This window comes from Corynebacterium sp. NML180780, from assembly GCF_007786415.1.
In the GTDB taxonomy this organism is placed as follows: Bacteria; Actinomycetota; Actinomycetes; order Mycobacteriales; family Mycobacteriaceae; genus Corynebacterium; species Corynebacterium gottingense.
In genome coordinates this window covers 57,672-161,971 of record NZ_VNKN01000008.1, presented here as the reverse complement: position 1 = coordinate 161,971, position 104,300 = coordinate 57,672, and the positions used below count along the sequence as shown (strand labels likewise).

The 104,300-nt window shown below is 66.6% G+C and carries 96 protein-coding genes, 4 tRNA genes and 1 pseudogene (1 of these 101 only partly in view); 48 read left to right on the top strand and 53 right to left on the bottom strand.

Features of this window, described 5'->3' with window-relative positions; genetic code table 11:
- The first annotated feature begins 653 nt into the window (after positions 1–653).
- On the top strand, positions 654–3,710 hold the full coding sequence (locus FPP74_RS07320) for a hypothetical protein (RefSeq protein ID WP_144717739.1): 3,057 nt from the start codon (positions 654–656) through the stop codon (positions 3,708–3,710).
- Positions 3,711–3,713: 3 nt separating this feature from the next.
- Here the strand turns inward: FPP74_RS07320 and FPP74_RS07315 are convergent, their stop codons facing one another.
- The 4 genes from FPP74_RS07315 to FPP74_RS07300 all read right to left on the bottom strand — a co-directional run bounded on the left by FPP74_RS07315 (position 3,714) and on the right by FPP74_RS07300 (position 8,520).
- Entirely contained in the window at positions 3,714–5,243 is a 1,530-nt protein-coding gene (locus tag FPP74_RS07315) for a cutinase family protein (protein WP_186439406.1), read from the bottom strand.
- 37 nt (positions 5,244–5,280) lie between these two features.
- Positions 5,281–5,772 carry a hypothetical protein gene (locus FPP74_RS07310; protein ID WP_255456095.1) on the bottom strand — a complete coding sequence of 164 codons (492 nt, stop codon included), beginning with the start codon at positions 5,770–5,772 and terminating at the stop codon, positions 5,281–5,283.
- Positions 5,773–5,848: 76 nt separating this feature from the next.
- On the bottom strand, positions 5,849–7,942 hold the full coding sequence (locus FPP74_RS07305; protein WP_144717737.1) for a YhgE/Pip domain-containing protein: 2,094 nt from the start codon (positions 7,940–7,942) through the stop codon (positions 5,849–5,851).
- The gene (locus tag FPP74_RS07300) at positions 7,939–8,520 is read right to left on the bottom strand and encodes a hypothetical protein (protein WP_144717736.1); all 582 of its coding nucleotides are present in this window, start codon (positions 8,518–8,520) and stop codon (positions 7,939–7,941) included. The genes FPP74_RS07305 and FPP74_RS07300 overlap by 4 nt, the downstream gene beginning before the upstream one ends.
- 108 nt (positions 8,521–8,628) lie before the next feature.
- Between FPP74_RS07300 and FPP74_RS07295 the strand changes: the two genes are divergently transcribed.
- From FPP74_RS07295 to FPP74_RS07285, 3 genes are all read left to right on the top strand, one after another.
- Positions 8,629–9,195: a TetR/AcrR family transcriptional regulator gene (locus FPP74_RS07295; protein WP_095546354.1), complete on the top strand. Its 567-nt coding sequence runs from the start codon at positions 8,629–8,631 to the stop codon at positions 9,193–9,195.
- A 108-nt stretch (positions 9,196–9,303) separates the two neighbouring features.
- Positions 9,304–10,344 (top strand): HNH endonuclease signature motif containing protein, encoded by a 1,041-nt coding sequence (locus FPP74_RS07290; protein WP_144717735.1) that lies wholly within the window; start codon positions 9,304–9,306, stop codon positions 10,342–10,344.
- 106 nt (positions 10,345–10,450) lie between these two features.
- Positions 10,451–11,095, top strand: coding sequence for a DUF1707 domain-containing protein (locus FPP74_RS07285; RefSeq protein WP_144717734.1), 645 nt, complete (start codon positions 10,451–10,453; stop codon positions 11,093–11,095).
- Here FPP74_RS07285 and FPP74_RS07280 read toward each other — a convergent pair.
- Positions 11,092–11,844 carry a hypothetical protein gene (locus FPP74_RS07280; protein ID WP_144717733.1) on the bottom strand — a complete coding sequence of 251 codons (753 nt, stop codon included), beginning with the start codon at positions 11,842–11,844 and terminating at the stop codon, positions 11,092–11,094. The two genes, FPP74_RS07285 and FPP74_RS07280, sit on opposite strands and share 4 nt — an antisense overlap.
- Positions 11,845–12,089: 245 nt before the next feature.
- On the opposite strand from FPP74_RS07280, the gene FPP74_RS07275 reads away from it, so the two are divergent.
- The 4 genes from FPP74_RS07275 to FPP74_RS07260 all read left to right on the top strand — a co-directional run bounded on the left by FPP74_RS07275 (position 12,090) and on the right by FPP74_RS07260 (position 16,716).
- Positions 12,090–13,055, top strand: a complete 966-nt coding sequence (locus FPP74_RS07275) for a methylenetetrahydrofolate reductase (RefSeq protein ID WP_095275321.1) — start codon at positions 12,090–12,092, stop codon at positions 13,053–13,055.
- Positions 13,056–13,099: 44 nt separating this feature from the next.
- Positions 13,100–15,370, top strand: coding sequence for a 5-methyltetrahydropteroyltriglutamate--homocysteine S-methyltransferase (gene metE, locus FPP74_RS07270; RefSeq protein WP_144717732.1), 2,271 nt, complete (start codon positions 13,100–13,102; stop codon positions 15,368–15,370).
- 104 nt (positions 15,371–15,474) lie between these two features.
- Positions 15,475–15,999: a peptidylprolyl isomerase gene (locus FPP74_RS07265; RefSeq protein WP_095535822.1), complete on the top strand. Its 525-nt coding sequence runs from the start codon at positions 15,475–15,477 to the stop codon at positions 15,997–15,999.
- Between the two features lie 63 nt (positions 16,000–16,062).
- Positions 16,063–16,716 carry a rhomboid family intramembrane serine protease gene (locus tag FPP74_RS07260; protein WP_144717730.1) on the top strand — a complete coding sequence of 218 codons (654 nt, stop codon included), beginning with the start codon at positions 16,063–16,065 and terminating at the stop codon, positions 16,714–16,716.
- A 352-nt stretch (positions 16,717–17,068) separates the two neighbouring features.
- Here the strand turns inward: FPP74_RS07260 and FPP74_RS07255 are convergent, their stop codons facing one another.
- The 9 genes from FPP74_RS07255 to FPP74_RS07215 form a co-directional block, all read right to left on the bottom strand.
- A complete protein-coding gene (locus FPP74_RS07255) occupies positions 17,069–18,514 on the bottom strand; it encodes a hypothetical protein (protein ID WP_122086557.1) in 1,446 nt (481 codons plus the stop codon).
- A gap of 317 nt (positions 18,515–18,831) precedes the next feature.
- Positions 18,832–19,104: a cell division protein CrgA gene (crgA, locus tag FPP74_RS07250; RefSeq protein WP_095275316.1), complete on the bottom strand. Its 273-nt coding sequence runs from the start codon at positions 19,102–19,104 to the stop codon at positions 18,832–18,834.
- Between the two features lie 11 nt (positions 19,105–19,115).
- Complete coding sequence (pknB, locus tag FPP74_RS07245) at positions 19,116–21,278, bottom strand: Stk1 family PASTA domain-containing Ser/Thr kinase (RefSeq protein WP_144717746.1); 2,163 nt, start codon at positions 21,276–21,278, stop codon at positions 19,116–19,118.
- The gene (locus FPP74_RS07240; RefSeq protein WP_144717728.1) at positions 21,278–22,867 is read right to left on the bottom strand and encodes a serine/threonine-protein kinase; all 1,590 of its coding nucleotides are present in this window, start codon (positions 22,865–22,867) and stop codon (positions 21,278–21,280) included. Before FPP74_RS07240 ends, pknB begins: the two co-directional genes overlap by 1 nt.
- A gap of 54 nt (positions 22,868–22,921) precedes the next feature.
- Positions 22,922–24,367 (bottom strand): penicillin-binding transpeptidase domain-containing protein, encoded by a 1,446-nt coding sequence (locus tag FPP74_RS07235; protein WP_144717726.1) that lies wholly within the window; start codon positions 24,365–24,367, stop codon positions 22,922–22,924.
- Positions 24,364–25,728 carry an FtsW/RodA/SpoVE family cell cycle protein gene (locus FPP74_RS07230; RefSeq protein ID WP_144717724.1) on the bottom strand — a complete coding sequence of 455 codons (1,365 nt, stop codon included), beginning with the start codon at positions 25,726–25,728 and terminating at the stop codon, positions 24,364–24,366. The genes FPP74_RS07235 and FPP74_RS07230 overlap by 4 nt, the downstream gene beginning before the upstream one ends.
- 1 nt (position 25,729) lies before the next feature.
- The gene (locus tag FPP74_RS07225; RefSeq protein ID WP_144717722.1) at positions 25,730–27,109 is read right to left on the bottom strand and encodes a PP2C family serine/threonine-protein phosphatase; all 1,380 of its coding nucleotides are present in this window, start codon (positions 27,107–27,109) and stop codon (positions 25,730–25,732) included.
- Entirely contained in the window at positions 27,106–27,555 is a 450-nt protein-coding gene (locus tag FPP74_RS07220) for an FHA domain-containing protein (protein WP_095275311.1), read from the bottom strand. Before FPP74_RS07220 ends, FPP74_RS07225 begins: the two co-directional genes overlap by 4 nt.
- A gap of 25 nt (positions 27,556–27,580) precedes the next feature.
- Complete coding sequence (locus FPP74_RS07215; protein WP_095535829.1) at positions 27,581–28,489, bottom strand: DUF3662 and FHA domain-containing protein; 909 nt, start codon at positions 28,487–28,489, stop codon at positions 27,581–27,583.
- 171 nt (positions 28,490–28,660) lie between these two features.
- Between FPP74_RS07215 and FPP74_RS07210 the strand changes: the two genes are divergently transcribed.
- Positions 28,661–28,745, top strand: a tRNA-Leu gene (locus FPP74_RS07210).
- A gap of 306 nt (positions 28,746–29,051) precedes the next feature.
- Positions 29,052–29,675: an NYN domain-containing protein gene (locus FPP74_RS07205; protein ID WP_158221636.1), complete on the top strand. Its 624-nt coding sequence runs from the start codon at positions 29,052–29,054 to the stop codon at positions 29,673–29,675.
- 124 nt (positions 29,676–29,799) lie between these two features.
- On the opposite strand, the gene FPP74_RS07200 is transcribed toward FPP74_RS07205, so the two are convergent.
- Positions 29,800–30,675 (bottom strand): FAD-dependent monooxygenase, encoded by an 876-nt coding sequence (locus tag FPP74_RS07200; RefSeq protein ID WP_144717720.1) that lies wholly within the window; start codon positions 30,673–30,675, stop codon positions 29,800–29,802.
- Positions 30,657–30,917 (bottom strand): NAD(P)-binding protein, encoded by a 261-nt coding sequence (locus tag FPP74_RS07195; RefSeq protein WP_095535831.1) that lies wholly within the window; start codon positions 30,915–30,917, stop codon positions 30,657–30,659. The genes FPP74_RS07200 and FPP74_RS07195 overlap by 19 nt, the downstream gene beginning before the upstream one ends.
- A gap of 563 nt (positions 30,918–31,480) precedes the next feature.
- On the opposite strand from FPP74_RS07195, the gene FPP74_RS07190 reads away from it, so the two are divergent.
- The 11 genes from FPP74_RS07190 (at position 31,481) to FPP74_RS07140 (ending at position 44,358) form a co-directional block, all read left to right on the top strand.
- Positions 31,481–32,809: a hypothetical protein gene (locus FPP74_RS07190; RefSeq protein WP_144717718.1), complete on the top strand. Its 1,329-nt coding sequence runs from the start codon at positions 31,481–31,483 to the stop codon at positions 32,807–32,809.
- A 136-nt stretch (positions 32,810–32,945) separates the two neighbouring features.
- Positions 32,946–34,751, top strand: coding sequence for an SdrD B-like domain-containing protein (locus tag FPP74_RS07185; protein WP_144717716.1), 1,806 nt, complete (start codon positions 32,946–32,948; stop codon positions 34,749–34,751).
- Positions 34,752–34,858: 107 nt separating this feature from the next.
- Positions 34,859–35,599: an NUDIX hydrolase gene (locus tag FPP74_RS07180; protein WP_255456094.1), complete on the top strand. Its 741-nt coding sequence runs from the start codon at positions 34,859–34,861 to the stop codon at positions 35,597–35,599.
- A 5-nt stretch (positions 35,600–35,604) separates the two neighbouring features.
- The gene (nadA, locus tag FPP74_RS07175; RefSeq protein ID WP_144717714.1) at positions 35,605–36,846 is read left to right on the top strand and encodes a quinolinate synthase NadA; all 1,242 of its coding nucleotides are present in this window, start codon (positions 35,605–35,607) and stop codon (positions 36,844–36,846) included.
- Positions 36,840–37,715 (top strand): carboxylating nicotinate-nucleotide diphosphorylase, encoded by an 876-nt coding sequence (nadC, locus tag FPP74_RS07170; protein ID WP_144717711.1) that lies wholly within the window; start codon positions 36,840–36,842, stop codon positions 37,713–37,715. Before nadA ends, nadC begins: the two co-directional genes overlap by 7 nt.
- A complete protein-coding gene (locus tag FPP74_RS07165) occupies positions 37,712–38,830 on the top strand; it encodes a cysteine desulfurase family protein (protein ID WP_144717709.1) in 1,119 nt (372 codons plus the stop codon). Before nadC ends, FPP74_RS07165 begins: the two co-directional genes overlap by 4 nt.
- Complete coding sequence (locus FPP74_RS07160; RefSeq protein ID WP_144717707.1) at positions 38,827–39,828, top strand: S66 peptidase family protein; 1,002 nt, start codon at positions 38,827–38,829, stop codon at positions 39,826–39,828. Before FPP74_RS07165 ends, FPP74_RS07160 begins: the two co-directional genes overlap by 4 nt.
- A gap of 89 nt (positions 39,829–39,917) precedes the next feature.
- Positions 39,918–41,303, top strand: a complete 1,386-nt coding sequence (locus tag FPP74_RS07155; RefSeq protein ID WP_144717742.1) for an MFS transporter — start codon at positions 39,918–39,920, stop codon at positions 41,301–41,303.
- Positions 41,293–41,823 carry a TetR/AcrR family transcriptional regulator gene (locus FPP74_RS07150; protein ID WP_144717705.1) on the top strand — a complete coding sequence of 177 codons (531 nt, stop codon included), beginning with the start codon at positions 41,293–41,295 and terminating at the stop codon, positions 41,821–41,823. The genes FPP74_RS07155 and FPP74_RS07150 overlap by 11 nt, the downstream gene beginning before the upstream one ends.
- Positions 41,824–41,860: 37 nt before the next feature.
- A complete protein-coding gene (locus tag FPP74_RS07145; protein WP_144717703.1) occupies positions 41,861–43,165 on the top strand; it encodes a copper oxidase in 1,305 nt (434 codons plus the stop codon).
- A 113-nt stretch (positions 43,166–43,278) separates the two neighbouring features.
- Complete coding sequence (locus FPP74_RS07140; protein ID WP_144717701.1) at positions 43,279–44,358, top strand: HNH endonuclease signature motif containing protein; 1,080 nt, start codon at positions 43,279–43,281, stop codon at positions 44,356–44,358.
- Here FPP74_RS07140 and FPP74_RS07135 read toward each other — a convergent pair.
- Both FPP74_RS07135 and FPP74_RS07130 read right to left on the bottom strand, forming a co-directional pair.
- Positions 44,297–45,496 carry a multicopper oxidase domain-containing protein gene (locus FPP74_RS07135; protein WP_144717699.1) on the bottom strand — a complete coding sequence of 400 codons (1,200 nt, stop codon included), beginning with the start codon at positions 45,494–45,496 and terminating at the stop codon, positions 44,297–44,299. The two genes, FPP74_RS07140 and FPP74_RS07135, sit on opposite strands and share 62 nt — an antisense overlap.
- The gene (locus tag FPP74_RS07130; protein ID WP_133064759.1) at positions 45,493–46,548 is read right to left on the bottom strand and encodes a hypothetical protein; all 1,056 of its coding nucleotides are present in this window, start codon (positions 46,546–46,548) and stop codon (positions 45,493–45,495) included. The genes FPP74_RS07135 and FPP74_RS07130 overlap by 4 nt, the downstream gene beginning before the upstream one ends.
- Positions 46,549–46,670: 122 nt before the next feature.
- Between FPP74_RS07130 and FPP74_RS07125 the strand changes: the two genes are divergently transcribed.
- Positions 46,671–47,351: a metalloregulator ArsR/SmtB family transcription factor gene (locus tag FPP74_RS07125; protein ID WP_095535842.1), complete on the top strand. Its 681-nt coding sequence runs from the start codon at positions 46,671–46,673 to the stop codon at positions 47,349–47,351.
- On the opposite strand, the gene FPP74_RS07120 is transcribed toward FPP74_RS07125, so the two are convergent.
- Genes FPP74_RS07120 through FPP74_RS07110 form a run of 3 tightly spaced genes read right to left on the bottom strand, consistent with a single transcriptional unit; the run spans position 47,352 to position 49,278 of the window.
- Complete coding sequence (locus FPP74_RS07120; protein WP_144717697.1) at positions 47,352–48,524, bottom strand: globin domain-containing protein; 1,173 nt, start codon at positions 48,522–48,524, stop codon at positions 47,352–47,354.
- A 52-nt stretch (positions 48,525–48,576) separates the two neighbouring features.
- Entirely contained in the window at positions 48,577–49,059 is a 483-nt protein-coding gene (locus tag FPP74_RS07115; protein WP_095548064.1) for a hypothetical protein, read from the bottom strand.
- Between the two features lie 6 nt (positions 49,060–49,065).
- Complete coding sequence (locus FPP74_RS07110; protein WP_095535845.1) at positions 49,066–49,278, bottom strand: helix-turn-helix transcriptional regulator; 213 nt, start codon at positions 49,276–49,278, stop codon at positions 49,066–49,068.
- 128 nt (positions 49,279–49,406) lie between these two features.
- On the opposite strand from FPP74_RS07110, the gene FPP74_RS07105 reads away from it, so the two are divergent.
- Entirely contained in the window at positions 49,407–51,074 is a 1,668-nt protein-coding gene (locus FPP74_RS07105) for a glutaminase (protein WP_144717695.1), read from the top strand.
- Between the two features lie 4 nt (positions 51,075–51,078).
- On the opposite strand, the gene FPP74_RS07100 is transcribed toward FPP74_RS07105, so the two are convergent.
- Entirely contained in the window at positions 51,079–51,672 is a 594-nt protein-coding gene (locus FPP74_RS07100) for a TetR/AcrR family transcriptional regulator (RefSeq protein WP_095554151.1), read from the bottom strand.
- A gap of 87 nt (positions 51,673–51,759) precedes the next feature.
- Between FPP74_RS07100 and FPP74_RS07095 the strand changes: the two genes are divergently transcribed.
- A complete protein-coding gene (locus tag FPP74_RS07095; protein ID WP_095554478.1) occupies positions 51,760–52,935 on the top strand; it encodes an alpha-amylase family protein in 1,176 nt (391 codons plus the stop codon).
- Here the strand turns inward: FPP74_RS07095 and FPP74_RS07090 are convergent.
- Entirely contained in the window at positions 52,932–53,474 is a 543-nt protein-coding gene (locus FPP74_RS07090) for a hypothetical protein (RefSeq protein WP_095538042.1), read from the bottom strand. The two genes, FPP74_RS07095 and FPP74_RS07090, sit on opposite strands and share 4 nt — an antisense overlap.
- Positions 53,475–53,524: 50 nt before the next feature.
- A complete protein-coding gene (locus FPP74_RS07085) occupies positions 53,525–54,847 on the bottom strand; it encodes a M20/M25/M40 family metallo-hydrolase (RefSeq protein ID WP_144717693.1) in 1,323 nt (440 codons plus the stop codon).
- 249 nt (positions 54,848–55,096) lie between these two features.
- Between FPP74_RS07085 and FPP74_RS07080 the strand changes: the two genes are divergently transcribed.
- Entirely contained in the window at positions 55,097–55,660 is a 564-nt protein-coding gene (locus tag FPP74_RS07080; protein ID WP_095554148.1) for a TetR/AcrR family transcriptional regulator, read from the top strand.
- Between the two features lie 22 nt (positions 55,661–55,682).
- Positions 55,683–56,276 (top strand): TetR/AcrR family transcriptional regulator, encoded by a 594-nt coding sequence (locus FPP74_RS07075; RefSeq protein ID WP_095546911.1) that lies wholly within the window; start codon positions 55,683–55,685, stop codon positions 56,274–56,276.
- On the opposite strand, the gene FPP74_RS07070 is transcribed toward FPP74_RS07075, so the two are convergent.
- Both FPP74_RS07070 and FPP74_RS07065 read right to left on the bottom strand, forming a co-directional pair.
- The gene (locus FPP74_RS07070) at positions 56,257–57,093 is read right to left on the bottom strand and encodes a hypothetical protein (protein ID WP_144717690.1); all 837 of its coding nucleotides are present in this window, start codon (positions 57,091–57,093) and stop codon (positions 56,257–56,259) included. The two genes, FPP74_RS07075 and FPP74_RS07070, sit on opposite strands and share 20 nt — an antisense overlap.
- Complete coding sequence (locus FPP74_RS07065) at positions 57,090–58,082, bottom strand: App1 family protein (protein WP_144717688.1); 993 nt, start codon at positions 58,080–58,082, stop codon at positions 57,090–57,092. Before FPP74_RS07065 ends, FPP74_RS07070 begins: the two co-directional genes overlap by 4 nt.
- Before the next feature lie 20 nt (positions 58,083–58,102).
- On the opposite strand from FPP74_RS07065, the gene amn reads away from it, so the two are divergent.
- The 3 genes from amn to FPP74_RS07050 are packed head-to-tail and all read left to right on the top strand — an operon-like array spanning position 58,103 to position 61,394.
- Complete coding sequence (amn, locus tag FPP74_RS07060) at positions 58,103–59,494, top strand: AMP nucleosidase (protein WP_122086043.1); 1,392 nt, start codon at positions 58,103–58,105, stop codon at positions 59,492–59,494.
- A 26-nt stretch (positions 59,495–59,520) separates the two neighbouring features.
- Entirely contained in the window at positions 59,521–60,426 is a 906-nt protein-coding gene (locus FPP74_RS07055) for a Sir2 family NAD-dependent protein deacetylase (protein ID WP_144717741.1), read from the top strand.
- A gap of 56 nt (positions 60,427–60,482) precedes the next feature.
- The gene (locus FPP74_RS07050; protein WP_144717686.1) at positions 60,483–61,394 is read left to right on the top strand and encodes a CAP domain-containing protein; all 912 of its coding nucleotides are present in this window, start codon (positions 60,483–60,485) and stop codon (positions 61,392–61,394) included.
- Positions 61,395–61,397: 3 nt separating this feature from the next.
- Here the strand turns inward: FPP74_RS07050 and FPP74_RS07045 are convergent, their stop codons facing one another.
- On the bottom strand, positions 61,398–62,684 hold the full coding sequence (locus tag FPP74_RS07045) for a dicarboxylate/amino acid:cation symporter (protein ID WP_144717684.1): 1,287 nt from the start codon (positions 62,682–62,684) through the stop codon (positions 61,398–61,400).
- Positions 62,685–62,848: 164 nt separating this feature from the next.
- Between FPP74_RS07045 and FPP74_RS07040 the strand changes: the two genes are divergently transcribed.
- Positions 62,849–63,379 (top strand): gamma carbonic anhydrase family protein, encoded by a 531-nt coding sequence (locus FPP74_RS07040; RefSeq protein WP_144717682.1) that lies wholly within the window; start codon positions 62,849–62,851, stop codon positions 63,377–63,379.
- On the opposite strand, the gene FPP74_RS07035 is transcribed toward FPP74_RS07040, so the two are convergent.
- Complete coding sequence (locus FPP74_RS07035; protein WP_095535858.1) at positions 63,335–64,405, bottom strand: ROK family transcriptional regulator; 1,071 nt, start codon at positions 64,403–64,405, stop codon at positions 63,335–63,337. The two genes, FPP74_RS07040 and FPP74_RS07035, sit on opposite strands and share 45 nt — an antisense overlap.
- Before the next feature lie 169 nt (positions 64,406–64,574).
- On the opposite strand from FPP74_RS07035, the gene FPP74_RS07030 reads away from it, so the two are divergent.
- Complete coding sequence (locus FPP74_RS07030) at positions 64,575–66,278, top strand: DUF885 domain-containing protein (RefSeq protein WP_255456093.1); 1,704 nt, start codon at positions 64,575–64,577, stop codon at positions 66,276–66,278.
- Here FPP74_RS07030 and FPP74_RS07025 read toward each other — a convergent pair.
- Entirely contained in the window at positions 66,275–67,288 is a 1,014-nt protein-coding gene (locus FPP74_RS07025; protein WP_144717678.1) for an AbrB family transcriptional regulator, read from the bottom strand. The genes FPP74_RS07030 and FPP74_RS07025 overlap by 4 nt on opposite strands.
- 26 nt (positions 67,289–67,314) lie before the next feature.
- Between FPP74_RS07025 and FPP74_RS07020 the strand changes: the two are divergent.
- A pseudogene (locus tag FPP74_RS07020) lies at positions 67,315–67,990 on the top strand (TSUP family transporter).
- Positions 67,991–68,012: 22 nt separating this feature from the next.
- Positions 68,013–68,615: a TetR/AcrR family transcriptional regulator gene (locus FPP74_RS07015; RefSeq protein WP_095535862.1), complete on the top strand. Its 603-nt coding sequence runs from the start codon at positions 68,013–68,015 to the stop codon at positions 68,613–68,615.
- Here FPP74_RS07015 and FPP74_RS07010 read toward each other — a convergent pair.
- Both FPP74_RS07010 and FPP74_RS07005 read right to left on the bottom strand, forming a co-directional pair.
- The gene (locus FPP74_RS07010) at positions 68,608–70,071 is read right to left on the bottom strand and encodes a basic amino acid/polyamine antiporter (protein ID WP_095535863.1); all 1,464 of its coding nucleotides are present in this window, start codon (positions 70,069–70,071) and stop codon (positions 68,608–68,610) included. The genes FPP74_RS07015 and FPP74_RS07010 overlap by 8 nt on opposite strands.
- A gap of 34 nt (positions 70,072–70,105) precedes the next feature.
- The gene (locus FPP74_RS07005; RefSeq protein ID WP_144717676.1) at positions 70,106–72,277 is read right to left on the bottom strand and encodes an ATP-dependent RNA helicase; all 2,172 of its coding nucleotides are present in this window, start codon (positions 72,275–72,277) and stop codon (positions 70,106–70,108) included.
- Positions 72,278–72,302: 25 nt separating this feature from the next.
- Here FPP74_RS07005 and thpR point away from each other — a divergent pair, with 25 nt between their 5' ends.
- On the top strand, positions 72,303–72,845 hold the full coding sequence (thpR, locus tag FPP74_RS07000) for an RNA 2',3'-cyclic phosphodiesterase (RefSeq protein ID WP_095275281.1): 543 nt from the start codon (positions 72,303–72,305) through the stop codon (positions 72,843–72,845).
- Positions 72,846–72,851: 6 nt separating this feature from the next.
- Here the strand turns inward: thpR and FPP74_RS06995 are convergent, their stop codons facing one another.
- From FPP74_RS06995 to FPP74_RS06985, 3 genes are all read right to left on the bottom strand, one after another.
- Positions 72,852–74,132 (bottom strand): esterase-like activity of phytase family protein, encoded by a 1,281-nt coding sequence (locus FPP74_RS06995; protein WP_144717674.1) that lies wholly within the window; start codon positions 74,130–74,132, stop codon positions 72,852–72,854.
- Positions 74,133–74,217: 85 nt separating this feature from the next.
- Positions 74,218–75,564: an HNH endonuclease signature motif containing protein gene (locus FPP74_RS06990; RefSeq protein ID WP_122086032.1), complete on the bottom strand. Its 1,347-nt coding sequence runs from the start codon at positions 75,562–75,564 to the stop codon at positions 74,218–74,220.
- A gap of 117 nt (positions 75,565–75,681) precedes the next feature.
- Positions 75,682–75,984, bottom strand: coding sequence for a hypothetical protein (locus FPP74_RS06985; protein ID WP_122086031.1), 303 nt, complete (start codon positions 75,982–75,984; stop codon positions 75,682–75,684).
- Between the two features lie 79 nt (positions 75,985–76,063).
- Between FPP74_RS06985 and FPP74_RS06980 the strand changes: the two genes are divergently transcribed.
- From FPP74_RS06980 to FPP74_RS06965, 4 genes are read left to right on the top strand one after another with little or no spacing between them, the layout of a single operon-like run.
- Positions 76,064–76,777: an SDR family oxidoreductase gene (locus tag FPP74_RS06980; protein WP_144717672.1), complete on the top strand. Its 714-nt coding sequence runs from the start codon at positions 76,064–76,066 to the stop codon at positions 76,775–76,777.
- Between the two features lie 19 nt (positions 76,778–76,796).
- Positions 76,797–77,090 (top strand): heavy metal-binding domain-containing protein, encoded by a 294-nt coding sequence (locus FPP74_RS06975; protein WP_095275276.1) that lies wholly within the window; start codon positions 76,797–76,799, stop codon positions 77,088–77,090.
- Positions 77,083–77,376, top strand: a complete 294-nt coding sequence (locus tag FPP74_RS06970) for an RNA-binding S4 domain-containing protein (RefSeq protein WP_165765424.1) — start codon at positions 77,083–77,085, stop codon at positions 77,374–77,376. The genes FPP74_RS06975 and FPP74_RS06970 overlap by 8 nt, the downstream gene beginning before the upstream one ends.
- Before the next feature lie 24 nt (positions 77,377–77,400).
- Positions 77,401–78,126: a VOC family protein gene (locus FPP74_RS06965; RefSeq protein ID WP_144717670.1), complete on the top strand. Its 726-nt coding sequence runs from the start codon at positions 77,401–77,403 to the stop codon at positions 78,124–78,126.
- Here FPP74_RS06965 and FPP74_RS06960 read toward each other — a convergent pair.
- Genes FPP74_RS06960 through FPP74_RS06930 form a run of 7 tightly spaced genes read right to left on the bottom strand, consistent with a single transcriptional unit; the run spans position 78,115 to position 88,247 of the window.
- The gene (locus FPP74_RS06960) at positions 78,115–78,816 is read right to left on the bottom strand and encodes an alpha/beta hydrolase (protein WP_255456092.1); all 702 of its coding nucleotides are present in this window, start codon (positions 78,814–78,816) and stop codon (positions 78,115–78,117) included. The two genes, FPP74_RS06965 and FPP74_RS06960, sit on opposite strands and share 12 nt — an antisense overlap.
- Positions 78,810–80,660 (bottom strand): M13 family metallopeptidase, encoded by a 1,851-nt coding sequence (locus FPP74_RS06955; RefSeq protein ID WP_144717666.1) that lies wholly within the window; start codon positions 80,658–80,660, stop codon positions 78,810–78,812. The genes FPP74_RS06960 and FPP74_RS06955 overlap by 7 nt, the downstream gene beginning before the upstream one ends.
- Before the next feature lie 18 nt (positions 80,661–80,678).
- Positions 80,679–81,548 (bottom strand): cutinase family protein, encoded by an 870-nt coding sequence (locus tag FPP74_RS06950; protein ID WP_144717664.1) that lies wholly within the window; start codon positions 81,546–81,548, stop codon positions 80,679–80,681.
- A 5-nt stretch (positions 81,549–81,553) separates the two neighbouring features.
- Positions 81,554–84,901, bottom strand: coding sequence for an arabinosyltransferase domain-containing protein (locus FPP74_RS06945; RefSeq protein WP_144717662.1), 3,348 nt, complete (start codon positions 84,899–84,901; stop codon positions 81,554–81,556).
- Between the two features lie 28 nt (positions 84,902–84,929).
- Positions 84,930–86,873, bottom strand: a complete 1,944-nt coding sequence (locus FPP74_RS06940) for a galactan 5-O-arabinofuranosyltransferase (protein WP_144717660.1) — start codon at positions 86,871–86,873, stop codon at positions 84,930–84,932.
- 31 nt (positions 86,874–86,904) lie between these two features.
- Positions 86,905–87,558 (bottom strand): response regulator transcription factor, encoded by a 654-nt coding sequence (locus tag FPP74_RS06935; protein ID WP_144717658.1) that lies wholly within the window; start codon positions 87,556–87,558, stop codon positions 86,905–86,907.
- A complete protein-coding gene (locus tag FPP74_RS06930) occupies positions 87,555–88,247 on the bottom strand; it encodes a sensor histidine kinase (RefSeq protein WP_144717656.1) in 693 nt (230 codons plus the stop codon). Before FPP74_RS06930 ends, FPP74_RS06935 begins: the two co-directional genes overlap by 4 nt.
- A 93-nt stretch (positions 88,248–88,340) precedes the next feature.
- Here FPP74_RS06930 and FPP74_RS06925 point away from each other — a divergent pair, with 93 nt between their 5' ends.
- From FPP74_RS06925 to FPP74_RS06915, 3 genes are read left to right on the top strand one after another with little or no spacing between them, the layout of a single operon-like run.
- A complete protein-coding gene (locus tag FPP74_RS06925; protein WP_255456090.1) occupies positions 88,341–89,006 on the top strand; it encodes an ABC transporter ATP-binding protein in 666 nt (221 codons plus the stop codon).
- Positions 89,003–90,376, top strand: a complete 1,374-nt coding sequence (locus tag FPP74_RS06920; protein ID WP_144717652.1) for an FtsX-like permease family protein — start codon at positions 89,003–89,005, stop codon at positions 90,374–90,376. Before FPP74_RS06925 ends, FPP74_RS06920 begins: the two co-directional genes overlap by 4 nt.
- Positions 90,377–90,387: 11 nt before the next feature.
- Positions 90,388–90,777 carry a hypothetical protein gene (locus tag FPP74_RS06915; protein WP_144717650.1) on the top strand — a complete coding sequence of 130 codons (390 nt, stop codon included), beginning with the start codon at positions 90,388–90,390 and terminating at the stop codon, positions 90,775–90,777.
- Positions 90,778–90,822: 45 nt separating this feature from the next.
- On the opposite strand, the gene FPP74_RS06910 is transcribed toward FPP74_RS06915, so the two are convergent.
- From FPP74_RS06910 to FPP74_RS06900, 3 genes are all read right to left on the bottom strand, one after another.
- Positions 90,823–91,587, bottom strand: coding sequence for a decaprenylphospho-beta-D-erythro-pentofuranosid-2-ulose 2-reductase (locus FPP74_RS06910; RefSeq protein WP_095275263.1), 765 nt, complete (start codon positions 91,585–91,587; stop codon positions 90,823–90,825).
- A gap of 13 nt (positions 91,588–91,600) precedes the next feature.
- Positions 91,601–92,980: an FAD-binding oxidoreductase gene (locus FPP74_RS06905; protein WP_144717648.1), complete on the bottom strand. Its 1,380-nt coding sequence runs from the start codon at positions 92,978–92,980 to the stop codon at positions 91,601–91,603.
- A gap of 109 nt (positions 92,981–93,089) precedes the next feature.
- A complete protein-coding gene (locus FPP74_RS06900; RefSeq protein ID WP_144717646.1) occupies positions 93,090–93,326 on the bottom strand; it encodes a hypothetical protein in 237 nt (78 codons plus the stop codon).
- A gap of 44 nt (positions 93,327–93,370) precedes the next feature.
- Between FPP74_RS06900 and FPP74_RS06895 the strand changes: the two genes are divergently transcribed.
- The gene (locus FPP74_RS06895; protein WP_144717644.1) at positions 93,371–94,132 is read left to right on the top strand and encodes a hypothetical protein; all 762 of its coding nucleotides are present in this window, start codon (positions 93,371–93,373) and stop codon (positions 94,130–94,132) included.
- Between the two features lie 11 nt (positions 94,133–94,143).
- Positions 94,144–94,575, top strand: a complete 432-nt coding sequence (locus FPP74_RS06890; protein ID WP_233127026.1) for a GtrA family protein — start codon at positions 94,144–94,146, stop codon at positions 94,573–94,575.
- Here the strand turns inward: FPP74_RS06890 and FPP74_RS06885 are convergent.
- From FPP74_RS06885 to FPP74_RS06875, 3 genes are all read right to left on the bottom strand, one after another.
- Complete coding sequence (locus FPP74_RS06885) at positions 94,572–95,486, bottom strand: glycosyltransferase (RefSeq protein WP_369825037.1); 915 nt, start codon at positions 95,484–95,486, stop codon at positions 94,572–94,574. The genes FPP74_RS06890 and FPP74_RS06885 overlap by 4 nt on opposite strands.
- 51 nt (positions 95,487–95,537) lie before the next feature.
- A complete protein-coding gene (locus tag FPP74_RS06880; protein WP_240510562.1) occupies positions 95,538–96,011 on the bottom strand; it encodes a hypothetical protein in 474 nt (157 codons plus the stop codon).
- 241 nt (positions 96,012–96,252) lie between these two features.
- Complete coding sequence (locus FPP74_RS06875) at positions 96,253–96,612, bottom strand: hypothetical protein (RefSeq protein WP_186439404.1); 360 nt, start codon at positions 96,610–96,612, stop codon at positions 96,253–96,255.
- Between the two features lie 259 nt (positions 96,613–96,871).
- Here FPP74_RS06875 and FPP74_RS06870 point away from each other — a divergent pair, with 259 nt between their 5' ends.
- Entirely contained in the window at positions 96,872–97,762 is an 891-nt protein-coding gene (locus FPP74_RS06870) for a Fic family protein (protein WP_144717642.1), read from the top strand.
- Here FPP74_RS06870 and FPP74_RS06865 read toward each other — a convergent pair.
- Complete coding sequence (locus tag FPP74_RS06865; RefSeq protein ID WP_095535886.1) at positions 97,759–98,553, bottom strand: ABC transporter ATP-binding protein; 795 nt, start codon at positions 98,551–98,553, stop codon at positions 97,759–97,761. The two genes, FPP74_RS06870 and FPP74_RS06865, sit on opposite strands and share 4 nt — an antisense overlap.
- Positions 98,554–98,579: 26 nt before the next feature.
- A complete protein-coding gene (locus tag FPP74_RS06860; RefSeq protein WP_205691161.1) occupies positions 98,580–99,428 on the bottom strand; it encodes an ABC transporter permease in 849 nt (282 codons plus the stop codon).
- A 168-nt stretch (positions 99,429–99,596) separates the two neighbouring features.
- Between FPP74_RS06860 and FPP74_RS06855 the strand changes: the two genes are divergently transcribed.
- Positions 99,597–100,808 carry an aminotransferase class V-fold PLP-dependent enzyme gene (locus FPP74_RS06855; RefSeq protein WP_144717640.1) on the top strand — a complete coding sequence of 404 codons (1,212 nt, stop codon included), beginning with the start codon at positions 99,597–99,599 and terminating at the stop codon, positions 100,806–100,808.
- A gap of 15 nt (positions 100,809–100,823) precedes the next feature.
- Here FPP74_RS06855 and FPP74_RS06850 read toward each other — a convergent pair whose 3' ends face one another.
- On the bottom strand, positions 100,824–101,786 hold the full coding sequence (locus FPP74_RS06850) for an NAD(P)H-quinone oxidoreductase (protein WP_144717638.1): 963 nt from the start codon (positions 101,784–101,786) through the stop codon (positions 100,824–100,826).
- A 54-nt stretch (positions 101,787–101,840) separates the two neighbouring features.
- Here FPP74_RS06850 and FPP74_RS06845 point away from each other — a divergent pair.
- A tRNA-Ser gene (locus FPP74_RS06845) sits at positions 101,841–101,928 on the top strand.
- A 6-nt stretch (positions 101,929–101,934) separates the two neighbouring features.
- On the opposite strand, the gene FPP74_RS06840 is transcribed toward FPP74_RS06845, so the two are convergent.
- Positions 101,935–103,068 carry an aminotransferase class V-fold PLP-dependent enzyme gene (locus tag FPP74_RS06840; protein ID WP_144717636.1) on the bottom strand — a complete coding sequence of 378 codons (1,134 nt, stop codon included), beginning with the start codon at positions 103,066–103,068 and terminating at the stop codon, positions 101,935–101,937.
- A 47-nt stretch (positions 103,069–103,115) separates the two neighbouring features.
- A complete protein-coding gene (locus FPP74_RS06835) occupies positions 103,116–103,532 on the bottom strand; it encodes a hypothetical protein (RefSeq protein WP_095275251.1) in 417 nt (138 codons plus the stop codon).
- Positions 103,533–103,615: 83 nt separating this feature from the next.
- On the opposite strand from FPP74_RS06835, the gene FPP74_RS06830 reads away from it, so the two are divergent.
- Both FPP74_RS06830 and FPP74_RS06825 read left to right on the top strand, forming a co-directional pair.
- Positions 103,616–103,707, top strand: a tRNA-Ser gene (locus FPP74_RS06830).
- A 2-nt stretch (positions 103,708–103,709) separates the two neighbouring features.
- Positions 103,710–103,785, top strand: a tRNA-Arg gene (locus FPP74_RS06825).
- Positions 103,786–103,830: 45 nt separating this feature from the next.
- Here FPP74_RS06825 and FPP74_RS06820 read toward each other — a convergent pair.
- Positions 103,831–104,300 carry the 3' portion of a hypothetical protein gene (locus FPP74_RS06820; protein ID WP_144717634.1) on the bottom strand. 1,687 nt of this gene lie beyond the right edge of the window, so only the last 470 of its 2,157 coding nucleotides appear in the window; its start codon lies off the right edge, out of view; its stop codon occupies positions 103,831–103,833.

Below are 104,300 nucleotides of genomic sequence, written 5' to 3'. Positions count from 1 at the left end.
GAGTCGACGTCGTCGTACCAGTTGGGTGAGGCGACGGATAATGACACGCTGCGTTATGGTTCGTCTGGTAAGCCGGCTGAGTCTGTGAAGTCCGAGGAGTCTGAGGCTGCGAAGCCGGAGGATGCTGAGGCTGCTGAGAAGTAGTTTGTAGTGTCTGGTTGAGCCGCTTGTGGGTGATGCACCCATAAGCGGCTCTTCTCTTTGTTGTCCACCCGCCTCCGCTTCCACAGGCCAGGGTGAAACCACAAAATCATACGATCATGCGCCGCGTGGGCGAGCTCGGTGTGACAGAATAGGCACTGTCATTACCCACCTCTTTTCCAGGAAAATGCAATCTTATATTGCACTAACTCGGAAAGTTCAAAGGATTCCCATTGCCTATGTCCTCCCTCAAGAAGCGTGCCTTAGCTGCGCTCGTCTCCAGTGTCCTCGCCACAAGCACCACCGCAGTTATTGCACCGAATGCCCTCGCCGCGGACACCTTTGCCACAGAAGCATTTGAGCCCGTTGCGCCAGATACCCTCAAAGAATTCCGGGCGCTCCGTCCCAAACTTGAGGTGCAAGCGAGGGGCCTTGATGGGGAAGTGGCACCACTTCAGACAAATCGCGGTCCTGCATGGAGCATCGATGGTGCGGTAGATGCCTTTGATGGCGTGCAGGTTCGCAAGCTGACCGGCCAGTCCGGTCGCGTCGGTGAGGGCGATAACTTGGACGCTCAGGTCCGTGTCGCTGCGATCAACCTGACGAAGGCGCTTCAGCAGGACCTTCGGAACTACGCCTCCAAACCGTCACCCTCGTTGACACAGCAGATTGAGCAGAAGCTCCTCTTTACTCGAGCGCTGCTTGGCAATGACGTCGCGTCCCTCAACGCGGCACGCGCAGACGTCCTCGAGAATCACATGGGCGCATTCCACGAGATCACTGGCTTCACAGTCGCGCAGCGAACCAAGCCGGGTTCTGCCGACGCGACACTGAACTACGTCCTCGTTCCCGATACCCAAAAGATTGAAAAACTCACTGCGGGCGACGACGAGTACGTCACCGTGTTTCTCGGCAGGGACGGCGAGCGTCTGCTCAGCCTTTACCAGCCGGGGCTTGACTTGCCTGACAATTCCGTACCAGTCGAGACCACTTCGACCGAGTACCACCAGTTTGCAGGATTCACCGCCGACGAGCAGTCCAAAACCATCGACTTGGATCTGCGCATCAAGGGCCACTGGACCTTTGAAGTCACCGAGGGCGCGAAGTACGTCCGCGTCACCCGCGGTGAACGTGACCACCAGCTCGTGCTCACACCGCGCCCGAGCCTCGAGGGCGACGCCACCGCCACGGTCGTGATTACCGATGAGCAGGCCGACGAGTTCATTTACCACCTGCAGCTCAACAACACCATCAATGCGGAAGTGACGGAGGAACCAGAGCAGATTATCGACGCCCCGCCACGCGCACCCGAGGAAACCGCGTACCGCCATCTACCCACGAGCACGGTTGCCTACATCTCCAACAACGGCGGCACCGCAGTGGTAACCAGGGGTGAGGACCTTGTCGCAGTCGACGAGACTGAGATCGGCGGCACGCCGGTGTGGAAGGTCACTCCCACCAGCAGGGACCAGGAGGGCATGGCCCACGTCGTGGTCACCGACGCCGACGGTACTGTGCGCCCGCACGTGTTCCAGCTGGAGAAGCGGAAGTACGCGACGAAGAGCATCGTTCACGAGTCGATACCGTACGGGGGATTTACAGAGCTGCGACGTTCCGCTGGTGCGACCTACGACATTGTTCAAGGCGCGGAATTTGTCACTGTGACCGAGGAGGACAACGCCTGGATCGTCACCGCCAACGAGGACAACGATGCGCTGAAGAAGAGCGGCGGCACCGCCGTCATTAACATCAAGGACAGCCAGGGTCGCGTCGTTCAAAACGTCACGGTCAGCATAGAGCGCCATACTTTCAACCTCGAGAAGACCACCCGTGTGCACGAGGTTGTCGATCTTTCGAAGGTGTACCTCACTCCGTTCAGTGACGAAGACAATGGCTTCTTGGTCGAACCGCTGGACGGCGCAAAGCTCGAGGACTTTTTTGAGAACGCGGAAGATTACGACGGTAAAGAGATCTGGGGCGACTTGAAGCTGGAGTTCAAGCCGGGGGCACAGGGGAAGCTTAAGGCCACCGAATTCGTCCGGTGGGAGACTAGCGGCGACGGTGTCGACTACGAGAACGTCCCTGTCATTGAGCACATCTACTCGGTCGCTCCGTTTCATCCGATCGAGTCCGAGTACACGATTACCTCCGACAATGAGCTCGGGTTGGTTGGCACCCGGCTCCACATCACCGAAGGCAGGGACCTACTCGAAGACGCGCCGTGGGATGGTGAGTCCAACATGACGATTTCTCCGAAGCGCGGCGCCAGCGGCCGGGTCATGGTCGAGGACCGCACCGATGACGGCTACGCTTACGAGCGCTTTACTGTCAACATCACGCCCGGTGAGCAACAGAAGGACGTCGAGCATGAGATGACCTGGTTTGGTTCAGCGCGCATCTCCGCTGAATTCGGCGACTCCTACAAGATCGTTTCCGCCAAGGATGCCGACGGCAACGACATCGACGGCAACGATCTCGTCCGTGTTCGCGAGGATGATGGCGATTTCGTCGTCACCGGCCGTGCGGGCAAGACCGGTACTGTCACGATTGCTGTGAGCGACAAGCAAGGTGTGTACGGGACATACACGCTCACCATCACGGAGTCCAAGGGCGCTCGCGTCTACAATTATCGGACCTCGCCCAACGCAGAGTTCCGCGCGACGCTGGTTGAGAAGTCCAATAAGTTCGTCGTCATCGACGGTGCCGAGTACCTGGAGTACCAGACCGAGGACGGCAACCAGTGGGTGGCCAAACCGAAGGCTGATGCTGCCGGCAAGACCGCGACCATTGAAGAGTGGGACGAGGACGGCAACGTCCTTAACACCTGGAACCTGAAGATCGTCCGGGGCGCAACCTCTGACACCCCTCAGCTGCGCGACTACCTCATCATTGGTCAGGGCAAGGCATACCAGCCGATCTCGGAGGGCAACACCTTTAAGGTTGTGCAGGGTGCGGATCACGTCACCACTGGCAAGGACGATAAGGGCACGTTCACGCTGACCCCGAAAGCAGGTGGTGAGGAACAATTCGTTGTGACCGAAGAATATGACAAGGACGGTAAGCTCGTCCGCACGATCAGTTCCCTGATTATTTTGCGAGAGCACACTCTACCGACCGACAACGAGTTCGACGAGCCCAACAAGGACATCGCCAGCGCCAAGCGCGACGCAGCCACCGGCGCGATCACGATCTCGTTCGGCAAGGAGGGCGGCGACGTCGCGATTGCCGAGGGCGCGGACCTCGTGGACATCACCCGCGAGGGCGACTCCTTGGTCCTCACCCCGAAGCAGGGCGTGCGTGGCACGGTGTCGTTCGTCCCGGTGAATGACAACGTGCAGAACGCCACCGGTTACAGCTTCGACATCGATACGAAGTCGGGCGCTGACGGCAACGCGCCGAAGGACGGTTCCTCGGACCCGAAGACCATTGCCTCTTCAGTCGGCATCGCAACCCCGCTGGTGCTGCTGCTCGCGCTGATCGCAGTATCCCAGCTGCCGATCCCTGGCCTGGAGGGCGTGCGCGCGCAACTTAACGCCGCCATCGACAACGCGATGAAGGCGTTCAAGTAGCCCCTACCGCTCCCGCAGTACGCCGCGGACTACGTCGTCGAGCCAGTCGACGGCGTAGTCGTACCCCGTCTGCCCGTCCACGTTGAACCCGCCCGGGCTATCCGTGTACCCCAGCTTGTAGTACGACATGTGCCGCGGCCCGAAGTCGCCCGCCTGGCTTGCCGACGCCAACAAGTTCCCATTCACCGGATTCCCCATCGCCGCCTGCAAACCGGCCGCCGAGGAGACCTGCCCCACCAGCTGCGACACCGCCGAGTGTGCCGCGGCCTGGCGCTGCTCCGTCGGCGTCGGCACCCGCGGCACCACACCCGAGCGCGCCAGCTGCAGGTAGAACCGCTCCATCGCCTGGGTCGCGCGCATCCCCTCGAGCGCCACGTCGGCCCAGGTCCCGTCCTCGTCGTCCCCCGCGACCGCGCCGCGCAGCCCCTCGAGGGCCGGCAGCAGGTACGTCCAGGTCACGCCCTCCTTCGCCAGGTTGGGCAGCGCCGACAGCAGCGTCACCGCCACGAGTTGCTCCGGCGGGGTGGCCGCCTGCTCCGACCGGGTGGCGCCGTCGGCCGCCTGGGCGAAGAGTGCGATCTCTCCGAGGATGAGGGCGGCGGCGGGGGCGTCGAGAAGCGAAAGGCCCGACTCGCGCACCGCCTGCTGCAACGGCACGCCCGCGTCCATGCGGCGGGAAAACTCCAGCACGTGCGCGCCCGTCGCCGCGTTGGGCGGGCCCACGGCCTCCTCGCGCATCGCCACATCCGCCAGGTCGCGCAGCGCGGAATCCGGGTCCGTCGAGCACGCCATATCCGCCGGGTTGCACAGCGAGAGCACCTTGCCCTCCAGGCCGGCGAAGCTCAGCGCGCGCTCGCCGGCCAGGCCCACGCGCTCCGGAATCACCCCGGACCCGCCGCCGTTGATCAGCTCGCCGCCGCGCGCCAGCACCCCCTTCGGCGCGGACGCGTACAGCTTGGCGGGCGGCAGGGCCCGTTGCCTATCGACGCTCGCTCGCCCCGGATCCGCAAACAACACCACCCCGGCAATCTGCTCCGGGCCCACCCCGCGCACCTGGCCGTGCGCCGCCCGCGCCGCCGCGTCGCCGATCAGGTGAGCGCCCTGCGAGTAGCCCACCATGATGAAGCGGGTCTGCGGGCACGCGCTCGCCACGGTCTCCATCTCGCGCACCGCGTCGTCCGTTCCTTGCGTGACGGACTCGCCGTAGGTCGCCGCCTCCGTGCCCTCGATGCCGCCGCTGGCGCTGCCGAGCGCGCTCAAGCGGCCCAACGAGGCGGGGTAGCGGACCTGGTAGCTGCGCACCGTGCGCGCGCCGAAGTGTTCGGTGAGGTCGGCGGCGGGGGAGGAGTTGTCGTCGAAAAGCGTGTCGCGGGCTGACGGGTCCCAGGAATGCGAAAACCCCGAGCCCGCCGCTTGCACGACGTGGATCGGGGTACAGCTCGGCGCGAACGGCCGCAGCGGCTGCGCTGTAGCAACAGGGGTAGCCGCAGCGGCGAGCGCAAGCAGGGCGACGAGGGCGGGAACACGTTTCACGCGAAACATATTAGTACCGCGCTGCACGCCTGCGCGTCTACTTGCGCGGCAGAGCCATGAGCGCGGCGCCGATGGCTACGAGCCAGGAGTCCTTCGACAGCGGCAGGCCCTCCTGGGACGGGCGGATGCCGTCGTCCTCGGTCATCGCATCGTTGCCGAAGTACATGGTGAGCAGGCCCGCGCCGAACGTCGCGAGCGCGGCACCGGCGAGGCGGTTGGACACGAACGGGGTGAGCAGCGCTGCGCCGATGCCGGTCTCGGAGTAGGCGACGAACTTGGCAAAGGTTTCCTTGTCCATGTCCTTCAGCGCCGGGATGCCGGTGACGGCCATGCCGTGGAGGAACTCGGCGGTGCCCTCGTCGGCACCAATCTTGCCGATGCCGGAGTTCAGGATATACAGGCCGGTGGGCACGCGCAGCGCGGCGGAGGCGAGGCGGGTCTTTGACTTCGCAGCCTTCTGTGCCTTGGCGGCCTTGGCGGCCTTGGCGGCCTTCTGGTTAGCGGGGAGCAGGTTGAGCGGGTTGAACATGATGTGTCCTTCCGTGTGGGATGTCGTCCATCAAGATGATACGTCAACAATCCGCTCCCGGCAAGGGCTCGCGGTCTTAGACCGAAAGCTCGGGGTGCAGATCGCGCTCTGGGATCTGGCGCAGCCTGGTCAGGCCCAGGCAGGCGACCACCCACGAGCCTACCGCGATGCCCAACAGCACCAGTGTCGCGCGGATCATGCGAGGATCGCCGCCGTCGGTGCCGAACAGGGCGTAGCGCATGAGGTCCACCGAGTAGCGCATCGGGTCCCAGCTGTGCACCCACTGGATGAACTTCGGCTGCACTTCGGGCGGGTACAGGCCGTTCGACGCCACCAGCTGCAGCGACATGAGCGCCATGGTGAGCAGGCGGCCAATCGACTTACCAAAGATGCAGTTGAGCATGTAGATGAAGGAGACGAACACCCACGACACGCCCACCAGCACCGCCAGCATCACGCCCGCGTGAGTCGGCTCGACGCGCAGGATGCACACCTGCATGATCCACAGGAAGACCGACTGCACGCCGGTGACCAGGAACGACGGCAGCAGCGTGTTGAGCGCCACGCGCACTGGCGACGCCCCCGAGTCGATCGCGCGACGCGAAATCGGCTCGAAGATCATGTAGAGCACCAGGCCGCCGAACCACAGGGACAGCGACAGGAAGAACGGGGAGAGCCCCTTGCCAAAGAACGTCAGCTCGTCGCCGGCCTGGTTCAGCACGACCGGGTTGGAGGCGGAGTCGACCGCCTTGTTCAGGCGCTCGCCCTCCCACGTCGGCGCCTGCTCCTGCGCGTCGTGGAGTTTGACGCTGAGCTCGCCGGTGCCGTCATCGAGCTGCACCAGGCCGTCGTTCAGCGCGCCGAGGCCCACGACGAGCTGGTTGGAGCCGTCGGCCAGCTTGGACGACGCGTCCGACGCCGTGTTCGCCGCCACGACCAGCTGCGACGTGCCGTCCTTCAGCTGCGCCACGCCGGCGACGAGCGTGCCGGAGCCGTCCTGCAGCTTGGCCAGGCCGGCCGCCAGCTGCTGGGCCGCGTCGGTGGCGCGGTTCACGCCGCCGCGGTACTGCGCGTTCGGGTCCTGCAGCTCGTTGGCCACCTGGTGCGCGCCGCTCTGCAGCAGCTGCAGCTGGCTCACCAGGTCCGAGTTCATCGCCGTGGCGAGCGGGCCGCCGTGCAGCTGCGCCTGCGTCTGGCGAGCCTGCGCCGCAATCTGCTCCGTGCCCGGGATCGGCGAGGCGTCCAGGTCCGCGATGACCTGGTTCAGGGATGCGTCGATGTCCGCGAACGCCGCCTGCGCCGCGCCGAGCTGGCCGGCCACGCCCGCGATCTTGTCCACGCCGCCCGCAACCTGCGACGCGCCCGCGCCCAGCTTGTCGGTGCCGCCCTGCAGGGTCAGCATGCCTTCGGAGAGCTGATTCGCGCCGTCCGCCGCGGTGCCGATGCCGGTGTTGAGCTGCTGGGCGCCGTCCTGGAGGCGCGTCACGCCGTCGTCAAGCTGGTGCGCGGCGCTGGGCATCTGCTGCAGCTTCGAGTTGAACTCCTGCATGCCGTCGTCCAGCTTCGTGGCGCCGTCGTCAAGCTTCTGCCCGCCCTCGCCGGCCTTCTTCGCGCCCTCGTTGAGCTGGCCCGCGCCGTCGGCGGCCTGGCCCATGCCGTCGTTGATGGTGTTGAAACCGACGAAGAGCTGGTCCACCACCTTCGACCCGACCGTGTTGGACACGGTATCCGTGATCACTCGCGAGGCCTGCCCGCCCAGCATCGTCGGAATGAAGCCGTTCGTCTCATTCAGCGTGACGTTGATCTTCGCCTGGTGCGGGTTGTCCTCCTTCACGCTGGTCACGGCCTCGGTGAAGTCGGTCGGGATCTCCATGCCCAGGTAGTAGGTGCCGTCCGCGATGCCCTGCCGGGCCTCGTCGGCGGAAACCACCTGGAAGTTCATGGGCTTTTCTTCGAGCAGCTTATCGACGACCTGCTGCCCATTCTCACCCTCATCCGAGTTCACCAACGCCACCGGCACCTTGTTCAGGTTGCCCAGCGGGTCCCAATAACTCCACACAAACAGGCCGCCGAACAGCAGCGGCAGCAGCGTGATAGCAATCAGCGCCAGAGGCGGCAGCTTGCCGTGTAGAAACTTGCGGAAATTCGATCCCAGGTGCAGTCCGCTCATCGGTCCTCCTCGTTCGCACTCGTCACCAACACCGGCACTTCCTCAGCGACCGCGTACAGGTTGTCCAGCAGCTTCGCGCGCAGCGACATGTCGCGGATCTGGTCCACGTCGTCCACGATGAGCAGCTCCGCCTTCGGTCGCGACACCAGCGCGAGCAGAATGCGGAAGCGGAAGCGGTCGAGCACGTTGAGCTCGCCTACCGACGTGGCGCTGTCAAGCTCCTCGAGCCCCAGCGGCTCCAGCCAGCGAGCCACGGTATCGTGCTCGAGCGGGCGGCGCGGCGTCGGCTTGAAAAACGGCTGCGACCACGCGATCTGCTCGCGCAGCAAGTCGCGCAGCGGGATCTGCCGGTCGAGCGAATCGATCATGTGCACGCCGGCCAGCGCCGTCTTTTTGAAGCCGGGGCCGTCGACCGTGCCCGAGTGCGGCTTGTAGCGCCCGGCGAGGGTCATCGCGAGCGTCGTGGCGCTTGACTCGCGCCCGACGTGCAGAAAGTTGAAGCCCTCGCTGGCGTCGACGCTCACCGGGTCGTCGCCTTTGCGCAGCACAAGGTCGGTTGCGCTGAGAATTTGTGTCATTGAAAAACTCCAAGTGGAGGGTTGGCTATCACTTAAGACTCCTGCTATGGTGCTCCGCATGTAGCGCGATGTCAAGACGAAACTGTATCGCGCGGGAAGGAGATGCAGGTGCGATCAGATGCGCGCGCGAAACGCGACCAAATCATCACCGCCGCCACCGAGCAGTTCCGCACCCGCCCCAACTCCGCGGTAACGCTCGAGGGCGTGGCGAAGGACGCCGGCGTCGGCATTGCCACCCTATACCGCCACTTCCCGTCGCGGGCGGAGCTGCGCCAGGCGTGCGCGCTCCGTTTCATCGAGGACCTGGACGGGTTTCTCGACGACACCCTCGCCGCCTTCGACGACGACCCCGAAGGCAGCTGGGAGCGCTTCGTGTGGCGGCTCGTGGATTACGGGGTGGGCATGCTCGTCGGCGCGCTCGCGTCCGAGCTGCCGGACGGCGTGGAGCCAGACGTGGAGTGCCGCCGCGACGAGTTCTTCGCCCGCGTGCAGGTGCTGCTGGACAAGGCCGCGCCCCACGGCCTCATCGCGCCGGACCAGACGCCGACCGAGCTCGCCTCCGAGCTCATCGTGGTCACCCGCCCCATGGACGCGACCCTCACGGCGCTGTTTCCCGACGTGCGCGAGCGCCTCGTGCGCAACCTCCTCATTGCCTGGCGCGCGGAAAACCCTTAACCAGTATTAGACGCAGGGAACGGGCCCGCGGTTCCCTTCGGTGGGTGTTTTGGGAGTCTTCTCACAAGTGCTTGTTTGCGCTGGTCACGGGCCCGTATGGTGCTGGGTATGGATGTGATTGCAGACCTTGTGGCCCACGACCGCGCCGGCGTTGACTACGTCGCCGCGGCCGTTGGCGTGTCTGCAGATTCGCTTATCGACGCCGGCGTCGCCCCCGACCGCGCCGCCCAGCTAGTCGTCGCCGCCCGCATGTTGTACGCGCCGACGTCGCATTCGCGCTACCAGGCCCGGGCGGTGGCAGGGGCCCGTGAGTGCGGGCATCGGGTGGATACGTTGGCCTATATTGCGCGTGCGTCGCGCTCGATTACAGATGCGACGAACCGGTGGCGGTTTATTGAAACGCTGTGTGCCACCAGTGGTGATTTGGCGTGTGTGCGCCGTGTTGCTGGGCAGTTGAAGCAGAAGTTGTCGCCGGCGCCTGCGCGCACGCCTGGGGTGCGGGTGCGCCAGCATGGTGATGGGATGGCCACGTTGAAGGTCACTGGTCCCTCGCTTGCGGTGCAGGGGTTGTTTGATGCGGCGAAAGATGATGTGGTCGGCTGGTTGTCTGATGAGTGTCCGAAGGCGGACTACACGGTGCGTGTAACTGCGAATTTGGACCTGGGGGAGTATGTGAAGGTCATCGCGGGGGCGGGTGATGACGTCCAGGTGCGGTTTGACAATGGTGTGGTGGTCTCCGGTGCGGAGTTTGTGCGGATGCGTTTGGCTGAGTTGGGGTCGGTGATTTTGGTGGGGGCGGCTGATGGGCCGGTGAATGCGTATGATGTGCGGTTTGCGCATCGGAAGCATCGGGAGATGATGTTGGCGGATTCGCTTACGTGTACGTGGAAGGATTGTGATGTGCCGGCGTCACAGTGCGATGCGCATCATATGGTGGAGCATCAGCATGGGGGTGAGACTGAGGTGGGGAATTTGGGGTGGTTGTGTCGGTATCACAATTATCAGGCGGGTCGGCCGTCGCGTGGGCGGACGCAGCGTCGTGGTGGGCGGATTGTGTGGGTCTCGCCGTCGGGTCGGGTCACACCGACTGGGGTGGATCATGCGGCGCGGGCGCCGTTTCGTAGCCCGGACCCGCCGGATGACGGGTAGCGTGCCGTCGCCCTCGTGTTAAAAGCGCCAGTGCCCCTGGCGCCAACACGCATGCCTGCCTGCGAAAACGGCCGCAGAAGACGGCGCCGGGTGTTAGCATCAAGGTATGAGCATTCGGTGTAACCACGACGACCGCAACCGCACGGCCGAGGTCCTGTCCACTGCGCTTGGCCAGGGGCAGATTGACGTGAACGAGTTCGAGGAGCGTTCCTCGAAGTGCGAGGCGGCCACGACTCGCGACGACCTCGTGGCCCTCATCGCCGACCTTGTCGATGACCCCCAGAACCGCCTCTTCGGCCACCGCGAGCCGGCGCAGATCCCGGGCGCCGAGCTCGCCCCGCCTGTTGAGGCTGCGCTCGCACAGGTGCAGGCGGTCGAGCGCGGTCGGAGCGTCTCGCTCGGCGTGTTCGGCGGGTCGAAAGTCCGCGGCGACGCCATCGCGGCCACGCACACGGCGGTGGGCGTCTTCGGCGGCGTAGACATTGACCTGCGCGGTGCGCAGTTGGCGCAGCCGGTGACCACCATCAATGCGGTCGGCGTCTTCGGCGGTGTCGACGTGTACGTGCCCGAGGGCTTCCGCGTGCGCGTCAACGGGGTCGGGCTCTTCGGCGGCCACGACATGCAACTGGCGCCCGGCGTGATCGACCCGGCGGACCTGCCGGATTCCGCGCCCGAGATCGTGGTGCGCTGCTTCAGCCTGTTTGGCGGCGTCGACGTCCACGTGGTCAGGCGCGGCGACCCGCGCCTTTAGTCCTCGCGCAGCGAGTGGCGGCTCTTGCGGGTGGAGGTGCCGCGGGTGGCCTTGCGCTGGTCGTCCTCGAGCGTGTCCAGGGTGGACAGGCCCTCACCGGTGCCCTCGGTGTGGTCGCGGGTGTCGTCGAGGCTGGTGGTCAGCACGGTCGAGCCAGTCGAGCCGTCGGCGTCCTTCGCGTGCGCGCCGGTGGCGGTGTCGGGGGAGTACACGCCGGTGCTCTCCTCGGCGTGCAGATCGTCCTCCGTGGTGGTGGAGTAGACCAGCTTCGCTTCGCCGGTGCTGGTGCGCGGCTGGGGGGTGGGCTCGGGGGCGTCGTTAAGCTTGTCCTTGAGCCAGAACTGCCAGCACGCCCAGCCGGCGCCGGCGAGCGCCGCGACGCCGAAGATGCCGGCCGCGATCTTGCCGCCGTTGCCCCTGGCCTTCTTCTTGTGCTGCTTCGCCTCGGCCTTCCAAGCCTTGCGCTGCTCCTCGCGGGCCGGCAGCGCGGCGTTGAAGGCGGCGCGGCGGCGGTCCAAGCGCTTGTGGGCGGCGCGGGTGACGTCGCCGGCTTGGGTGCGGGCGGCGTCGTAAAGCTCCTCGAGCTGCTCCTTGTCCGCAAGGTCGTGCAGGGAGTCGATGTTGTTGTTCTTCAGTGTGTCAACGAGCGAATCGTACAGCTCGCGCTTCTTCTTCTCGTCCTGCCCGCGCAGGTACTTCACGGTGTCGGAGATGCCGGTGAGCAGGACCTGGAAAATTTGCGTGTTCATTGTCGCTCCTCTGTGTAGGGGGTCGAGGTCGGTTCGCCCCAAGGCTACCCAAACCGCCGCCGCGCATGCCCGGACCAAGCGTTACGCAAAAACATACCAAGCTGTTCATTTCTGCGATTAATATTCACGAATTTAACGCGCGTGGCCTGCCCGAATGAGCCCCCTCGTTGTGCCCTGAAAAACCGGCCCCTAGATTCTTGGACACCGTTGAAAAACGGCCCAGACACAGAGAAAGGCGGAAACCAATGCGCGGCACTTTTGCACCGACGCGGCTGTCTGCCTCCGCGCCGATCGACCGCGTCGGCGAGGACACCACGCAGCAGCGGCGGCGCACGCGCACCGCGTTGAGCTTCGAGCTGATCCCGCCCCGCCACGGCGCGGACGAGGGCAAACTCGACGAACTCATCGCCGGCCTCGCGGCCTACCGCCCCGACTACGTCTCCGTGACCAGCTCACGGCGCAGCGACTGGCTCACCGGCACGGCCGCGCTCATCGCGCGCGTCGCCGAAACGACCAACCTGCGCCCGATCGCGCACCTCGCCTGCACCGCGGGCACGCGCGAGGAGCTGGTCACGTGGATTCGCACGCTCATCGACGCCGGCGTCCGCGGCTTCCTCGCCCTCCGGGGCGACCTGCCCGAGACCGGCATGCCAGCGGACCACCTCCAGCACGCCACGGACCTGCTCAACCTGATCCAGGACGTGGAGGACGAGGAGGCGTTCCGCCTGGCCGCCGGCAAGCTGGCGCTGTCGGTGGCGTGCTACCCGTCGGGGCACGCGGAGTCCAAGAACTTCGACGAAGACCTGGACGTGCTGCTGTCCAAGCAGCGGCTGGGCGCGGATTTCGCCATCACGCAGCTGTTTTTCAACGCGCAGGACTACCTCGACTTTGTTGAGGTGGCCCGACTCGCCGGGGTCCGCATCCCGCTCATCCCCGGCATTATGCCCATGACCAGCCTGAAGCGTGTGCAGCGGATGGGCGAGCTCTCCGGCATCGAGGTGCCGGAGTGCGTGGCTCGTACGCTCGCGCAGGCCACGACGCCGGAGGAGGAGTACGAGCTGGGCATGCAGATGTCCGCGCGGCTCGCCAACACCATCCTGGACGCCGGCACCGGCGGCCTGCACGTGTACACGCACAACAACCTCGCTGTGACCCAGGACCTGTTGTCCCGCATCGGGATCCCGCAGCGGGCAGACCACTCACCCCAATAAACCCGAATTACCCGACCCACCCGTTTCCATTGAAAGGACCTACTGTGTCATCCTCGTCACCGTTCCCCAAGGCCACAATCGAGGGCTACCCGCGCATCGGCGCGAACCGCGAGCTGAAGCGCGCGCTGGAGAGCTACTGGGCGGGCCGCATCGACGCGGACACGTTCCGCTCCACGACGCACGCGCTGCGCATTGACAATTACAACCACCTGCGCGACCTTGGGCTGACTGAGGATTACGCCATCGCCGCCGACGTGGCCTACTACGACCAGGTCCTGGAGACGGCGCTGACCGTCGGCCTGATCCCGGGCGGCACCGACCTGGACGAGGAGTTCGCCCTCGCCCGCGGCAACGACACCCGCGTCCCGCTCGAGATGACCAAGTGGTTCGACACCAACTACCACTACCTCGTCCCGGAGATCGCCGCTGGCCAGGACATCGCGCCCGCCGCGGAGCGCATCGTGCGCATCTTCGAGGAGGCCAAAGAGGCCGGCCACACGGTCCGCCCGTTCCTGGTCGGCCCCGTCACCCTGATTGCCCTGTCCAAGCCGGCCGAGTGGTCGCTGTTGCCCTCGCTTATCGACGCCTACGCCACCGTCCTCGCAGCCCTCAAGGACGCCGGTGCCGAGTGGGTCCAGCTGGCGGAGCCCGCCCTGGTCGCCGACCTGTCCACCCCGGACGCGGAGCTGGCGACCCACCTGCGCGAGGCGTACACGACACTCCTCGGCGCGGACAACCGCCCGGCCGTGTACCTGACCACCCCGTACGGCGCGACCCGCGAGGCGCTGCCGGTCCTGGCGGAGCTCGCCCCGGAGGCGCTGCACGTGGACCTGGCGCCGTGGACCCTTGACCAGGACGCCGACTACCCGCAGCGCGTGGCCAAGGCGATCCCGGCGGAGACCCACCTGGTCGCGGGCCTGGTCGACGGCCGCAACGTGTGGGCCGCGAACCTGCGCGAGCGCACCGAGGTCCTCGAGGCCGTGGCCGCCGGCCGCGACGCCGTCTCGGTCTCGACCTCCACCTCCCTGCAGCACGTGCCGCACACCCTGAAGGCGGAGAAGAACCTGCCCGTGGACGTCGCGACCTGGCTGTCGTTTGCCGACGAGAAGGTCGCCGAGATCCAGGCGCTCGTCGTCGGCCCCGAGGCCGCCGAGGAGGCGTTCGCCCAGTCGGATCGTGCGGTCCGGACGAGGGCTGAGAGCGAGAAGATTCATAACGCGGGCGTCGAGAAGCGTGTGCAGGCGCTCCCCGAGGGAGCCGTGCAGCGCCAGCCGGAGTTTGCCGCGCGCCAGGCCGCGCAGCGCGAGGCGCTCGGCCTGCCGACCCTGCCCACGACCACGATCGGCTCGTTCCCGCAGACCCCGGAGATCCGCAAGGCGCGCGCCGACCACAAGGCGGGCGAGCTCGATGACGCCGCCTACCAGGAGGCCCTGCGCACCGAGATCAAGAACGTCATCCAGCTGCAGGAAGAGATCGGCGTCGACGTGCTCGTCCACGGCGAGGCCGAGCGCAACGACATGGTGCAGTACTTCGCCGAGCTGCTCGACGGCTTCGTTGTCACCGAGAACGGCTGGGTCCAGTCCTACGGCTCCCGCTGCACCCGTCCGCCGATCGTCGTCGGCGACGTCTCCCGCGCCTCCGCGATGACGGTCGAGTGGGCGAAGTACGCGCAGTCGCTGTCCGACAAGCCGGTCAAGGGCATGCTCACCGGCCCGGTCACCATCCTGGCCTGGAGCTTTAAGCGCGACGACGTCCCGCTCGCCGTCTCCGCCGATCAGATCGCGCTCGCGCTTGCCGACGAAGTCCGCGACCTCGAGAACGCCGGCATCAAGGTCATCCAGATCGACGAGCCCGCCCTGCGCGAGCTCCTCCCGCTGCGCGCCGACGAGCGCGCCGCCTACCTCGACTGGGCCGTCCGCGCGTTCCGTCTGGTCGCCCTGGAGGCGCAGCCCGCAACCCAGATCCACACCCACCTCTGCTACTCCGAGTTCGGGCAGATCATCGACGCCGTCGCTGCCCTCGACGCCGACGTCACCTCCATCGAGGCGGCGCGCTCCAAGATGGAGCTGCTCGAGGACCTCGACGAGTCCTTCCACTCCGAGATCGGCCCGGGCGTGTGGGACATCCACTCCCCGCGCGTCCCGTCGCAGGAGGAGATCGCGGGCCTGCTGCGTGCCGCGCTGCAGCACGTGCCCACCGACCGCCTCTGGGTCAACCCGGACTGCGGCCTGAAGACCCGCGGCTACGCCGAGGTCGAGCCGTCGCTGCGCAACCTGGTCGCCGCACGCGATGAGGTCGTCGCTGGCCTGAAGTAGGCGCCGCGCCGAACACGCGACCCGGTGGTGTGGGAACGCACCCCAGGTCGCTTTCGTGTGCCACCCTCCGCCACCCGCGCGCGAAAATGCGTATCCTGGGACCCATGACTGATAAGACGCAGACGATGACCCTGCACACCAACCACGGCGACATCGTGATTGACCTGTTTGGCAACCACGCGCCGAAGACCGTGGAGATCATCACCGGCCTGGCCAAGGGCACCAAGGAGTACTCGGCGGCCAACGCCTCCGGCTCCAACGAGGGCCCGTTCTACGACGGTGCGATCTTCCACCGCATCATCCCCGGCTTCATGATCCAGGGCGGCGACCCGACCGGCACCGGCACCGGCGGCCCGGGCTTCAACTTCGCCGACGAGTTCCACCCGGAGCTCACCTTCGACCGCCCGTACCTGCTCGCCATGGCGAATGCCGGCCCGGGCACCAACGGCTCCCAGTTCTTCATCACCGTCGCCGAGACCCCGTGGCTGAACAACCGCCACACCATCTTCGGCGAGGTCACCGACGAGGCTTCGCGCAAGGTCGTCGACGAGCTGGCGAACGTGCAGACCGGCCGCATGGACCGCCCGGTCGAGGACGTCGTCATCAAGTCCGTCGAGGTCTCCGAGTAAGACCGCTTCGACCCTTGCCCCCGCTCAGTGCAGCGGGGGCACTTTTGTATTTGGAGGCCTGACATGCAGAAGATTGCCCAGCAGTTCTTCCGCGGCGCGCCCGTGAGCGTGGCCATCACCGCGCTGTGCGCGATCGTGTACGCGGTGATGGCGGTGCAGTCGCGCTCGCTGGACAGCGTGGTGTGGGATTCGGTGGGCGCCGAGCTCGTGCTGTGGGGGCCGGAGACGCAGGGCGCGGGGCTCGTGCGCGCGCTCACAGCCGGGTTCGTGCACTTAAGCGCCACGCACCTCGTGCTCAACATGCTCATGCTCGCCGTGATCGGCACCGAGGTCGAGCGCGCCGTGGGCAGCGGCCCCTACGCGGTGGCGTACGCGGCGGGGATCCTGGGGTCCTCCGCCGCGGTGCTCCAGTTCGCGTTCCTCACCCCGACCGCGGGGGCGTCGGGCGCGCTCTACGCCCTCATGGCGGTGTTCGTCGCCATCGCCTATCGACGCCACGTCGACCCCCGCCCCGCCCTCATCCTCCTCGTGGGCAACGTGGTGTACACGCTCGTCGCCTCGGACGTGAGCGTGTGGGGGCACGCCGGCGGGCTGGTTGCGGGGGCGCTGATGGCGTGGCCGGTGACGTCGCCAAGCGTGCGTACGCGGTGGGTGGCGGCGTGGGTCGCGCTGGCGGTGTGCACAGTGAGCGCGGGGTACGCGGGGTACGCGGGGTAGCTGGCGTGGGGATTGTGGAGAAGTGCGGCGTGTTGTCCACCGGTTATCCCCATGGGGAGTTTTCCACAGATCTATTCACATTGTGGATAGTTACGGGCGTGTAATTCCTCGAACTGGGGGCGGGGTGGCGTCGATTAGCGAGGGCAAAGAGCGTTCGAACAGCCACTTTGTTCGGGTTGTGGAAGTAGTGCACAGGTTTATCCACAGGCTGTGGAATGTGGGGTATGCACAGAGGGATCCACAGCCTGTGGATAACTTCGCCGTTGTGGGCGCAGTAAGAAGCCCGGGCCTCCGTGGTGGAGAGCCCGGGCGGGAGAAGAAATTTCGAAGCGGAACCGCTTAAGCGGTCAGCTTAGAAGGTGCCGTCCAGCTTGCGGCCGAAGTCGGACACGGTTGCCTCGCGGGAGTCGACGTCCTGGTCGTTGTCGTCGGACTCGTCGCCATCGAGACGGCCGGTCTGGGTCGCGGTGATGTAGTTGTGGATGCGGCCCTCGGAGGTGTTGCCATCGCCGAAGTTGAAGGAAGCAACTGCAACCTCCTCGCCGGACTTGATCGGGTTAGCCAGGGTGACCTCGAAGGTGCGGACGCCCTTCTTACGGTCGAAGCCCAGGTCGCGGACGTGAGCGCCCTTGTGGCTGTTGGCGGTGATCAGGCGGTCGACGCCCTCCGGGCCCTCAGCGGTCTTGACGTCAACGCGGAAGGTGACAGCCGGGAACTCGCCGTAGTAGCGGTCCTTGCCAACGTTCTTGATGCGCAGCGCAGCGGTGCCAGCGAAGCCGGAGGACTTCCAGGAGGAGGAGGTGAAGTACGGCTCGAGGTCCAGGTCCTGCTGCTCGCGGTCAGCAGCGTCCTCGGCGGTCTCGCCCTCGGTCTCGGTCTCCTCGATGGTCTCCTCGACCTCGGTGTTCTCCTTGTCAGCAACCTCGGTAGCCTCGTCGTCCTCGACGACCTCGGTGCCCTCGTCGGTGATGTCCTTGTTGGTGACGTCAGCGGCCTCGTCGTCGTTGACCTTGGTCACGTCCTCGAGGTCCTCGCCCTCGCGGAGCTTGTTGACCTCGTCCTCGAAGTTCGGGTTTGCATCGTCGACAGGCTTGGTGACCTGTGCGCCCTTGTTCGGAGCCCAGGAAGCAGCCGGGGTGTCGTAGTTCTTGACGCGGACCTCGTTCTTGACCGGCATGTTTGCGATCCACGCGGTCGGGGTCGCCCAGGTGCCGTTCGGGCGGCAGCGCTGCTGGGTACCGGTCATGGTGACGGTGCGGAAGCCGTAGGTAGCCTCGCCGGTGTTGCCGGCCGGAACCTCGTACGGGCCGATCTTCTGGCCGACGGACCAGGACAGGGAGCCGGAGACGTCCCAGCCGAGGGACTTGGCCAGGGTGTAGCCGATGGTGCCCTGCAGGCCGTCCTTGGAGCCGGTGCCGCCGATGTTCAGGGTCTCCGTCTTGGAACCGTTGACGGATGCGGAGATCTGCTGGGTGCGGGACAGGTCCTGGGTCAGGTTGACCGGGCTGTCAGACAGGTTGGTGGTGGAGATGGTGCCGACCGGCAGGAAGTTGTCGGTGACCTTGTAGACCACCGTGCGGTAGTCCTCGGTGGAGTTGCAGACCGGGCGAGCGTTGAGCACGTTGGCCTTGATGTGGTCGGAGCCACGGTAGGTGTGGATGATCGGGAGGGAGTCGTTGGTTGCCGGGGTCTCCGGGCGGGACTCCTCGTTGGTCATTGCGTGAGCGGGGGCGGTCAGTGCGCCACCAGCGATGGCGACGGTAGCCACTGCGGCGAAGGCGGTACGGAAGGCGCGCATGTGGTTTTCCTTTCTGAGATTCGAAGTAAGTGCGATTTCGACGCGGTTGACGTCCTGGTAAGTATTTATAGCGACTAAACTGAGATTGCGCTTAATATAGTACGAATATACCCCCAACCGGGGGTGGCGAGGACTTGTAGAAACATCCATAGGAATACTAACTGTGCAGGTCAAGGGATTTTCGGGAAAATCCGCGAATATTAATGATCACCGCGTTTGCTTACCTATCAATTACTCAAATTCTCAGGTTCGTGCTGAAGGCGAGCAAAAAAGAAGCGGATACCCGCGAGGGGTATCCGCCTGCAGCGTGGCGTCGATTAGCGCCAGCCCATTGTCATGAGCAAACCGACGATCATCCCGGCGAAGCCGATGGCGTAATTCCACGGGCCCAGCTCCGCGAGGAACGGGATCTGGTCCGCGGCAAGGTAGAAGACGATCAGCCAGGCCAGGCCCAGGATCATCAGGCCAAACATGATGACCTTGTACCACATCGGGGTACCGCCGGTGTTGATCTTGACCGGGGTGCGGGTGGCGCCGGAGGAAGCGGTAGTGACCGGCTTCGCGTCCTTGGTGACTTTTGCTTTCGGCATATTCTTGCTCCTTACAGGCCGAGCCCGCGGATTGCGTCGCCCAGCTGGTTCCCGTTGGCGTTCTGGGGCGATACCTTACCAGGCGACTGCGAGGCGGCATTATTGTTCAGCGGGTTGAGCTGGGCCGCGTCGAACTCCCACAGGTTGTAGCCGATGGCCTGGTCCTTGCGGATCGTCTCACCCGCGCCCACGCCTTGGTGGCCGATCATGCCGGCGTCCACCATCGCGCCCGTGGGCACCGGCGGGCCGGCGACGAGGCGGCCGTTCCAGCCGGCCTCGCGCAGCTTCTCATCCGCAGCGTTGACGTCCAGGCGCGTGATCTCCGGCATGGTCATCAGCATCCCGTTGGACACGCGCAGCTCCACGGTCGTACCCGCGTTGACCTCGGTGTTCTCGCCGGCCACGGCGAGGACCTCGCCGTCGGGGCGCTCCGAGTCGATCTTGGTTACCGTTGCGCGCAAGTCTAACGACGACAGCGTCGCCGTCGCCTGGTTCACGTCCAAGCCCACCAGCGACGGGATCTCCACCTGCTTCGGGCCCGAGGACACGGTGATGGTGACCTTGCTGCCCTTGGACAGCTGCGTGCCCGCGGCCGGGTGCTGGGAGATGATCGCGCCCTCCGGGACGTCCTCGGACGCCTCGTGGCGGATCTCCTCGTTCAGCTCCAGGCCGCTCTCCTCCAGCAACGCCTGCGCCTCCTGCGGCGCCATACCGGTGAGGTCCGGCACGTCCGTGACCTCCTTGCCCGTGGACACGCTCACCGTGATCAGGGTGCCGCGCTGCAGCTCGGAGCCGGCGGTCGGGTTGGTGCCAATCACGTCGCCGCGCGCGAAGTCCGGGCTCGGCTCGTCGCTCACAGCGACCTGGAAGCCCAGGCCCTCGAGCTCGGAGACGGCCTCGTCGCGGTGCTTGCCGGTCACGTCCGGGACCTGCACCATCGACTCCTCCACCGGAGTGTCGGACGAGGTGTCGGGCGTGGAGAAGTACTCGTACGCCAGCCAGGACGCGGCGCCGAGCAGGATGAGGCCCAGCAGGGCGGCGATCCACTTCATCCAGGAGATGCGGCGCTTCTCGTGGGAGCGGCGGTGGTCCTCGTAGCGGGTCGTGCCCTGCGGGCGCGGCACTGCGCCCTGAGGGCCCTGCGGCGCCTGGGGAGCGTGAGGGCCGGGCACGGCAGTCGCGCCGACGACGGTCGCGTCGGCGGCGTGCGCGCCAGGCTGCTGCTGGCCCAGGTCGTGCTCGGCCGCCGCCAGGTGGGTGCGCGCGGCGTGCGTGACACTGCCGCGCTCGAGGAGCGTGAGGTCCTCGCACATCTGGGTGGCGGACTGGTAGCGGTCGGCCGGGTGCTTCGCCATCGCGGTGAGGATGACGGAGTCGAGGTTCACGGCTTCGTCGTCAGTCAGCGCGTTCGCGGCGTCGGCAGCATTGGCCACGGTGCCGTGCGCGCCGTTGGTGCGGCCCAGCGCGGCGAGGCGCTCGCTCGGCGGCTCCGGGTCCTCCTGAACGTGCATGTACGCCACGCCGAACGGGGACTCGTTCTCAAACGGCGGGGTGCCGGTCACGGCCTCGTACATCACGCAGCCGAGCGCGTAGATGTCGGAGCGGGCGTCCACCGGTTTCCCGCGCGCCTGCTCGGGGGAGAGGTACTGGGCGGTGCCGATCACCGCGGAAGTCTGCGTGTGGACGGAGGAGGAATCGTCCACCGCGCGCGCGATGCCAAAGTCCATCACCTTCACCTCGCCGGTGTTGGTGACCATGATGTTGGCCGGCTTGATGTCGCGGTGGATAATGCCCGCGTCGTGGCTGGCCTGCAGGGCGCGCGCCACCGGGATCAGCAGCGACGCCGCCCGATTCGGCGGCAGCGGCCCGTCCTCGCGCACGATGTCGCGCAGGTTCCGGCCGTTGACCCGCTCCATCACGATGAAGGGGACGGCCACGCCGTCGACGTTTTCCGCGCCCGTGTCGTACACCGCCACGATGTTCGGGTGGTTCAGGCGTGCGGAGTTCTGCGCCTCCAGGCGGAAGCGCTCGCGGAAGCTCTCGTCCCGCGCCATGTCCATCTTCAGCATCTTGACCGCTACGCCGCGGCCCAGCACTGTGTCGGTCGCCGCGTAGACATCGCTCATGCCGCCGGTGCCAATTACGTCACCGAGCTCGTAGCGATCCGCGATCATCATTGCGCATTACCTCCGAGGATGGAATCAAGGTCAGGCAATTCTATCTCACCTGCGCCGCCGTCCGTGCCGGTGTCGGCGTCGGCGGACGGGGCGGCGGGTGCCGATGGCGCCGGCGTCGCCACGCTCGGCACCTCCTGCGCGCTCGTCGGCGCGTCGGCCGTCTTCGAGCCCTGCGGCACCGACGGGCGCGCCGCCGAGGTCGGGGCCTCCCGAGAGTGCTTCGGCTGCGTGGGCTCGTCGCTAATGGTCAGCGTCTCGGGGCTCCGCTCGTGGCGCGTCACAGTCTCGCGCTCGCGCGTCGTCGTGTCAGTCTCCGTGTCCTCGTCCTCGCTGGGCGACGGCGTGGATTCCACCGTCTCCGTCTGCGTGACCACGGTCGGGGCCGTGGAAGAGCTCGACGACGCGCCACCGCCGATGCCGTCGAGGACGCCGCTGGTCATCGCCCACGCCGCCGCGCCGCCGACGAGTATCAGGCCGAGGATGCCGGCCACGATCGGGCCGGCCTTGGAGGACTTCTCCGGCTCCCGCGCCGGGGCGGGCGCCTCCCGGTAGGTGCCGGCGCGGGAGGAGGCGGGGGCAGGGGGGCGTCGAGAAGCGACTGCTCGAGCGGCGGAAGGCGGGTACGCACCCGCGGGACGGGTGGTGCGCTCCTCCGCCACGTCGGCGAGCATTTGGGTCGAGGCGGTGGGGGAGGGCTCCGTGGCGATCACCGCGGTCTGGCCGCCCGGCTGTGCGGGGCGCAGGCCCTGGCGGACCTGCTCGACGGCCAGCTGCATCTCGTTGCCGTCGCGGAAACGCTGGCGCGGGTCCTTGCGCAGCGCGATCTCGATGAGCTCGCGCGCCGGGGCGGAGACGGCAATCGGCAGCGCGGGCGGCTCCGCGGACACGTGCGCGAGCGCGACGGACACGGAGGAATCGCCGGTGAACGGGCGGTTGCCCGAGAGCATCTCGTAGCCCACCACGCCCAGCGAGTACACGTCGGAGGCGGCGGTGACCTTCATGCCCTGCGCCTGCTCCGGCGACACGTACTGCGCGGTGCCCACGACCATGCCGGTGCGGGTGAGCGGGACCGCCGCCGCGGCTTTCGCGATGCCGAAGTCGGTGATCTTCACCTGCCCGTTCTGCGTGATCATGAGGTTGCCCGGCTTCATGTCGCGGTGGACCAGGCCCATGCGGTGGATCACGGCGAGGCCGTGCGCCGCCTGCTCGAGCACGTCGAGCGCCAGGTTCTCGTCCAGCGCGCCCTCGCGCGCGATGAGGTCCGCGAGCGACTCGCCGCGGATGTACTCCATGACGATGAAGCACATCTGCGCGCCGCTCGGCGACTCCAGCTCGCGGTAGTCGTAGGTGGCCACGACGTTGGGCGAGTTGATGCCCTCCGCCGCGAGCGCCTCGTTGCGGAAGCGGGCGAGGAACTCGTCGTTGGAGCTGAACTCCGGCCGCAGGACCTTGAGCGCCACCTCGCGGTCGTGCGCGGGGTCGTCGGCAAGCCACACCGTGGACATGCCGCCGTGGCCGATTACCCACTGCAGTTGGTAATCGTCGCCGATGAGCGACTGCAGTGCTTCGCGGTTCTCAGTGTTCATCGTTCGTATCCTTCTGCTGGGTTGTATTGCTTATCGACGCTACGCAGCCATCCATCACTGCCCCTCCTCCGGAGCCGGCGCCGCGGGTGCCGCGCGCAGGACCGCGCGCCCGAGCGGGCCGGAGACCTGGCCGCCCGTGGCGCCGTTGCCCAGGTGCCCGCCGTTCTTGACCACGACGCCGACCGCGACGTCCTTCGCCGGGTCGAACGCCACGTACCACACGTGCGGGGCGGCGCCCTCGGCGTGCTCGGCGGTGCCCGTCTTGGAGGCGAAGCTGTTGCCGTCGTAGCCCCAGGTGGCGCGCTCGGAGGCGTACATGAGCTCCGTGAGCGTGCCCGCCTCCTCGGGGGTGAGCGCCTCGTTGAGCAGCTCCGGTTTGGTCTCCTCCACGGTGCGCAGGTCCGGGGTGACCACGCGGTTGACCACGTACGGCTTCATCCGTTTGCCGCCGTTGGCCACCACGCCCGCCATGACGGCGGCCTGCAGCGCGGTCATGGTGACGTCGCGCTGGCCGATGGCGGACTGGCCCAGCTCGGCGGCGCCGGGGATGTCGCCCAGCGAGCCGTCCGCGTTGGGGATGCCCAGGTCGTAGTGCTCGCCCACGCCGAAGTCAGCGGCCGCCTTGCGCAGCGGGTCCGTGCCCATGTTCAGCGCCATCTGCACGAAGGCGGTGTTGCAGGACAAGGAGAACGCGGTGGTCAGCGGCACCTGGCCGCCGCCCGCGCAGGCCTGCCCGCCGTAGTTGGTCAGCGGCACGTTGGTGCCCGGCAGCGTGATCTGCGCGTCGCCGGTGAGCATGGACTGCGGCGTGTAGCCGGAGCGCAGGCCCGCGGCGGTGGTGATGATCTTGAAGATGGAGCCCGGCGGCAGCTGCTCCTGCGACGCGTGGTCCAGCAGCGGCTGGCCGGGGTCGTTGGTGAGCTGGGCCCAGGCGTCGTTCGCGGTGGCCGGGTTGGCAATCTGGTTCGGGTCGAACGACGGCGTGGACGCCATCGCGAGCACCTGCCCGCTGGAGGGGCGCAGCGCCACGATCGCGCCGTTGTAGCCGTTGTTGGACAGCTGCTCGTAGGCGAAGGCCTGCAGGTTGGGGTCCATGGACAGCTCGACGGAGTTGCCCACGGCGTCCTCCTCGTGGCCGGTGCGCATGAAGCGGGAGTTGCCCTGGCCGTCGCCGGTCAGCGCGCCGTTGTAGGCGGACTCGACCTGCGAGGTGCCGTAGGTGTCGGACACGTAGCCCACGATCGGGCCGAACGAGTACGGCATGTTGGGGTAGGTGCGCTGGTAGAAGCCGTTGTCGTCGCGGTGGGACTCGGCGAGCACCTGCCCGCCCGCGCTGATCTGGCCGCGGTTGATCTGCTTCAGCTCCAGGAACGTGCGGGAGTTGTGCGGGCTCTGCGCGTACTCGTCCTCGCGGAAGTTCTGGACCACGGTGAAGTTGACCAGCAGCGCCACGGTGAGCAGGAGCGAGAGGATCGCCCCGTATTTCAGTGACTTGTTCATCGGGCGCTCACCGCCTCGGCCACGCCGGTGCCCGGGTGGGACGCCACGGCGGAGGCGTCGTACTCGGTGGGCGTGTTCGCGCTGTTGGAGATGCGCAGCAGCAGCCCGACCAGGATGTAGTTGGCCATAATGGACGACCCGCCCGCCGACATGAACGGCGTGGTCAGACCGGTCATGGGCAGCATCGCGGAGATGCCGCCCGCCACCACGAAGATCTGGATGGCCAGGGTGAGCGCGAGCCCGGAGGCCAGCAGCTTGCCGTAGGAGTCGCGCAGCTGCATCGCGGCGCGGAACCCGCGGGTGACCAGCACGGCGAACAGGCACAGCACGGCGGCGATGCCCACGAAGCCGAGCTCCTCGCCCAGCGCGGCGAGGATGTAGTCCGAGTGCGCGACGGGGACGAGCTCGGGGTGGCCGTAGCCCAGGCCGGTGCCGGTCATGCCGCCCCAGCTCAGGCCGATGAGCGCGTTGGCTGGCTGGTTGCCGGCGCCGTCGAAGTCCTCGAACGGGTTGATGAAGTTGGTAAAGCGCGTCTGGATCTTCTCGCTGACCTGGTAGACGGCGTAGCCGCCCACGGCCACCAGCCCCAGGCCGATGACCAGCCAGGACGTGCGGCCGGTGGCAAAGTACACCATCCCCAGCACGGTAGCGAACAGCAGCAGCGCCGGGCCGAAGTCGTTGGACACGCCCATGATGAGGATGGCGATGGCCCACACCGCCAGAATTGGCGCGAGGTCGCGCAGGCGCGGGAACGTCATGCCCAGGAAGCGCTTGCCCGCCACGGTGAACAGGGCGCGCTTCTGCGCGAGCAGCTGCGCGAAGAAGATGAGCAGCAGGATCTTGGAAAACTCGCCCGGCTGGATGGAGAACGGGCCCAGCCACAGCCAGATGCGCGCGTCCGCGTAGCCCTCCGGCTGCGGCCACACGAGCGGCAGCGCGAGCAGGATCAGCCCGGCCAGGCCGAGCAGGTAGGAGTAGCGCGACAGCGACTTGTGGTCGCGCACGATCGCCAGGGTCAGCACCATGAGCACGACGCCGACCAGTGACCACAGCACCTGCCGCTCCGCCAGCGGCCCGTAGCCGGGTCGTTCCGCCAGGTCGAGGCGGTAGATGATGACCAGGCCGAGCGCGTTGAGCAGCGAGACCACCGGCAGGATCACCTGGTCGGCGCGCGGCGCGAGCAGCGTGAGCGCGACGTGCGCGATCGCGTACACGCCGACGAAGCCGCCGACCAGGTACAGCATGTCCTTCGACAGCGTCCGCCCCTGGCTCATCTCCAGCCCGAACACCATGAGCAGCAAAAGCCCCGCCGAGCACAGCAGCAGGAGGAGCTCGAGGTTGCGCGAGAATAGCCGCTTCACGTCAGCTCACCGTCCTGCAGGTCTCGGGGTCTTCATGCTTATCGACGCACACCGGCAACGCCTCACCCGCCATGCGGTAGAGCAGGCCGAGGACGTCGTCGTAGGTGCCGCCACCAAAGTTCTCCGGCACGGAGCGCTGGCTCTCGGGCAGGTCGGATTGGTTGAACACGTGGCAGTCCTCCGGCGTCGAGTCGGCCGAGACGATGCGCAGCCGGTTCCGGTTGTCCAGGCAGGCCTGCTGGATCGGCGTCCGGTCGTCGCGGGAGCCGTGCTCGATGACGTAGTGGCCGTCGCTCGCCGCGGAGACGAAGTACTGGTCAGACGCGCGGTGCTGCACGAACATCAGCCCGGCAGCCACGAGCGCGATCGCCAGCACGAGCGCGCCGACTACCCACGGCCAGACGGTTCGTTTGCCTCGAGGATGATCCTCCTCGTCGGCATCTTCGGCGCCGTCGGAGCCGCCAGCGCCGCCGGCGCCGCCGCGGTCGCCCGCGCTGCCGGCCATCTTGGTGGCCTCGCGTTGCTGGTTGGGCGGGATGGTCTCGGACTTGCGCATGATCGCCGCGGCGCGGCTCGCGGACGAGTCCGGGTGGGACTGCTCGAAGTCCGGCGCCAGCGCGCCGGCCTGCACGGGCGCAGTCGGCAGCTCGGGCGCGTCCTTGTCGTCGGTCTCGACGACGTCCGCGACGACCACGGTGATGTTGTCCGGGCCGCCGGAGCGCAGCGCCAGCTCGATGAGCCGCTGCGACGCAACCTCCGGGGTGCCCTGCCCGAGGGCCACCGCGATGGTCTCCGGGGTGACCGGGTCGGACAGTCCGTCGGAGCACAGGAGGACGCGGTCGCCCGGCTGGGTGTTGATCATCTCCAGGTGCGGCTCGACCGGGCGCCCGGTGTACGCCTTCAAGATCAGCGACTTCTGCGGGTGGCTCGACACGTCGGCCGGGTTGAGCTTGCCCTCGTTGACCAGCGACTGGACGAATGTGTCGTCTTCGGTGATTTGGGTCAGCGTGCCGTCGCGAAGCAAATAGCCCCGGGAGTCGCCCACGTGGATCATGCCGAAGCCGAGGCCGTTGAACATGAGCGCGGTGAGCGTCGTGCCCATGCCCGCCTGCTCCGGGTGGTGCTTCACGGACTCGGCGATCGACGCGTTCGCGTCCTCCGCCGCCGCCCCGAGCAGGGCGAGCATGTCCGCGTCGCCGGGGTCGCGGTCCAGGTGCTCCATGTGCTCGACCATGAGCTGGGAGGCGACCTCGCCGGCTGCGTGGCCGCCCATGCCGTCGGCAAGCACGAGCAGCTGCGGGCCCGCGTATGCCGAATCCTCGTTGTTGCCCCTGACCAGGCCGCGGTCGGACGCGGCGACGTAGTTTAAGCGCAAACTCATGGCATCAGCCTCACAATCGTGCGTCCCATCTTTATATCCGTGCCCACAGACACCCTTTCCGGCTGGTCAATGCGCGTGCCGTTGACAAACGTGCCGTTGCGCGAATCCATGTCCTCGATGAACCACTCGCTGCCGCGGCGGAACAGGCGCGCATGCGTGGAGGACGCGAAATCGTCGCCGAGCTGGAAGTCGTTGTCACCGGCCCGCCCGATAGTTAAGTCCTCCAGGCTGGCAATTTCCATGTGGGAGCCTTTGAGGGGCCCCTCAACTACCGCAAGCTCTCGTGCCTTCTCGCGGCGGATGGGCGCGGAGCTCTTCGCTTGTCGACGCACCGCCCCCGCAGCCCGCACCACATCCTTCCGCTGCACCCACAGGACGAGGAGGATGAACACCCACAGCAGTGCGAGCAGGCCGAAGCGGGCGCTGAGAATCACAGCGGAATCCATGGGGCTCCTTTACGGGGTTGCGGTGTTAGGGGCGGAAGAACTCGGTGCTCGGGTGGGCGTCCACCTGGGCCTCCGGGACGTCCTGGTGCGCGTCCGCGGCGGCCGCAGCCTGCGCGAGCGGCTCCACGATGCGCACCTCGATGTGCGAGTGGCCCAGCGTAATCACGTCGCCGTCCGCGAGCATCCAGTTTTCCACCGGTTCCTCGTTGACGGTGGTGCCGTTGGTGGACTGCAGGTCCACCAGGACGGCGACCTCGCCGTCCCACGTGATCTCCGCGTGCTGGCGGGACACCCCGGTGTCCGGCAGGCGGAAGTCCGCGTCGTTGGAGCGGCCCAGGATGTTGGAGCCCTCGTGCACGAGGTAGGTGCGCGAAGACCCGTCCTGCAGCAGCAGACTCACCGTCGGGGTGCCGCCGGTGGCGGCAGCATCTGTCGTCGGCTCATTCATGTGATCCTCCTGATGGTTGTGATCCGTGGGAACCTGGCTGGCTGCGTGGCGGCGCCGCTTCTTTTTCGGCTCCGCCACGATCGCGTCGAAGCCGCTGACCACGTCGGGCTCCTGGTCGATGTAGGACGACACGCGCAGCTGGCCGGTCCGCAGCCCAGACTCCTCGGCGATACGCACGACGGCGGGCCCGTCCAAAAACCAGCCCAGGTTGCGCACGTACCGCATGAGTTGCTCTGCGAGGTCCGCGGGCAGGTCGCGCTGCTGCGACAGGTTCTCCAGGTCCTTCGACGACACGCCCACCGCAAACACGTTGGGGGAGACGTACTCGTCACGGTCCGTGACCACGACGGAGTCCTGCGCCTCCTGCTTCACCAGCTCTTCAATCTCGGCCGGCACGACCTTGCCGCCAAACAGCGCGGCCATGGAATTGTCCAGGCCACGCTGCATTGATGAGTCCAGCTTGGCCAAACGATCCATGACACCCATACTGCCCGCACCTCCTTCCCAGCGGCTCTCATTTTGTTCTCACTGATGTCCTATAACCAAGCAAGTATAAGTGCGCAGCGCCCGCAGACCTAGTTCAAAACGCGAAAATGCGGTGTGAACTGGCGATTTGGAGGTATGTTGGGGCGTGGTGTTATATTAATCAAGTCGCCCGCCCGGGTGGCGGAATTGGCAGACGCGCTGGCTTCAGGTGCCAGTGTTCGATAAGGACGTGCGGGTTCAAGTCCCGCCCCGGGCACAACCGGAAGGCCCCGCGAGAGCGGGGCCTTTTCGCTTGTCGACGTCTGCGTGGGGGATTCGCCGCGTCCCCGGGATCTGTCTCCTGGATCCGGTCCGAATGGAGCTAGCTCCGTTTAGGGGTTCCGGATTCCCGCGACCTGGGGTTTGTCGGTACGGGGAGGTCTACATGGAGCTAGCTCCGTTTGGGGCAATCGCGTAATGCGGTGGGGGTGCTGGTGCCGCTGAACTCACGATGGCGGAGGGGTACTCCAGGCTGAAAATTGCGGCTCAGATCGAAGTGCCTCTTCCTCGGTATATTGGCCGCATGGCTACAAATGTGTATATAGACGGCTTTAATCTTTACTATCGCGCATTGGCTGGAAAGGCTGATAAGCGCTGGCTAGATCTTCAGAGGCTTTGTGCTGAGTGTCTACCACGTGAATCGATCAACCAAATTCGATATTTCACCGCCCGGGTTTCGGCCCGGTACCCCGGTGACACTGATCCTCAACGCCAAGAGCTCTATCTCAGAGCGCTAAGCTCAATACCAAATCTCACCGTTCATCTGGGAACCTTCCTTACAAACACAAAGACGATGAAGAACGCTTCACCCCCTCCTGATTTCGTGACGGTTTTGAAAACAGAGGAGAAGGGCTCAGATGTGAATCTGGCAAGCTATCTACTTCTCGATGCTTTCCAAGGCAATGCAGATACTTTCGTCGTGGTGAGTAACGACACTGACCTAGTGACGCCACTCAGGATGGTTCGTGAAGACCTTGGTCAGCGCACCGGCGCTCTTTACCCGCATCAAAGTGCCTCGGGAGCGCTCTACCAGGCGAACCCGTCATTTTCCCGTGTGATTAACCCCGGTAGAATTTCAAAATCACAGTTCCCTAACGTTGTCCCTCTGCCTGATGGTAGCCAAGTGGAGAAGCCACAAAATTGGTAGCGGAATCGGCAGGTAAGGCGTGTCGGTTGCTTTCTTAAACTAACTCGTGTAAATATATCTTCTACCGAACCGATTCCCTTCGAGGGTCGGCCTAGAGCCCCGCTTCATGTGGGGCTCTAATTTTTTAACGCTTCTTGCCGCACACACCCCCCAATTCCGGCACCTCCCACGCAGTCACCGCTTGTACCTGCCTGTCGGATACCGCATCCGGCACGTGCTTGAGTATCCAGTTGCGGGCGGTGGCCACACGCTTGCCGCCGAAATGTAGCGCGCGCCCGATGAGCCGCGACTGGCGCGCAATCTGTTGGCTGCGGCGGTGCCGGTGGACGTCGTAGATAGCGAAGTCCGTTACCCCTGCGCGTAGCAGCCGCGCGAGCACCGCGGCGTCTTCGAGACCCTGGCACGCGCCCTGCCCGATGTTTGGCGTCATGGCGTGCGACGCATCCCCAACCAGCACGACCTTGTCGCTGTAGTAGCTCGCGAGCGGTTTCGCCAACTCGTGGATGGGAAGGTACTGAACCGAGTCCTCTGGGGTGGCGCGCAGCAGCGCGGGGATCGGGTCGTGCCACTGCTCGAAGGTCGCGTGCAGCTGGTGGAGCGCTTGGGCTCCGGGCTGGGCTACTGGGCCGGAGGTGACGGCGAACCAGTAGGTGTGGCTGTCGTGAAGCGGGACGGCCCCGAAGCGGGCGTGCGCTCCCCAGGTCTCGAACCCGGCGTCAAGCGGTACCCCTTCGGTGATTGCGCGCCACGTGTTGTAGCCGGCGTAGGTCATGCCGGGATCGTCGAAGCAGCTGGCCCGCACTGCGCTGCGGATCCCGTCCGCGCCCACCACGACGTCGAAGCGCACTTCAGTGCCGTCGGCGAAGGTGACTGTGCCGGATCTGGCGTCGACGCCCACCGCTTCCGCCGAGGTGTGGACGCGGGGGCCCGGGATGCCTGCGAGCAGCAGCGAGTGGAGTGTGGTGCGGTCGAGCGCGAGGGTTAAGCGCGCGTGAGCCAATCTCCCCGTGGGTTACGGATCCCGCCTTGTAGTGGTGCTTGTTGCTGCTGCAGCGCGCGGAAATCTGCGCCTATACCTAAGGCGTCGAGGGCGGCAAGACCGTTCGGCGCGAGCGTGATGCCGGCGCCGCCGCTGCGGATCTGCGCATGCTCTTCGTAAACCTGCACGTCCATGCCCGCCCGGTGCAGCGCCGCCCCCAGCGCGAGACCGGCAATGCCAGTGCCGATGAAGCCTATCCTCATGGGCTGCGAGCCTAGTGGCCGTGGAGCGGAGTCCGCGGCCGCAGACTATGCACACGCGAATCAGTTTGCATGGATGCTGGTTGCGGATGCTAAGCACAGATTCTCGATACAAAAAGGTGCGCCTTTCGTGAATGCAGGACAATTAGGTCCGCTGCGAGGCTGATTGGGAGACGTAAGCCTGTCACGCCCGACGTGTTCGTCAAATGTGCCGCGGTAGGCTCGGGCGAGGTGATTGAATTGTGCGTTCACGCCGATTTCCAGCCTGTTTATGCTCTTCAATGGCGTTGCATCGATAGCGCATCCAAATACCTGAAGTGGTGGATCTTCGCGACGGAGACCGTAGAACTTAGTTTCAGCGAATACTTTTCTGCTCTGTCTCTGGGCAGGGCCGGGAATCTATAATCAAACGCACACGTTTTGTCTCTCGCCCCTGGAATACGTGGGTTTCTGAATGTGTCATGCGGAGAGTTGTACTTTTAAGTACTCTGATCTTTGTCTTGAAAAGCTTGGAATTTCGCTGTGAATCCCTTGTTGGGGTTTGGATGGATCGAGAGGACATATACATGAGTGCATCGGGAAATGAGCGCCGGGGCTTCCGTCGGAAGCTGATTGCCGCACTGAGCACTGTGACGCTTGCGGTATCGGGCGCGGTAGTCGCGCCTCATGCGGGCGCCTACGTTGAGAAGGAAGATTCCTTCCTCAGCGGCAACCCTGACAACAACGATAATGAGCTGCAGCCGAAGGTGTCGGTGAACGTTACCCCGACTGATCAAGAGGTGCAGCCTGGAGACACGGTGGAGCTTGAGTTCACCGGCTCCTTCGAAGCTCCTTTCCCGCCTAGCGGTAGCGAGCCGGGTCCGGGCGAGTCGGACATCAAAGGAGCGACAATCGCCCTGCAGTTTTCTGACCAGCTCGAAGCGGAACCGCAGATTGACCCGTCGGCGTTTGTTTGGAAGAGCGGCAAGAAGCGGAACGCTGAGGTGACGCCTGCAGGCGGAGGCTACATCGTAGATTTTGGTTACATCGGCGAGAACGACTCTTTCACGTACAAGGTGCCGGTCAAGGTTTCTGAAGACATTGAGCCAGGCACAGAGTTCTCCCCTGCGACGATTGAGGCTACGGCGCGTATCGCGCCCGATAACCAATTCCCAGGTCGGAATGACGCCCACTTTACCCAGGACCCAAATGATCGCTGCACGCTCATTTCGAAGTCCTCTTACGTGTCTCAGAACGGCAAATATGGTGGGTGGCTGAGCGACCTTTGGCTTGGGACTCGCTCCCCGAATGCGGAGCTCGGCGAGGCTGAGTTGAAATTCATCGTGGATGGCCAAGACGTTACTTCCCAGATTATGGAGCGCGCTCAGCTTCATTCTCCGGACTCACCCGAGCACCAAGACATGCCGCAAATTGTTGAGGCGCGTGACGCGGGACTGCCGGGCCGCGACTGGCGTCAGGTGTACGACTGGGGTTTGAAACCAAGCGACGCCGTCGTCCCCAAGGATTGGCCCGGTGAGTTCTTCCTGCCCAGCGGTACTATTGTTGAGGTCACCCAGCCGGTGAAGGATACTTCTCCGCAGTGCGCGGCGGGTGCAGACCCGGTTGTTACTCACGACGTCTATATCGGCCAGGTAGTCACTGACCAGGTGGCTTTGGTCGAAAAAAGCAACACGCTTCGCGTGGTGGAGCCGGATGAAAAGCCAACCCCTCAGCCGGAACCGACAACGTCGACGTCGACGGAAACCACTACGGAGACCACCACCGAAACGACCACTACCACCGAGACTTCGACGACCACAGCAGCGACGACCACGGTGACTCCGACGGAGACTGCCTCCACGGTTACGACGACGCTGACTAAAGACCGCCCCGGCGGTCACGACTACGCCGACTGAAACGGCCCCGGCGGTCACGACAACGTCGACGGAGACGGAGTCGGAAACGACCACGACCACCGCGACCTCCACTGAGACTGAAACCACGACCGCCACTGTCACCGAAACCGAGGGCTGCGACTGCGAGCCGACCACGGTGACGGAGACGACCACGGTGAAGGAGCCGGTGGCACTGGAGCGCGGCACCATTGGTGACCGCGTGTGGCTGGATGAAAATGGTGATGGCAAGGAGGATCCGGGCGAGAAGACTGGTGTTCCTGGCGTCACGGTGGTCGTTACCGATAAGGACGGCAACGAGGTCACTCGTACTGTTTCGGACGAGGACGGCAATTGGAAGGTTGACGTTGATCCGGGCGAGTACACCGTCGCTTACAAGCCGGGCAATTACGTCGCTAGCGACGAGCGCCTCATCGAGCGCACCGTGGAGATTGAGCCGGGCGAAGAGAACTTCGACATTGACCTCGGCGTGCTGCCGGGCGGTGCCATCGGCGACCGCGTCTGGAACGACGAGAACGGCGACGGCGTGCAGGACGAGAACGAGAAGGGCGTGCCGAACGTCATCGTTGAGGTCATCCGCGAGGGCGAGCCGACCCGTACTACCTACACGGATGAGCAGGGTAACTGGCGTATCGACGGCCTGACCCCGGGCGTGGACTACGAGGTTCGCTTTATCAAGCCTGAGGGTTGGGAAGTCACCGGCAAGGTGCCGGGTGCGACCGACGAGGAGGGCCTGGTTGCAAAGGCAACCCTGAAGCCCAAGGAGTATAACGACACTTATGACCTGGGCCTGAAGGCAGTGAAGCCGGATTGCGACTGCGAGCCGGAGACTCCGGGCACCATTGGTGATCGCGTGTGGCTGGATGAGAACGGTGATGGCAAGGAGGATTCGGGCGAGAAGACTGGTGTTCCTGGCGTCACGGTGGTCGTTACCGATAAGGACGGCAACGAGGTCACTCGTACTGTTTCGGACGAGGACGGCAATTGGAAGGTTGACGTTGATCCGGGCGAGTACACCGTGGAGTACCTGCCGGGCGATCACACCCCGTCGGATCCGAGCCAGGTGAAGCGCACTGTCACGATCGAGAAGGGCGAGAAGCGTCTCGACGTTGACCTGGGCGTCCTGTCGAAGGGCACTGTTGGTGATCGCGTCTGGAACGACAAGAACGGCGACGGCGTCCAGGACGAGGACGAGAAGGGTCTTTCCGACGTCACCGTGCAGGTCATCCGCGAGGGCGAGCCGATCCGCACCACCACGACCGATCAGAACGGCAATTGGTCCATCGAAGGCCTTGACCCGAACAAGGAGTACGAGGTCCGCTTTATCAAGCCGCAGGGTTGGGAAGTCACCGGCAAGGTGCCGGGCGCAACCGACGAGGAGGGCCTGATTTCCAAGGTCACCCTGAAGCCGGGCGAGCGCAACGATTCCTACGACCTTGGTCTGCGCAAGACCAAGAAGATCGTGGAGGAGGAGCCGACGGTGCCGGCCACCCCGACTCCGGGCGTGCCGTCCGCGCCGGGCGGTGCGCTTGAGCGTTGTGTGGCCAACGCGGTCGCCTCGCCAATTCTCTACCTGGTGCCGGTCGCACTGCTCGCGGCAGTAGGCGGCCAGGTGGGTGCGCCGTACATGGACGCGATCGACCAGCAGATTGCCAAGATCAACGCCGAGATCCAGGCGCAGTTCAGCCGCAACACCCCGGACTGGGGCACTGGCAACCGTGGCAACGACAATGACCAGTTCGGCGAGCTGCGCGCGCAGATCGACGCTGCAAACCGCCAGCTGCAGCAGCTCGCAGCCGACCCGAACGTTCGACAGGTCGGCACCATCGCCGCCGCGATCCTGGGCGTAGCTGTCCTGGGCGGCGTGCTCTACGACTGGTGCTCGAACGAGAAGGGTGAGGCCTTTACCTCGCTGAAGGGCTCCTCTGCTGGCAAGCAGGACTAAACCGTTCCTCCCCAAACCGGCCCGGTGCGCAATGCACCGGGCCGGTTTTGCGTGAAACCAGTGCTTGCCTGGACCCCGCGCCTCGCCTAAGCTCACTTAAAGTCATCATGACTATAAGTAACGTGGGAGGTGAGTCCATGTTCGGCTTGCAGAGGCTCAACGTGGCCGAGCGCCAGAGGCTCGGACCGATGGTGGCGGTGTCCACAGTCGCGTTTGCGCTGCACAACCCAACTGGAACACCCACTGACCTCAACGCAGACAGTGGGCTGTGGATCCCGCTGGTGCGCCGCGTGCGCGACCCGTTTTACGGAGCGTGGGCGCTGCCCGGCGGGCCCACGCAGTGGAACCAGACGTTGGGCGAAACCGCGCGCGAGACGCTCGTTGCGGCCAGTGGTGCCACGCCGAACTACCTGGAGCAGCTCTACGCCTTCGGTTCTGTGGAGCGCTCCGCGGAGGCGCAACGCATGGTCACCATCGCGTACTGGGCGCAGTTTCGACCCCAGGATTTCGCTGGCACCGAGCTCCCCGACGACCCGAACATCGCCTGGTGGAACACGCGCGAGCTGCCGGAGCTGGCCTTCGACCACGCGGAGATCATCCGCGCCGGGATCACGCGCCTGCAAAAGCGCGCAGAACAAACCCTGATCGCCCACCGCTTCCTCGAAGAGTCCTTTACCCTCACGCGGCTGCGCCGGGTGCACGAGGCGATCGGGGGGAAGGGGCTGGATCCGGCGAATTTTCGTCGGCAAGCATTGGCGAGCGGAGAGCTCGAGGCCACCGGCACCACCGAAGCTGGTACCAAGCACCGGCCGGCGAAGTACTACAGATTCATTAGCGAGAAAGAGTAAGAACCATGCCTTCAGTTGCCGATTTGATCACGCAAAAGGCGGCCCAGGAAGCCACCTGCGACACGGAGCTGCCCGCCGAGCCGTGGCAGACCGCCCAGAACGCCTCCTACGGGCCGGGCGCCTCGCGCGGCGACACGTTCGCGCCGCTGCCGACCCCGCAGGCGCCGCTGCCGGCGCGGTATACGCAAGCGGGCCCGGAGGAACTCGACGTGATGATTACCGCGGCGAAGGAGAAGCTGGGTGAGCGGGTGAAGATCCTGGGACACTTCTACCAGCGCGACGAGATCGTGAAGTTTGCGGACTTCATCGGGGACTCTTTCAACCTCGCCCAGCAGGCGAAGGCGCACCCGGAGGCGGAGGCCTTCGTCTTTTGCGGGGTGCACTTCATGGCGGAGACTGCCGACATCCTTTCCGGGGCGGACCAGGCCGTGGTGCTGCCGAACCTGAACGCCGGATGCTCGATGGCGGATATGGCCAACCTCGCGCAGGTCGAGGCGTGCTTCGACCAGCTGCACGAAGCGCTGCCCGGCGAGCAGATCGTGCCGGTGACGTACATGAACTCGGCCGCGGACATCAAGGCCTTCTGCGGCCGCAACGACGGCGTGGTGTGCACCTCCTCAAACGCGGCAACCGTGCTCAAGGAGGCGTTCGAGCGCGCCGAGCGCGTCGTCTTCCTGCCGGATCAGCACTTGGGGCGCAACACGGCGCGCGCGATGGGCATTACGGACGAGCAGATGTGCATGTGGAACCCCAACGAGCCGCTCGGCGGCAACACCGCGCAGCAGCTCGCGCAGGCGAAGGTGATTCTGTGGAACGGCTTCTGCTCCGTCCACCGCCGCTTCACAGTCGAGCAGATCGAAAAGGCGCGCGCGGAGTACCCGGGCGTGCACGTCGTGGTGCACCCGGAGTGCCCTGCGCCGGTTGTCGACGCCGCCGATTCCTCCGGTTCCACCGAAGTCATCCGCCGCGTGGTGGAGAACTCCGCACCCGGCGATGTGATCGCCATCGGCACCGAGATCAACATGGTCAACCGCCTCGCACAGCAGTACCCGGACCGCACGATCTTCTGCCTTGACCCGGTAGTGTGCCCGTGCTCGACGATGTACCGCATCCACCCGGCGTATCTGGCGTGGACGCTCGAGTCGCTGCTCGAGGGCCGGGTGGAAAACCAGATCGTGGTGCCGGAAGCCACCGCGTCTGACGCACGCGTGGCGCTCGAGCGGATGCTGGCGGCGAAGCCATGCTGACCCCGGAACTCATCAACGCCGCTGTCCGCGCCGCGCTCGCAGAGGACATGCCGTGGGGTGATGCGACCGTCGAAGCCGCGATTGCTCCCGACGCCCGCCTGCGCACCGCGCTGGTGGCCCGCGAAGAGGGCGTCTTCGCCGGGGGAGAGGTGGTCCGCGCGGCGTTCGCGGCCACGGACCCCCAGATCACGGTCACCGAGCTTTCGCCCGAGGGCACGCATTTCGACGCCGGCCAGCGCCTCGCGCTCATCGAGGGTCCGGCCCGCGGCATCTTGAGCGCGGAGCGCGTCGCACTGAACTTCGCGCAGCGGATGTCGGGCATCGCCACGCTGACAGCCCGCTACGTCGCCGCGGTCGAAGGCACCGGCGCCCGCATCGTGGATACGCGTAAGACCACCCCTGGCCTGCGCGCCTTTGAGAAGCACGCGGTGCGCGCCGGCGGCGGCCACAACCACCGCTTTAGCCTCTCGGATGCGGTGATGGTCAAGGACAATCACCTCGCCGCGCTCGGCGCCACGGGTCCGCGCGGGATCACGGAGGCGCTGCGCACGATCCGCGCCCGCGTCAGCCACACCACGCACATTGAGGTGGAGGTCGATTCGCTTGCGCAGATCGAGCCGGTGCTCGCCGCGGGCGTGGACAGCATCATGTTGGATAATTTCTCGCCCGCCGAGTTGCGCGAGGCAGTCTCGCTTATCGACGCCCACGTGCCCACTGAAGCCAGCGGCAACGTCAACCTCGACACCGTCGCCGAGCTCGCCGCCTGTGGGGTGGACGTGATCTCGGTGGGCAAGCTCACCCACAGCGCCCGCGCGCTCGACCTGGGCCTCGACAGCGTCGATGAGGTCGATGAGGTCGCAGACGAGTGAGCGCCTACCTTGACGCCGCCGCCACCGCCCCGCTTCTGCCCGAGGCCCGCGCCGCGATGCTGCAGGTCTATGATGCGGCCTGCGCGAACCCCTCGAGCGTACATTCCGCGGGCGAGCGTGCCGCGAACGTCCTCGAGTCGGCCCGCGCCACGATCGCCGAGGCCTTCGGCGTGCACCCCGCGGGTGTGGTGTTCACCTCCGGTGGCACCGAAGCCAACACCCTCGGCATCATCGGTCGCGCCCTGGCCGCCCCGCGCGGCCGCCACATCATCACCTCAGCCATCGAGCACTCCTCGGTCCTGCAAAGCTGCGCCGCACTCGAAAGGCTGCACGGCTTTGCGGTGGACTACGTGCCCGTCGACAAGCATGGCCGGATCGCACAGACCGACCTGGACCGGCTGCTGCGCCCGGATACCACGCTCGTCGCGCTTGGCCTGGCCAACAGCGAGGTCGGTACGGTCGCCAATGTGCCCGAGGTCCCCGCGCAGGTGGCGCTGCACCTCGACGCCGTGCAAGCCGCCGCGAACTTGCCGGTCGACCTCTCCGCGGGCGGCTGGCCCGGTCCGCGTGCGACCACGGTGGCGCTGGCCTCGCACAAGTTCGGCGGCCCGGCCGGTGTCGGCGCGCTGCTTCTGCCACGCGACGTGCCGCTCGAGCCCGTCATCTACGGCGGTGGACAGGAGGGCGGGCGCCGTGCCGGCACACAGAACGTGGCGGGGATCGCCGGGTTCGCCGCGGCGGTACAAGCGCAGCAGGCGCGCGCCGGGCAGCGCGCGCTGGAGGTGATGGCGTCGCGGGATGCGTTGATCGTGGGCGTCGAAAAGCAAGTGCCCGGCGCACGCCTGACCGGGCACCGCACCGAGCGGCTGCCCAACCACGCCTCCTTCGTCGTCGAGGGCATCAGCGGCGAGGCACTGCTCGTCGCGCTCGACGTCGCGGGGTTTGCGGCAAGCTCCGGCTCGGCCTGCCGGGCGGGCAGCGCGGAACCCTCGCCGGTGCTCACCGCGCTCGGTTACTCGCCTGAGCCCGCCCAGTCCGCGCTGCGCTTCAGCCTGCCCGCGCCACTTCCGTCAGACACGATCGACGCGATCGTGCGGGTAATGTCGGAGCAATGACTCTCTACCCGCGACCTTTGCAAGCGGGCGACACCATCCGCGTGGTCGCCCCGTCCCGTTCGCTCGCGTACGTGGAGCAGGGGGAGGCCGGGCGCTACGTGAAGCAGTTGGCGAACGCGCGGCTCGCGGACCTTGGCATTAGCGTCTCGTTTGGCGAGAATGTGCGCGAGTCCGACATGTTCTGGTCCTCGTCGGCCGAATCGCGCGCTGCGGACCTGCACGACGCGTTTGCGGACCCCGAGGTGGCGGGCATCATGAGCGTGATCGGCGGCTTTACCAGCAACGAGGTCCTGCCGCACCTGGATTTCGACCTCATCGCGGCGAACCCGAAGTTCATGTGCGGCAACTCGGACATCTCCGCGATCGCCAACGCGGTCTACGCGCGCACCGGCGTGGCCACCTACATCGGCCCGCACTGGTCCACGCTGGGCATGCGCGACCACTCCGAGGTCACGCGCGCCGGGTTCGAGCACGCCGCGTTCGGCCTGGACCCGATCGAGTGGCAGCCGGGCACCTGGTTCACCGACGACGACTGGTTTATCAACCAGGACGGCCGCGTCCGCGAGCCCGACGACGGCTGGTGGCCCATCCAGAGCGGCACGGCGCACGGCGTGGCCCTCGGCGCGAACCTGGGCACGCTCGGCCTGCTCGCCGGCACCGAGTTCATGCCCTCGCTCGAGCGCGCCGTCCTCTTCGCCGAGGTCACCGGCAAGTACAGCGTGATGGATTTCCGTCGCGAGCTCGTCTCCCTGCTGCAGATGCCCGACGGCGAGGGCATCGAGGGCGTGGTCATCGGCCGCTTCCAAACCGCCAGCCGCGTCACGCGTGCGATGCTCGAGGAAACGATCGCGTCGATCCCGGAGCTGGAAGGCAAACCCGTCATCGCCAACGCCAGCTTCGGCCACACCAACCCGCTGCTCACGTTCCCCGTGGGTGGGGAGGCGCAGGTGCGAGTGCTTGACGACGCCTCCATCCGCTTCCCCCGCCTTGAAACCTAAACGGACGGTCATTACAGTTTCGGCGCGTGACACATTCCGCCTCCGCCCAACGCTGGACCTTCTTCGCCGTCGTCTCCACGGGCCTGCTCATGATCGGCCTGGACAACTCGATCCTGTACACCGCGCTGCCGGCGCTGAGCGCCCAGCTGCACGCCACGCCCGCGCAGTCCCTGTGGATCATTAACGCGTACCCGCTGGTGCTCTCCGGGCTGCTGCTGGGCACCGGCACGCTTGGCGACAAAATCGGCCACCGCCTCATGTGGCTCATCGGCCTGGGCATCTTCGGGGTGGCGTCGCTGGCCGCGGCGTTCGCGCCGGGCGCGTGGTGGCTCGTCGCGGCGCGCGGCCTCCTCGGCTTCGGCGCCGCGGTGATGATGCCCGCCACGCTCGCGCTGATCCGCCTCACCTTCCCCAACGAGCGGGAGCGCAACACCGCCATCGGCATCTGGGCCTCCGTCGCGGTCGTCGGTGCCGCGCTCGGCCCCCTGGTCGGCGGCGCGCTGCTCGAACACTTCTGGTGGGGCTCCGTCTTCCTCATCAACGTGCCGATCGTGGTCGTCGCGCTCATCGCCACGTTCGCCCTCGCGCCGGAGAACGTGCCCAACCCGGCGAAGCACTGGGACATCATCTCCTCCGTCTACGCACTGTTCGCGCTCTCCGGCCTGACCATGACCATCAAGGGCGTGGCCAACCCGGACCGCTCGGCGACGCTGGTCGGGGGCGTGGTCGTCGTGTGCCTGCTCGCGGGCTGGCTGTTCGCGCGCCGGCAGCGCCGGCTGGCGGACCCGCTGCTCACCTTCGACATCTTCCGCTCCCGCCTGTTCTCCGGCGGCGTCGTCGCGGCGGCCGGCGCGATGTTCGTCCTCGCGGGCGTGGAGCTGATGACCTCGCAGAAACTGCAGCTGGTCAGCGGTTTCTCCCCGCTGCACGCGGGCGTGGTGATCACGGCGATGGCCGTCGCGGCGATCCCCGCCTCCGTGGTCGGCGGCGCGAACCTGCACCGCATCGGCTTCCTCCCGCTCATCGGCGGCGGCTTCCTTGGTGCGGCGGCGGGCACCGCGCTGCTCATCGCCGGCGACTCCGCCGACGGCCTCGCCCTCGAGCTCGCCGCGCTCGTCCTCCTCGGGTTCTCCGCCGGCTCGGTGATGTCGGTGAGCTCGATCGCCATCCTCGGCGCCGCGCCGCGGCACCGCTCGGGCATGGCCGCGGGCGTCGAGGAGGTTTCGTACGAGTTCGGCACCCTGCTCACCGTCGCCGTCACCGGCTCGCTCCTCCCGCTGTGGTTCGAGCGCCGCTTCCCGCAGGGCATGGAGGCGCTGTACAGCGGCCCACCCAGCCCCGCAGCCGCCACCGCCTACGCGGACGCCTACCACGCCGTCCTGCTCCTCCTCGCCGCCGCGGCCCTGGCGTTCGCCGCGGCGACCTGGTGGTGCTTCCGCGACAACCCGAAGTCTGGAGAACTCCATGCCGCGTAAAAGCAAGCGCGCCGAGATCCTGCGCGCCGCCTACGCCATCGTCGCTGGACCGGGCGGTATTGAGGCGGTCACCTACGACCGGCTCGCCGCCGAGACGGACCTGTCCAAGTCCGGCCTGCTCTACCACTTCCCGTCGCGCCACGAGCTCCTCGTCGGGCTGCACGAGTACACCGCGGGCCTGTGGGAGGACAAGGTGCGCGCCCGCGCCGGCGGGGACGCCGCCGACCTCGCCCCGCGCGAGCGCTACCGGGCGATGCTGGTGACCATGAGCGAGCACGAGCCGCTCGCCGAGCTCCTGGTCACCCTCCACGCCCACACCCACCCCGACTACACGCGCCCGTGGCTGGAGGTGGAGGACCGGTGGCTGCCGCGCCCCGACAACACGGCCACGGACCCGGACCTCCTGGCGGCGTCGGTGCTGGCGTCGGGGCTGTGGGCGCACGACCACATCTACGCAAGGCCGCTGGCGGAGGGGAACCGGGCGGTGATCGTCGAGAAGCTGCTCCAGCTCCTCAATTAAATACAACTTTAGTTGGAGTAAATGTTAGGTTGGTGGCATGCCGAAGAAATGGAGCCCGCACGCCTGGCACCGGCGCGCGTCCAGGCCCGTCATGGTCTGGATGGTCGTGTTCATCGTGATCGGGCTTGCGCACCCGCTCGTGCCCGAGCCGCGGTGGCTGCTCATCCACGTGTTCACGCTGGGCATCCTGACCAACTCGGTGGTGCTGTGGTCGCAAAACCTCACCGAGCGGTTCCTGCAGCAGCGGCTGCCCGACAGCGCCCGGCCCGCGCAGCTGCGCCGCACCTGGGCGCTCAACGCGGGCGTCGTGTGCGTGCTGGTGGGGCAGTTCCTCGCCGGGTGGTGGCGCGGGCACTACGCGCTGACCTGGGTCGGCGCCGCGATCGTCGCGGGAGTGCTGGGCTGGCACTCGTGGCAGCTGTACGCGCAGGTACGGCGCGCCGGGCGCGGCAAGCGGCTCCGTCCGGTGGTGCTCGGCTACGTGGCCAGCGCGGTGTTCCTGCCCGTCGGCGTGGCGTTCGGCTCCGCGCTGTCGTTCGGGCTGCCCGGCGACTGGCAGGAGCGCGTCCGGCTCGCGCACCTGGTCACCAACGTCGGCGGGTTCGTGGGGTTGGCGGCGCTGGCGTCGCTGACCGTGCTGTTCCCCAGCATGTGGCGGGTCAACGGGATGCACGACCGGGCGGGGGTCTCGGTGCCGCTGGCGGTCGCGGGCGTGATCGTGGCCAGCTGCGGCGCGCTCGCGGGGCTGGACCTCCTGGCCAGCGCGGGCACGGTTGTGTACGTCGCCGCGTGGCTGTGGACGTTCCACGGCTTCCTGGTCAACGTCCTCGACGTGCTTCGCGACCCCCGCGGCCGCGTCACCTACGCCGGCCTGAGCGTCTTCGCGGCGCTGATCTGGCTGATTGTCACGCTCATCTGGTTCGCCGTCCGCCTCACCACGCCGGACCTGCCGACGCTCGCGCTCATGCTCGGTTTCGCCGCCCAGCTCCTGATCGGCACGATGAGCTACCTGCTGCCAACGACGATGGGCGGTGGCCCGCGCGCCGTCCGCGCCGGCCTGGCGGAGCTGTCGCGCGCCGCGTACTTCCGCGTCGTCTTGTTCAACGGCTCGCTCGCGTGCTGGCTGGCCGCGGACAATTCGTGGCTGCGCGTGGCGATGAGCGTCCTCTGCTTCGGCGTGCTCGTCGCGTTTTTGCCGCTCATGGCCCGCGCGATCCGCGCGCAGGTTGGGGTGCTCAAGGGCAAGGATTCGCTTATCGACGCCACACCCACCCAACACCCCGCCACCCAATCCGCCGCCGCGCTCGTCGTGTTGGGCGTGCTCATCGCCGTGCTGAGCTGAAACCCCAAACCGTATTAGACGCAGCAACCCGGCCCCTGGTTCCATATTTGCGGGAACTGGGGGACTTCTCACATTTCCCCATTTTCGCTGCCGTTTCGGATATTGTTGCTGCCATGAACGCACTCGCACAGCTCGCCCGGTTTGACCGCAGCGGTTTCGACTTCGTCGCCGCCGCGGCGGGCAAGTCTGCCCGCGAGGTGCGCGACGAGGGGGTCCAGTACGACCGCGCGAAGCAGCTGGTCGCGGCGGCGCACACGCTCTGCGGCCGGACGTCCCACTCGCGCTACCAGCAGCGCGCGCACGACGGGGCGCGGGAGCACGGGCACCGGATCGAGACGCTCGCGTACATCGCGCGCACGGCGAACGGGATCAAGGACGCGACGAAGCGGTGGCGCTACATCGACACGCTGTGCAACACGCCGGGGGACCTGTCGCTGATCCGCAAGCGCGCGACGGAGCTGAAGGAGGAGCTGCAGCCACGCGCGCCGCGCACCGCGTGCGCGCGCGTCACCCACCACGGCGACGGCCAGGCCACCCTGCGCGTGACCGGCCCCGCGCTGGACGTCCAGGCGGCCTACGACGCTGCGAAGAACGACGTCGCCGCCTGGCTCGACCAGGACTGCCCGCGGGCCGACTACCTGCTGAAGCTCAGTGTGAACCTGGACCTTGGCGACTACGTCCGGATCGTCTCCGGCGCCGGCGACGACGTGCAGGTCCGCTTCGCCAACGGGGTGGTCATGTCCGGCGAGGAGTTCGTGCGGCAGCGACTCTCGCAGTTCGGGCACATCATCCTCGTCGGCGCGATGGACGGGCCTGTCAACGCCTACGACATGCGCCTGGCCACGCCGAAGCACCGCGAGATGATGCTTGCGGACTCAGCGACGTGCACGTGGAAGGACTGCGACGTGCCGGCCTCGCGCTGCGACGCCCACCACATGACCGAGCACCAGCACGGCGGCGAGACCGCGGTCCACAACCTGGGCTGGCTGTGCCGGTACCACAACTACCAGGCGGGCCGCACCTCCCGCGGGCGCACGGAGCGGCGGGGCGGGCGGATTGTGTACGTCTCGCCGTCGGGAAGCGTCACGCCCACCGGCGCGGACCACGTGGCCCGCGCGCCGCACCGCACCGTCACAGACGGACCACAAACTGGCCGCGCTGGCCCTTCTCCGCATCCGTCATCTGGTGGTTGACAAAGCTGTAGGTGCCCGGCTCGTCGAAGGTGAACTCCACGAACCCGCCCTGTGCGGCGAGGAGGTCGAGGGCCTGGGAGCCGGTGTCGTGGGCGTCGCGAAGCGAATAGGCGCCTTCCTTGTACACGGTGTCGAAGACTTCTCCGACGACGTGGAAGCTGACCGGGTTGTCGGGCCCGACATCGAGGACCCAGACGCGGACCGTGTCGCCGACGTGCGCCTCAATCGGGTGCTCGACGTACTGGTTCGGCGTGCCGTTGAACGCGGTGGCGTCGTAGTTTCCGGCGGGGATGCTGTCGTCGTCGTGGTAAATCTCGTGCGCGACCAGCGCGTACTCCGCGTCGACGGGGCTGAGGTCCGGCGGGTCGATGATGAGGGCGCCGGCCATCCCCTTCGCGATGTGCAGGCTCATCGGCATCGTGCCGCAGTGGTACATCCAGATGCCGGAGCGCCGCGCGGTGAACTCGTAGACCACCTTGTCGCCCGGTGGGATCTCGCGCATCACCTCGTCGGGGCTGACTTCGCCGGCGTGGAAGTCGATCGAGTGGCTCATCTGCCCGTGGTTTTCCACGGTGATGCGGAACCGGTCGCCCACCTTGCCGCGCAGCGTCGGCCCGGGCGCTTGGTCGGCGAAGGTCCAGGAGTCGCCGTCGTCTTGTATCACCCAGGTCTCCTCGTGGAGTTCGCCGCTCGCGGGCTGCAGTGTGGCGTCGCGGGCAGTGCCTATCGACGCCTCCTCTTCCCCCTTCCCACTCGTCACCACATCAAAGGTCATGCCCATGGCTTTGTGGCCTGCGATCGTGCACCAGCCCTGGGTGTCCTCGGTGAAGACGCCGAAGTCGTGGGTGACGGTCTCGCCCGGGTCGATGCGGCCGCTGTGCTCGCCGCCGAGCTTCAGGTCGTGCTGCTGCGTGTCCGAGTTGGTGATGTTGAGGACGAGCCGGGTGCCCGGCTCCACCGCGACGCTCGCGGGGACGAACGACATGCCCTGGATGTCCACGTCGACGGTGGTGGCGTCCTCGCTGCTCACCGCCTGCGTGCTGGTGGTGTCGGAGCCGCTGAACGCGAGCGTGAGCCCGACGACGACGGCGACCACGAGGGCGATGAGCCCCCAGGCCAGGGATTCGGTTCGTTTCATGGGACAGCTACCTTTCTTGCATGGAGCGCGAGCCCTACTCCCAGTATGGCAAGCCCGATCCGCGGGCTGACCAGGGCGACGAGCGCGCCGCCGTTGACCACGCCGACTTTGATGAAGCCGTTGTCGGGCTCGCGCGCGCCGCGGGCGAGGACCGGCAGCAGGTGGCCGATCGCGCCCGCGACGACCTGGGCGAGCCCGGCGGCGAGGAGGAACGTGAGCAGGTTTGCGGGGAAGCGGACGGCGCCGGTGGCGAGTGTTGCGGCGTCGGCAAACATGGCGCCGAGCAGCCAGAGCAGTCCGGCGGCGACGCTCACCGCGGGGGCCGACAGCCCGGGCGTGAACAGCGCGCCGGCGAGGACGGGCTGCAGCGCGTAGGACCACGCGAGCGCGCACACCGCGAGCGCCACCGCGGCGAGCGGCGGGCTGGCCAGGGCCGCGGCGGCTGCGGCCGGCAGCGCGATGCAGTGGGCGAGCAGCGCGCGGGGGAGGCGGGCGCGGGCGGTTGCGGAGGCGCGGTTGCCCGTCATGGTGGGGAGCAGGGTGATGACGGTGCCGGCGATGGTGGTCCACGCGAAGCCCCAGACGGCGAGGCGGGAGTGGGCGGCGATGGTGGCGTCGATAAGCGAGGGCCCCACGTGCCGCGAGCCCACGGCGACGGCGGCGGCGAGGGCGAAGAACGCGGCGGCGACGACGTAACAGCGGGCGGTGCTGGCGAACGGGCTGGTGAGGCCGCGGCGCAGCTTGCGGGCGATGGACACCCCGTGCCAGCACAGCGCGGCCGCAGCGACGGCGGCCGGAATGGCGAGCGGCGCGCCCAGCAGCATCGCGACGAGCGCCAGGTTGACCGCCGCGATGCGCACGGCCAGCCCGGCGGGACGGGAGGCGGTGCGCGTGAGCGCGTCGGCGAAGTGGGTGGAGTAGGCCTGGATGGCGGTCGTGACCACGCCGAGCGTGAGCGGGTGGATCACCGTCCAGCGCGACGCGCCGGCGAGCGCGGCCGCGAGCGAGACGGCGGCCCAGCACGCCACGAGCACGCCCACTACTTTTTGCACGGTAATAATCGTACTAAGCTGGGAGGGGTCAAACAAGGCGGTCAGGGCGTGGTTCATATAATGAACGCACGCAACTGTCCAAGAAGTGCCGCCGCCGAGCGGCCGGCAGAAAGGTGCGAAGCATGGACCGACACCGGACGCCGCGCCCCACTTCCGATCTCACCACCGCGGCCGCGGAGCTGAGCGCGAAGCAGCGCGAGGTCTTCGGCGCGCTGCAGCAGTTCCCGCAGGGCGCGCAGGTGACGGAGCTGGCGAAGGAACTGGGCATGCACATCAACACGGTCCGCGGGCACCTTGACGAGCTCATCGCCCACGGGCTCGTGGTGCGCAGGCAGGCGCGTACGACCGGGCGGGGGCGGCCGTCGCACATCTTTACCGCGCGCGTGGCGCGGAACGCGGACGTGACCAGCGAGTACGTCGAGCTGGTTGACATGCTGGCCACCGCGATCGCCGGCGACGACCTGGAGCGAGCGCGCGAGGTGGGGCGGCAGTGGGCGAAGGAGGCGTCGTCGAGGCACGGCGGCACGCCGCGGGATCTGGACGAGGCGACCGAGAAGGTCGCCCGGATCCTGCGGGATATGGGGTTCGACCCAGCGCTTCGCGACGATGCCGCCACCGACACCTCACGCGAGCTCTCCCTCAAGGCGTGCCCGTTTGTCACCGACCCCGGCAGGGCGCCGAGCCCGGCGGTGTGCGCGCTGCACGCCGGCTACGTGGACGGCAAGGCGGGCCGCATGCAGGTGGAGCTTCTGCCGTTCGACCGGCCCCACGAGTGCGGGGCCCGCATCACCGAGGTGGAGTAGCTAGTTGATCAGCCAGTCGTTCGGGCTGAACAGCTCGAAGTAGACGTTGGCGGGCGCCTTGTCGGCGGGCAGCGCCGCGATGTCGTCGCGGATGCCCTGAAGGAAGTTCGCGCCGCCGCAGAGGTAGACGTCCGCGCCGGCGAGGTCGGCCTCGGCGACGTTGATGCGCTGGTCCTGGCTGCGGAAGGTGGCGGTGACGTTGGCGTCGGCAAGCGCTTCCGCGAGGGCGCGGGTCTCGGCCTGCTGCGCCCAGGAATCTTCGGAGTTGTCGGCGTGGAGGTAGGTCACCTTGCGGTCCGAGTGGGTGCGTGAGAGGTGGCCCAGGATGCCCACCATCGGGGTGGAGCCGATGCCGCTGGAGATGAGCACGACCGGGTTGTCGCTGTCCTGGAGGACCAGGTCGCCGGCGGCGAGGGTGGCGTCGACGGTGTCGCCGATGGCCACGTGGTCGCGCAGGAAGGTCGAGACCTCGCCGTCGGTCTCCACGGCGATGCGGTAGGAGTGCTCGTCGCCCTCGATGATGGAGTACTGGCGGAGCTGGCGGGCGCCGTCGTCAAGCGTGACGCCCACGGAGGTGTACTGGCCGGGGCGCGGCGCGGTGAAGTCGCCGCTGAGCGTGTAGGCGTAGACGGAGTCGGTGAGCTGCTCCTTGGCCGTGACCTCGGCGCGGCGGAAGACGTCGCCGTCGGTCACGCCGTCGGATTCATAGAGCTTCGCCTCGTGCTTGATCAGCACGTCGGCCATGAGCCAGTAGACGGCGTCCCACGCCTCGGCGACCTCGGGGGTCACGGCGTCGCCGAGCACCTCCGCGATCGCGGCCATGAGGTTGTCGTGCACGATCTGGTACTGGTCCTTGCGGATGCCCAGCGAGACGTGCTTGTGGGCGATGCGGTCCAGCATCATGACCGGGTCCGGCGCGTTCGGGTCCACGAGCTGGGTGGCGAAGGTCGCGACCGAGGCCGCGAGCGCCTTCTGCTGCGCGCCCTGCTTCTGGTTGCCGCGGTTGAAGGTGTTGGCGATGAGCTCCGGGTGCGCGGTGAACATCTTGTTGTAGAACGTCTTCGTGATGGTCTCGATGTTCTCACCCACCGGCGGGAGCGTGGCCTTGATGATCTCGGCGTGCTCCTCGCTGAGGTGGTTGAGCTTCGGGTCCGGCTTTTCCTGCAGGTACATGCGGTGTCCTTTCGTGCCGTTGAACAATTAACACCGACTGTACCCGTCAAAACTAGTCCTCGAGGTCCGTGGCGAGGCGCTCCTCGTCGTCGCGGCGCTTGCGGCGCTGGAGGCGCGGGGCGAAGATGGCCGCCGCGCCGCCGCCGATGAGCGCGCCGATGACCATGCCGATGGTGCCGCTGCGGTCGCCGTCGAAGTCGGTGAAGGCGATGCCGGCGAGGGCGATCGCGAAGAGGATCCAGATGGGCAGGGTGGAAAGGGTGAACATCTTGGGCGGGCGGGGCCGCGGGGCGTAGTTCTGCATCCACAGCGCGCCGGCGGTTTGCGCGAGCGTGACGGGCAGCAAGGCCAGCAGCGAGTAGATGGCGGCGCCGTCGGGCAGGACCCACGCGAGGATCGCCATGATGAATGTGGTCGTGTACTTGAGCGTCTCCGAGGTCACGGTGCTGGACTGGTGGAGGATCTGCTGCTGGTATTCGTCGTCGGTGCCTTGGTTGGCCAGGGCGACTTTCTTGTCGCCGTACTGCTTCAACATGGGGAGTTATCCTTCCTGGTCGTCGCCGAAGAGGGCTTCGACGGTTTTGCCGAGGGTGTGTGCGATGTCGAGTGCGAGGTGGACGGAGGGGGAGTAGTTGCCTTTTTCAATGTTGGCGATGGTCTGGCGGGACACTCCCACCTGCGCGGCGAGGTCGGCTTGGGAGAGTTCCTGCCACCGCCGCCATTTGCGGACCATGTTTTCGTGTGTGTCTGGCATCAGCGCTCCTTTCGTGTCTCGTAAGCGCCTACGGCAAAATATAAACCAAACACGCCACGATGTAAAGGAAACTAGACAAAAAGGAAATGGGGGAGCGTCGATAAGCGAAAGGCTCTAGACTGGCGCGCATGCCGACGCCAGTGCCTGCCTACCTTGACCGCATCCTCGACCTCGTCCGCGACGACGACAGCGGCGAGGTCGCCGACTACATCGACGAGCTGGCTGCCGCGGACCCCGACAAGCTGGGCGTGGCGCTGTGCACGACCTCGGGAAACCTGTATTCGGTGGGGGATGACGAGTACGAGTTCACCATCCAGTCGATCTCCAAGCCGTTCGTGTACGCGCTCGCGCTGGAGGAGCTCGGCGCGGCGGAGGTGCACAAGTACGTGGGCGTGGAGCCGTCGGGCGAGGCGTTCAACGCGATTTCGCTGGAGGAGGACACGCACCGCCCGGCGAATCCGATGATCAACGCGGGCGCGATCGCGGTGAATCAAATGATTAACGGCGCCGAATCCTCGGTGGAGGAGCGGGTGGAGAAGATCCGCGCGTACTTCTCCCGGCTCGCGGGCAGGGAGCTGCGTATCGACGAGTCGCTGGTCCAGTCCGAACTCGGCACCGCCCACCGCAACCTGGCCATTGCGCACCTGCTGCGGGAGTTCGGCATGGTGCAGGACCAGGCGCACGACGCGATCGACTCGTACACGCAGCAGTGCTCGGTGCTGGTCACGGTGCGCGACCTGGCCACCATGGCGGCGACACTGGCCAACGGCGGCGTGCAGCCGATTACTGGCGAGCGCGTCCTGTCCGCCGGCTCGTGCCGGATCACGCAGGCGGTGATGACGTCGGCCGGCATGTACGACGGGTCGGGGCAGTGGATGGTCAACGTGGGCATCCCGGCGAAATCCGGCGTCGCCGGCGGGTTGATCGGGACGATGCCGGGGCAGTTGGGGTTGGCGTCGTTAAGCCCGCGGCTCAACGAGCAGGGCAACTCGGTGCGCGGGGTGCGGATCTTCCGCGAGATGTCCGCCTCGCTTGGGCTGAACCTGATGGGCGCGGACTTCTACGCCGCGCCGGGCATTCGGTCGGTGGAGCGGCGCGAGGACTGCACCGTGGTGGAGCTGCAGGGCATGATCAACTTCACCGCTGCGGAGAACATCCTGCACGACCTGGCCAGCGAGCGCATCGTGGGCGGCACGCTGGTGCTCGACGTGTCCAACGTGACCAGCTTTAACAAGGCCGGGCGCCTGCTGATCAAGGAGGGCATGCGCCACCTGCGCGACACCGGCCTGGACGTGCGTATCTACGACCCCGACGGCGCGATGCCGGACTACGAGTTTTCCGACGGCACGAAGGTCCCCGCGATCAAGGACTTCTCCACCACCTTTACCGTGCCGGGGTCGCGCACCGAGGTCTTCCGGGCGATCTCCGCCCCGCAGGAGTGGTGGGACGAGCACGTCGACCACATCGAGGGCTCGGCCTCCGAGCAGGGCGGCGAGTTCCACTTCGACACCGACGACCAGTACGCGGAATTCCGCGTCGAGGAGTCCGAGGTGGGCGACCGCCTGGTCTGGCACACCGAGACCACGGGCAAGGACAAGGAGGACCGCGACTGGGACGACACCTCGCTCATCTTCGAGCTCAGCGACAGCGAGCAGGAGGACGGCGAGACCCAGGTCACGTTCACCCACCGCGGCATGCACCCGCACGGCGAGGGCTACAAGGAGGCCGTGGAGGCGTGGCGGGAGCGCATCCAGGAGCGGCTCGAGCCGCTGATCCGGCACCGCGGCGAGCGGTAGCGCGCTAGAGCGCCGCGAGGAAGGCGGCGGAGGCGGTGCTGATGAGCAGTTCGCGCTGCTCGGCGGGGCAGCCGTCGTCGACCCAGTCCAGCGCGATGGCGTCGATAAAGCCGATGAGCCCCGAAACGGCGATGCGCGCGCGGTCGTCGCTGCGGCCGAGGAAGTCGCACAGCGCCTGCACGGTGGTGTCGTGGCGCTCGATGCGCAGGTGGATCGCCTCGATCGGCTCCTCGCCGCCGCGCTTGCCGGTGGACCACACGAACGGGTGCGTCTCGATGTAGTTGAGGTAGATGTCCAGCCCGCGGCGCACGATTTCCTCGGTGTCGGAGGACTCGAGCCCCTCAGCTGCGGCGATCTGGGCGTTGTGCAGGTTGATGGCCGTGCGCTCGAGGAAGGCGGTGTACAGGCCGGCCTTGGAGTCGAAGTAGTGGAACACCAAGCCTTGGGACACGCCGCAGTGATCGGCGATACGCTGGGTGGGGACCTCGCTGTAGGGCGTGGTGGAGAAGATCTCCGTGGCAGCGTCGAGAATTTCCTGGCGCCGCTCCTCCACGCTCAGGCGCCGCTGTGGCGCGTGCGTCGTGTGGCGTTCTGTCATGCGCTACATCGTACACACGCACAAGTTTTACATGCATTGAATATCAATATAATTCTGAACGTTGTCCGCTGACGAAAGGGAAATACCGTGAAACAGCAGCTCGTAGACGCCATCTGGTGGCACGTCTACCCCCTCGGCGCGACGGGTGCCCCCATCCGCGACGCGAAGGACGCCGCGCACCGCCTTCCCCGCCTCGAGGCGTGGCTGGACTACCTCATCGAGCTCGGCTGCAACGGCATCCTCCTCGGCCCCATCTTCGAGTCCGTCGCGCACGGCTACGACACGCTCGACCACTACCGCATCGACGCCAGGCTTGGCGACGACGCCGACTTCGACCACTTCGTCGCCGCGTGCCACGAGCGCGGCATCCAGGTCATGCTCGATGGCGTGTTCAACCACGTCGCGCGCACCCACCCGTGGGTGGCCGAGGGCCTCGCCGGCGGCACCGACTGGGAGGGCCACGAGGAGCTGGCCACCCTGCACCATGACGACCCCAGGGTCCAGGACGCGGTGACTGACATCATGCTGCACTGGCTGCGCCGCGGCATCCAAGGCTGGCGCCTCGACGTTGCCTACTCCGTGCCCGCCGAGTTCTGGCGCACAGTGCTTGGGCGGGTACGCGAGGAGTTCCCCGACGTGTGCATCCTCGGCGAGGTCATCCACGGCGACTACGCCGAGATCGCCGAGGCGGGCACGCTCGACTCCGTCACGCAGTACGAGCTGTGGAAGGCGCTCTGGTCCTCCATCTCAGACACCAACTTCTGGGAGCTCGACCACGCGCTGGGCCGCCACCGCGACATTGCTAAGCGGACGCTTCCCAACATCTTCATTGGCAACCACGACGTCGACCGCATCGCCTCCAAGGTGGGCCAGGACGGGGAGATCGTCGCGCTCGCCCTGCTCATGAGCCTGCCCGGCATGCCCAGCATCTACTACGGCGACGAGCAGGGCTTCGAGGGGGTGCGCGGCGAGGGCTTCGCGGCTGACGACGCCATCCGCCCACCCCTCCCAGCCTCCCCGGCAGAACTCTCCGAGCTGGGCCAGTGGGTCTTCGAGGAACACAAGAAGCTGATCGGCGTGCGCCGCCGCAACCAGTGGCTCACCCACGCCGACGTGGAGGTGCTGGACAAGGAAAACGCCACGATCTCCGTGCGGAGTCGTGGCGAAAACGGCGAGGAGATCCAGACCGACGCGTGGCTCGAGCCCGCGCCGGGCGTGCGCATCCGCGCAGGCGCCGAGGTCCTCTACGAGTGGGGGAGTTAGCGCGGCAGGGAGGAACCCTGCGCGTACTGCGCGAGCAGCTGCTGGACGATCGCGCCCAGGTCCGGCAGTCGCACGGTCGCGACGTTGGCCACCGGCACGTCGATGGTCGGCGCGCCCTGCGGGGCGAGCACGATCACGTTCTGGGGGTTCTGCTGCGCGGCCGGTGCGGGCTGGGCGGGCTGCGTGGCCGGCGCGGGCTGTGCCGGCTGGGCCGGCTGTGCGGGTTGCGCCGGCGCAGCGTTGCTGGTGCCGCCGTTGGTGCCCTTGAGGCCGCAGCGGTTCGCCGCGTTCTCTACGCGGGCGAGGGCGTCGAGGATCTGCGGGCCGCGGCTGTCAAAGCGGGCGATGGTCTGGGCCTGGCGGACCTTGGCGTTGTAGTCGGCGTCGTTGGTCCAGTACTTCTCGGCCTGGGCGCAAGAGATTTCGCCGGCGGGGAGCTTGGCAAGGGCGTCGTCAATCGCGTCGGCGTGGGCGGCGGCCGGGGCCGCGGCGAGCGTGCCCGCGACGGCGGCGGTCATGGCAAGGGAGCGGAGTTTCATGACCGCCAGTATGTCACGGATGTGACGCATGTGAAAGGGGAGCGCGCAAATTACGCGTTCACCATGCGGCGGATCAGGCTGCGGTAGGCCCGCGTCGTGAGCTCCACGTCGGTCAGGTCGACGTACTCGTCGTGGCTGTGCAGGAGGTCGAGCACCTTACCCAGCGTGTTCTCGCGCTTGTGCATGGCAAAGCCGTAGCCCACGCCGCCCTTGCGGCGGGCAAAGCGCAGGTCGGAGCCGCCCGCGGCGAGCGTGGGGACCACGGCCGCTTCGGGGAAGAACTCGGCGAAGGTGTCCACGATGGCGTCGTAAAGCGGGCCCTCGGTGGGGGAGACGGTGGCGTCCTCGGTGATGAGGTGGGTGATCTCCACCTCGTTGGCCAGGTCACCGAGCGCCTCGCGCAGCAGGTCGTCGATGTCTTCTTGGCTCTGGCCCGGCAGCTGGCGGATGTCCAGCTCGATCGAGGCCTCGGACGGCAGGACGTTGATCGCGCCGCCCGCGCGCAGGACCGTCGGCGCCACGGTGAGGTGGCTCATCGCGTGCGAGTAGCGCTGCAGCTCGCCGAACGCCTCGTAGCCCTCGCCGCGCAGCAGCGCCTGCTCGGTCTCGGGGTCGAACTTCCAGGCGCGCACGTAGCCGGGCCACGGCTCCTCGGAGCTGACCTCGGGCGTCAGGGCGGCGATGCGCTCGGCCACCTTGCCAATCTTGGCAATGGTCAGTTCGCGCCCGTGCGGCGTGGAGCCGTGCCCGGCGTCGCCGTGCACGGTGAGGCGTCGCTGCGCCGCGCCCTTTTCGCCAATAACGACGACCACCGCATCCGACCCGTCCTGCACCGGCAGGTGGGAGCCGCCTTCCTCGGACAGGCAGTTCTTCCAGGAGAACGCGTCCGGTGCGTGCTCCGCCAGCCAGCCCACGCCCAGGCCGCCGCGGGCCTCCTCGTCGGCGCAGCCCACGAAGGTGAGGGTGCCGGTGGGCTGGGTGCCGGACAGGGCCACGTCGCGCACGGTGGCCGCCATCGCGGCGGTGATGTAGAGCATGTCGGTGGCGCCGCGGCCGTACAGGTGGCCGTCGATAATCTGCGCCCCGAACGGGTCCTTGGTCCACTTCGCCTCGTCGACCGGGACCACGTCGGTGTGGCCGAGGAGGGTGAGCGGCTCGGCGGAGGGGTCCGAGCCCTCGATGGTAAACGCGATGGAGGTGCGGCCTGGGTGGGGCTCGAAGCGCTCGACGCGCACGTTCGGCGCGTCCGCGAAGAAGCGCTCGAGGACGTCTGCGGCCTTGGATTCCTGCCCGGAATCGGGGGTGAGATCGTTCACGCAAGAAATTTGGACGAGTTCTTTGAGCAGCGTAATGGTAGTGTCCGCTAAAGTCATACAAATCAACTTTCTTAAATTTGGCGGATGCGGTAATTTACATCTGTTGCGGTCTAATGTGAAGACTGAACGATATTGAGCAGCGCTGAACCGCACGGTACGGCGCAATATTTAAGAATAACGCGAGACCTGGCCTCACTGAAGAAATCAGGAAAGCTGAGAATTTAAATCAGAACCTGAGTGATCCTGAGGGCGAGGCGAGCAGAGACCCGGGAAGAGGTGGAAGCGGTGGCCCGTAGAGAAGGCAGCATGGACCCGAGGGCGATTCGTACGCGCAACGCCTTCCTGGACGCGACGGAGACGCTTCAGCGCGAAAAGAAGACCGAGGACATCACGGTGTCCGCGATCGTGGGCCTGGCGGGCATGAGCCGGCAGGTGTTCTACGAGCACTTCGACGGCCGCGACGCCGTCGTCGGCGCGCTCATGGAGCGCACGTTTCGGCCGCTGCTTCAGGAATACGTGAAGACCTACGAGCGCACCGGCGACCCGGAACAGGCCATCGAGGGTCTCGTGGCCGGCATGTACAAGGAGCGCGACCTGCTGCTCAACGTCGTCGGCGGCCCGGCGCTCACCTACACCCTCAAGCTCTTTACTACCCCGGAGCAGCCGATGCTGCGCGGAGTGGTGGACGCGATCCTGGAGCGCCAGGGCGAGCTCGAGCCGAGCCTGCTGGAAGGCGTGGAGGACTTCCTCCGCGCCGGCGCCTTCCGCCTCCTGGTTGCCTCGGTGCGCGAGGCGGATTCGGCAGAAGACGCGGCGAAGCACGCCAATAGCGTGCTTGGACTCTTGCGCGCGTCGATCGTGGGCAGCTAGCTCCGAAGGAAGATGAATTGTTATGGCACGTCGTGAATCGAGCTCCGACCCCCGCGCGGTACGCACCCGCGAGGCGTTGATCTCCGCCACCATCGCGTTGCTGGTTGACCACAAGGTGGAAGACCTGTCTGTCTCCGGCATCGTGAAGGCGGCGCAGGTGAGCCGCCAGGTGTTCTACGAGCACTTCCAGGACCGCGACAGCGTGGTCATCGCCGCGGGCGAGGCGGTCCTCGGGCCGGCGTACCGCGACTTTGCCTACAACTTCGACGGCGACACGGACTACGCCACGCAGGTGCACAAGCTCGCCGAGATGCTCGAGCCGCACGAGTGCATGATCCGTCACCTCATCGACTCGCCCGTGCACGGCAAGCTCAACCAGACGATCTGCGAGCTCATGTTCCCGCCGATCCGTGCGAACCTGTGGAAGTCGCTGGAGCGCGGCGGCATCCAGGCCACCGACGAGGTCATCGATGATGCAGCGATGTTCATCGTGGCGGGCACCCAGCACCTCTTCGTCACCGCGTACCGCGATGAGATCGCCGTCGGCGTGACCGCCGAACGCGTCGACCGGGTGCACGACCTGATGGGGCAGCTGCTTACTCGGAAGCGGGGCTAACGCTGGCGAGTGCCTCGGCGAGCTCGTCCAGCGCGTCGGTGGTGTCCTCGAAGGAGCCGTCCTCGCTGATCGCGGCCATGGAGATGCCGTAGCGCTTGTCGGCGAACTGCCCGAAGCCCAGCTGCCGAGACTGCCAGGAGCCGTCGGTGTCGTCGCTCCAACCGCCCTTGAACGGGATGCCCAGGGCGCCGAGGCCCCAGGACTGCGACTTATCCACGTGCACCATCTTGTCCAGGACCGCGTTGTCGGGCTTCCGGTCGGAAAGTTCCGCCAGGTAGTGGGCGTAGCGGGCCTGGGAGTTCAGCGACCACTCGCTCGTGCCCCAGGCCTCCTCGAGCGTGGCCGTCGCGCCCGCCTTGGCCAGCTCGTCGGCGACCAGCTTCTTCGCGCCGCCCGCGGCCGCCAGGCACATCCAGAGCTGGTCCGCCGACCCGTTGTCGGAGACCTCGATCGTGGAGGTGATGAGGGTGTTCAGCACGTCCTCGCTCGCGTCGCAGTGTTCCGTGGCGGCCATTGCGACCGGCACCTTGATCGTGGACCACGCCGCGAGGCTGGTGACGTCGCCTGCGGTGACGGCGGCGTCATCGTCGTCGATAAGCACGATGCCAATGCTCGTGTCCGTGTCCGCCTCGATCCTTTCCACCTCCGCCTCGAGCCAGTCGGGGTCGACGCCGACGGTGTCGTCCACCTCGGTGAGTCGGCGCGAGAGCGCGTCCGAGTCGGGCTCGGCGGGGGTGTGCGCGATGCGCACGAACGACGCCGCGACCAGCAGGATCACGACGCCGGCGAAGGCGAGGGCGAACGGTTTGCGGCTCACAGGTGCCGGTATTCCTCGAGCAAGTCAAAGCCGGTGTGGCCGTGGATCGACTTAATGGTGCGGTAGTTGCCCGGCTGCGAGATCGTGGTGGTGGTGCCGTGGGCCAGCATGTGCTCGGAGCGGCTGAGCTCGCGGATGGCCACGAGCCGCACGCGGTCGGGGTGCTCCTGCACCAGGTCGGAGTAGAGCATCGGGTCGTGCTGGCCGTCGTCGCCCACCAGCGTCCAGCGGATGTTGGGGAAGTCCACGATGAGGTTACGCAGCGCCACCCGCTTGTGCTCCTTGCCGCTGCGGAACAGACCAGTCGGGGTGGGGCCCCAGTCCGTGAGCAGCAGCGGGCCGCGCGGCAGCTTCTCGCGCGCGATGAAGTCGGTGAGCGTGTCGTAGGTGTTCCAGGCGCCCGTGGAGACGTAGAAGGTGGGCTCGTCGGGGCCGAGGACCGCGCTGTAGAAGTCGTCCATGCCCGCGATCGGCTGGCGGGTGTTCGTCTTTTTCACCCACGAGTTCCAGGCGGCGAGCATGGCGCGCGGCAGCATGGTCACCATGATCGTGTCATCTACATCGGAGATCAGGCCGTGGGTGACGTCGTCCGAAATGATCTGCACCTGCGCTTCGCTCGGCTCCGCGCTCAGCGGTGTGCGCACCGTGGCGGTGTGCCAGCCGGGCTCCAGCCCGTGGTCCAGGATGAGGACCTCGAGGTAGCCGTTGCCGTTCGTCTGCGCCGTGACGGTCTGCGCGCCCAGCGTGACGGTGACCTCAATGTCGGGCACCTGGGTGGTGAAGAACTGGCGGTAGCCGCGCTCCACCTCCGTTTTCGGTTCCCGCTCCGGGTCCGCCATGAGCACGCGCCCAAGCACGCGGGCACGCTCGGAGTTGCCGTAGCCGGTAAAACCCGTGACCTGTGGCGCCCAGCCCCGGCGGGCCTTCGTTTTCACGTCCGCGTTGTTGATGCGGTGCTCCGCCCAGCGGACCACGTCTGAAAATCCCATAAGCCAGTAGTCTAGGCGCTATGGACAGAGTCGAGAGTGCGCACGTGGCCGTCGAGAAGCTCATTGAGCTCTACACCGCATCGTGTGAGCTCGCGCGAGACGCGCTCACCAGCGGCGACTACGCGCGCTACAAGGACGTGTACTACCCCAAGCTCTCCGTGGAGATCGGGCAATGGGTGCCAGTGGACCGCTCCGAGCCCTTCGGCTACGTCGACGAGGCCGGCACCTACTCGGCGGTGCTGTCGCGGCCCGACCTCATGGCGCCGTACCTGCGCTCGCAGCTCGAGGCGCTGACCGCCAACTACGAGTGCGAGATCCGCGTCGGCTACTCGGAGACCCGCATCCCGCCCGAGTACATCCGCGGCACCGGCCCGCGCCCCGCGAACACGGAGAACGCAGTGTTCGTGCCTCGCCCCGCCCTCGACGAGGTGCACGACGCAATTATCGACGGCCACTGGGACGCCTTCCACGGCGAAGAGAAGCCCCTCTTCCACTTCGGTCCGCAGCGCTTCGACCTCGCGCTGGCCCGGCTGGAGCACTACACAGGCATCCAGGTGGAGTCGCTGCAGAAATTCATCCTGTTTACCAACTACGCCATGCACGTCACCGAGTTTGTGCGCTTCGGCGTCGCGGAGCTGGCGCGCGAGGGCTCGCGCTACACGCGCCTCGTGCTGCCCAGCGGCGAGACCATCTCCGACACGGTGGCGGTGGAGAACCTGGAGCTGGGCTCGAAGTTCCAGATGCCGCGCTACGACCTGGTCACCGAGGACGGCGACGGCATCACCATGATCAACATCGGCGTCGGCCCGTCGAACGCAAAAACAATAACGGACTCGCTGGCGGTGCTGCGCCCCGAAGCGTGGATCATGATCGGCCACTGCGCCGGCATGGACGCGCGCATGCGCATCGGCGACCTCATCCTGGGCAACGCCTACGAGCGCAAGGACAACGTGCTTGACGAGCACATCCGTCCCGACTCGCCCATCCCCGCCGTTCCGGAGATCCAGCGCACCCTGGAGAAGGCGGTGGCGAAGATCTACGGCGACGACACCTCGCTCATGCGCACCGGCACCGTCCTTTCCACCAGCGACCGCAACTGGGAATGGAAGGCGCCGCGCGATCTGTGGGAGTGGCTGCGCGGCTCCACCGCGGCGGCCGTGGACATGGAGTCCTGCACCATCGCGGCCAACGGCTACCGCTACCGCGTGCCCTACGGTGCGCTGCTCGCGGTCTCCGACCTGCCGCTGCACGCGGTGCCGAAGCTGCCCGCGGCCGCCCAGACCTTCTATTCCAACTCCAAGGAGGCGCACGTGATGTGCGCGGTGCGCGCGATGGAGAAGCTGGCCAAGAACCCGCAGCGCCTGCGCACCCGCAAGCTGCGCCGCACGATCGGAGAGCTCCCATTCCGTTGAGCTCCTTCGACGATCCGGCCGTGCAGATGGCGCACCGCAGCGCCGTGCGCTCCATCGAGCGAGTCGTCCACGAAACCACCGCGCCCACCGACCCGGACCTCGCGCTCGAGCGCGTCGTCGCGCAGCTGCGCCGCGGCAACGTCCTGGTCATCACCGGCGCGGGCGTGTCCACCGACTCCGGCATCCCCGATTACCGCAGCGCCGGCGGCCGCCTGACCAAGGGCCGCCCGATGACGTACCAGGAGTTCGCGCACTCGCCCGCCCAGGTCCACCGCTACTGGGCGCGCGCCTTCGTGGGTATGCAGTTCATGCGCGCCGCCGCGCCCAACCGCACCCACTTCGCCCTGGTCGAGCTCGAGCGCGCCGGGCTGCTCACCGGTATTGTCACCCAGAATGTCGACGGCCTCCACCTCGCCGCCGGCTCCCACGACGTCATCGCGCTGCACGGGGATATGGAGCACGTCGTGTGCCTGGACTGCGGGGCGCGCCACGCTCGTTCGCTTATCGACGCCATGCTCACCCACGCCAACCCCAACTTTTTCAATTCCGTGGAAGTCACCGGCAACATGATCAACCCGGACGGCGACGTGGAGCTGCGCGCCAGCGACGTGGAGCGGTTCCACATGATCGCCTGCCCCGCGTGCGGCGGCCAACGGCTGAAGCCGGACGTGGTGTACTTCGGTGAAAATGTGCCGACGGGGCGCAGACAAGCAGCTCGGGCGTGGCTGGACGAGTCCGCTTCGGTCCTGGCGCTGGGCACGTCGCTGGCTGTGATGAGCGGGTACCGATTCGTCCTGGACGCCCGCAAACAGGGAAAGCCCGTCGCGGTGGTCAACGGCGGGCCGGGGCGCGCCGACCCGAAGGCCACGACGCTGTGGCGCACCGGGGTCGCCGACGCGATGGACGCAATTCTGGACGAGCTGGATCTCTAGGAGTTGTAGGGTGAAGGGGTAACTTTTGCCCGAAAACTTGCTGAAAGGCCCCTGACATGCGTTTTCGTTCCCTCGCAATCGCAGCATGCGCCGCGACTGCCCTCGTTGTCGCGCCCGCCGCTTCCGCCGACCCCGCTCCGGTCACCGGCGTGGAGCTGAACCAGCCCGCCGATCAGGTCGTCACTTTTGAGGCAAAGTTTGACCTCACCCGCGACAACGAGATCGCCCTGCAGAAGGTGCGCGAGCTGCGCGCCGACATGTGGGACCGCAACGTGCCGTTCAAGGGCGAGACCCTGCAGTACGCGGCAAAGGTGACCGGGCTGAGGACGAAGGAGGCGTACGTCAACGACGTGAGGATCGACCACGGCTACGCGCTCATCGCCCTGCAGCGCGCGGTGGAGGAGGCCGGCGGAATCGACCATGATCGCCCGTACAACGAGACGTGCAGCAATGAGTGCGGTTCGCTGTGGACCGCGACGATTCAGGGCGAGCAGCCGTTCGGCGAGAACCTTTCCGGTGAAGAAGACATGGCGAAAGCCATGCACGGTTGGGGCTACGACGAGCTGGACGCCCTGTACGACTCGAATGGCCAGTTCAACAACGCCAACGGCCACCTCTACAACTTGATCAACCCGGACCGCACGTGGTTCGGCGTGGCGTCGGTGCGGACGGCCGAGGGCACCGCCAGCGCGTGGGAGGCCGCGGGCAAGGCCTCCGGCGTGACCGCGTTCCCCGAGGGCGCGCGCACCGAGGCGCTGGCGCGCCCGGCGAACAACGGCGAGACGCCGTCGACGAAGGCGGTTCCGCTGCCGAAGAAGAGCACTCCGAGCAGGGGGCAGGGCACTGTGTCGCTCGGTGGTGGTACCGAAACCGAGAAAATCATCGGCATCATTTTCGCCATCATCGGCGTCCTGGCCGGCATCTACTCCTTTGTGAAGCAGTACCTGCCGGACGCGCTGCCGAAGTAGGGGCTACGCCGCTGCGGGCGCGGCCTCCTTGCCCGCGTCCCAGACGTCCTTGTCCAGGATCTTCTCGCGCGTGGACACCACGGCGGCCACGACGGCCTGGCCGGTGACGTTGACGGCGGTGCGGCCCATGTCGATGATCGGCTCGATGGCCAGCAGCAGGCCGACGCCCGCCAGCGGCAGGCCGAGGGTGGAAAGGGTGAGCGTCAGCATGACGGTCGCGCCGGTGGTGCCGGCGGTGGCCGCGGAACCCAGCACGGAGACGATGACGATGAGCAGGTAGTCCATCATTCCCAGGTCAACGCCGTAGAACTGCGCGACGAACAGAGCGGCGATGGCGGGGTAGACGGAGGCGCAGCCGTCCATCTTGGTCGCCGCGCCCAGCGGCATGGCAAAGGACGCGTACTCAGAGGGCACGCCCATGGACTGCTCGACGGTGCGCTGGTTCACCGGCATCACGCCCATGGAGGAGCGGGTGACAAAGCCCAGTGCGGTGACGGGCCAGACGCGCTGGAAGAATTCGACCACGTTGATCTTGTTCGCGGCCAGCACGATCGGGTAGAGCACGAAGATGACCAGGGCGAGGCCGATGTAGATGGCCAGGACGAACTGGCCCAGGTTGCTCAGGGCCTCCCAGCCGTAGGTGGCGACCGCGTTGCCGATCAGGGCCGCAGTGCCGATCGGAGCGAGGCGGATGACCCACCACAGCACGACCTGAACCACCTTCAGCAGCGACTCGGAGAACTTGATAAACGGCTCGGCGGACTTGCCCGCCTTCACGGCGGCGACGCCGATGAGCAGGGAGACCACGAGGATCTGCAGCACGTTGAAGTTCACCGACGCGCCCGACTCGGTGACCTTGGCGGTCAGACCAAGGAAATTCGACGGGACGATGGAATCCAGGAAGCCCATCCAGGAACCGGTGGTCGACGGCTCGGCGGCCTCGGCCGCGTCCACGGTGGAGTTCGCGCCGGGCTTGAGCACGGCGCCGACGACGATGCCGATGATGACGGAGAAGAACGCGGTGATGGCGAACCACACCAGCGTTTGCACGGCCAGGCGGGCCGCGTTGGAGACCTGGCGAAGGTTGGCAATCGAGGTCACCACGGCGGTGAACACCAGCGGCGGGATGAGCAGCTTGAGCAGCTGGACGTAGGTGCCGCCGACCCAGTCGAGCAGCCCGGAGAGCCACTCGACGTCGCTACCTGCGGCGATGAAGCCGAGGATGAGGCCGATAATCAGGCCGTAAATCACTTGGGCGCCAAATCCGGTCGCCCACTTTGGAAGAGACATGCGCGCTCCAATGCGTTGAAAGAATCTATACAGGTCTGTACTTACTCAACGCAGAGTAGCAGCGTGTCACCTAAAAACTAATTCGCTCAACAGACAGACAGGACGGTCTATCTGGGCGTTTTGGCTACGCTCGGAGGGCACACCCAACACAGTGAGGAGCACCAATGTCCGGTATTTACTCGTTCGAGGGGAAGACCCCGCGCATCCACCCCAGCGCCTACATCGCCCCCGGGGCCACCATCATCGGCGACGTCACTATCGCCGAGGACGTCAATATCTGGCCGGGCGCGGTGCTGCGTGGCGACGTCGGCGCCATCGAGATCGGGGCGCGCTCCAACGTCCAGGACGGCTCGGTCATCCATGTGGAGACGGGAAGCACGACCGTCCTCGGGGAGGACGTCACGGTCGGGCACATGGCAATGGTCCACGGCTGCACCGTGGAGCCAGCCTGCCTGATCGGGATGAGCGCGACGGTGCTCTCCGGCGCGCGCGTGGGCGAGGGCAGCATCGTCGGCGGCGGGGCGGTGGTCCTGGAGGGGCAGGTCGTCCCGCCATTTTCCATTGCGGCCGGGGTGCCGGCGAAGGTGCGCAAGCAGCTTGACCCGGAGACGCGCGAGCAGCGGGTGCGCCACGCCGCGGGCTACGTGGAGCTAGCTCGCCGCTACCGTGAGGGGCTCGCGGAGCACGAGGTCTAGCGCGGCGGCGCGGGCGATGTCGCGCACCACCTCGGCGTGGGTGGGGATCATGCGCAGCTCGGGCGCCTGCTCCATTTCGGCGCGCACGGTGCGGGCGAAAGGAGCGGGGGCGTGGGGGTCGTCGATAAACGCGCTCCCGGCGATGACCACCGTGGACGGCGCGTGCTCGGTGCTGAGCTTGGCCACCAGGCTGCCTAGGTCGCGGGCGCGCTCGTCCAGCGCGGTGCGGGTGTCGGGGCTGGAATCCTGGACGGCGTCGAGCAGCGTGGCAAGCCCCGGCTTGTGAATGCGCTCGAGCAGGCCGCGTGTGGTCAGCTCGTGCCGCTTCACGCGGATCGGCTGCACGCCGTCGCCGGTGGACACCGCGCAGCCGATCGAGTCGTCCGCGAACAGCGCCATGATCGGCCCGTCGCCAAGGTCCAGGTTCGACTGCATCTCGGAGCCGATGATCGCAGCGCTAATCGACGTCACCTCAACCGGCACAGAAAACTGCTCCCGCAACTGCCCGGCGAGGTCCACACCGTCCCAGCCCAGGTTCACGGCGATGACGGTGCCGTCCTCCGTCACGGTGCCCGACGTGGTCACGCCGAGGGCGGCGAGGCGCCGCTGCATGCCCGCGGTGAGGCGGTTGAGTGCCGCCATGAGGTGCTGGATGACGTCGTCGGGCGTCATGCTGGCGACGGGCAGCTCGAGGTCGACGCAGCGCAGGGTGCGACCGCGCAGGTCAAAGACGGCGACGTAGGTGAAGTCGGTGCCCACGGCGATGCCGCCGTAGATGGGGTCGGGCTCGGCGAGCTCCAGGGGGATCGTCGGCCGACCGCGCCCGGTGGAGCGGGTGAGATCGGTTCGCTCGTTGACCAGCCCGGCCTCCGTGAGCGCGGCGATGGCGCGCGTGACGGTCGGCTGGGAGAGCCCGGTGGCTTGCACGAGTTCACTGCGGGACGTGAGGTCCTGCAGACGAATGAGGTGGAGACACTTCGCCGCGGGGGTCGTCGGGCGAGTGAACGGCAATGTTGTGCAAGTCATGTGAATATATTTACTCACTGGCAGACTGCTTTGTCCAGTCATGGCCCTGAAAATGGCCGAAAAATGCCGTCTCACCATATGAAAACGTGTATCCTGAGCAGGACAGACAGCTTGGTTCAAAAGGTTTCCGATGGCAGGAAAATTCGCAGGTGGGTTAGAATCCCCAATCATGACGTCAGTTCTCCCGACCGAGCCCACACCCGAGCACGCGCCAGGTGCGATGCCTGGCCGAGAGCCATCGCTTCTCGACGCCACGTGTGAGGACTTCGTCTACGACTACGCCCAGCTCACGCCCACCCTGGGCACGCAGATCGGGCTCGAAGGCTTCGACGCCGACCTCCAGGACTTCAGTCCCGAGTACTGGGACGCGACGGCGGACCGCATCCGTGACCTCATCGCGGACGTCGACGCGCTCAATGACTCCACCGACGCCTCCGACGACGAGGACGACTTCGACGAGGTGGACAGCCTCACCGCCACGATCCTGCGCGACCGGCTGGCCTACCACCTGGAGCTGCACCACCAGGGCGAGTTCCTGCGTCGGCTGAACAACATCGAGTCGCCCGTCCAGACGATCCGCGACTCCTTCCTGCTCATGCCCAAGGTGACGGAGGAGGACTTTGACAACGTCGCGGCCCGCCTGAGCAAGGTGCCCGACGCGCTGTGCGGCTACACCGAATCCCTCTCCGAGGCGGCGAACACCGGCAACGTGGCGTCGCACCGCCAGATCGACGCGGTGATCAACCAGTGCGAGACGCTCGGTGAGTCTGGCTCAACCCTGGACTACCTAGGCCTGCCGCCGGAGTCGAAGGTAGTGGAGGAAGCCAAGGAGGCGTTTGCCAAGTTCGCGGACTGGCTCTCCACCGAGCTGTCGCCGCAGGCCAACCACGAGGACGGGGTGGGCCGCGACCGCTACGAACTGTTCTCCGAGTACTTCTTGGGCCGCGAAGTGGACCTCGATGAGGCGTACGCGTGGGCGGAAGACGAGTTGCGGGTGACCGTCGATAAGCAACAGGCCCTGGCGCGGCAGCTGTACGGCGCAGAGACGAGCGTGCCGGCGGCGTACCGGCGCCTCAACGAGGATGACCGGTACACGCTGCGCGGCACCGACGCGCTGCTGGAGTGGCTGGACAAGGTGAACGCGGAGGTCGTCGAGTGCTTCGCCGGCAGCGAGCTCGACATCCCGGAGGACATGCCCGGGGTGAACACCGCGATCGACCGGGCCGGGTCCGGTGGCGTCTTCTACACCCCGCCGAGCGACGACATGCTGCGCCCCGGCACCATGTGGTGGTCCGTGCCGGAGGGGCAGGAGACCTTCCACACCTGGCAGGAGCTGTCCACCGTGTTCCACGAGGGCATCCCCGGCCACCACCTGCAGCACGGCGCTGCGCTGCTCAACCGCAACGAGCTCAACCTGTGGCGGCGCTCCGTGTGCTTCAACTCCGCGCACGGCGAGGGGTGGGCGCTCTACGCCGAGCACCTCATGGAGAACTTCGGCTGGTTCGAGGACCCCGGCTACCTGATGGGGCTGCTGGACTCGCGGCGCCTGCGCCTGGCCCGCGTGATGGTGGACATCGGCGTCCACCTGAAGAAGCTCTCGCCGGACGGCAGCGGCACCTGGGATGCCCAGTACGCGAAGGCGTTCCTGCGCGACAACTGCGCCATGCCGGAGACGCGCATCTCGTTCGAGCTGGACCGCTACATGGGGTGGCCGGGGCAGGCGCCGTCGTACGCGATCGGCTACCGCGACTGGTGCACGCTGCGCGAACGCGCGCTGGCCCAGGGGATGACGGCGGCCCAGTTCCACACCAAGGCGCTCGGCCTTGGGTCAATGCCCATGGACATGCTCGCCCACGAGGTGCTCAACCACTAGCGCGAAAGCTTCCGCAGCAGGTTGGGCAGGTAGCCGGCGACGATGAGGATGCACACCAGCCGGATGATCTGCAGCGACACCACGGCCGGCCCCGCGCCGCCCTCCGCGGACAGCGCGAGCGCAGTCTCCAGCGCGCCGGGCGTGGTGGCCAGGTAGCCCTCGTAGAGCGAGAGCCCGAGCCACTTAGACATCACCCAGCCGGACGCCGCGCACGCCGCCATGAGCAGCACGATGTAGGCGAGCGTGGCCGGCAGCAGCCGGCTGAACTGCCGCAGCGCCGGCACGGAGAGCCCGCCGCCGCACATCCAGCCGAGGCAGAGGAACGCCCCGACCATGAGCGGCTGCGGCGGGATGATCTGGAACGGGGTGAGCGAACCGAGGAGCGCGGTGAGCAGCATCGGGCCGAACACGCTTGAGTTGGGCAGGCGCAACAGCTTGCCCAGCGGCTGGCCCACCAGCACGATCGCCGGCACGAGCAGCCACATCCACCAGTACGGGTCCGTTTCCTCCGGGGCGTGCGTCTGCGGTGCGCTGAGCAGCCCCGCCACCAGCGGCAGGGTCATAGAGACCACGAGCAGGCGGAGGTACTGCGTGAGGGTCACGTAGCGCACGTCGGCCCCGACGTCCTTTGCAATCGCGGGCATTAACGACGCCCCACCCGCCAGCAATGACAGCACACCGGTCTCCCGCGACACACCGTGGTTAGCCAGCACGAAGCCGCCGGCGAACGCCAGCACGATCACGAACGCGGCGGCGGCGATGCCGGGAAGGAGAAACGGCAGCAGCTCCCTCGGCGGGATGCCCACCAGCGGCAGCGCCGCCATCACGCCGACGGCGCCGCGGGCGAGCCGGAACACGCGGTCGTCCAGCGGCAGGTCGCTGCCGGTGATCAGCGCCGCGGCACCGGAGGCGATGATGGCGCCGAGGATCCAGGCGGCGGGCACGTGAAGCGCGGAGAGCACCCAGCCCAGCAACACCGAAGCCGGGGCCACAACCATCCAACGCTGCATAGGACCTCATAGTAGCGTTTACTGCCATGGGCACACTTCTCCTGCTCGCGGTGGCGTCGGCGGCCGCCGGGTGGATCGACGCCGTCGTCGGCGGCGAGCGTGCTGGCCACCAACAAGGTCGCGGCGGTGACCGGCACCGCCTCCGCCGCGGCGACGCTGGTGCGCAAGGTTGGCGTCCCACGGGTGACCTGGGGGTACGCGGTGGCGGCGGGGTGTGCGTCGGCAGGCGGGGCCCTGGCGGTCGCCCTGATCAGCGACTCCGTCATCCGCCCCGCAATCATCGTCCTGCTGCTGGCCGTGGGCGTCTTCATCACGCTGAAGCCCGAGTTCGGGGCGGAGGGGAACCGGCTGATCACCCGGCGGCGCGCGCTCATCGGGCTGGCCATCGCGGCCCCGGCACCGGCATGTTCCTCATTATGGGGTTCACGGCCGTGTTCACCCAGTCGTTCCTGCAGTCCGCCGCGATGGCGAAGGTGATCAACACCGCGACGAACACCGGGGCACTCGTGGTGTTCATCGCGGGCGGCTTTGTTGAGTGGAAGTTAGCGCTCGTGCTTGCTGCGGCGAACGTGGTGGGCGCCCAATTGGGGGGCAAGGACCGTATTGAGCGGCGGTTCAAAACTCGTGCGTATCGCGCTTTTGGTGCTCGTTGTGGTGCTCTGCCTGCGCCTCGGGTGGCAGGAACTGCTGACACGCTCCTAGGGATATGCCAGAATATTGACGTATGGCACACATTGATCGTGACGCAAAAGGAGACGGTTCCGCCAAGAAGCTCACCACCGAGGAGCGGATCTACGCATCCGTGCTCCGCATCGCGCAGCGCGAGGGGTTTAGCGCAACCTCCATCGACGCGGTCGTCGCCGATTCCGGTGTGGCCAAAACGACCATCTACCGTCGCTACGCGGACCGCAAAGAGATGCTGGTCGACGCGCTGGACAACATCGCCATCTCCATCCCCAACATCGTGGACTACTACTCCGAGGATGACGCGCTGACCAAGGAGGCGTTCCGCGAGTACATCACGGAGCTCGGTTCCTTCATCGAGGACAATGTGGGCACCCGCGTCTTCGGCTCGCTCATCGCCTCTGCCGACCCGCTCGTGGTCGCGTGGCGCGAGCGCTTCGAAGAGGCGTTCTACGACAGGTTCATCGAGGACATCGAGGACGCCCAGACGAAGGGCACCCTGCGCCCCGAGGCCGACCCGGGCGTCGTCGGCGCAATGGTCGTCGGTGCCGTGATTCTGCGCTCCACTTTTAACGTGGGCAGCGCGAAGCTGCAGGCCAAGCGCATCACCGAGGTGTTGTGGCCGGTGATTGGCGTTAGCTGAGGGTGAGTGTGCCGTCGATAAGCCTGAGCACCGCGAACGCGGCGCCGACGACAACGATGGCGACGACAACCCACTCGAACGCATTGAACAGGCGCTCCTTGTTGTGCAGGCGCGTCCACACGTACGGCACGATGCACGGCAGGACCGCGAGCGCGCCCAGCAGCACGTAGACCGGGTCCGCGGCGTAGACGAGCCACAGCGAGTAGACGAACCCGACCACGCCAATGATGAGGCTGCGGCGGTCGTCCGCGCGGGTGGTGGACGGCCCGGAGTCGTCGAAACGCTCGCCCGCGTGCGGGTGGCTCAGGCCCTTGCCGCGCGAGGCCAGCAGGATCAGGTACAGCGAGGAGAAGATGTAGGGCAGCAGGTACATGATGGTGGCCAGCTGCACCATCGCGTTGTAGGAGGCCTCGTTGGAAAAGAAGATGATGACAAAGAGCTGGATCACTACCGTGGAGATGAGCTGCGCGCGGAACGGGGAGCCCTCGTTGTTCGTTTTGCCCAGGGCCTTCGGCAGCAGGCCGTCGTTGGCCATGAGCACAATCGGCTCCGCGCACAGCATCTGCCACGACACGTAGGCGCCGAGCACCGACAGGCACAGGCCGATGGAGATGAACACGCCGCCCCACGGACCGACGACCGCCTCGAGGACCGCGCCCATCGAGTTTTCCGGCAGCGCCGCCAGCTCCGGCTGGGTGAGCACGCCGTAGGACAGCGTCGACACCGCGACCAGCAGCAGGAGGACGGAGAGGAAGCCGATGATGGTGGCGCGGCCGACGTCCGTGCGCGTGCGCGCCTGCTTGGAGTACACCGAGGCGCCCTCGATACCGATGAACACCCACACCGTGTACAGCATGATGCCCTGCAGCTGCTGGGAAAACGGGATCGAAGAACTTTCGCCCCAAAAGTCCAACGTGAATTTGTCCCAGGAAAAGCCGAGGAAGGCGACGAGGACCACGAAGCACAAAATCGGCACCAGCTTGGCCACCGTGGTGATCACGTTCATCACCGCGGCCTGCTTCACCCCGCGCGTGAGCATGGCAAAGATCGTCCAGGTCAGGACGGTCACCGCGCCGGCGAGCACCCAGTCGTTTTTAAACGCGGGCACGTAGTAGCCGATGGTGGAGAAGAACAGGGTGGCGTAGCCCACCTGCGCCATCACGGAGCCCAGCCAGTACCCTAACCCGCTGGTAAAGCCGATGAAGTCGCCCAGGCCCGCGCGCACGTAGGAGTACACGCCGGAGTCCAGGTGCGGCTTGCGACGCGCCAAAATCTGGAACACAAACGCGACAGAGAGCATGCCCACGCCGGCGATCACCCAGCCGATCAGCATCGCCCCGGGGCTGGCCACCGAGCCGATGTTTTGCGGCAGGGCGAAGATGCCGGAGCCGATGGTGGAGCCGATGATCAGGGAGACCAAAGTCCACATAGTTACAGTGTGGGCGCGGGTAGTCATGGCGAATAAGTTACCCGGCGAGCCCCCAAATCTGTTAGTTTTGGTGCTTTTTTGTGCGCGCAGTCGGCGTCGCGCTCCACGGGTCCTCCGGCCACGGGTGCTTGGGGTAGCGGCCGCGCATCTCCTTGCGCACATCCTGGTACGGGCCGTCCCAGAAGCTGCGGAGGTCGTCGGTGACGGCCAGCTCGCGCCCGGCCGGCGACAGCAGATGGAAGAGAAGTTTGCGCCCCGCGATCACCGGCGAGTCCGCCAGCCCGAACGCCAGCTGCAGCTTCACCCGCACGAGCGGTCGCCCCGTGGAGTAATCAATCCTGCCGATCGGCAGCCGCTCCGGCGCGAGCTCGTCCAGCTTCGCGGCCTCGGGCCACGGCAGCTGCCGCATGAGTGCGTTGCGCATATTGAGCTCGCTTATCGACGCCCCACCCGCCAGCTCGCCAACCTCCACCGAATAGTCGCCACGCGACACATCGGGCCACGGACTGCCAAGCGTCTCGTGCAGGAAGTCCAGCCGCTGCTTGAGCTTCTGCGCCGCGTCGTCGAGTTGGAGATCCTCCAGGGAGATCCCTTCGAGCGCCCCCTGCGCCTCTTCCGGCGACAGTTTCACGGGCGTCGACGACAGCTCGATCGCGCCGACCGCCCGAACCTTCCGCCCACGGACCTTCCCGTTGTGCAAGGTTGCTCGGATGGTCTCCTCGACGCGCGCTTCCGGCAGGTGATACGGCGCGGCCTCGCGGATGATGGCGCCGCGGGACGTCCTCTGCACCTCGGCGGCGGCGATCCACTCTTCTTTTCCTGCAAAAGTTGCGCGGGTGCCGCTGGCCAGCAGGTACTCGTCGCCGACCCGCTTTGCCACCCACTGCGGGAACGCAGTCGCAATCACGTCGCCGTCGGGGACCTTTGGGGTTTTCGGCACGAGCCGGGCGAGGCGCTTCGCGTCCATGTCGCCAAGCCTGGCGACGCACTCCGCCGCCCCCGACCCGTACTCCAGCAGCGCCGCCCCGAGCCGGGGGTCCAGCGGCAGGCTCACCAGTTTTCGGCCAAAAGTGGTGATGGCGTTGTCGGCGTCGAGGGCTCCGAGTTGGCGGAGGGTGGTGTGGGCGTCGGCAAGCGACTGCTCCGGCGGCGGGTCGAGCAGTGGCAGGTCGGGGGAGCCCCACGCGGCGATGGCGAGCGCGGCGCCGGTAAGGTCGCTGGTGGCAATTTCGGGCGAAATGTCCGCCGCGAATTTTTGGAAGTCATCGCGGGAAAATGCTCGAATGACGTGCCCCGGCCCGAGCCTGCCTGCGCGGCCCGCCCGCTGCTCCGCACTCGTGACGGCCTCCGAGACCGTGACCAGCCCCGTCATGCCGCGGTTGTCGCGCTTGGGCACGCGCGACAGGCCCGCGTCGACCACGCGGCGCACGCCCGGCACCGTGATCGAGGACTCCGCAATACTCGTCGCGACGACGACTTGGGAGCTTCCGTTCAGCGCCTCGTCCTGCTCGGCGGAGGAAAGCCGCCCGTGCAGGGGCTTCGCATCAGCACATGCGCCGTACACCAGGTCCACCTCGCGCGCGCCGGGGACGAAGACGAGGGTGCGCGTTGTGCTGGCCTGCGCCAACTGCGCAACGTGGCGGTAGAAGTCGCGCGTGCCCTGGACGCGCTCCGGGTGCGGCGCGTACTCGATGTCCAGCGGGTGGGTCACCGCTTCCGTGGACATGACGCGCGCGCCCATGTGCTGGGCGAACGTGCCCGCGTCGAGGGTGGCGGACATGGCGGCGAGGTAGAGATCGTCGCGAAGCATGGCGACCTCCATGCACATGGCCAGCACCAGGTCGGTGTCCAGCTGGCGCTCGTGGACCTCGTCGAGGATGACTGCATTGACTCCCTCAAGCCCCGGATCCTTGAGCAGGCGGTTGAGGAGTACGCCCGGGGTGACGAACTCGACGAGGCTGCCGTCGGCGTGCTCGCCGCGGATGGAGTAGCCAACTTTTTGGCCCAAAGCTGAACCGTCCAGGTGCGCCAGCCTCCTCGCCGCCGATCGCACCGCGACTCGCCTCGGCGCGGTGACGATGGTCTTGCCAACCTTGTTTGCAATCGCCGGCGGCAGCAGCGTCGTCTTACCCGTTCCGGGCGGGGCCTGTACGACGAGCGGGCCGGAATCGGGCAGCTGGTCCAGGGAATCCGCTACTGGCAGACCCTTTCCGATTTTCGCAAGGTCAAACATGAGTTTCCAGGGTAGCGTGAGGGGCATGAGACGTCTCTTCGCAGCGATCGTCCCACCGGCCGAGGTCACGGAGCACCTCATCACTGCCCTGCGCCCGATCCGGGAGTTCTCCGGCACGGAGGTGCGCTGGACGGACCCGGACAACTGGCACATCACGTGCGCGTTTTACGGCAGCCAGCCGAACGACGCCGCCGCGGTGAGCGACCACCTTTCGCAGGCGACGGCGTTTACCCGCCCGCTGCGCCTGCACCTGCGCGGCGCCGGCTGCTTCGACCGCCGCACGCTGTGGATCGGCGTCGGCGGGGACAAGGCGCCGCTCAAGGACCTCATGGCGGACTGCCAGCTCGACCCGGAACAGTGGCGGCGTCAGCGCGCCCACCTGTCCGTCGCCCGCAGGGGGACGAGGACGCGGGACATGCTGCTTCTCGACGACCACGCCCACGCCCTCTCCATCTACTCCGGCCCCGACTTCACCGTCGACGAGGTGCTCCTCATGGAGTCGCACCGCGGGCAAGGTCGAAGCGGCGGCCCGAAGTACGAGGTCGTGGACCGGTTCTACCTGCGGTAGCGGGCGCTACTTGATGGAGAAGATGAGCATCTCGGTGTCGTCCGGCTTGCCGCGGTAGCGGCCGTCGTTGCCCGGGAAGTTGTTGTCCAGGGCGGTGAGGTAGCGGCCGTCCTTGAGCTGGACGATGGTTTCCACGCTGACCAGCGGGAAGGAGAAGGGGTCGCCGACGCCGTACGCGCGGGCGTCGGACACCATGCCGATCTTGCCCGGGTTTGCAATGTTGAGCAGGTCCACCATCAAGTCCTTCTCCAAGGTGCTGCCCGGCTCCGCATCCTTGAAGCCCTTGACCTCGAAGACCTTCTTCAGTGCCGCGTCGGAGCCCAGGTTGTCGTCGCGCTCGAGGACGAGGAGGCGGCCGTCCTCGGTGAGGAAGGCGTCGCCTAGGTTCGCGTCCTCGGTCTCGGCGACGTAGTTCCAGGTCTTGCCGGTGTACTTGCCTTCCTCGGTGTCGAACTGGGAGACGACGCGGACGTGCTTGTCGGTGGCGTCGTCAAGATAGCCCTCGAAGATGGGGTAGAGGTAGCGCCCGTCGGTGGCCATGGACTCGAAACCCTTGGAGTTACGCAGGTTGGGGGTTTCCCCGTCCTTCAAGGCCGGGTTGGACGGGCTGGTGACGCCGGGGTAGGGGAACGGGGCGTCGAGAAGCGTGCCGTCCTTGTCAAGGTGCAGGATGTACGGGCCGAACTCTTCGCCGACCCAGAAGGTGCCGTCCTCGGCCTGGACGAAGGATTCGGGGTCGAAATCCGCGCCGGTGAGGAGGCGGTCCTCCGTGTCGTTGTTGACGATCTCCCACGGGATCTTGTGGTTCGGGTCCTTCATCCCGGCGAAGTCGAGCACCTCGACGCCGCCGACGCCCTGCGGGTCCTTGGCGGTTTCCGCGGTCTCCCAATTTGGCCTGACGTGGTAGATGCGCAGCAGGAAGTCGGAGGAGTTGTCCTTGGCGCCGAAGCCGTTATCAGGCAGGGCGTAGAAAGAACCGTCGCCGATCTCGATCATGCCGGAGAAGCCGGGGATGACCTGGCCCTTGAATGGGTGGGTCTGGCCGTTGCCGTCGAACGCGTCCTTACCGGAGTCCGGACCCGGCGCCTGGTAGAGGGCGTCGAGCTTCGCGCGGGCTTCCAGGGTCGGGCCGGTGGTGGTCTCGGTGGTCTCGGTGTTCTGGGTGGCGATCGCGCTGATCGCGCCGCCGACGAGTCCGCCGGCCACGAACACGCCGGCGATGGCGGCGATGACCTGTTCGAGCGTGGCGTCCTTGACCATCTGGTTGAGGGGTGCGGGGAGTTGCATGTGGTGCTACCTCGTTTTCGTTGCATGGTGGGTCGTGCCCAGCGAAGTTTAGGGCGCGTATCCACTTCGCGCTCGGTGAAAAGGACTAGCTCGGGAAAATCATTCCGTACTCCCGCTCGAGCGCCGCGATCCGCGCGTTGGCCTTCTCCTCGTCGTGGTCGCGGTCGAGCTCGTCCAGGATCGCGTGGCCCTTCGCGGCGAACTCGGCGGCGCGCGCCCGATTCCTTCGCACGCTGTCCAGGCTGGACCTCCATCGCGGGTGCGTCGGCACGGCTTCCTGGTTGAGGAGCCCCTCGGACTCGGCGAACTCGTACGTCCCGTCGGCGAACAGCCAGACCACCTCACCGGTCGCCCGGTCGACCAGGTACGTGGCCCGCTTATCGGTTTTCAGGTTGTGATGGTGCTGGCAGAGCGCGAAGAGGTTGTCCGGCGTCGTCGTGCCACCCCGGTCGAAGGGGATGCGGTGGTCCAGTTGACAGTCCGCCGCCGACCGGTGGCACCCCGGGAAAATACATGTGCCGTCGCGCGCCACGACGTAGCTGCGCATCTCCGCGGTCGGCGTGTAGCTCTCGGTACTTTTCCGCGAAATCTCGTCCAGGTCCACCTCGCGCGCACCGGCCCGTGCGATCCACTCGTCCAGCGCCGCCGTCGCCTCCGGCCCCGTCCACCCGCTCCCGGGCAGCTGCACCGGGTCGCCCGCCGCGCGCCCCTTCGGCGCGTAGACGTGGAGCACCGGGCTTACCGACGCCACCACCTCCCCCGTCAACAGCCGCACCACCGTCTCGGCCAACGTCAGCTTCTGCTCGCGCGCCACACGGAGAATGCTCTTCTTGCACTGGGCCGCGGTCACCTCGTCCGTGTTGAGCTGGACCACGGACTGCGACACCCCGCCCAAGACGAAGTCTGCGAACGTGACTGATGGCCCCGCAGCGGCTCGCTCTCGGCGGCGCTTCGGGTCGTAGGCGCGCTCCGGGTCGATCTGGCGGATAAGCTCGCGGATGCGTCTGGTGACGGTGTGTCTCCGGGGCATGTGTTGATCGGTTTTGGAGGGCGTGAAGAGGGCGGCCAAGGTGTCGTCGATAAGCGCGAAAGCCTCAGGGTCGACCTCCTCCCCGAGCTCGGCGAGCACCCGCTCGATGGCGGTGAGGTGCGACATGTCGAGCAGCTTCGTGCGGCAGTGGATCTCCTGGAGCTGGGGGAGGTGCCGCAGTGTGGCGTAGGCGAAGATGCCGTGTTCGACGAAGCCCTTGGACCACCCGGTGGCCTGCTGGATCTGGGTGACGCGCAGGTCGAAGTCCTCGATGTCGCCGTCGATGTACGGGGCGAAGACGGCGAAGTGGGCCTCGCGGGTGGCCTGGGCGGCGGAACTGAGTGGGTCGTCTGGTCGTTGGGTGCGGAAGTAGGTCGGTGGCGATGCGGTTGCGGTGGTCATGGTGTCCCCCCATCGAAGTGAAGTTTCCATCATGCTACCGAACGCACATACGACGCGCAAGGGTTATAGTGCGTCGACTCTGGCTACCAGGCAATATAGTGTTCGAATGTACGAAATTTAGATGTTGCGTTTGACGGTTGCGGGCACGCCCGCCACGAGGGAGTCCACGGTGATGGGCTGGCAGCCGGGACCGAACAGGGTGCGCGCCCCGATGTCCAGAATGGTGCAGTTGAAGTTCATGTAGCAGTCCGGTCCGAAGTGCGTGTTCGTGCCGTACTCCAGGTGGATCGCGGCCCACACGCTGGGGATTTCGCCGTTAGGGAACAATTCGGCCAAAAGTTCGCGGGCGCGCTTTGGGTCGGTATTGCTCGGAGCATTAAAGTCGCGGACCAGCGCCCAACCTGGCCCGTGGTCGGCCATCGCATGATCCTTCTTGCCACGTGGATCGCGGCCTGGATGATTTTCAGAGGGGCGCAATCGATCCTGTTAGGCTGATCACATGGGAAAGCAGCGAGTTGCAGTAGTTACTGGCGGTTCCGCGGGTATTGGCGCGGCGGCGGCCCGCGCGCTGGCGAAGGACGGGTGGCGCGTGGTCGTCGCGGCGCGCCGGCTGGACCGGTGCCGAGCGGTCGCCGAGGAGATCGGCGGGGTGGCGGCGGAGTTGGATGTGACGGATCAGGGGAGCGTCGATAGGCTTGCGGCCCAGCTGGAACGCGTTGACCTGGTAGTCAACAACGCGGGCGGCGCGAAGCAGCTGGACTACCTCAGGGACGCGAGCGATGCGGACTGGGAATGGATGTTTGCCACCAACGTGATGGGCACGATGCGCGTCACCCGCGCGCTGTATCCGCAGCTCAGGGAGTCTGAGGGGCTGGTGATCAACATCGGGTCGGTCGCGGGCACGGACGCTTACAAGGGTGGGGCCGGCTATAACGCGGCGAAGTACGGCCTGCGCGGCGCCACTCGCGCGTTCCGGCGCGAGGAGGCCGCCCAGCGCATCCGCGTGACCGAGATCGACCCCGGCCGGGTGAAGACGGACTTTTCACTCAATCGATTCGCCGGTGACCAGGAGAAAGCCAACGCGGTGTACGAGGGCAAACTCAATCTGTCCGCCGAGGACGTCGCGGAGGCGATCCGCTGGGTGGCCAGCTTGCCGCCGCACGTGAACATCGACAGTCTCAACATCATGCCGGTGGATCAGGCCGAGCGCTGACCTCGGCTAGAATGACTGCATGATCTTGACTACGACTCCGACCGTTGAAGGTCGCACCATCAGTGAATACATGCGCGTGATTGGCGGCGAGACCGTCATTGGCATCAACCTCTACCGCAGCATGAGCGCCGGCTACAACCGCCCCGTGGAGATCGCGCAGGCCCGCGACGCCGCGCTCAACGAGCTGTGGAAGCGCGGCGAGGAGCTCGGCGCCGACGGCGTCATCTCCGTGGCCATCGACTACGAGCCGCTCGGCCCGGACGGCGGCGCCATGCTCGTCTCCGCGACCGGCACCGCGGTGAAGCTTGCCTAGTATGGACGTTTCCATCTCCGGCGACTCCATCCGCCTCGGCCAGTTCCTCAAGCTGGCCAACCTCGTCGAGTCCGGCGGCCACGCCAAGGAGGCTATCGCTGCGGGCGACGTCGCCGTCAACGGGGAGGTGGTGACGTCGAGAAGCCATTTGCTTTACGACGCCGACGTGGTCTCCCTCGACTCCACCACCGCCACCGTCGTCTGCGGCGGGGAAGACGACGACTACTTCGACGAACGCACCGCCAACGACGACTTCGACCCGGAGAAGTGGCGCAACCTCCCCTAACCCGAACCTGCAAAGGAGCCTTGCATGCCCGCTTTCAGCGCGGAACCCGGTATGCCGTACTGGCAGGACCTGCTCACGCCTGACGTGCAGAAATCCACCTACTTTTACTCCAAACTTCTCGGCTGGGAGACCTCCGGCGAGGACTACCTGGTGGCCAAGAAGGAGGGGCTACCGGTCGCGGGCATTGTGCCGGGCGAGAAGCCGGGGTGGGTGACCTATTTCCTGGGCGGAGCCCCGGTGGAAAAGTTCGGCGGAAAAGTTGTGGCGTCCTCCGAGGTCTCCCTGGGCCGGATGCAGGTGTGCCAGGACCCGGCGGGCGGCCTGTTCGGTCTGATCGACCCGGCCGGTGAGGAGCAGTTCGTCGCGGCCGGCGAGCCGGGCGTGCCGGTCTGGTACGAGTACAGCGCCCCGAATCTCGCGGCGATCGACTTCTACGGCGACTTGTTTGACTGGGAGATCAAGGAGTCGGACGGCTACTACCTGGCGCTCGCGGAGGGCGCGCCGTTTCTGGGCATGCGCGTGCAGGAACAGCATGCGGGCTGGCAGAGCTTCTTCGGCGTGGCGAACATTTCGCAGGCGCGCCAGGAGGTCGGCATGCTGGGCGGGGAGGTGCTCGCCGGACCTGGCGATAGCCCCTTCGGGCCGATGCTGGCCATGCGCGACTCCGCCGGCGCTGCCTCCTTCCTCGTCGAGGCCCCCGAGCCCGCCCCGGAGGACTTCAGCGAGGCCGACTCGGTCCTAGAGCTCTAGAGCTCTCAAGAACTCCGCGAGGTCCCGGACGCGCCGCCGGGCCTCAGCCGGTGTCTGGATGTAGTGCGTGGAGTGGTACTCGTGGGCGTCGGGAATCTTTGCCCCGAGTTCGTCCTTCGTCCCCACCTGGATAAACGTGGGCACGCCCAGGTTCGCAACTTTTGTGGGAAAAGTGAGGGCTACGGCGTCGACGTCGCGCGGCAGCCGCTCGCTGCCCGTGGAAAACGCCCACACCGCGACCGTTTCCGCGCCCTGCTCGCGGGCGAATGCCACCGCGTCGTCAGACCGGTCCGACACCAGCACGGTGGCGCCCGACAGCTGCGCCACCGCCGCCGCCTCCGGCCGGAACCAGTGCTCCATCGCGCTGTCCGGCCCGTCCCACAGCGCGATCACCCAGGTCGCGGCGTCGTCGCCGTACAGCTCGCCGAGCGGGCAGCTTCTCGACGCCACCTCGCCCGTATACGCAACGCCCGGCATCGTATGGTCCACCGCGGACCCCAGCATGAGCATGGCCGCGTGCGTGATCCTGTCCGGCAGCAGCGCCAGGTACTGGGGCGAGTCCGGGTCGTACGTCGCCTCGATGTAGGAGACGAGCTGCTCCAACTGCAGCGCGTCCGGCAGCGGGCGGTCCACGCCGCCGACGTTGAAGTCCGGGTCGCCCTGGACGTTCTCCGGGTACTCGTCTACCAAATCTTCACCCTGTCCTCGGGGGCGATCCACATGGCGGAGCCCTCCTCGACGTCGAAGGCCTGGTATAGCTCGTCGATATTTGCGGCGATCACGTTGCAGCGGAACTCGTTCGGGGCGTGCGGGTCGATGGCCAGCAGCTGCGCGGCCATCTCTGGGCGGGTCTTGGAACGCCACACGCGCGCCCACGCCTTGAACAGCGCCTCGAAGTCGGGGTTCTGCTCGTAGTTGCGGTACGCCACGACGGCGATGCCGAGCCCGCCGAGGTCACCAATGTTCTCGCCGAGGGTGAACTCGCCGTTGACGCCCTGCGTCTCGGTCCCCTCGAGCACGCTGGGCACGAGGCCGTTGAACTGCTCGACCAGCTTGGCGGTCAGGGCCTCGAAGGCCTCGCGGTCCTCGTCGGTCCACCAGGAGTTGAGATTGCCCGCGCCGTCGTATCGCGAGCCCTGGTCATCAAAGCCGTGGCCGATCTCGTGGCCGATCACCGCGCCGATCGCGCCGAAGTTCTCGGCCGCGCTGGCGTCCGGGTCGAAGAAGGGCGGCTGCAGGATCGCGGCCGGGAAGGTGATGTCATTGACCACCGGGTTGTAGAAGGCGTTGACGGTCTGCGGGGTGGTGACCCACTCGTCGCGGTCCGCCGGCTTGCCAATCTTGCCCAGCTGGTAGTCGTGCTCGAAGGCGGAGCCGCGGCGCACGTTGGCCACCAGGTCCGCGCCGCTGGTGGAGAACTCGAGTCCGTCGAAGCTGCGCCAGTTGTCGGGGTAGCCGATCTTGGCGGTGAACTGGTCCAGCTTTTCCAGCGCGCGCTCGCGGGTGCCTTCCGTCATCCAGTCCAGCGCCGAGATCCGCTCGCGGTACGCGGCGACCAGGTAGTCCACCAGCTTGAGCATGTGCTCCTTGCTGGAGGGCGGGAAGTGCTTCTCCACGTAGCGTTGCCCAATCTCCTCGCCCACGAGGGACTCGGCCAGGCCGACGGCGCGCTTCCAGCGGTCCCGCTGCTCGGTCGCGCCGGATAGCGTGGTGCCGTAGAACTCGAAGTTCGCGGCGCCGATCTCCTCGGTGAGGAGGCCAGCGCGGGTGCGCAGGATGTTCCAGACGGCCCACAGCTGCCAATCGGCGAGCGTCTCCGGGCGGAGCATGCCCTCGAGGTCCTCGGTGTAGGACGGCATCATGTTGATCACGGTGCCGTCGGGAAGCCCGGAGGCGCGCAGCAGCGCCTGCACGTTGGTGGGCAGCGCGTCGAGCGTGGTCGGGTTGTAGGTGGCCATGGCGTCGCGGGAGCGCACCACGTCCCAGTGGCTGCCCGCCAGCTGCGTCTCCAGGTTGAGGATGCGCTCGGCCGCCAGCTCCGGCGTCAGGCCGAGCAGGTACTTCGGGTCCAGCACGCCGAGCATGCGTGCCACGTGCTCCTTGTACGCGGCGAGCGTTTCGGCGTGTTCCTCGGAGCGGTAGTAGGCCTCATCGGGCAGTCCCAGGCCGGACTGGATGAGGTACGGCACGGAGTCCTCGCCCTGCGAGTCCTTCGCTACCCAGTAGGTCAGCGGGCCGCCGACGCCGCTGCGCTCGAGGGCGCCGAGCGCCGCGACGAACTCCTCGACGGTGGTCACGGACAGCGCGTCCAGGTCCTCCTGGAGCGGGGCCGTGCCAGCGGCGTTGATGGCGTCGGTGTCCATGAAGGAGGTGTACAGGTCGCCCCCGCGGCCCGCGCCCTCCTGCAGCAGTGCGTGGACGTCCTCCTCCGACTTGTCGCGCAGCGCGTAGAAGGATCCGTCGATGCCGCGGTCTGCGGGGATCTCGTGCTCGCGCACCCAGTCCCCGTTGACTAGCTCAAATAGGTCATGCATGCCCCCACTGTAACGGGTTTAGGCGTGCGAGATGATCCAGTTCGACGCTTCCTGCTGGTCCGCCAGCGTGTACTGGCCGTGGGCGCCCATGCCGGTGAACACGCCCAGCGCGCCGATGCCCAGGTTGCTCAGCAGGACGTTGAACTTTTTCAGCGGAAGTTTGCCGGCGCGCAGGTCGGTGGCCAGTGCGGGCTCGACAAGCGGGCGGTACTGGGCGTCGGTGGAGCAGACGATGTCGCGCGGGTTGCAGATCTCCAGGACCCGCTCGCCGAGCTCGCCGTAGCCGCCCTTGAGCTCGCCGAGCGCGCCGCGGGACTCGGGGGCCGTGATGCGGGAGAGCACCGCGCCGTTGCCGCCCTGGTACGGGTTGGCAAACAGGGCGGCGGAGTCGACCCGGTCCGGGGTAATTGGGCCGTTGCCGTGGGCGATGTCGCGCATGAGGCGCGACGCAATGTCCGCACCGAGCGAGTAGCCGGTGAAGCTGAAGGTGGCGCCCGGGCAGGAGGCGGAGAGGCGCTTCACGGTGCGCACCGTCTCGTTGTACCCGTCCGCGGAGGACGCGTAGTAGTTGTTCGCCGCAAACGGGGTGGCGCTGTAGGACACCCACAGCGGCTGGACGCTTCCGCCCGTCCCCAGCTGGGTGAAGATGCCGGTGAGGAACACGTTGCCGCCGTGCGGCACCGCGTTGGGGATGCCGGGGGCGGTGTTGGCACCGCCCGGGATGGCAATGAGGTATTGGTCGGTGCAGCCCTGCTGCTCCACCAGCTGGCCCGCGTTGTCGGACGGCTGGATGGGCGCGGGGACCGCCTGCTCATCGGCCGCGGCGGAGGTCGGCGCCAGGGCGATGAGGGCAGCGGCAACTGCGGCAGCGAGACGGGAACGGCGCATTCGTCTTACTCTTCCGGGTCACGGATCTTCATCGGGCCCGGAGTCCACCAGCCCGATCGGACGACCTCATCGTAGTCTATCTGGGCGTTGTTTGGGATGTCACCGACGGAGTTCGTCCTGCGCTCGTACTTCGCGGCGGAACCCCAGTCGCGCTGCCAGTCGTTGCGCAGGTAGCCGGGGATCTCGTAGGAGTAGTTCACGGCCTCCGCGGTGGACAGCGCGCCGCCGCCCAAGAAGTCCATGAAGCCGGACAGCTGCTGCTTGCCCGGGGCGTCCGGCATGATGCGGTACTCCGGGATCTCGGTCACGCCGGCGTAGTGGCTGAACGTGCGCTGGCACGGGTACTGGAAGGCGACGGACCAGTCGAGCAGGCCGGGGGTGTCGTCGTCGAAGCGCTCGTTGAGCGGGGACAGGTGCGGGTTGCGCAGCGGGGTGATGGCCAGCCAGTCCTCCTGGGCAAGCGAGGCGTCCTCGGCCACCAGGCGCGCCACGTCCGCGTCCTCCGGCAGGTCCGCCAGCGGCAGGCGCAGGTTGCGCCACAGCGGGGTCGGGCCCTGGTCCAGCATCTCCTTCTCGCCCAGCTTGGTGATGCTGCCGTCGTCGGCGCGCTTGCCGTACTCCAGGACCAGCTCGGTGCCTTCCTGCTCGACGCCGTTGATGTCGTGGTGCTTGATGCGACCGGCGACGGAAGTGACGAGGAGCGGGGAATCGTCGTGAAGCTCCGGCAGCTCGTACCAGGAGGTCTTGAGCTTGGCGGACGCCTTCGGCTCGTCCTCGAAGGTGCCCAGCACCGGCACGCGCGTGTAGTCCAGGTTGAACGGCAGGCGGACGGTGGAGCCGTTGATGCCGCGCATGGACTTCGGGCGGTTGCCCTGCGTGTGCGTCGTGGTGGTGGATTGCGCCTCCTCGGTCAGGTCCTTGGAGTCCGGCGCGTCCTCCTCCGTCTCCGTGCCGTCGGTGCCAGCGCTTGTCGACGACGCGTCCTTCTCCACCGCCGACGCCTCCGAGCGCGATTCCTGCTGCGTATCGGAGGAGTTCGCGTTCTCGCTGACGATGAAGGCCGGCACGCCGTCGGGCGTGAACCCGCGGTTCTCGTCGCCGGAGTCGAGCGACTTGCCCAGCGGGACGCCGTCGGCCGGGGTGAGGAAGGAATCGTTGGTGTCGTCCTCCAGCAGTACATCGTTTGCAAGCGCGCAGGTGTCGCCGGCGAACGACTTCACGTTGCCCATGCCCACCGAGTAGGCGGGGGCCTGGGACGCGAACGCCTTAGCAAAGGTGAGGCAGGAGAAGGCGACCATCGCCACCGCCATCACGGCGATGGGGGCAGCCATGATGCCGGTCCAGGCCCCGCCGACGCGCTTCTCGGTCTGGTCCTTGCGGAAGGACTGGACCACGCCCACCAGGGCGACGAGCAGGGCGAGGATGAGCATGACCTTGTTCGCCTCGACCGCCTTGAGCTGGACGGTCTTATCCCACCACGGGACGCCGAAGGAGGAGACGTACCACCAGGCGTTCCAGCCGGCGAGGGTGAGCGCCATGAGGAACAGGACCGCGGCGATGGCGAAGGTGCGGTTGCGCTTGGACTGCAGCGCGATGTGGGAAAGTACCACGGCGCCGAGCGCGGCGACAGCGCCGCCCAGGCCCGCGTAGATGCCAAAGTGGTGGGTCCACTTCGTCGGCGTGAACATGAGGAAGAACGCGGACAGGCCCACGATCAGCAGCATCCGCAGCGTCACGTCCTTGGCCACCCCGGGCACCTTGCCAAAGCGGGCGACCGCCCAGGAGATAAGGATGAGGCAGAAGAAGAACACGAACATGGGGAAGCGGCGCGACATCGCGCCGTCCACGGACTGCTGGAAGAGCGTGCCGTAGCGGACCCACTCGGAGAACCACTCGAGGGCCGGACCGACCTGGCTGCGCACCGACGTGGACTCGAGCACGGTGGCCAGCGTCTGGTCCTTGAAGATGGGCACGAACACCGCCAGGCCGGCGCCCAGGAACACGGCCACGTAGGCCAGGCCCGGGGCGATGTGGCGGCGCCGGTTCATGATGCGGAACACAGCCGGCAGGCTGACCAGGAAGATGCCCACGGCGGCGAGGCCGGTCGGGCCGCAGGCCAGGGTGATCGCGGCGGTCACCGTGCCCCACGCGGCGGGGGCGAGCCGGTCGGAGGCGATGGAGCGCTCAAACATGGCCCAGGTGGCAATCACGCCGAGCGCGATGATCGGCTCCGGTCGCAGCCCGTTGTTGTACGGCAGCCAGAACGCCAGGAAGACGAAGGCGGCGGTCCAGTGGGCCACCTTGCGGTCCGCCACCACCGAGCCGAGGCGCGGCAGGATCTCGCGCGAGAGGATCCACCAGGTGAGGATCGCGGCGAGCAGCGTGGGCAGGCGCATCCACATGGACGCGGTGGTCACCTTGGACAGCAGGGCGAGGACGTCGTAGAACGGGGAGCCGAACGGGGCCTCGGGCACGCCGTACCAGCGGTAGTAGTTCGCCATGTAGTCCGAGTCGTTGGACACGCGGGCCATGGTGAGCAGGAAGCCGTCATCGGAGGTGTTCGCGCCGAAGACGTGCCAGAACGCGAGGATGGCGAGCACGACGGCGTCGAGAAGCGTGAAGGTGCGCCAGCGGGGGCCGAAGGCTGGCAGGCGCTTCCCGTCGTAGCGGTCCAGGCGGCGCAGGGCCCACAGGCCGATCAGGGCGGCGATGAGGCCGCCGACCATGCTGAGCAGCTTGACGGTGGTGGGGGAGGAGGTGAAGCGAGAGTTCACGTCGACGGTGGCGGTGAGGCCGGCGTCGATAAGCTTCTGCGAAGCCTCGGGCTTGAGCTCGGTGTACAGGCCGGTGAGCTGGGGCCGGTAGTCATCGTCCGACTCCTCCACGAAGGTGGTGCCGGGGATGGCGGCGGTCATGCCCTCGTCGGTCTGGCGGATCTCCAGGCGCGCGTCGGCGGGCAGGGAGCGGACCTCGTCGGGGGTCAGCTCGAAGACGACGTCATTGAGTGAGGAGACCACCAGGCCGCCCTCGGGGGCGGTGATGAACAGGCCGCGGTCCGTCGCCTCATTGGAGGATTCCGGGAGGGTGGACAGGATCGTGGTCTGGCCATCGCGCAGCTCGTCGACCGCGCTGAGCGGAATGGTTAGCGACACGTCCTGCGGCGCGAGCGAGATCAGCGGCGCGTTGACGGAGGCGACGCTGCCCTGCTGCGGCCAGGAAATCTTTGACTGCACCTGGTTGACGGGCAGGAAGGGGGTGAGGACCAGCAGGACGAAGGCGATCAGACCGGAAACGATCGCGGTGTAGACCAGCGACTTCGGAGCTTTTGGTTGAACATTTGAAACGGTTGCCACGAACAGTCACCTTACTGTGACTGACGCGCTATGTACGCACCACTACCGCGAACGGGCCGATCTGCTCCACGTCCCAGTCGCCGCCCTCGAACGCCTTCGGGTTGAAGAAGATGCCCTCGTAGCGGACGTTCGGCTGGTTGGGGAAGATGTCGTGCGCGATGTGCGTCTTGAACCCGGCCTCCGGGTCGTCCACGTCGCCGCGGAAGATGAAGGCGGCGGGCGGCTCCCACTTCGCGCCGTCGATGGCCGCGGTGAGCTCCTCGGGGTGGTCCCAAGACAGCTGCGACCAGGCGGACAGGGCGTCGTTGCGCTGGTCGTACTCGCCGAGCGGGTTGGCGTAGTGGCTGGTAAACGCGTTGAAGCCGAAGAAGGGGTGGAACGCCATGAAGTTGATCTCATCGGTGTAGACCACCGCCTGGTTGGGGGCGTGCCCGTGCGACTCGATCAGCTCCGAGATTTCGCCGTAGTACTTCGCCGCGTTCGGCGGGAAGCGGTCGGCGCGCTCGCCGAAGCCGTCAGTGTCCGCGTAGGCCTGGTCGATGTGCGACTCGTTCTCGGCCGGGATCTGCTCCACGTACGCCAGACACGCGCCGGCGAGCACGACCATGACGATGGCCATGATGCCGCGGATGGACTCCGGGGAGAACCGCGCCGGGTAGAAGTAGTCCAGCCCGACCAGGCAGGCGTCCATCACGCCGATCACGCCCGCGGTCGCGAACACCTCGATCACCAGCACCTCGATGCGGAACCCGAGCAGTGAGGTGCCCACCAGGGTGGCGGACATGGACGCCAGGCACCAGGCGTAGCAAACAATCGCGGCAATGCCTAACGACGCCACCTCTTTGTCCACCGCGCGCACCACCAGAAAGATCAGACCGAAGAAGGAAAGGACGCCGATAACGGAGAAGGACAGGAACGGCAGCGGGTAGGCCGTGCCCTCCTCCGGCAGGAAGTGGTTGGCGGTGGACTTCACCTCGTAGTCGCCGAACAGCACGTTGTAGAGGTACGGTGCCCAGCTCAGCAGCGCGATGACCATGGAGCACACGCCGATGACGCACAGCCTGCCGATCACCCGGAAGTTGCGGTCCTGCATGACGCACTCCACCCCCGCGAGCACGACCACCAGCAGCGCGGCGACCGCGGTGAACAGGGTGTAGAAGCAGGCGGAGAGGCCCAGGTAGAGCACCATGAAGATGATGGCGTTGCGGGAGCCGAGGAGCGCGCGGCGGGCGATGATGGCGGCCGCGGGGAAGAACATGGCGACGATGGCCGCGTACGGCTCGTCCGGCGTCTCCGTCAGGACGATCGCGGTGGTGACGGTGGCGATGGTGCACGCGACCGGCAGCGAGCCGGTAATCTTCTGCCAGATCGGGGTGAGCATGGCCGCGCCCGCCGCCAGGGTGATCAGCGCCCAGGGCTGGAAGACCTCCCAGCCCGGGATGCCCAGCAGGTCCGCCACGCGCCCGCCGGCCCAGAACCAGCCCATTGGGTAGAAGGTGGGCAGGTCCTTGTAGCTCATGTCCGCGTTCGCCGCGGTCTCCGTCATGCGCGACAGGAACTGGGTGCGGAAGCCCTGGTCCACCTGGATGCCATCCAGCCACAGGCGGGTCGCCGCCAGCGGGATGGCCAGCGAGGTGATCACCAGCGCTGGGGCAGTGACATACATCATCACCGCCTTCGGCCAGGTGCGCTTGCCACGAAGCCAGCCGATGCAGCAGACCAGGGTGGCGCCAAGGATGACAAACGAGCCCGCCGTGGACAGCGCGCGCGTGGACATGGACCGGTTGAACGCCGGCAGGGAGATGGAGTGGAGCACAAACCAGGCGAGTGTGGTCACCGCGGCGGCCGCGAACCCTGCGGCGAGGGTGAGGATGAGCGTCTTCCGCGCGGAAAGTGCGTCGGGTTCATAGCCGGTGGTGCGCAGCCCAAACGTGGGGTCTACCGAAGTTTCAGGTGCAACTGTCGTGCTCATGCCCTCTAGTTTCGCACAAACCTGGCGGGTGCTACTCGACACCTCGCTCAGACAGGAACATCAAGATGGCGCGCACCCGTCGATTGTCCTCGTCCGGGGTGAGACCCAGCTTGGAAAAGATGCTGGAGACGTGCTTCGCCACCGCCGCCGACGAGAGGAAAAGTTTGGCCGAAATTTCGGCGTTGGACAGCCCTTCCGCCATGAGCTCGAGGACCTCGAGCTCGCGCGGGGTCAGCGCGCGCAGCCACGGGGCGCTGGCGTGCATGAGGGAGCTGGCCACCTCCGGGTCGATGACCACGCCGCCGCCGGCGACGGTTTCGCAGGTGGTGATGAAGTCCGCCACCTCGGCGACCCGGTCCTTGAGCAGGTAGCCCGTGCCGCCGCCGAACTTTTGGCCGAAAAGTTCGCGGGCGTAGGGTGCTGCCACGTATTGGGACAGGACCAGCACGTTTAGGCCCGGGTGGCGCTCGCGGAGCTCCAGGGCGGTGGTGAGTCCGTCGTCGCGCATGTTCGGTGGCATGCGGACATCGGTGATGAGGAGGTCGGGGAGGGGTGTGGCGTCGATAAGCGAGGTGAGCTCCGTCGCGCTTGAGGCCTGGCCGATGATGTCGTGGCCGCGCCGGGTGAGCAGGCCGGCGACGCCCTCGCGGAGCAGCGCGGAATCGTCTGCAACCACAATCTTCACAGCGCCACCCCGCTTTCGCCACGGAAAAGTAAAAGTGGGATGCGCGCCGCGACGGTGGTCGGGCCGCCGGCCGGCGAGTTCAACTCGACGTTTCCGCCGAACGCGGCAACGCGCTCGCGCATCCCATCGAGGCCGCCGCCGGGAAGGAAGTTCGCGCCGCCGTCGCCCTGGTCCGTGACCACGACGTTGAGCGTGTCGTCGCAGGTGATAAGGATGTGGACGGGCGCATCTTTCGCATATTTCGCCGCGTTGGTGAGCGCCTCGGTGGCGAAGAAGTAGGCGGCGGCGAGCACAGATGCGTCAATGTCCGGCAGCGGGTGCGGCGCGCGGACCCGCACGTGGGGGCCGTACTGGGAAGCTGCAGTCTCCACAGCGGCCACCAGGCCCCGGTCGGTGAGCTCGCTGGGGTGGATACCGCGGACGGTGCGTCGCAGGGTTTCCAGGCCGCGCTTGAGGTCGGCCGCGGCGTCGTCGAGAAGCGCCCGGGTGCTCTCGTCAGTGTCGAGCTTGGCCTCACCCACCTTCATCGCGGCGGCGACGAAATGCTGCTGCGCGCCGTCGTGCAGGTCGCGCTCGATGCGCAGCCGCTCCACCTCGTAGGCCTCGGCGATCCTGCGCCGAGACGCCGTGAGCTGGTGAACTCGTCTGGCGGCCGTGCCCTCGTTGCTCGCTCGTTTCCTCCACCTCATACCTGCATACAGTAGCGAGGTAGTGCTAGCACTACCCGATTTTTGGGCGCGAGCACCATGGTGAAACTTTTCGGCCAAAAGTTGAATGGAAGCATGCTCACTCTCACAGACATCACAAAATCATTCACCAGGCAGCGCGTCCTCGAGGGCGTGAGCCTTCAGGTCCAAGCCGGCGAATCGCTCGCCGTGATGGGGCCGTCGGGCTCCGGCAAGTCGACGCTCTTGCACTGCATGTCCGGCGTGCTCACCCCGGACTCCGGCGAGGTGGTCTTCGATGGCACCAACATCGCAGCGCTTGACGACGCCGCGCGGTCCAAACTTCGCCTCAACCACTTCGGCTTCATCTTTCAGGATGGTCAGCTGCTGCCGGAACTCACCGCCACCGAGAACGTGGCGCTACCCCAGATCATGCGAGGCACCTCCAGAAAAGAGGCCCACGCGCAGGCGGACGATATGCTCACGCGGCTGGGCTTGGGAAACTTCACGAACAGATTCCCAGGTCAGCTCTCTGGCGGGCAGGCGCAAAGGGTCGCGATCGCGAGGGCGCTCGCTGGCCCGCCGAAGGTAGTCTTCGCCGACGAGCCGACCGCGGCGCTGGACCAGGCCACCGGGCATGAGGTGATGCAGGAGATCGTGGCGGTGGCGCAGAAATTCGGCGTCACGCTCGTCCTGGTCACGCACGACCCGAAGATCGCGGCCTGGTGTAACCGGCGCATCGAGATCCGCGATGGTCTCATTCACTCGGAGGTGGCGGCGTGAGCGCGACCACGCTTCTCAAAGCGACCAACGTGCAGTCGAAGGACGCGCTGGCGCAGAAGCATTCCGGCGAGCGTTGGGTGCGGACACTTTCCGTAGTTGCGCTGGCGGTCGCGACGTGGATGCTGTGCACCCTCGCCGGCGGCACGTGGATGTTCGTGGAGCGCGACAGGCAATACCCGGACATCGGCGGCGAAATCGACATACCGCTGCTCTACATCGGGCTCGCACTCTTCGCGTGCGCGCTGCTCGTCCCCACCCTGCTCACCCTGCTCACGCAGGCGGCGCGGGCAGACCTGAGCGGGCGCGAGCAACAGCTAGCGGTGTTAAGGCTTATCGGCGCGACCGCAGGTGAGGTGCGAGGCATGATGATCCTGGAGACGCTACGCAGGGCCTTCGTCGGGTTGAGCATCGGCACGGCGGCCTACGTAGCGAGCGTGCCAGCCTGGTCAGCGCTTTCCTTTCAAGGAGCACAGATCGGCACCTGGGAAATGTTCACCTGGTGGGTCGTGCCGATCGCGTGGACGGCCATCGCGCTGCTCGCCGCGGGTTCCGTGTGGCGCGCGCTGCAGCAGGTGGCGGTGACGCCGCTCGGCGTGACCAAGCGCGTGCCGCACCCCGGGCAGAAGGTAATCACCACGGTGTGCGCTGTCGCCGCAGCAATCGGGCTGTACATCTGGCTTGCTCGGCACCCGATTGCGCCGGAGGCCGATTTCGCGGACGTCCTGATGGCGCTCGTCGTCTTCATCGGGTTCTTGGTGGTGAATACGCTGATCGCCGTCGGAGTGATCCAGATTGTGGCGCGTCTAAGCTACCGAATCCCAGGAGCGTACAACTACGTAGCGACGCGCCGAGTGGGCCGCGGCGCGAAGAACACGTGGCGCAGGTGCAGCGCGCTGTTCTTCGTCGCGTTCACTGCCGGGGTGGCCGGGGCGTTCCAAGGCATCGCGGAAAGTGAGGTGGCCCCCGAGGAGGCGCTCATCGTGCAAGATCTGCCCAAGGGCATCGCCATCACGGTGCTCTTCGGCGCGATCTTGCTGGTGCTGTTCACCCTGCTGACGCAGACGCTCGCAGTGGTGGAGCAGAAGCAGCTGACCAAGTCGCTCCACTTTATCGGCGCAGCACCAACTTTTCACACAAAAGTTGCGGTGCGCGAAATTGGGGTGCCGATGGTGGTCGCCGCGCTGCTGGGATTTGGCCAAGGCGTGCTCGTCGGCCTGGTCATGGTCGAGGCGACGCCTGGCGGGATCGCAACCGTACTGTTTTTCGGCGCGCTCATCGCGCTTGCCCTGGTCGGCTGCCTTGGTGCCGTGGTTGCCACTGGCCGGCTCCGCGCAAAGGTGCTCGCGGAAACCGGCAGGGCAACGGACTAGTATCGGCACGTATGAGTAAGCAAAGCCAAGATTTGACCGCAATCGCCCTCGGGTCCGCGATGACGTTCGCGGGAATCTCCCACCTCACCTTCAATCGCGAAGAGTTTCAGGCACAGGTGCCCAACTGGTTCCCCATGGACAAGGACGTCGTGGTCCTCGGCTCCGGCGTGGCGGAGATCGCGCTTGGCGCCGGGCTGCTCGCGTGGAAGAAGCGGCGCCGCGAGGTGGGCGTCGCGCTCGCTGCCTTCTACGCCGCTATCTATCCGGGCAACATCGGCCAGTACGCCGAGCGTCACGACGGGTTCGGGCTGGACACCGACGGCAAGCGCCTGGCGCGCCTGTTCTTCCAGCCGGCGCTTATCGCCGGGGCACTCCACGCCGCTGGCCTGCCCGAGAAATAGCAAAAGTCCTGCTCCGAAACCGGGGCAGGACTTTTCGCCGAAAAGTTAGAAGTTCAGCTTGCGCATGATCGGGGCCGGGATGGCCTTGAGCACCATGGAGATCGGGCCGAACAGCTTGTGCACGAACACGTTGGACTTGCCGCCAAGCGCAGCCTCGACGGCGGCCTCAGCAACGTCCTCCTTGTTCACGGTCAGCGGCGCCTCGTCGAGGCCCTCGGTCATCTTGGTGCGGACCTGGCCCGGGCGGACCACGGTGACCTTCACACCGCTGTCGCGCAGTGCCTCACCGAGCTGGGTGTAGAAGCCGTCCATGCCGGCCTTGGATGCGCCGTAGACAAAGTTGGAGCGGCGCACCTTCTGGCCAGCTACCGAGCTCATGGCGATGATGTGGCCGTGACCTTGGGCTTTGAACTTTTGGCCCAAAAGTACGCCGACCGAGATCGGGGCGGTGTAGTTCGTCTGCGCGGAGGCGACGGCGGCGGCCTGGTCTTGCCAGAGCTGTTCCTGGTCGCCGAGCGTGCCGAACGCGACGACCGCCACGTCAACGTCGCCGTCCTCGAAGGCGGCGTCGATCACGCCGGGGTGGGCGTCGAAGTCGGTGGCGTCGAAGTCGATGAGGCGCACCTTGGAGGCGCCGGCGGCGGAGACTTCCTGCACCGCGGCGTCGATACGCGAAGAGCCCTTGCGCGCGGCGAGGGTGACGGTGGGGTTGCCGCCGCGGGAGGCGAGCTCGGAGACGATCGCGAGACCGATCTCCGAGGTGCCACCGAGCAGCAAAATGTTCTGGGCTTGGCCTACTGCATTCAGCATTGGGGATTCCTTTCTAGTGCAGCTCGAGGCGGCGGGACATGTCGGAGGCGAAGACGCCGGTCGGGTCGATGTCGTGGCGGGTCTTCAGCCAGCCGGGAAGCTCCGGGTACATCTTGTGGAACTTCTCCGCGCTGGTGCGGGACTCCTTGGCTAGGTAGAGGCGGCCGCCGAACTCCATGACCTGGTCGTCCAGGCGGTCCAGGAAATTGTTCAGGCCGTCGCGGATCGGGAAGTCGACGCACACGTTCCAGCCCTTCATCGGGTAGGACAGCGGCGCGCGGTTGCCCTCGCCGAACAGCTTGAACACGTTCAGCGCGGTGTAGTGGCCGGAGGACTGGATCTGGTAGATGATGTCCTTGAACGGCTCGACCGCGTTCGTGGGCACCACGAACTGGTACTGCAGGAAGCCCTTCGATCCGTAGCCGCGGTTCCACTCGCCGATGAGGTCGAGCGGTTGGTAGAACTGCGTGAGGTTCTTGATGTCGTTCTTCGACGGCGCGCCCATCATGTAGTAGGCCTCGCCGATCGCGGAAAGGGTCAGCTTGTTCATGGTCCAGGACGGGAAGATGTCCGGCACCGTCATCAGCTGCGGTGCCTTGAACTTCAGCGGGTCCTTGGCCAGCTTCGGCGCGAACTCTTTGAGCTGGTCCAGGGTGGCCAGCGAGCCGCGGGAGATGGTAGAACGGCCGGTCTTCGGCGGAGCCGAGATCGCGTCGAACCATGCGGAGGAGTAGGTGTAGCCCTCCTCCTGGCCGTGGGAGTGCTCCTCGATCGTCTCGTCGAGGGTGCTGGTGCGCACCGTGTCGGAGATGAAGTAGGCGGTCTCCGTCTTCGTCATCTTGATGCGGGCGCGCAGGATGATGCCGGTCAAGCCCATGCCGCCGACGGTGGCCCAGAACAGTTCGCTAGTCTCGCCCTCCGGCTCGAGGTGCAGCACGCGGCCGTCGGCCACGAGCAGCTCCATGGAGACGACGTGGTCGCCGAAGGAGCCGGCGGAGTGGTGGTTCTTACCGTGGATGTCCGGGCCGATCGCGCCGCCGATGGTGACCTGGCGGGTGCCGGGTAGGACGGGGACCCACAGGCCGTAGGGCAGGGCCGCCTTCATCAGCTGGTCCAGGTTCACGCCTGCGTCCACGTCGACGATGCCGGTGTCCGGGTCGATGGAGTGGATCTGGTTCAGGGCGTTCATGTCGACGACCAGGCCGCCGCCGTTCTGTGCGGGATCGCCGTAGGAGCGGCCCATACCGCGGGCGATGACGCCGCGGCCGCTCTCGGCTGCCACCTGGACGGCCTTGGCGATGGTGTCCACGTCCGGGGTGGACAGCACGTGCGCCGTGGACGGCGCGGTGCGGCCCCAGCCGTAGAGGGATTTCAGTTCGGTGTGAAGTTCCATGTCTCCGCTTCTCTTCATACAACTAAAGGTGGAAAAGCTTGCGTTCTTCGAGCCTACTCACAACAGGCCGAACTTCCCTCATTGAAAGGTGTGATCTATTTCTCGTGTCTTAAAGGTCCATGATCTCGCGGATCTCCTGTGGCAGTTCCTCCTGCGACGTGATAGTCGGTTTACCTGATGCTTTGTGCTCTCGGAGGAGCTCGTAGATGCGCCCGCGGCCCGCGGAATCCACAAAAGGTAGTTCTTCCGCGAAGACGCGGACCATGAAGTCGGACAGGGGCACGTCGACACGCTGTGCCGCCTCATGGATCGCGTCGGGGTCGTCGCCCTTGTAATGCTTCCTCATGCCATTCACCCTAGCGGGTGCCAAAAACCTCTATTGTGGGCGCCATGGGCAGCACGCTGTACTCCGAACACCTGGCGCCGGTGATTCAACTTTCCCCCGGCGCCACGTTCATGGTGCGCGTGGCACTCGCCTCGGATGAAGAGGTCTACCGCTGGGTCGGCCTGGACTCCACCACCACGATCGACGAGTGCCGGGAAATCATCGCCGCGCTCTTTGGCATCGAGGAAAAGGTCGGCACGCCAGAGCAGGGCATGCTTATCGACGTCCTCTCGTCCCCCGGCGACACCGCCACCTTTACCTGGGGTCTGTGGCAGTTCACCATGCAGCTCGCCGACATCTACCCCGGCACCAGCGACGGGCCCGTCTGCGTGGCGGGCGAAGGCGCGTTCGGCGGTGCCGACCTGGACCTGGACGCCGTGCGCCAGCAGCTGGCGGCGAGCCAGCTGCGCCCCGAGGTACGCGAGGTGATCCACCGCGCCGAGTCCTTCGACTTTGTGCCGCTCCTCCAGGTGATCGCCGACGGGGAGCCCTCCTTGCCGGCGCAGGAGCGCGCGAGGCTTGCAGCCCTGCTCCCGGAATCGGCGGGCAAGACGAGCGACGCCTTCTGGGTCCACGTGCTGGTGATGGCGTGCTTTGCCGATGAGCCGACGACTCGCAAGCTGGCGCTCGGGCTCATGCGCGCACTCGGCTGGGAGGACACGGACGCCGACGAAGTGTTCACGTTAAGCCGGGCCGGCGAGGCGTTCGTGGGCGATCTCTCCGCCGTGGATCGCCTGGAAATTCTTCGCGAGCTGCTACACGGGTAGACTTGTCCGCCGTGTCTTCCACATTTTTCAAACAGTTGGTCCCGTTTCTGATCATCGGAATCGGCTGCGCGGTCATTGACTTCGGCATTACCTACCCGCTCGAGCTCGTCGGCACCCAGCGCGACCTGGCTAAGGCCGTCGGCTGGATCTTTGGCACGCTCATTGCGTACCTGCTCAACTCCAAGTTTGCGTTCCAGGCCGAGGTGAATGCGAAGAAGGCCGGCGCGGTGTTCATCCTCTACGCCGTGACGTTCGTGGTGCAGATCCTGCTCTACCGCTGGACCGAGGGCCCGCTCATCTCGATGGGTCTGGTCAACCCGTGGAAGGACGGCGTCTCCTTCGTCATCGCTCAGGGCGTGGCCACCGTGACTAACTTTGTGCTGCAGCGCCGCGTGATCTTCCGGGAGGAGACGAAGATCATCGCGCAGCAGGACCCGATTTAGGGTCGGCGGAAGTCCTCGCGGGCGCCGCGGCGCAGCAGCTTCAGCCACTGGAAGAACTCGCGGGGGCTCTTGCGCTCGAGCAGGAAGAACCAGCCGAAGCGCACCACTTCCTGCAGCTGCATCTTCTTCATCCCGCGCTGGTTAATGATGTAGCCGCGGTTGCGGTACGTGAAGTAGCGCTTCGTGGGGTTATCCGGCCACTGCGCGTGCGCGCGACCGCCCATGATGGGGTGGAACTCGCTCGACCCGTCCGGGTGCAGGTAGCTGGTGGTCAGCGCCGTGCCGTACTTCAGGCCCGACTGCGCCAGGCGACGGTGGTACTCCACCTCGTCGCCGCGGATGAACAGGCGGTAGTCGGGCACGCCGATGCGTTCCATCGCTCGCGCGCTGATCAGGGCGCCATTGAACAGCGAGGCGTATTGGGGTAGGAAATCGCCGGTCAGCTCGTCGACTCGCCGGTGCCAGACGGTGCCCTGGCGCAGCGGGAATGCGAGGGCTTCGGGGTCGTTGATGTTGGCCACGATCGGGCTGACCTCGTGCAGAGCGTGCGCCTCTGCCACGCGGTAGAGCTCGCCCAGCACGTGCTCGTCGGCGGGGCGGCCGTCATCGTCCGCGCACCAGATCGCGTCCGCGCCGAGGGCAAGCGCGTGCAGGAAGCCGTAGGCGAACCCGCCCGCGCCGCCCAGGTTGGTGCGGCTGGGCAGGTAGACAGCGCGGTCGCCCGCAAGCTCTTCGAGCAGGTCCCTGACCTGGTCCTCCGCGCCGTTGTCCACCACAATCACCCACTGCACCGGGTGGGTCTGGTTCACCACCTGTTCCAGGGAAGCGCGCAAAAGTTCCACGCGCTGGTGGGTGACGATCACAGCGGCCGTTTCTCCGGCCGGAGACAGGGTGGCAGTCATGCCTTCCATTCTGCCACTCAACCACCGAACTGAGGCGTGTGACATGGAGGTGGCGAAGGTTTAGGCGTTGAATCCTGGAATCTTGAGGAAACCGGAGTTCACGCCGTTGACCACAGCGGCAATGAGGCCGAGCACAACTGCAGCGATGGAGGTACCAGCGAGGATCTCAGCGGTGGTCCCCACCAGGTATTCTTTGGCAGTGTCATTCTTCAACGAGGGCATAGCGAAGTCCTTGCCGGAATCAGCAGTCTCAAGGTCCCTCTGAAAATCCTCAACGGAGCTCTTCTCCTTTTTCTGTCCTTCCTTGCCGGAGTCGCTGCTGCTGCTGCCCTCCTCATCTTTGCTGCTAGCGCTCTCGATGCCCTTCTTAATGCCGTAGTCCACGGAGGACGCGAAGCCGTCGCCGCCGAAAACATCCTTGGCCCCTTGCTTCACGATGTAGCCGAACACCTCAGCTTCGGAGACCTCTGAAGGCCCCTTCTCGGCAGCAGTGGCAGGTGCAACGGACAGGGACAGCGCGGTGGTGGGTGTCACAGCTGCAGCGGGGAACCGCTTTATGGAAAGCCCCTTGCGAGATGAGTAAAAGTAGTGAAAGTGAATCTCCCGCACTTCACAGGGGGCGGAGGCAAAATGTGAATATTGTCGCGAGCGTCACGCGCTTGCCTGCAAGCCCGAACGGGCCTAAGGGTTAAGGCTTGCTCAATAACGCAAAAGCTCCAGCCCGTAAAGGACTGGAGCCAGAAGAGTTTAAAGCAACAAGCTTTAGACACTCAGATTAGAACGGAAGGGAAACGCCCGGGACGAGGCCGTTCTGAACTGCGGTGTACGCAACGCCGAGGACTGCGGCTGCGATGCCAAAGCCCCAGAGGATGTCAGCGGTGGTGCCGATCTTGTAATCCTGCCTCACGTCGTTTTCGTAGGAAGACTGGTAGAAGTTGCCGGAAGCCTTGGAAGAATTTTCGCTCTCGCCGGAAATCTTGTAGCCGGTCTTAACGGAACCGTAGTGCGGTGCGGAGACGAACTCCTTCATGAAGCCGTCAACAGTAGCTTCGCCCGGCTGTGCAGCAGAGGCAACACCGGTGGACAGGGACAGTGCGGTAGCAGCGGCAACAACGCCGGCGGCGAAACGCTTCATGAGAGAGCTCCTTCGGAGAAGTGTTTAGACCTGTGTTTCAGGTTCCTAATTAGATTAAGAAACTTCGGCGGAAATTGGGAGGAGATTGGAATTTTTACCCCATATTGTGGTGCTGTGCGCTGGGAATGCAGCCGCATTTATGTATGAATTTTAAAAATAGCTCCGGCGGTGAGAGTGAGTCAGCGCCGGTTGATCGCAAAGGTTCCGTGAAAACAGTTTGTATTCCATGACTTTTCACGGAAACTTGTAGAATATTGGCATGCTGAACGCGCGGACCACCTCAAAAATCGACGCTCTTCTTGATACGTATGCAGCGTTGCGGGAGGACAACCCCGAGGCCATCGCGGAGATTGCGCGCGCAGAGGTGGCGGAGGCGGTGTATAACTCGAACGCCATTGAGAATTCCACTTTGACTTTGGAAGACACCGAGAACATCCTGGCGGGGTTCACTGCTAGAGCGCACGATGTGCGGGAAGTCTTTGAGGCTAAGAACCTGGCTGAGGTGACTGAGGAGCTAATTCGAAGCGTCGGTAAGCTCGATGCAAACCTCATTCTGCGACTGCATGGCATGTTGCTTCGCGGTATCAACGATGACCGGGCTGGCCGGTTCCGTCGGCGGGGAGAATGGGTACGAGTAGGGGCACATATGGGTGCTAATCCTGAGTACGTAGACCGGCTGGTAGAGACCATCATCACTGAGTACTACGAGGATGAGAACTATTTCATCGATCGCGTCGCGCGGTTCCACGCAGAATTTGAAACCATCCACCCATTCTCAGACGGCAATGGACGCGTAGGGCGCGTCATTATCAATCAACAACTCTTGGAGTTAGGGGCGCCGCCCATCATCATTCCGAACAAAGGAAAAGAGCGCCACTACTACCCAGTGTTCCGCGGCTATCCAGTAAGTGGTGATTATTCAGCGCTGAGCACGCTCATCGCGCGGCAACTCATTGAGTCACTGAACAAACGTATTACGCTCATCACCGCGCCGAAGGTGATTTGCCTATCGGAGTGGGCAAAGGTTAACGGTGTTTCTGGGTCTGTCGCCGCCAATAAGGCGGCGAGGGGCACCATCCCGGCATTCCGACAGCGTGGAACGTGGATGATCGACGCACACTATGGCAACGACGCAGAGGGCAGCGTCTAGGCTTCTTCCCCGTGGAATCGTTCCACCAGCTCGGCGACGTACTCGCCGGTCTCCGGGCCCTCGTATGCGGTCACCACGTCGGAGACCAGGCCCGCCTGGCGGATCTCGCCCTTGTCCACCCACAGGGCGGTGTTGCACAGCTGGGCGAGGAAGTCGTTGGAGTGCGAGGCGAACACGAGGATGCCGGAGCGTTTCACCATCTCGGCCAACCGGACGCGTGCTTTGGCCATGAAGGCGGCGTCGACGGCGCCGATGCCCTCGTCGAGAAGCAAAATCTCCGGCTCAATCGAGGTGACCACGCCGAGGGCCAGGCGGACGCGCATGCCGGTGGAGTAGGTGCGCAGCGGCATGTTGAGGTAGTCGCCGAGCTCGGAGAACTCCGCGATCTCGTCCATCTTCGCCTTCATCTGTTTGCGAGTCTGGCCGAGGAAGAGGCCGCGGATGATGATGTTTTCGTAGCCGGAGATCTCCGGGTCCATGCCCACGCCGAGGTCGAAGACGGGGGCGACGCGGCCGCGCACGTCGGCGACGCCGCGGGTGGGCTCGTAGATGCCGGACAGGAGGCGCAACAGCGTGGACTTGCCGGCGCCGTTATGGCCCACCAGGCCGACGCGGTCGCCCTCGCGCAGGTGCAGGTTGATGTCTTTGAGCGCCTCGACCACGACGGTGTTGGAGGCGTTCTTGCCAATCTTGCCGCCGGCCGAGGACATGACGGCCTTCTTCAGCGAGCGGGACTTGGCGTCGAAGATGGGGAAGTCGACGCAGGCGTTGTAGGTGTCGATAGAAACCATGGGGAGACTCCTTACTTAAACCCGAGTTAGACCCAGTACGGCACGCGGAAGCGCATCTGGCGCATGGCCAGCAGGGTGATGAGCAGGCCGACGACGGTGCAGATGGCCACGATGCCCCAGTGGTAGGCGTCGACAGGCTGGTTGATCATGGGGGCGCGGACGATCTCCAGGTAGTGGTAGAGCGGGTTGATCTCCGCGAGCAGCGCGCGCTGGGCCACCTCGCCGCCCTGCTCCTTGAGCGTCTGCGTGGTCCACACGATCGGGGTGACGTAGAAGAGCAGCTGCACGAGCGCCTCGAGCAGCGGGGCGACATCGCGGAAGCGGGTGGCGATGATGCCGAAGAGCATGGTCACCCACACGCCGTTGAGCACGAGCAGGAGCAGCGCGGGGATGGCCAGCAGTGTCTGCCAGGTCAGCGGGATGCGGAAGATGATGACCAGTAGCACCCAGATGACAATGTTGTGCGCGAAGAAGAGCAACTGGCGCCACACCAGGCGGTACACGTGCACCGACAGGGCGGAGGGCAGCTGCTTGATCAGGCCCTCGTTCTCAATGAAGACGTTGGCGCCGTCCTTAATGCAGCCGGAGATGAACCCCCAGACGATGAAACCGACGGTGACGTGCGGGAGGAACTCGCGCACGTCGATTTGAAACAGCATGGAGTACAGCAGGCCGAGGGCGAGCGCCATGACGCCGGTGGCGATGGTGATCCATAGCGGGCCGAGCGTGGAGCGTCGGTACCGCTGCTTGATGTCCTGCCACCCGAGCTGCAGCCAGAGCTCGTATTGGCTCCAGCCGCGCACGAGGTCGCGGAAGGACATCCCCATCGTCTTGGACTTGGACGGCGGGGTTTCGTGGTCTGCGTCGCTGGTCATGCGCGTGACGTCCGCGCGGAGTTGTTCAAAGTCCTGCACCTTACTCACCCTAGCGTTAAGAGCGCGCTTTGCAGGATTTTGCCCCGGAGCAGGCAGTGTGCGCGGTAGGGGTGGAACGGGCATAATTGGTTCCGATCTCAACCACTGGAGCGAAGTAAGGGGTGTGGCATGGCGTTCGATGTCGCCAGTATTCGTGGTCTGTACACCTCGCTTGGCGACGGATGGACGTACCTCAACGCCCACGACGCGCCCCAAATCCCGGAGCGTGTTTCCGCGGCGGTGTCGCGCTCGTTCCGCCTCTCCGCGTCAGTGGCCCTGCCGGAGCCGGGGGCGGGCACCCACTCGCGCGAGCAGCTGGGCCGCCCGGAGGGCGAGTCGTACGTGCAGCAGGCGCGTTCCGCGGTGGCGGACCTGGTCGGCGCTGCCCCCGGGCGCGTGGTGCTCGGCCCGAGCCTGCCCGCGCTCTACGCGTCGCTGGCGGTGGCGCTGAAGCCGCTGTTCCGCCGCGATTCCTCCCTGGTGCTCAACGGGGTGGACCGCCCCGAGCTCACCGGAGCCCTGGCCCGCATTGACGCCCCCACGAAGTACGCGCAGGCAGACCTTGCCACGGGCGACCTGCCCGCCTGGCAGTTCGGCGACCTGGTGGACGGCGCGACCCGCCTCGTCTCCGTCCCCGCGGCGCACGCGGAGCTGGGCACCATCATCGGCGTCGGCGACGTCGTCGAGCGGGTGCGGGAGCGCTCGAGGGCTTGGGTGCTTGTCGACGTCTCCGCGTACGCCCCCTACAAACCGATCACCTTCGACGCGTGGGGTGCGGACATCCTGGCGATCGACCTCGCCGAGCTCGGCGGGCCGCAGCTGGGCGCCCTGGTCTTCCGCGACGAGGCCATGTTCGGCCGCCTCGACGCGTCCGCGCTGGACATGCGGGTGTCCACGGGGCTCGCCGGCGGCGTGCCCGCGGTGGTGGAGCACTACGCCTCCCTCGTGGAGGGCGCGCAGGGCCGCCCGACCCGCCGCAACCGGCTCACGCACTCGATGGGGGAGACCGCCACCTACTTCAAACGGCTGCGCGATGACCTGGACACGTTCCTGGGGACGCTGCCCGCGGTCCACATCGTCGGCGTCTCGGGCGAGGCGGCGGAGGATGCGGCGATTGAGCGCATTCCCCGGCTGATGTTTGGGGTGCGGGGCGTGCCGTCGACAATGGTGCACCAGCGTCTCTTCGCCCACGGTATCGTCTCCACCTTGGCGCGGCCGAGCCAGCTTATCAGCGACATGGGCGTCGCCGAGATGGGCGGTGCCGTCACCGTCGGACTCGCGCCCTTCAACACTGAGACCGACATCGAGCAGCTCATCCGCACCGTCGCGTCGCTGGCGTAACTTTTCGCCGAAAAGTTACTCACCCACCGTGAGCACGACCTTTCCGGTGTGAGCGCCGGAATCGAGGTACTCGTGCGCGGCGGCGGCGCGGGCAAGCGGAAACGTCTTGGTCACGTTGGGGGCGATCTGGCCGGACTCGATGAGCGGCCACACGTGCTTTACGGTGTCTTCCACAATCCGTGCCTTCATCGGGCGCGGCCGGGCGCGCAGGGTGGTGGCGTGCACCGACTGGCGCCGCGGCATCATCCGGCCCAGCGACAGCGTGCCCTTCGCGCCTCCCTGCAGTGCGATGACGACGAGTCGGCCGTCCACGGCCAGCGACTTGATGTTCGCCTCCAGGTACTCGCCGCCCACCACGTCCAGGATGATGTCGGCCCAACCCTTGAGCTCCTCCTCGAAGCGCTGCGTGCGGTAGTTGATGCAGATGTCGGCGCCCAGCTCGCGGCAGTAGGCGAGCTTCTCGTCGCTGCCCGCCGTGACGGCGACCTCCGCGCCCAGCGCCTTGCACAGCTGGATGGCAAAGGAGCCGATGCCGCCGGCGCCGCCGTGGATGAGCACCTTGTCGCCCGCTTGCAGGCCGGCGACCATGCCCAGGTTGGACCACACGGTGCAGGCGGCCTCCACCACGGCGGCGGTCTCCACCAGGCTCAGGTTGGATGGTCTGGGCGTGAGCTGGCCCTCAGGGACCGCTACGTACTCGGCGTAGCCACCCCCAGCCAGCAGGCAGCCGACCTCCTCGCCCTTCGTGCGGCCGGTGGTGCCGGGGTCCACGATCACGCCGGCGCACTCCAGGCCGATGGTGTCCGGTTCGCCCTTCGGCGGCGGGTAGTTGCCCTGCGCCTGGACAAGGTCGGCGCGGTTGACGCCGGCGGCGGTGACGCGGACGAGCACGCAGCCGTGATCAAGTGCGGGCTCGGGCGCGTCGGCAAGAGCGAGGGAGCGGGGATTGTCGGGGTCAGTGAGTGCGATTGCTTTCATGCCCACCCAGGATAACGGAGTCGGTGGGGCCATACTGTAAGCTTTTCACCCGTTGGAGACGTGGCAGAGCGGCCGAATGCACCGGTCTTGAAAACCGGCGAGGGTCACACCTCCAGGGGTTCAAATCCCCTCGTCTCCGCCAAATGTTTTACAGGGCGTCCAGCACGTCGATGAAGCGCTGGGCCGCCGCCTGCGGGTCCTCCCACTTGTCCAGGCCGAAGAGGCCGATGCGGAAGGTGGAGAAGCCGTCGCCTTCGCCAATCTGCAGCGGCACGCCGGACGCAATCTGCAGGCCCTTGGGCTTAAACGCGGCGCCGGATTGCTGCTCCGGGTTCTGCGCGTAGAGCACGACCACGCCGTTGGACTCGAAGCCGTCCGCGGCCACGGAGCGGAAACCGCGCTCGTAGGCGGCCTCGCGGACGAGTCGACCCAGCGTCTCCTGATTCTGCGCGAGCACGCCCAGTCCCACCTTGGCGGATTCGCGCATGATCTCCAGGTTGTGCAGGATCGTGTCCGTGGGCAGGGTGGAATGGTAGCCGGCCTTGCCGTCGCGATAGCCGTCGAAAATGCCCAGCCACTTCTTCAGATCCAGGGTGAACGAGGTCGACTCGCTGGCCAGCACCGCCTCGCGGCCCTTCGGGGAGAGCAGGACGTAGCCGGTGGCGGGTGAGCCCGACCACGACTTCTGCGGCGCGGAAACCAGCACGTCGATGCCCTGGGTCTCCATGTTGGGGAAGTCTGCGCCCGCCGCGATGCAGTCCAGCACGAACAGCGCGCCGTTGTCCTTGGCAATCTCGCCCAGGCCCGCGATGTAGTCGTCCGGCAGGGTCAGCCCCGCCGCGGTCTCGGTGTGGGCGGTCACGATGACGTCGGGCTGGTGCTTCTCGACGATGCCCCGCACCTCCTCCAGCGCCGGCGGCGCGAATGAGGGCTGCGGCTCCTGGCTGGTCGACTGCGCGTTGAGCACGCGGACGGAGCCCGGGTCCGTGATCTGGCCGGACTCGATGATCTGGCTCCAGCGGTACGTAAAGAGGCCGGAGCGCAGGATGAGCACCTTCTTGCCCGTGAACAGTTGTCGCGCCACCGCCTCCATCGCGGCGGTGCCGCCGCCCGGGACGAGCGCGGCGGAGTCGGCGCCGTAGGTGGAGGTCAGCAGCGTGAGCATCTCCTGCGTAGCGGAGATGAACTTCTGCGACATGTGGTTCAGGGAGCGGTCGGTGAAGACGACCGAGTACTCGAGCAGGCCGTCAGCGTCGATGTCGGGGCGAGGAAGTTGAGTCATGCCCCACAGCGTAGCTGGAAGTGTGTCGTGGGATACCCGTTTTGGGTCTAGGTCTCCGGGAAAAGCTCCGGGGTGGTGTGGAACTGGATTCGGTCCGCGCCGAGCAAGTCTTTCGCGCGCTTTACGGTCGCGCGGTCCGCACCGGCGATGACGGCGACATCCTTCAGCGAGAGCGCGGCAGAGGGGGCAACGGAGGCGTCGCCCGGGTGGCGCGGGTCCACGTCCGCAAGTTCCGCGCCCGCGATTTCACCGAGCGGGACGCCGAGGAGGACGGTGGAGGTGGAGAGGCGCTCGGGGGTGGCGTGTTTGGGGGAGAGGAACAAGGGGGCGTCGATAAGCATCTGTTCCGAAACGGCGTCGATGTCCGTGATGGCCCAGACGATCCAGTCGGAGCGGTTGGCGGCGGCGGGGCCGAGGTCACCGCGGGTGGCGACGCCGGCGAGAAGGTCCGAGTTGAGTTTCATGCGCACCACTATACGGATTGGCGGCGCGGTTAGGCAGCGCATTTGGTTGTGTGGCTGCGTGTGGGTAGGATGGGCAAAGGCCTGGAGACGTGCCAGAGCGGCCGAATGGGGCTCCCTGCTAAGGAGTTGCCCTCTTTGCGGAGGGCCGCAGGTTCAAATCCTGTCGTCTCCGCCACCGCGCCCGTAGCTCAACGGATAGAGCATCTGACTACGGATCAGAAGGTTGGGGGTTCGAATCCCTCCGGGCGCACCAAGAAAAACCCCAGCTCAGAGAGCTGGGGTTTCGTGCTTTCCGCTCCTAGTCGGTCTTCACCACCGGTGCGACCGTGGAGGTCGTGGACGGGGTTTCGCCGGAGCCGGAGGAACCGACGGTGATGTCCACATCGCGGACGCTCGGGACGCAGGTGCGTGCGCCGACGATGGCGAGGACGGCGGTAGCCAGGCCGATCACGCCAGCGCCGGCGGCGGTGAGCGCCTCGGGCTGGACGCCGAAGTTACGTGCGGCGTCATTGAGCGTGCGGGTCAGCTGGGCGCCGACGGACTCGAGGCCGGGCACCGTCAGTTGGGTTGCCAGCGCGAGCGGGATGATCGCCAGGATCGGCACCGCCAGGCCGGCGAGGGTCGCCGCGCAGCGCGGGTCGGAGGAGCCGCCCTCGACGCCCACGTTTGCGCCAACCTCCGGGCCCTCGCCCTCCTGGCCGAACGCGGAGGAGCCGCCGCCGGAAGACGCCGGAATGCCGTCCACCTTGCCGTTGTCCGTGACCTTCA

Coding starts and splice junctions, on each gene's coding strand:
- FPP74_RS07305 (WP_144717737.1), bottom strand. CDS start 7,942: ATGAGCGGACTGCACCTGGGATCGAATTTCCGCAAGTTTCTACACGGC.
- nadA (WP_144717714.1), top strand. CDS start 35,605: ATGCCTTCAGTTGCCGATTTGATCACGCAAAAGGCGGCCCAGGAAGCC.
- FPP74_RS06835 (WP_095275251.1), bottom strand. CDS start 103,532: ATGAAACTCAACTCGGACCTTCTCGCCGGCGTCGCCACCCGCGGTGAC.
- FPP74_RS07040 (WP_144717682.1), top strand. CDS start 62,849: ATGTCCGGTATTTACTCGTTCGAGGGGAAGACCCCGCGCATCCACCCC.
- FPP74_RS06900 (WP_144717646.1), bottom strand. CDS start 93,326: ATGAGGAAGCATTACAAGGGCGACGACCCCGACGCGATCCATGAGGCG.
- FPP74_RS06985 (WP_122086031.1), bottom strand. CDS start 75,984: ATGGCCGACCACGGGCCAGGTTGGGCGCTGGTCCGCGACTTTAATGCT.
- FPP74_RS07215 (WP_095535829.1), bottom strand. CDS start 28,489: ATGGGTGTCATGGATCGTTTGGCCAAGCTGGACTCATCAATGCAGCGT.
- FPP74_RS06860 (WP_205691161.1), bottom strand. CDS start 99,428: ATGACCAGCGACGCAGACCACGAAACCCCGCCGTCCAAGTCCAAGACG.
- FPP74_RS07300 (WP_144717736.1), bottom strand. CDS start 8,520: ATGACACAAATTCTCAGCGCAACCGACCTTGTGCTGCGCAAAGGCGAC.
- FPP74_RS06850 (WP_144717638.1), bottom strand. CDS start 101,786: ATGAAAGCAATCGCACTCACTGACCCCGACAATCCCCGCTCCCTCGCT.
- FPP74_RS07110 (WP_095535845.1), bottom strand. CDS start 49,278: ATGCCAGACACACACGAAAACATGGTCCGCAAATGGCGGCGGTGGCAG.
- FPP74_RS07045 (WP_144717684.1), bottom strand. CDS start 62,684: ATGTCTCTTCCAAAGTGGGCGACCGGATTTGGCGCCCAAGTGATTTAC.
- FPP74_RS07005 (WP_144717676.1), bottom strand. CDS start 72,277: ATGTTTGACCTTGCGAAAATCGGAAAGGGTCTGCCAGTAGCGGATTCC.
- crgA (WP_095275316.1), bottom strand. CDS start 19,104: ATGCCGAAAGCAAAAGTCACCAAGGACGCGAAGCCGGTCACTACCGCT.
- FPP74_RS07050 (WP_144717686.1), top strand. CDS start 60,483: ATGCGTTTTCGTTCCCTCGCAATCGCAGCATGCGCCGCGACTGCCCTC.
- FPP74_RS07145 (WP_144717703.1), top strand. CDS start 41,861: ATGCCGAAGAAATGGAGCCCGCACGCCTGGCACCGGCGCGCGTCCAGG.
- FPP74_RS06865 (WP_095535886.1), bottom strand. CDS start 98,553: ATGGTTTCTATCGACACCTACAACGCCTGCGTCGACTTCCCCATCTTC.
- FPP74_RS06930 (WP_144717656.1), bottom strand. CDS start 88,247: ATGAGGTGGAGGAAACGAGCGAGCAACGAGGGCACGGCCGCCAGACGA.
- FPP74_RS07090 (WP_095538042.1), bottom strand. CDS start 53,474: ATGAAACTCCGCTCCCTTGCCATGACCGCCGCCGTCGCGGGCACGCTC.
- FPP74_RS07025 (WP_144717678.1), bottom strand. CDS start 67,288: ATGCAGCGTTGGATGGTTGTGGCCCCGGCTTCGGTGTTGCTGGGCTGG.
- FPP74_RS06980 (WP_144717672.1), top strand. CDS start 76,064: ATGGGAAAGCAGCGAGTTGCAGTAGTTACTGGCGGTTCCGCGGGTATT.
- FPP74_RS06875 (WP_186439404.1), bottom strand. CDS start 96,612: ATGAAGCGTTTCGCCGCCGGCGTTGTTGCCGCTGCTACCGCACTGTCC.
- FPP74_RS06885 (WP_369825037.1), bottom strand. CDS start 95,486: ATGGAAGGCATGACTGCCACCCTGTCTCCGGCCGGAGAAACGGCCGCT.
- FPP74_RS06895 (WP_144717644.1), top strand. CDS start 93,371: ATGGGCAGCACGCTGTACTCCGAACACCTGGCGCCGGTGATTCAACTT.
- FPP74_RS07140 (WP_144717701.1), top strand. CDS start 43,279: ATGAACGCACTCGCACAGCTCGCCCGGTTTGACCGCAGCGGTTTCGAC.
- nadC (WP_144717711.1), top strand. CDS start 36,840: ATGCTGACCCCGGAACTCATCAACGCCGCTGTCCGCGCCGCGCTCGCA.
- FPP74_RS06950 (WP_144717664.1), bottom strand. CDS start 81,548: ATGCGCCGTTCCCGTCTCGCTGCCGCAGTTGCCGCTGCCCTCATCGCC.
- FPP74_RS07225 (WP_144717722.1), bottom strand. CDS start 27,109: ATGAGTTTGCGCTTAAACTACGTCGCCGCGTCCGACCGCGGCCTGGTC.
- FPP74_RS06990 (WP_122086032.1), bottom strand. CDS start 75,564: ATGACCACCGCAACCGCATCGCCACCGACCTACTTCCGCACCCAACGA.
- thpR (WP_095275281.1), top strand. CDS start 72,303: ATGAGACGTCTCTTCGCAGCGATCGTCCCACCGGCCGAGGTCACGGAG.
- FPP74_RS07015 (WP_095535862.1), top strand. CDS start 68,013: ATGGCACACATTGATCGTGACGCAAAAGGAGACGGTTCCGCCAAGAAG.
- FPP74_RS07010 (WP_095535863.1), bottom strand. CDS start 70,071: ATGACTACCCGCGCCCACACTGTAACTATGTGGACTTTGGTCTCCCTG.
- FPP74_RS07075 (WP_095546911.1), top strand. CDS start 55,683: ATGGCACGTCGTGAATCGAGCTCCGACCCCCGCGCGGTACGCACCCGC.
- FPP74_RS07285 (WP_144717734.1), top strand. CDS start 10,451: ATGAGCATTCGGTGTAACCACGACGACCGCAACCGCACGGCCGAGGTC.
- FPP74_RS06940 (WP_144717660.1), bottom strand. CDS start 86,873: ATGAGCACGACAGTTGCACCTGAAACTTCGGTAGACCCCACGTTTGGG.
- FPP74_RS07155 (WP_144717742.1), top strand. CDS start 39,918: ATGATCGGCCTGGACAACTCGATCCTGTACACCGCGCTGCCGGCGCTG.
- FPP74_RS07125 (WP_095535842.1), top strand. CDS start 46,671: ATGGACCGACACCGGACGCCGCGCCCCACTTCCGATCTCACCACCGCG.
- FPP74_RS07100 (WP_095554151.1), bottom strand. CDS start 51,672: ATGACAGAACGCCACACGACGCACGCGCCACAGCGGCGCCTGAGCGTG.
- FPP74_RS06975 (WP_095275276.1), top strand. CDS start 76,797: ATGATCTTGACTACGACTCCGACCGTTGAAGGTCGCACCATCAGTGAA.
- FPP74_RS07115 (WP_095548064.1), bottom strand. CDS start 49,059: ATGTTGAAGCAGTACGGCGACAAGAAAGTCGCCCTGGCCAACCAAGGC.
- FPP74_RS07160 (WP_144717707.1), top strand. CDS start 38,827: ATGACTCTCTACCCGCGACCTTTGCAAGCGGGCGACACCATCCGCGTG.
- FPP74_RS07195 (WP_095535831.1), bottom strand. CDS start 30,917: ATGAGGATAGGCTTCATCGGCACTGGCATTGCCGGTCTCGCGCTGGGG.
- FPP74_RS07190 (WP_144717718.1), top strand. CDS start 31,481: ATGAGTGCATCGGGAAATGAGCGCCGGGGCTTCCGTCGGAAGCTGATT.
- FPP74_RS07105 (WP_144717695.1), top strand. CDS start 49,407: ATGCCGACGCCAGTGCCTGCCTACCTTGACCGCATCCTCGACCTCGTC.
- FPP74_RS06915 (WP_144717650.1), top strand. CDS start 90,388: ATGAGTAAGCAAAGCCAAGATTTGACCGCAATCGCCCTCGGGTCCGCG.
- FPP74_RS07220 (WP_095275311.1), bottom strand. CDS start 27,555: ATGGATTCCGCTGTGATTCTCAGCGCCCGCTTCGGCCTGCTCGCACTG.
- FPP74_RS07135 (WP_144717699.1), bottom strand. CDS start 45,496: ATGAAACGAACCGAATCCCTGGCCTGGGGGCTCATCGCCCTCGTGGTC.
- FPP74_RS07150 (WP_144717705.1), top strand. CDS start 41,293: ATGCCGCGTAAAAGCAAGCGCGCCGAGATCCTGCGCGCCGCCTACGCC.
- FPP74_RS07120 (WP_144717697.1), bottom strand. CDS start 48,524: ATGTACCTGCAGGAAAAGCCGGACCCGAAGCTCAACCACCTCAGCGAG.
- FPP74_RS07260 (WP_144717730.1), top strand. CDS start 16,063: ATGCAGAAGATTGCCCAGCAGTTCTTCCGCGGCGCGCCCGTGAGCGTG.
- FPP74_RS07235 (WP_144717726.1), bottom strand. CDS start 24,367: ATGAACAAGTCACTGAAATACGGGGCGATCCTCTCGCTCCTGCTCACC.
- FPP74_RS07280 (WP_144717733.1), bottom strand. CDS start 11,844: ATGAACACGCAAATTTTCCAGGTCCTGCTCACCGGCATCTCCGACACC.
- FPP74_RS06955 (WP_144717666.1), bottom strand. CDS start 80,660: ATGCATGACCTATTTGAGCTAGTCAACGGGGACTGGGTGCGCGAGCAC.
- FPP74_RS07065 (WP_144717688.1), bottom strand. CDS start 58,082: ATGGGATTTTCAGACGTGGTCCGCTGGGCGGAGCACCGCATCAACAAC.
- FPP74_RS07310 (WP_255456095.1), bottom strand. CDS start 5,772: ATGTTCAACCCGCTCAACCTGCTCCCCGCTAACCAGAAGGCCGCCAAG.
- pknB (WP_144717746.1), bottom strand. CDS start 21,278: ATGATCGCGGATCGCTACGAGCTCGGTGACGTAATTGGCACCGGCGGC.
- FPP74_RS07255 (WP_122086557.1), bottom strand. CDS start 18,514: ATGCGCGCCTTCCGTACCGCCTTCGCCGCAGTGGCTACCGTCGCCATC.
- FPP74_RS06840 (WP_144717636.1), bottom strand. CDS start 103,068: ATGACTCAACTTCCTCGCCCCGACATCGACGCTGACGGCCTGCTCGAG.
- FPP74_RS07275 (WP_095275321.1), top strand. CDS start 12,090: ATGCGCGGCACTTTTGCACCGACGCGGCTGTCTGCCTCCGCGCCGATC.
- FPP74_RS06925 (WP_255456090.1), top strand. CDS start 88,341: ATGCTCACTCTCACAGACATCACAAAATCATTCACCAGGCAGCGCGTC.
- amn (WP_122086043.1), top strand. CDS start 58,103: ATGGACAGAGTCGAGAGTGCGCACGTGGCCGTCGAGAAGCTCATTGAG.
- FPP74_RS06910 (WP_095275263.1), bottom strand. CDS start 91,587: ATGCTGAATGCAGTAGGCCAAGCCCAGAACATTTTGCTGCTCGGTGGC.
- FPP74_RS06965 (WP_144717670.1), top strand. CDS start 77,401: ATGCCCGCTTTCAGCGCGGAACCCGGTATGCCGTACTGGCAGGACCTG.
- FPP74_RS07205 (WP_158221636.1), top strand. CDS start 29,052: ATGGCTACAAATGTGTATATAGACGGCTTTAATCTTTACTATCGCGCA.
- FPP74_RS07265 (WP_095535822.1), top strand. CDS start 15,475: ATGACTGATAAGACGCAGACGATGACCCTGCACACCAACCACGGCGAC.
- FPP74_RS06870 (WP_144717642.1), top strand. CDS start 96,872: ATGCTGAACGCGCGGACCACCTCAAAAATCGACGCTCTTCTTGATACG.
- FPP74_RS07030 (WP_255456093.1), top strand. CDS start 64,575: ATGACGTCAGTTCTCCCGACCGAGCCCACACCCGAGCACGCGCCAGGT.
- FPP74_RS07080 (WP_095554148.1), top strand. CDS start 55,097: ATGGACCCGAGGGCGATTCGTACGCGCAACGCCTTCCTGGACGCGACG.
- FPP74_RS07180 (WP_255456094.1), top strand. CDS start 34,859: ATGACTATAAGTAACGTGGGAGGTGAGTCCATGTTCGGCTTGCAGAGG.
- FPP74_RS06905 (WP_144717648.1), bottom strand. CDS start 92,980: ATGGAACTTCACACCGAACTGAAATCCCTCTACGGCTGGGGCCGCACC.
- FPP74_RS07290 (WP_144717735.1), top strand. CDS start 9,304: ATGGATGTGATTGCAGACCTTGTGGCCCACGACCGCGCCGGCGTTGAC.
- FPP74_RS06995 (WP_144717674.1), bottom strand. CDS start 74,132: ATGCAACTCCCCGCACCCCTCAACCAGATGGTCAAGGACGCCACGCTC.
- FPP74_RS07085 (WP_144717693.1), bottom strand. CDS start 54,847: ATGACTTTAGCGGACACTACCATTACGCTGCTCAAAGAACTCGTCCAA.
- FPP74_RS07240 (WP_144717728.1), bottom strand. CDS start 22,867: ATGAACACTGAGAACCGCGAAGCACTGCAGTCGCTCATCGGCGACGAT.
- FPP74_RS07055 (WP_144717741.1), top strand. CDS start 59,521: ATGGCGCACCGCAGCGCCGTGCGCTCCATCGAGCGAGTCGTCCACGAA.
- FPP74_RS06855 (WP_144717640.1), top strand. CDS start 99,597: ATGGCGTTCGATGTCGCCAGTATTCGTGGTCTGTACACCTCGCTTGGC.
- FPP74_RS07035 (WP_095535858.1), bottom strand. CDS start 64,405: ATGACTTGCACAACATTGCCGTTCACTCGCCCGACGACCCCCGCGGCG.